Annotated in this window: 93 protein-coding genes, 2 tRNA genes, 2 pseudogenes and 1 riboswitch (1 of these 98 running past the window's edge); of the genes and pseudogenes, 28 read left to right on the top strand and 69 right to left on the bottom strand. The window is 59.3% G+C overall.

Annotated features, from left to right (window positions below; translation table 11 throughout):
- Window positions 1-113: 113 nt before the first annotated feature.
- Window positions 114-479: a hypothetical protein gene (locus MME58_RS02745; RefSeq protein WP_055007016.1), complete on the bottom strand. Its 366-nt coding sequence runs from the start codon at window positions 477-479 to the stop codon at window positions 114-116.
- Window positions 480-610: 131 nt separating this feature from the next.
- Between MME58_RS02745 and MME58_RS02740 the strand changes: the two genes are divergently transcribed.
- Entirely contained in the window at window positions 611-883 is a 273-nt protein-coding gene (locus MME58_RS02740; protein ID WP_055007002.1) for a helix-turn-helix domain-containing protein, read from the top strand.
- Between the two features lie 29 nt (window positions 884-912).
- Here MME58_RS02740 and MME58_RS02735 read toward each other — a convergent pair whose 3' ends face one another.
- From MME58_RS02735 to MME58_RS02690, 10 genes are all read right to left on the bottom strand, one after another.
- The gene (locus MME58_RS02735; RefSeq protein ID WP_055007003.1) at window positions 913-1956 is read right to left on the bottom strand and encodes a WavE lipopolysaccharide synthesis family protein; all 1044 of its coding nucleotides are present in this window, start codon (window positions 1954-1956) and stop codon (window positions 913-915) included.
- A 54-nt stretch (window positions 1957-2010) separates the two neighbouring features.
- The gene (locus MME58_RS02730) at window positions 2011-2616 is read right to left on the bottom strand and encodes a hypothetical protein (protein WP_055007004.1); all 606 of its coding nucleotides are present in this window, start codon (window positions 2614-2616) and stop codon (window positions 2011-2013) included.
- Window positions 2613-4388 (bottom strand): hypothetical protein, encoded by a 1776-nt coding sequence (locus tag MME58_RS02725; protein WP_055007005.1) that lies wholly within the window; start codon window positions 4386-4388, stop codon window positions 2613-2615. The genes MME58_RS02730 and MME58_RS02725 overlap by 4 nt, the downstream gene beginning before the upstream one ends.
- Entirely contained in the window at window positions 4388-4708 is a 321-nt protein-coding gene (locus MME58_RS02720) for a hypothetical protein (protein ID WP_055007006.1), read from the bottom strand. Before MME58_RS02720 ends, MME58_RS02725 begins: the two co-directional genes overlap by 1 nt.
- Window positions 4705-5436, bottom strand: a complete 732-nt coding sequence (locus tag MME58_RS02715) for a glycosyltransferase family 2 protein (protein WP_055007007.1) — start codon at window positions 5434-5436, stop codon at window positions 4705-4707. The genes MME58_RS02720 and MME58_RS02715 overlap by 4 nt, the downstream gene beginning before the upstream one ends.
- Complete coding sequence (locus MME58_RS02710; protein WP_055007008.1) at window positions 5433-6071, bottom strand: HAD family hydrolase; 639 nt, start codon at window positions 6069-6071, stop codon at window positions 5433-5435. The genes MME58_RS02715 and MME58_RS02710 overlap by 4 nt, the downstream gene beginning before the upstream one ends.
- Before the next feature lie 7 nt (window positions 6072-6078).
- Entirely contained in the window at window positions 6079-6693 is a 615-nt protein-coding gene (locus MME58_RS02705; protein WP_055007009.1) for a PI-PLC domain-containing protein, read from the bottom strand.
- 1 nt (window position 6694) lies between these two features.
- Window positions 6695-7456 (bottom strand): glycosyltransferase family 2 protein, encoded by a 762-nt coding sequence (locus tag MME58_RS02700; RefSeq protein WP_055007010.1) that lies wholly within the window; start codon window positions 7454-7456, stop codon window positions 6695-6697.
- Between the two features lie 65 nt (window positions 7457-7521).
- A complete protein-coding gene (locus MME58_RS02695) occupies window positions 7522-8226 on the bottom strand; it encodes an ABC transporter ATP-binding protein (RefSeq protein ID WP_054987004.1) in 705 nt (234 codons plus the stop codon).
- Complete coding sequence (locus MME58_RS02690; RefSeq protein ID WP_055007011.1) at window positions 8223-8999, bottom strand: ABC transporter permease; 777 nt, start codon at window positions 8997-8999, stop codon at window positions 8223-8225. The genes MME58_RS02695 and MME58_RS02690 overlap by 4 nt, the downstream gene beginning before the upstream one ends.
- Window positions 9000-9311: 312 nt before the next feature.
- Here MME58_RS02690 and yghU point away from each other — a divergent pair, with 312 nt between their 5' ends.
- From yghU to MME58_RS02655, 7 genes and pseudogenes are all read left to right on the top strand, one after another.
- Window positions 9312-10154 (top strand): glutathione-dependent disulfide-bond oxidoreductase, encoded by an 843-nt coding sequence (yghU, locus tag MME58_RS02685; RefSeq protein WP_054986035.1) that lies wholly within the window; start codon window positions 9312-9314, stop codon window positions 10152-10154.
- 202 nt (window positions 10155-10356) lie between these two features.
- Window positions 10357-11373 (top strand): annotated as a pseudogene (locus MME58_RS02680) (PDDEXK nuclease domain-containing protein).
- Window positions 11374-11454: 81 nt separating this feature from the next.
- A complete protein-coding gene (gene metC / locus MME58_RS02675) occupies window positions 11455-12621 on the top strand; it encodes a cystathionine beta-lyase (protein ID WP_055007012.1) in 1167 nt (388 codons plus the stop codon).
- 102 nt (window positions 12622-12723) lie between these two features.
- Window positions 12724-12969: an exodeoxyribonuclease VII small subunit gene (locus MME58_RS02670; RefSeq protein ID WP_054986038.1), complete on the top strand. Its 246-nt coding sequence runs from the start codon at window positions 12724-12726 to the stop codon at window positions 12967-12969.
- Window positions 12966-13853: a polyprenyl synthetase family protein gene (locus MME58_RS02665; RefSeq protein ID WP_055007013.1), complete on the top strand. Its 888-nt coding sequence runs from the start codon at window positions 12966-12968 to the stop codon at window positions 13851-13853. The genes MME58_RS02670 and MME58_RS02665 overlap by 4 nt, the downstream gene beginning before the upstream one ends.
- A gap of 161 nt (window positions 13854-14014) precedes the next feature.
- A complete protein-coding gene (gene dxs, locus MME58_RS02660) occupies window positions 14015-15907 on the top strand; it encodes a 1-deoxy-D-xylulose-5-phosphate synthase (RefSeq protein WP_122239363.1) in 1893 nt (630 codons plus the stop codon).
- 72 nt (window positions 15908-15979) lie between these two features.
- Entirely contained in the window at window positions 15980-17194 is a 1215-nt protein-coding gene (locus MME58_RS02655) for an AGE family epimerase/isomerase (protein ID WP_055005476.1), read from the top strand.
- A 35-nt stretch (window positions 17195-17229) separates the two neighbouring features.
- On the opposite strand, the gene MME58_RS02650 is transcribed toward MME58_RS02655, so the two are convergent.
- From MME58_RS02650 to MME58_RS02625, 6 genes are all read right to left on the bottom strand, one after another.
- A complete protein-coding gene (locus tag MME58_RS02650; protein ID WP_054986041.1) occupies window positions 17230-17994 on the bottom strand; it encodes an SDR family oxidoreductase in 765 nt (254 codons plus the stop codon).
- 718 nt (window positions 17995-18712) lie between these two features.
- Window positions 18713-19429: an ABC transporter ATP-binding protein gene (locus MME58_RS02645; RefSeq protein WP_003317226.1), complete on the bottom strand. Its 717-nt coding sequence runs from the start codon at window positions 19427-19429 to the stop codon at window positions 18713-18715.
- Complete coding sequence (locus tag MME58_RS02640; RefSeq protein ID WP_004654666.1) at window positions 19426-20301, bottom strand: ABC transporter ATP-binding protein; 876 nt, start codon at window positions 20299-20301, stop codon at window positions 19426-19428. Before MME58_RS02640 ends, MME58_RS02645 begins: the two co-directional genes overlap by 4 nt.
- Complete coding sequence (livM, locus tag MME58_RS02635) at window positions 20298-21611, bottom strand: high-affinity branched-chain amino acid ABC transporter permease LivM (protein ID WP_055005471.1); 1314 nt, start codon at window positions 21609-21611, stop codon at window positions 20298-20300. Before livM ends, MME58_RS02640 begins: the two co-directional genes overlap by 4 nt.
- Before the next feature lie 2 nt (window positions 21612-21613).
- Complete coding sequence (locus MME58_RS02630) at window positions 21614-22528, bottom strand: ABC transporter permease subunit (RefSeq protein ID WP_055005470.1); 915 nt, start codon at window positions 22526-22528, stop codon at window positions 21614-21616.
- Between the two features lie 159 nt (window positions 22529-22687).
- Window positions 22688-23824: a branched-chain amino acid ABC transporter substrate-binding protein gene (locus MME58_RS02625; RefSeq protein ID WP_054986044.1), complete on the bottom strand. Its 1137-nt coding sequence runs from the start codon at window positions 23822-23824 to the stop codon at window positions 22688-22690.
- 494 nt (window positions 23825-24318) lie between these two features.
- On the opposite strand from MME58_RS02625, the gene MME58_RS02620 reads away from it, so the two are divergent.
- From MME58_RS02620 to nadE, 3 genes are all read left to right on the top strand, one after another.
- Window positions 24319-25224: a LysR substrate-binding domain-containing protein gene (locus tag MME58_RS02620; RefSeq protein ID WP_054986045.1), complete on the top strand. Its 906-nt coding sequence runs from the start codon at window positions 24319-24321 to the stop codon at window positions 25222-25224.
- A gap of 99 nt (window positions 25225-25323) precedes the next feature.
- The gene (gene pncB / locus MME58_RS02615; protein WP_054986062.1) at window positions 25324-26547 is read left to right on the top strand and encodes a nicotinate phosphoribosyltransferase; all 1224 of its coding nucleotides are present in this window, start codon (window positions 25324-25326) and stop codon (window positions 26545-26547) included.
- A gap of 26 nt (window positions 26548-26573) precedes the next feature.
- Window positions 26574-27401 (top strand): ammonia-dependent NAD(+) synthetase, encoded by an 828-nt coding sequence (gene nadE / locus MME58_RS02610; protein WP_055005469.1) that lies wholly within the window; start codon window positions 26574-26576, stop codon window positions 27399-27401.
- A 209-nt stretch (window positions 27402-27610) separates the two neighbouring features.
- On the opposite strand, the gene azu is transcribed toward nadE, so the two are convergent.
- The 12 genes from azu to rnr form a co-directional block, all read right to left on the bottom strand.
- Window positions 27611-28057, bottom strand: a complete 447-nt coding sequence (azu, locus tag MME58_RS02605; protein WP_054986047.1) for an azurin — start codon at window positions 28055-28057, stop codon at window positions 27611-27613.
- A gap of 153 nt (window positions 28058-28210) precedes the next feature.
- Window positions 28211-29104: a transglutaminase family protein gene (locus MME58_RS02600; RefSeq protein ID WP_054986048.1), complete on the bottom strand. Its 894-nt coding sequence runs from the start codon at window positions 29102-29104 to the stop codon at window positions 28211-28213.
- Window positions 29104-31599 (bottom strand): circularly permuted type 2 ATP-grasp protein, encoded by a 2496-nt coding sequence (locus tag MME58_RS02595; RefSeq protein ID WP_055005468.1) that lies wholly within the window; start codon window positions 31597-31599, stop codon window positions 29104-29106. Before MME58_RS02595 ends, MME58_RS02600 begins: the two co-directional genes overlap by 1 nt.
- Window positions 31600-31688: 89 nt before the next feature.
- Window positions 31689-34967: a transglutaminase family protein gene (locus MME58_RS02590; RefSeq protein WP_054986050.1), complete on the bottom strand. Its 3279-nt coding sequence runs from the start codon at window positions 34965-34967 to the stop codon at window positions 31689-31691.
- Between the two features lie 446 nt (window positions 34968-35413).
- On the bottom strand, window positions 35414-37723 hold the full coding sequence (locus tag MME58_RS02585) for a YgiQ family radical SAM protein (RefSeq protein ID WP_055005467.1): 2310 nt from the start codon (window positions 37721-37723) through the stop codon (window positions 35414-35416).
- 107 nt (window positions 37724-37830) lie between these two features.
- A complete protein-coding gene (dnaB, locus tag MME58_RS02580) occupies window positions 37831-39225 on the bottom strand; it encodes a replicative DNA helicase (protein ID WP_002551832.1) in 1395 nt (464 codons plus the stop codon).
- A 123-nt stretch (window positions 39226-39348) separates the two neighbouring features.
- Window positions 39349-39795 carry a 50S ribosomal protein L9 gene (gene rplI, locus MME58_RS02575; protein WP_003317208.1) on the bottom strand — a complete coding sequence of 149 codons (447 nt, stop codon included), beginning with the start codon at window positions 39793-39795 and terminating at the stop codon, window positions 39349-39351.
- A 19-nt stretch (window positions 39796-39814) separates the two neighbouring features.
- Window positions 39815-40711 carry a YybS family protein gene (locus MME58_RS02570; protein WP_054986052.1) on the bottom strand — a complete coding sequence of 299 codons (897 nt, stop codon included), beginning with the start codon at window positions 40709-40711 and terminating at the stop codon, window positions 39815-39817.
- A gap of 39 nt (window positions 40712-40750) precedes the next feature.
- Window positions 40751-40981 (bottom strand): 30S ribosomal protein S18, encoded by a 231-nt coding sequence (rpsR, locus tag MME58_RS02565; protein WP_002551829.1) that lies wholly within the window; start codon window positions 40979-40981, stop codon window positions 40751-40753.
- A gap of 28 nt (window positions 40982-41009) precedes the next feature.
- A complete protein-coding gene (gene rpsF / locus MME58_RS02560) occupies window positions 41010-41453 on the bottom strand; it encodes a 30S ribosomal protein S6 (RefSeq protein WP_055005466.1) in 444 nt (147 codons plus the stop codon).
- Window positions 41454-41666: 213 nt separating this feature from the next.
- Window positions 41667-42428, bottom strand: a complete 762-nt coding sequence (gene rlmB / locus MME58_RS02555; RefSeq protein ID WP_003317206.1) for a 23S rRNA (guanosine(2251)-2'-O)-methyltransferase RlmB — start codon at window positions 42426-42428, stop codon at window positions 41667-41669.
- On the bottom strand, window positions 42425-45058 hold the full coding sequence (gene rnr, locus MME58_RS02550) for a ribonuclease R (protein WP_054986053.1): 2634 nt from the start codon (window positions 45056-45058) through the stop codon (window positions 42425-42427). The genes rlmB and rnr overlap by 4 nt, the downstream gene beginning before the upstream one ends.
- Before the next feature lie 224 nt (window positions 45059-45282).
- On the opposite strand from rnr, the gene MME58_RS02545 reads away from it, so the two are divergent.
- Window positions 45283-45369 (top strand) — tRNA-Leu (locus tag MME58_RS02545).
- Window positions 45370-45529: 160 nt separating this feature from the next.
- Window positions 45530-45616 (top strand) — tRNA-Leu (locus tag MME58_RS02540).
- Window positions 45617-45717: 101 nt separating this feature from the next.
- Here the strand turns inward: MME58_RS02540 and MME58_RS02535 are convergent.
- The 12 genes from MME58_RS02535 to MME58_RS02480 all read right to left on the bottom strand — a co-directional run bounded on the left by MME58_RS02535 (window position 45718) and on the right by MME58_RS02480 (window position 60748).
- Entirely contained in the window at window positions 45718-47652 is a 1935-nt protein-coding gene (locus MME58_RS02535; RefSeq protein ID WP_055005465.1) for a methyl-accepting chemotaxis protein, read from the bottom strand.
- 168 nt (window positions 47653-47820) lie between these two features.
- Entirely contained in the window at window positions 47821-49113 is a 1293-nt protein-coding gene (locus MME58_RS02530; RefSeq protein WP_054986055.1) for an adenylosuccinate synthase, read from the bottom strand.
- A 54-nt stretch (window positions 49114-49167) separates the two neighbouring features.
- Window positions 49168-50355 carry an ATP phosphoribosyltransferase regulatory subunit gene (locus tag MME58_RS02525; RefSeq protein WP_054986056.1) on the bottom strand — a complete coding sequence of 396 codons (1188 nt, stop codon included), beginning with the start codon at window positions 50353-50355 and terminating at the stop codon, window positions 49168-49170.
- A 270-nt stretch (window positions 50356-50625) separates the two neighbouring features.
- A complete protein-coding gene (gene hflC, locus MME58_RS02520; protein ID WP_002551822.1) occupies window positions 50626-51495 on the bottom strand; it encodes a protease modulator HflC in 870 nt (289 codons plus the stop codon).
- Window positions 51495-52691: an FtsH protease activity modulator HflK gene (gene hflK / locus MME58_RS02515; RefSeq protein ID WP_054986057.1), complete on the bottom strand. Its 1197-nt coding sequence runs from the start codon at window positions 52689-52691 to the stop codon at window positions 51495-51497. Before hflK ends, hflC begins: the two co-directional genes overlap by 1 nt.
- 96 nt (window positions 52692-52787) lie before the next feature.
- Window positions 52788-54089, bottom strand: coding sequence for a ribosome rescue GTPase HflX (gene hflX / locus MME58_RS02510; RefSeq protein WP_054986058.1), 1302 nt, complete (start codon window positions 54087-54089; stop codon window positions 52788-52790).
- 12 nt (window positions 54090-54101) lie between these two features.
- Complete coding sequence (hfq, locus tag MME58_RS02505) at window positions 54102-54362, bottom strand: RNA chaperone Hfq (RefSeq protein WP_002551819.1); 261 nt, start codon at window positions 54360-54362, stop codon at window positions 54102-54104.
- A gap of 92 nt (window positions 54363-54454) precedes the next feature.
- Complete coding sequence (gene miaA, locus MME58_RS02500) at window positions 54455-55426, bottom strand: tRNA (adenosine(37)-N6)-dimethylallyltransferase MiaA (RefSeq protein WP_055005464.1); 972 nt, start codon at window positions 55424-55426, stop codon at window positions 54455-54457.
- A complete protein-coding gene (gene mutL, locus MME58_RS02495; RefSeq protein ID WP_055005463.1) occupies window positions 55427-57370 on the bottom strand; it encodes a DNA mismatch repair endonuclease MutL in 1944 nt (647 codons plus the stop codon). It abuts the gene before it with no gap.
- Window positions 57367-58785 carry an N-acetylmuramoyl-L-alanine amidase gene (locus tag MME58_RS02490; RefSeq protein ID WP_055005462.1) on the bottom strand — a complete coding sequence of 473 codons (1419 nt, stop codon included), beginning with the start codon at window positions 58783-58785 and terminating at the stop codon, window positions 57367-57369. Before MME58_RS02490 ends, mutL begins: the two co-directional genes overlap by 4 nt.
- Window positions 58786-58799: 14 nt before the next feature.
- A complete protein-coding gene (gene tsaE, locus MME58_RS02485; protein WP_371913041.1) occupies window positions 58800-59228 on the bottom strand; it encodes a tRNA (adenosine(37)-N6)-threonylcarbamoyltransferase complex ATPase subunit type 1 TsaE in 429 nt (142 codons plus the stop codon).
- A gap of 29 nt (window positions 59229-59257) precedes the next feature.
- On the bottom strand, window positions 59258-60748 hold the full coding sequence (locus MME58_RS02480) for a bifunctional ADP-dependent NAD(P)H-hydrate dehydratase/NAD(P)H-hydrate epimerase (protein WP_055005461.1): 1491 nt from the start codon (window positions 60746-60748) through the stop codon (window positions 59258-59260).
- A 63-nt stretch (window positions 60749-60811) separates the two neighbouring features.
- Between MME58_RS02480 and queG the strand changes: the two genes are divergently transcribed.
- Window positions 60812-61900 (top strand): tRNA epoxyqueuosine(34) reductase QueG, encoded by a 1089-nt coding sequence (gene queG / locus MME58_RS02475; RefSeq protein WP_054988372.1) that lies wholly within the window; start codon window positions 60812-60814, stop codon window positions 61898-61900.
- Window positions 61901-62004: 104 nt separating this feature from the next.
- Here the strand turns inward: queG and MME58_RS02470 are convergent, their stop codons facing one another.
- Window positions 62005-62616, bottom strand: coding sequence for a trimeric intracellular cation channel family protein (locus MME58_RS02470; RefSeq protein WP_055005460.1), 612 nt, complete (start codon window positions 62614-62616; stop codon window positions 62005-62007).
- Between the two features lie 96 nt (window positions 62617-62712).
- Window positions 62713-63249 (bottom strand): oligoribonuclease, encoded by a 537-nt coding sequence (gene orn / locus MME58_RS02465; RefSeq protein ID WP_055005459.1) that lies wholly within the window; start codon window positions 63247-63249, stop codon window positions 62713-62715.
- A gap of 108 nt (window positions 63250-63357) precedes the next feature.
- Here orn and rsgA point away from each other — a divergent pair, with 108 nt between their 5' ends.
- A complete protein-coding gene (gene rsgA, locus MME58_RS02460) occupies window positions 63358-64389 on the top strand; it encodes a small ribosomal subunit biogenesis GTPase RsgA (RefSeq protein WP_054988368.1) in 1032 nt (343 codons plus the stop codon).
- Window positions 64390-64450: 61 nt separating this feature from the next.
- Here rsgA and motB read toward each other — a convergent pair whose 3' ends face one another.
- Both motB and motA read right to left on the bottom strand, forming a co-directional pair.
- On the bottom strand, window positions 64451-65485 hold the full coding sequence (motB, locus tag MME58_RS02455; RefSeq protein WP_055005458.1) for a flagellar motor protein MotB: 1035 nt from the start codon (window positions 65483-65485) through the stop codon (window positions 64451-64453).
- A 3-nt stretch (window positions 65486-65488) separates the two neighbouring features.
- Window positions 65489-66340, bottom strand: coding sequence for a flagellar motor stator protein MotA (gene motA / locus MME58_RS02450; RefSeq protein WP_054986141.1), 852 nt, complete (start codon window positions 66338-66340; stop codon window positions 65489-65491).
- A 207-nt stretch (window positions 66341-66547) separates the two neighbouring features.
- Between motA and MME58_RS02445 the strand changes: the two genes are divergently transcribed.
- The 4 genes and pseudogenes from MME58_RS02445 (at window position 66548) to MME58_RS02430 (ending at window position 71993) form a co-directional block, all read left to right on the top strand.
- Window positions 66548-68083 carry an HDOD domain-containing protein gene (locus tag MME58_RS02445; protein WP_054986140.1) on the top strand — a complete coding sequence of 512 codons (1536 nt, stop codon included), beginning with the start codon at window positions 66548-66550 and terminating at the stop codon, window positions 68081-68083.
- Between the two features lie 45 nt (window positions 68084-68128).
- Window positions 68129-68938: pseudogene (locus MME58_RS02440) on the top strand (rhodanese-like domain-containing protein); the annotation flags it as partial.
- Between the two features lie 153 nt (window positions 68939-69091).
- Window positions 69092-69955 carry an archaetidylserine decarboxylase gene (asd, locus tag MME58_RS02435; RefSeq protein WP_054986149.1) on the top strand — a complete coding sequence of 288 codons (864 nt, stop codon included), beginning with the start codon at window positions 69092-69094 and terminating at the stop codon, window positions 69953-69955.
- 253 nt (window positions 69956-70208) lie between these two features.
- Window positions 70209-71993, top strand: coding sequence for a hypothetical protein (locus MME58_RS02430; protein WP_055005457.1), 1785 nt, complete (start codon window positions 70209-70211; stop codon window positions 71991-71993).
- Between the two features lie 39 nt (window positions 71994-72032).
- Here MME58_RS02430 and serB read toward each other — a convergent pair whose 3' ends face one another.
- A complete protein-coding gene (serB, locus tag MME58_RS02425; RefSeq protein ID WP_054986138.1) occupies window positions 72033-73247 on the bottom strand; it encodes a phosphoserine phosphatase SerB in 1215 nt (404 codons plus the stop codon).
- Between the two features lie 130 nt (window positions 73248-73377).
- On the opposite strand from serB, the gene MME58_RS02420 reads away from it, so the two are divergent.
- Window positions 73378-74919, top strand: coding sequence for a HAMP domain-containing protein (locus MME58_RS02420; RefSeq protein WP_054986137.1), 1542 nt, complete (start codon window positions 73378-73380; stop codon window positions 74917-74919).
- A gap of 278 nt (window positions 74920-75197) precedes the next feature.
- On the opposite strand, the gene MME58_RS02415 is transcribed toward MME58_RS02420, so the two are convergent.
- The 10 genes from MME58_RS02415 to MME58_RS02370 form a co-directional block, all read right to left on the bottom strand.
- Complete coding sequence (locus tag MME58_RS02415; protein WP_054986136.1) at window positions 75198-75893, bottom strand: PqiC family protein; 696 nt, start codon at window positions 75891-75893, stop codon at window positions 75198-75200.
- 183 nt (window positions 75894-76076) lie between these two features.
- Window positions 76077-78332 carry a DNA topoisomerase IV subunit A gene (gene parC / locus MME58_RS02410; RefSeq protein ID WP_055005456.1) on the bottom strand — a complete coding sequence of 752 codons (2256 nt, stop codon included), beginning with the start codon at window positions 78330-78332 and terminating at the stop codon, window positions 76077-76079.
- A 10-nt stretch (window positions 78333-78342) separates the two neighbouring features.
- Window positions 78343-78822 (bottom strand): retropepsin-like aspartic protease family protein, encoded by a 480-nt coding sequence (locus tag MME58_RS02405; RefSeq protein WP_162491442.1) that lies wholly within the window; start codon window positions 78820-78822, stop codon window positions 78343-78345.
- A 38-nt stretch (window positions 78823-78860) separates the two neighbouring features.
- Window positions 78861-79838, bottom strand: coding sequence for an esterase-like activity of phytase family protein (locus MME58_RS02400; RefSeq protein WP_055005454.1), 978 nt, complete (start codon window positions 79836-79838; stop codon window positions 78861-78863).
- The gene (parE, locus tag MME58_RS02395) at window positions 79835-81739 is read right to left on the bottom strand and encodes a DNA topoisomerase IV subunit B (protein WP_054986132.1); all 1905 of its coding nucleotides are present in this window, start codon (window positions 81737-81739) and stop codon (window positions 79835-79837) included. The genes MME58_RS02400 and parE overlap by 4 nt, the downstream gene beginning before the upstream one ends.
- 77 nt (window positions 81740-81816) lie before the next feature.
- Window positions 81817-82434: a YqiA/YcfP family alpha/beta fold hydrolase gene (locus tag MME58_RS02390; RefSeq protein ID WP_054986131.1), complete on the bottom strand. Its 618-nt coding sequence runs from the start codon at window positions 82432-82434 to the stop codon at window positions 81817-81819.
- Between the two features lie 88 nt (window positions 82435-82522).
- Window positions 82523-83329: a 3',5'-cyclic-AMP phosphodiesterase gene (gene cpdA, locus MME58_RS02385; protein WP_082427226.1), complete on the bottom strand. Its 807-nt coding sequence runs from the start codon at window positions 83327-83329 to the stop codon at window positions 82523-82525.
- Between the two features lie 87 nt (window positions 83330-83416).
- Window positions 83417-83761, bottom strand: a complete 345-nt coding sequence (locus MME58_RS02380) for a hypothetical protein (RefSeq protein ID WP_055005453.1) — start codon at window positions 83759-83761, stop codon at window positions 83417-83419.
- A gap of 201 nt (window positions 83762-83962) precedes the next feature.
- Window positions 83963-84415, bottom strand: coding sequence for a DUF1249 domain-containing protein (locus MME58_RS02375; protein ID WP_054986128.1), 453 nt, complete (start codon window positions 84413-84415; stop codon window positions 83963-83965).
- Entirely contained in the window at window positions 84406-85023 is a 618-nt protein-coding gene (locus MME58_RS02370) for an NUDIX domain-containing protein (protein WP_054986127.1), read from the bottom strand. Before MME58_RS02370 ends, MME58_RS02375 begins: the two co-directional genes overlap by 10 nt.
- Window positions 85024-85230: 207 nt before the next feature.
- Between MME58_RS02370 and MME58_RS02365 the strand changes: the two genes are divergently transcribed.
- Window positions 85231-85977, top strand: a complete 747-nt coding sequence (locus MME58_RS02365; protein WP_004654549.1) for an RsiV family protein — start codon at window positions 85231-85233, stop codon at window positions 85975-85977.
- Here the strand turns inward: MME58_RS02365 and cytX are convergent.
- Window positions 85946-87238, bottom strand: a complete 1293-nt coding sequence (cytX, locus tag MME58_RS02360; RefSeq protein ID WP_055005452.1) for a putative hydroxymethylpyrimidine transporter CytX — start codon at window positions 87236-87238, stop codon at window positions 85946-85948. The genes MME58_RS02365 and cytX overlap by 32 nt on opposite strands.
- A 177-nt stretch (window positions 87239-87415) precedes the next feature.
- Complete coding sequence (gene thiC, locus MME58_RS02355; protein ID WP_054986125.1) at window positions 87416-89305, bottom strand: phosphomethylpyrimidine synthase ThiC; 1890 nt, start codon at window positions 89303-89305, stop codon at window positions 87416-87418.
- Window positions 89306-89459: 154 nt separating this feature from the next.
- Window positions 89460-89564, bottom strand: a riboswitch (TPP riboswitch).
- 162 nt (window positions 89565-89726) lie between these two features.
- Between thiC and MME58_RS02350 the strand changes: the two genes are divergently transcribed.
- Entirely contained in the window at window positions 89727-91166 is a 1440-nt protein-coding gene (locus tag MME58_RS02350; RefSeq protein WP_055005451.1) for a TolC family outer membrane protein, read from the top strand.
- A 217-nt stretch (window positions 91167-91383) separates the two neighbouring features.
- Here the strand turns inward: MME58_RS02350 and waaA are convergent, their stop codons facing one another.
- A complete protein-coding gene (gene waaA / locus MME58_RS02345; RefSeq protein WP_055005450.1) occupies window positions 91384-92664 on the bottom strand; it encodes a lipid IV(A) 3-deoxy-D-manno-octulosonic acid transferase in 1281 nt (426 codons plus the stop codon).
- Window positions 92665-92733: 69 nt separating this feature from the next.
- Here waaA and MME58_RS02340 point away from each other — a divergent pair, with 69 nt between their 5' ends.
- Genes MME58_RS02340 through MME58_RS02325 form a run of 4 tightly spaced genes read left to right on the top strand, consistent with a single transcriptional unit; the run spans window position 92734 to window position 96094 of the window.
- A complete protein-coding gene (locus MME58_RS02340; RefSeq protein ID WP_002551789.1) occupies window positions 92734-93066 on the top strand; it encodes an SMR family transporter in 333 nt (110 codons plus the stop codon).
- Between the two features lie 48 nt (window positions 93067-93114).
- The gene (locus MME58_RS02335; RefSeq protein WP_055005449.1) at window positions 93115-94290 is read left to right on the top strand and encodes an NAD(P)/FAD-dependent oxidoreductase; all 1176 of its coding nucleotides are present in this window, start codon (window positions 93115-93117) and stop codon (window positions 94288-94290) included.
- Entirely contained in the window at window positions 94287-95105 is an 819-nt protein-coding gene (locus tag MME58_RS02330) for an aldo/keto reductase (RefSeq protein ID WP_054986121.1), read from the top strand. Before MME58_RS02335 ends, MME58_RS02330 begins: the two co-directional genes overlap by 4 nt.
- Before the next feature lie 32 nt (window positions 95106-95137).
- Window positions 95138-96094 carry a hypothetical protein gene (locus tag MME58_RS02325; RefSeq protein ID WP_055005448.1) on the top strand — a complete coding sequence of 319 codons (957 nt, stop codon included), beginning with the start codon at window positions 95138-95140 and terminating at the stop codon, window positions 96092-96094.
- A gap of 52 nt (window positions 96095-96146) precedes the next feature.
- Here the strand turns inward: MME58_RS02325 and hldE are convergent, their stop codons facing one another.
- The gene (hldE, locus tag MME58_RS02320; RefSeq protein ID WP_054986119.1) at window positions 96147-97568 is read right to left on the bottom strand and encodes a bifunctional D-glycero-beta-D-manno-heptose-7-phosphate kinase/D-glycero-beta-D-manno-heptose 1-phosphate adenylyltransferase HldE; all 1422 of its coding nucleotides are present in this window, start codon (window positions 97566-97568) and stop codon (window positions 96147-96149) included.
- Between the two features lie 128 nt (window positions 97569-97696).
- Window positions 97697-99499, bottom strand: a complete 1803-nt coding sequence (gene msbA / locus MME58_RS02315) for a lipid A export permease/ATP-binding protein MsbA (protein ID WP_054986148.1) — start codon at window positions 99497-99499, stop codon at window positions 97697-97699.
- Window positions 99500-99677: 178 nt separating this feature from the next.
- Between msbA and MME58_RS02310 the strand changes: the two genes are divergently transcribed.
- The gene (locus tag MME58_RS02310; protein WP_054986118.1) at window positions 99678-100316 is read left to right on the top strand and encodes a protein kinase family protein; all 639 of its coding nucleotides are present in this window, start codon (window positions 99678-99680) and stop codon (window positions 100314-100316) included.
- Window positions 100317-100363: 47 nt separating this feature from the next.
- Here MME58_RS02310 and MME58_RS02305 read toward each other — a convergent pair whose 3' ends face one another.
- The 7 genes from MME58_RS02305 to MME58_RS02275 are packed head-to-tail and all read right to left on the bottom strand — an operon-like array spanning window position 100364 to window position 108488.
- On the bottom strand, window positions 100364-101533 hold the full coding sequence (locus MME58_RS02305) for a hypothetical protein (protein WP_054986117.1): 1170 nt from the start codon (window positions 101531-101533) through the stop codon (window positions 100364-100366).
- Window positions 101523-102296: a glycosyltransferase family 2 protein gene (locus tag MME58_RS02300; RefSeq protein ID WP_054986116.1), complete on the bottom strand. Its 774-nt coding sequence runs from the start codon at window positions 102294-102296 to the stop codon at window positions 101523-101525. Before MME58_RS02300 ends, MME58_RS02305 begins: the two co-directional genes overlap by 11 nt.
- 31 nt (window positions 102297-102327) lie before the next feature.
- The gene (locus tag MME58_RS02295; RefSeq protein WP_055005447.1) at window positions 102328-103284 is read right to left on the bottom strand and encodes a glycosyltransferase family protein; all 957 of its coding nucleotides are present in this window, start codon (window positions 103282-103284) and stop codon (window positions 102328-102330) included.
- A gap of 30 nt (window positions 103285-103314) precedes the next feature.
- A complete protein-coding gene (locus MME58_RS02290; protein WP_055005446.1) occupies window positions 103315-104724 on the bottom strand; it encodes a PIG-L deacetylase family protein in 1410 nt (469 codons plus the stop codon).
- Window positions 104721-105617 (bottom strand): antimicrobial resistance protein Mig-14, encoded by an 897-nt coding sequence (locus MME58_RS02285; protein WP_055005445.1) that lies wholly within the window; start codon window positions 105615-105617, stop codon window positions 104721-104723. Before MME58_RS02285 ends, MME58_RS02290 begins: the two co-directional genes overlap by 4 nt.
- Window positions 105617-106747 (bottom strand): glycosyltransferase, encoded by a 1131-nt coding sequence (locus MME58_RS02280; RefSeq protein ID WP_054986113.1) that lies wholly within the window; start codon window positions 106745-106747, stop codon window positions 105617-105619. Before MME58_RS02280 ends, MME58_RS02285 begins: the two co-directional genes overlap by 1 nt.
- Window positions 106731-108488: a carbamoyltransferase family protein gene (locus MME58_RS02275; protein ID WP_055005444.1), complete on the bottom strand. Its 1758-nt coding sequence runs from the start codon at window positions 108486-108488 to the stop codon at window positions 106731-106733. The genes MME58_RS02280 and MME58_RS02275 overlap by 17 nt, the downstream gene beginning before the upstream one ends.
- A gap of 303 nt (window positions 108489-108791) precedes the next feature.
- Between MME58_RS02275 and MME58_RS02270 the strand changes: the two genes are divergently transcribed.
- The gene (locus MME58_RS02270; RefSeq protein WP_055005443.1) at window positions 108792-114917 is read left to right on the top strand and encodes a membrane-targeted effector domain-containing toxin; all 6126 of its coding nucleotides are present in this window, start codon (window positions 108792-108794) and stop codon (window positions 114915-114917) included.
- 9 nt (window positions 114918-114926) lie between these two features.
- On the opposite strand, the gene MME58_RS02265 is transcribed toward MME58_RS02270, so the two are convergent.
- On the bottom strand, window positions 114927-115343 hold the final stretch of the coding sequence (locus MME58_RS02265; protein ID WP_055005442.1) for a lipopolysaccharide kinase InaA family protein. It continues 1029 nt past the right edge of the window; the window shows 417 of its 1446 coding nt (coding positions 1030-1446); its start codon lies beyond the right edge, outside the window; it ends in the stop codon at window positions 114927-114929.

Raw genomic sequence — 115343 nt, 5'->3', positions numbered from 1 at the left:
AATCGAAGATCCAGGCAATGCGGCGCAAAAGAAGTGCGGGTATTTGGGATTGATGGTTGACCAGCCCCTCAGGTTCGGGAATAAATCTTTGAGATGTCGCGCTCGGCGCTCAATCACTTTCCCTCCCCCAACCGCCTCCGCCGCGCCACCAATGCCCGGCGCAGGGAAACATCCGCGTACTCCATAAACAGCGTTGCCAATCGATTCAGCGCTGCCTCTTCCTCTTCACCGCCCACGACTGAATCGAAGCCGAGCGCACGCTTGTTCTGTTCGGGCAGTTCTTCCCAGCTGGTCATGAGATAGGCGTACATCGCGCTGACGATTTGGGGGCTAGTCGAGGGCTTGGGTTTTGGGGATGCCTTGGCTATAACACCTATCCGCAAACGCAGGCGCTGGAGAGCGCTACATTTTTTGCACATCGGCAGGTACCTTGAAGCATGACGCCGTTGCGATGATCCGCAGGCTTTGTGACGACTCATGAAACATCTACTCCTTTGCTGTGGCAGCGACTCATCCTTGTAAAGCGCACTCGGCATAATGAACGCTATAGCGTGTAGCGCTATAACATGCATTCAAGCGAAATCCCTTCCTTTTGTAAAGGGGGTGCGCCATGGATCTGAGCAACGCAATCGGAGCAGCACTGAAAGAAGCGCGCGAAGCGAAGGGTCTTACGCAGGAGGATTTTGTCGGGGTCAGCGGCAGGACGTATCTGTCCGAGATCGAACGCGGGTTGAAGAGTCCGACGCTTGAGAAGCTGGACCAGCTCGCGACCAGGATCGGAATTCATCCGCTTGAGCTGCTGGTCTCGTGCTATGCCAAGCAGGCTTCGATGAGTCAGCAAGCTCTAATGGATATGCTAAATGAACGCTTGCGTAACGCGTGACGTATTTCCACACCGGCCCACGCCCCCCATCAAACCCGATACGACTCCGCATGCCCTACTTTTCTCAGCGTGCGCCAGTACGAACGAATGCGCTTGGCAAGCGCCGGCGAGGTGCTGAACAGTACGATGGTCGCAAAGGACACCCACCAGCCGGGACGCAGGCAGGTCAGCAGGTATTGATTGAGCCAGATGCGCGCTATTCTCAGTCTGTAGCGCCTTGTATCGAGACGCTGCAACTGCTCTATATCAGAGGCTTTGTAGAGCGTCTTCAAGACGTGGCGGCTTGCCAAAAAGCGTTCGGGAAAATCGATACCAGCTTCATGATGGTTCAGCACCCTGAAGTTGCACCTCAAGACGTTATCCCACAGTTTCAGATTGCTCAGCCCCACCTGGCAGGGCCGTGCGAGCCGGGCGTCAATGCCGCTCCTGCGCATGACGCCAAGCATAAGTGCCTGCTCCGCCACCATGCGAGCGGACGTATAGCCGATGAAGTTTCCAAATGGGTTGCGAGACGGCCTTTTGTTGAAAAGCGCGTCCCTTTCGAACAACGGTTGACCCCACATGGCGAGCATGGCTTCGCGGGTGCCGAATTGAACAAGGTCCGATATGTGGAACAACATCGGTAACCGCTCAGGATCACGAATATAAAGCGTCGTGGTAGTGATGGGCGTGTCGAACAGCTGTGTTTCGCCTGGCTCGGTATCATCAGATCGACCTATGACAGCCAGTGCAGCGCTGGTCAGGTTGTGATCGGCGCGCATTTTCAGGACATAGGGCCTTGAAGCGCTCTGAATACCGCATAACGTTGATCGCAGCATGCGATTGATGTTGATCTGATTACCGGCGTCGTCGACAAAGGTGCCCGGATCATCCGACAGGATCAGCTGATCCGCCTCAACCGCAGATATATCTTCATGACGCCAGGTCGAAACGATGATTTCGGCATGTGGCAGGTGCGCTCGGATCGATGTGATGCAGGCGAAGATATTCCGTTTGGAACTCAGGTTGCGGCACAGAGGGCCCTGAATAACCACGCTGATTTTTCTGGAATCAACGACCACAAGATGAGGCATGTTGTTAACCTTGTAATGAGAAGCGCCTGCTACTGACGGCCAGTGGCAGATCAGTCAGTGGGATCTCGCAACACGCCGAAAGACGCGCAGAACAACATGCCTCACTCGACGTAATACGCCGGCCAGCAATGGAATACTCATCAGCACACTCTCAAGACGAATAACCATGAACAGCCTGCCGATCTGAACAGAACGGGCTGAGGCTGTTGTGCTTGCCGGCAAATTGTTGAACGACGTATTGAAGGTTCGCGAATAAATACCCAGATACATGGCGGGCACCCTGATCACCAGGTTTCGCTTTCGAAGCCTGACGCTCAAATAGTTGTAGCGAGCAATTTTCCGGATGAAGTCCATACAGATGGTCGAGTCATGCTGGCCAAAATCAATCAGTACCCAGTCGCTTTCGACTTTATCCATGTGCTGGGCAATTCTGTGCGCCGCAATACCGCTCAGACAATTGTCGTGAAGAAAATCATCCAGGCTGAACAGAGCGTGTTCAGTCGATGACTCGCTGACGGGTAGTTCGTTCAGGTTGTAGCGGTCATCAATCACGAGTATGGGAACGGTCTTTCTGGGCTCGTGCCGAATGCGCGCCAGCTGACAGATCAACTGATGGCTGGGGGTGCCGGGGCTCGAATGAGAAACGACGAATACTTTCACTTCGCCCCCTTGCTGCAGGACATGAAGGGAGTCGAATTGTAGATGGCCCTTACCGCAGCCCACAGGCTTTCAAAATAGAAACTTTTCCCGTTATTCCGATAGGCGCGAACAGCTGAAATCAAAACGCCAGGGAGCGACAGAAGGTTGTGGTGAAAGTAATCATCCTGCTGGCGAAAAAACCAGGTCTGCGTACCGCGTTGACGCAACATGTTGCGCACCTCGCAGCTCTCGGTGATCAGTGTGCGTTTGGCCAGCAAAGGCTCTGTGAGGAAGCGATTGACCAAAAACTCCTTACGCATACACGGTAGCTGGTCAAGCAGCACAAGCCTCTCGAAGTCGCCGATAAACTCTCTGACCGTCTCACTGTCGTTTTTGAACGCGGACTGCTGCACCACGGTATCGATCAGTTCGACCCAGGCTCGAACAGAAAGGTGATGAAGACCGGTTGGAATAACCACCGCAGACGGGTTGGCCAGGTATTTGTCAGCGAATTGCCGCAATCTGGCCAGTGCAGTATCGGCAGACAGATTCAAAAGAGGTTTCTTTTCCAGCAGAGACACATAACAAGCCCCGGATATCTCAAGACATCCGTTAACTGATTCGACGGGAGCCTTGCCGCCCAGTAGTGCCCGGGAAGTCACTGACTGAGTGATACCGAAAGGGTTGATGCGGTTTGGAATGCCCGCCCTGGAAGCTCGTAGTGCATGCTCTATGTCTTCGTATTCGACCCAGTGGAGAGACTCGTCCAGAGGACAGGCATTCCACACGTCCTTGCGGCAAATATAGAGGCTGCCTGTCGGGTAACTGGCGTCGTTGTTGTAGCGCATCGGGCTGGCGTAACAGAATCCGGTCAGGTCTACGTCCGGGAATACTGACGGCGCAATGGACAGAGCCTTACCGTTGGTGCGATGCAGCCCTTGGAGTCCCTGAGCAACCTCTGCCATGGCCATGCCGTAATCGGAATAGCGGCGCGGGTGCATGCTGATTCGATTATCGAAGAACATGCTTTGCAATGTCATCAACGGATAGCGCGGGCCAAAGCGGCGGACAACTTCCCCGAAGTGTTTTGGCAAAAAGACACGGTCATGCAGGATCACCAGATTGCTGTGTCTGGCCTCCAGAGCGAGGCGATTTTTCTTTTTGCCTATCTGCACGGGCGGAGCAGTAATGTCCTCCCCCACGATACGGACCTTGTCGAAATAGGCGAAGTTACTTCCCGGGGTACCGCACAGCAGTATTTCCTTGTGCAGGATGTCAATTTCCAGAATGCGCTTCACGGCGGCATTGAGAACGGTAGCGTCGCCTGGGCCGACGGGAATGCCGAAGGTCCAGCTATCGAGATCGTCGTTCGACTCCGCCGTCAGCCTGGATACTTTCGTGTAAGTGACGGAGTTGGCCGAGCGCGCAATGACCTTGAGCGATCCCGTAAAATATTCACGATCCAGATAGCAATCGATAGGCGTGTCTTCGATAACCGTGATTTTTTCGCCAACATTCAGAAAGTGGGCACCGTCCCATAGCAACAGAGGGGCCAGCGGTGAATCGCTCTGGACGCCATAAAAACAGTAGCCACCCGCCCCATACATGCACAATGGACGCTGTGCGGCATGCAGTTTCCTGATAACCCGTTCAGGCTTGCGGAACGGATGCGCTCGGAATGAGATGAGGCTGGAACACTCATGGGACAACATTAGCCCCAACGGGAGGCTGCGCAGACTGCTCGTCGATAGGTAACCAAGAGCAGGATGGTGCTGGAGAAGGGTGGTTTTCATCAGACGACGTACTTGTCGGCAAGCGCGCCCGGCACCTTCACCACGACAGTGGTCGCATCGGTAAGCGCTTCGAACGCCGTGATATCGCCCGGCTCCAGAATGATGATGTCACCTGCATTCCAGATCTGATCCCGCATGTTGACGGATCCGGAGATGAGTACGGTTATCTCGGTGGCAACCTTGTGGTAATGGGCAACCTCCCTATCGCCCGCCTTGTAAGTCTTGACCCCGACCTCACAGGAACCGGTCTTGAACGCAGCAGGTTCGAAGCCACCCACGAACCAGCCTTTGACCATGTCTTCCAGCCGTGCCGTTTTCATCGAACGTCTCCTGCTTCGAAAACGTGAAGCTGGCTATTGGTTTTCAGCGGTCGGTACTGGCCCGGTTCGATCCGGTAGGCACCAATTTTTTTCTGTAACAGCACCAGTTCATTGAGGGCCGGCGCTATGTAGAAGTTGTCATTGACCCTGGCATCCTTGCGAATCATCTCTTTCGCCGCGGCTACGAACAGCGAGCCGGATCTGAACCAGTACACGCCGGCAATCGCATGGGGGCTGATCGGGTTTTTCTCGGCAGCTTCAATCACGCGTCGGTCGCTATCCAGACGCACGAATGAATAACGAGGGTGCAGTGAGCTGAAGATAACGACTCCGGCATCTTCATCGTTTTCCCGAAACGAACGCACCACCTCCCGCAGCTCTATATCCAGAAAATCACTGACACTGAGAATCAACAGCTCATCATCGTTATCGATTTGTCCGCTCGCCAGAAGCGCTGTGCAGGCGGCGCCCCGGGTGATGTTGTGAACAGGCAGAACGCTGGCCGAAGGGTGCATCTGCTGGAGCATGTTACGGAGGTGCAACCGGGTGACATCGTTGCTCGAGAATGTGCAGATCATCCTGCGCGGCTCAAGCGCGGCACAGTTGTCTATCAGCGTATGAATCAGAGGCTTGCCGTTGCACTCGCACAGGTATTCCGGGTACTCGCCATCGTCGGGCGACGTCTCCCCTTTCTTGCCTGCCAGGAGAATGATGTTCAATGCGCTCACAGGCCAGCCACCTTGTCGAAGTTGATCGATTGGACCTTGCCAAGGATGTTATGGAGGTTTACCTCACAGGTTTCAGCCACGACCAGAACATGGGCCCCGGAGTCTCTGGCAGCCTTGATGCCATTCTCGTTATCTTCGACGATCAGGCATTCTTCGGGCTCAAGACCCAGTTGCATGATGGCCTTGGTGTAAATATCGGGGGCTGGCTTGGCATGCCTGACATCTTCGTTGGAGAGCTGCAGATCGAGGTATTGCCCCAGGTCTGCCCTGTTCATCATGACCTCCACGGTGTTGCGAATGGAGTTGGATGCAACCGCCAGCTTGTAACCCAGTGCTTTCAGCGATGACAACGCGTACTGATGCACAAACGTCGGTTTGCACTGGGCGTAGACAATCTCCATGGTGTACTGCTGCTTCATCTGGTTTATGAACGCGTGCAACGCCACCGGCAGGTCGCGCTCGATACTCAGCATGTCAAGCTTGCGCGAGGTGGGCAGGCCGTCGTAGGCAGTGAGGTGTTCATGACGACTGATGTTGTAACCGAACAGGCTGAGGGCTTTGTTCAGTGCATCGTAATGCCATTCCTTGGCTTCGATGAGGACGCCGTCCATATCGAAAATCACTGCCTTGATCATGATTGCCTCACTTGAAGAAAGTGGCTGCGTCTGCGGGAATATCAGTGCACAGCGTCAAACTGTCCTGCAGCCTGAAGTCGAGCAATTGCTGCCAAAGTCTGCGGTGGTCACGCCCGTGCAACTCGGGTGACACCACACAAACCTGCTTGCCCTGCAACAGGAGATCGCCAATGACCTGATTGGAGAACCACTCCCCCTCGAAACCGTCAACCCAGATGCCTGCTGCCTGTTCAATCCAGGCTGGCGACGGTTCAACTTCACTGAGACGGGTGTAAGTGATGACGTTCGCGTGGAGGTAACTGCGCATGTCCGGTACGGCCATGTCGAAGGCAAACCAGTTGGTATGGCCGTATCGGGCGAAGCTTCTAACAAGCGCCTGGGCCATGCCGTCGGCCTTGATGTTGACGGCCAGCGGCAGGTTGCGACCCGCCATGATGTCGAGCAGACCATCAAGCGTCAGCTCACCGCCAACCGGCATGTCGTGAGAAATAACCAGTTGACCTGCCACATCACGAACGTCGGTTTCCGTGCCGAAACCGAGGTCGAATGAACGATGAAATGCCTGAGGTAAATTGCGCTCGGGCTTTTGCAGCCAATAGCCGCGGTGGCTGATGATCTGCATCTCAGGCCTCTCTTCCCAAGGCTGCCTGCCTGCTGAGCGGCAACGACAGGAACCGATCAAGGTCCGCCGGTATACCCAGCCCGTACATGCCGTGACCCTCTGCACCGATACTGTAATGAATGACCTTCGCACCCTGCCCGATGAGTTCGTTGTAAGCCGGTGCAATATAGAACTCGCCATTGACGCGAAGATCTTTCATGACCATCGCCTCGATGGACGAGATCAACTGGCCTGCGCTGCGAAAGTTGTAGATGCCGACAGTCGCTTCATCGGAGATAACCTGCTTTTCCACCACTTGATTGATAACGCCTTCTGCACTGAAGCCCACAAATGACCACTTTGGATCGCTGGCTTTCATCGTCATGATCAAGCCTTCTGCGTCATGCTCGTTCATTGCCTGCAGGTAGGCGTTGATGTCCGCGTCGACATACTGATCACTGTTGGCAATCATCACTTGCTGGTTATCGTCGAGCAGATGCCGTGCGGCATACACGGAGCACGCAGCACCACCTGTCAGCCCATCAAGCTCGACAATGTCGCAGCCAGGCGCCCAAGTGGAGAGTTTTTCCCTGAGGTCATAGTGGGCGACCTGTTGAGCCTGGCAGATAAAGATGAACCTGTGCGGGCAACGCGGCGTCAGGTTGTCGATCACGATCTTGATCATCGGCACCCCATGCACAGGGATCAACGGCTTTGGGTCGGTGTAACCCGCCACTGCAAAACGGCTCCCGGCCCCGGCCATCGGAACGATAATTTGCAGCATGGAAATACCTTTATGAGTGGGTGATTGCAAAGTGGGCAGGACGCTTGACGTTACAGTGCAATGAATCAGTAATAACCGTGCTCAGTCATCCGGCCGTGCTCAAGCGTCAGATAGCGCTGGCAAAACTCTTTGCCCTCTTCTACTGCGTGAGTAACAAGAATCAAGGCCATGCCGTCATCCTGCATCGTGCGGATTCGTTCGTGGCACTTGTGTTTGAACGCCTCGTCCCCTACGGCAAGTACCTCGTCCGCCAGCAAGACCTGTGGTTCAACGTGAACCGCTACTGAAAACCCCAACCTCATGTACATACCCGATGAATAGTTCTTTACCGGTATGTCGATGAAATCCCCCAGGTCGGAAAAGTCGACGATGTCGTTGAAGCGCGAACGCACTTCCTTGTTACTCAGCCCGAACAGGCTGGCATTGAGATAGATGTTTTCCTCCCCCGTCAGCTCAGGGTGGAAACCCACCCCGATTTCGATCAAAGGAGCCACACGCCCTACGGTGGTGAGGCGTCCGCTGGTGGGAACAAGAATGCGCGAAACCAGCTGCAACAGCGTGCTTTTGCCTGAGCCGTTATGCCCCACCAGTGCGAGCGAATCGCCTTTGTGCAAGCTGAACGATACGTCGCTGACCGCCGTGAATGTTTCTGCACGCTCACGGTATTGAGCGTCAAACAACCCCAGAAACTTCTTCTTCAAGCCGCCCCTGTTGTGGCGAAGAACAAACTGCTTGGTAAGGTTTTCGGCCTTGATGACAACACGGCTCATAAATACTCCACCACGTTGTCCACTTTCCTGAACAGAGCGAGCCCGGCAAACAGCGAGGCAGCCCCCATTGACACGCAAAGCAGCAGGTCACGGGTGTCTGGAACGACACCGGCATGCAGGATGCTGCTGAAGCTGTTGAAATACAGCGCGATCGGGTTATAGGCCGCTATGCTGGCGACACCTTCGGGCAGCGAAGAGGTGACCCACACTATTGGCGTCAACCAGAACAGTAAAGGCAGAAACACGTCGATGAAATGTTTGGCATCCCTTACCGTCACCTGGATGACACTGAGTGCCAGACCGACACCCATGATCAATGCCATGAACGCGATCAGGACAATGGGATAAAACAACAACGCGCGTGAAAATATGCCGCCGAGCATGGCAAATAACGCGCCATACACGAGCATGCAGCCTGCCCAGAAAACAATAATCGCAAGAGCTCCGGAAATGGGCAGCAACAGACGGGGAAAGCGCAACTTCCGAATAAGGTTCCCGTTATTGATGAGCCACTCGCCACTTTGTGAAACGATTTGCGCAAGAAGCATCCAGTGGACGATGCCTGTCACCAGATGAAGCGCAAAGCGGTCCTGACTGCTGGGAAGAATGTAGGTGAAAACCGTGTAATAGGTAAGCGTGACAACCAGGGGATTTCCCAATGACCATACGAAGCCCAGCGTCGCCCCCATGTAACGGATTTTTATTTCCTTGGAGACCAGATTGATGATCAGGTCACGCCACTTCATAACGCCTGGACTGCAAGACGACGGCATACGATATCCAGCTATTAACAGGTAAACCAGAGAGAACGACTTTGACAATCAAGTTTATAAATGGATAACCTTGAGGCCCGCGCTGTGGGCACATGTTCTCTTCTTTTACCGACCTACAGCTATAGGACGACGCCTTAGTTGATGTGGGAATATTCCACAAGCTACCAGCGGCAACCTGATTCCTCTTCGCTGCCTCGCTATGCCTGCTCAGAATCGCAAGGCACTTCCATCTGCTCACGTTGATCTATAACGTCAAGGGTCATTCGCAATGCGATCGACCCGGCGATCACTCTTGAACAGGCGAGGCTCCTCATGACCCAGACTACTTACACTCCACCGAAGGTATGGCAGCAGGACACACAGGCGGGCGGTACGTTCGCCAGCATCAACCGGCCCGTCGCCGGTCCCACGCATGACAAGGTGCTGCCTGTCGGCAAGCACCCGCTGCAGCTTTACTCACTGGCCACCCCCAACGGGGTGAAAGTCACGATCATGCTGGAAGAGCTGCTGGCGCTGGGGCACAGCGGGGCGGAATACGATGCCTGGCTGATCCGCATTTCCGAGGGCGAGCAGTTCTCCAGCGGTTTTGTCGATATCAATCCCAATTCCAAGATCCCCGCGCTGCTGGACCGAAGTCACGAGACACCTGTCCGGGTATTCGAGTCCGGTTCGATCCTGCTGTACCTGGCGGAGAAGTTTTCCAGTTTCCTGCCCGCCGACCTGGCAGGCCGCACTGAAACGCTTAACTGGTTGTTCTGGCAGATGGGTGCTGCGCCTTATCTGGGCGGCGGGTTCGGGCATTTCTATGCCTATGCGCCGGAGAAACTCGAATACCCCATCAACCGGTTCGCGATGGAGGCCAAGCGTCAACTCGATGTGCTGGACCGTCGTCTTGCAGAACACCGCTATCTGGCCGGCGACACCTACACGATTGCCGATATTGCCGTGTGGCCATGGTATGGCGCACTGGTGCGCAACAAGGTGTATTCGGCAGCCGAATTTCTCTCGGTACACGAATACCCGAACCTGATTCGCTGGACAGAAGAAATCGCCGCACGCCCTGCCGTTATCAAAGGCCAGAAGGTCAATCGCACCTGGGGCGAAGAGTCGGATCAGGTTCCGGAACGGCATGATGCGTCCGACCTGGATAAATAAGGCGCAAGTCAAGACCTGCGCAAACAGAAACCTGATGCTACAAAACCACAGAAGATTCTGGATCGGACAGGCCTGATCCGGACGTAAAGTAGCCGTCCTCAGCCACTGCCCAAGGACGCACTCTTATGAGCCGGACAACTGCCCTTCCAGCCTTTCGCTCGCAACCGACCGCCGGATTGCCACGCAGTGGAGTACTTTCAGCATGAGTACTCCCAGCGCGCCGCATACGTCTGTAACTGATCGCTTCGACGAAGTGCTCGCAATGATCAAGGGCGCTCGACAGCAAGCCGCCCAAGCGGTCAATACGCAGCTGATCGAGCTTTACTGGCAAGTAGGCGCTTACATCAGCCGCAAGATTGAAAACGCCTAGTGGGGTGACGCAGTGGTCAACCAGCTTGCCGAACACCTGGCCACAACCCAGCCAGGGCTACGCGGGTTTACGCGCAGCAACCTGTTTCGCATGCGTCAGTTCTATGAGATTTATCGCGCCGAAGAGAAAGTCGCACCACTGGCGCGACAATTATCCTGGTCCCATAACCTGATCATTTTCAGCCAGAGCAAACGGCCCGAAGAGCGCGAGTTCTACTTGAAAATGGCGACTCAGGAAAGGTGGTCAAAACGCGAGCTGGAACGCCAATTCAAAAACGCCCTGTTCGAACGCGTTGTCACCCAGCCCGCCAAAGCCTCGGCGATGCTCAAGGAAACCCGACCGGACGCACTGGATGTGTTCCGTGATGCCTACATGGTGGAATTTCTGGAGCTGCCGTCGGGGCACGCAGAAGCGGACCTGCATGGCGGCTTGCTGCAACGTCTGAAGGATTTTCTGATCGAACTGGGTCGCGACTTCTGCTTTGTCGGCTCAGAGTACGCGCTGCAGATCGGCGGACAGGATTTTGCGCTGGACCTGCTGTTTTTCCATCGTGGCCTCAACTGCCTTGTTGCCATTGAACTCAAGGTCGGCCGCTTTCAGCCGGAATACCTCGGCAAACTGGACTTCTATCTGGAAGCCCTGGACCGGAATGTACGCAAGCCCCATGAGAACCCCGCCATCGGCGTTTTACTCTGCGCCAGCAAAAACGATGAAGTGGTCGAGTACGCTCTGAACCGCTCGCTTTCACCCGCATTGATTGCCGAGTACCAGACCCGACTGCCGGACAGGCAGTTATTGCAAGCGAAACTGCATGAGTTCTACGCGAGCGCCGCCCTGAACGAACAGTGATACCTGTCAGACGCACAGATGCATTACGCTTGCAGGCACCTGAACGGCAGCCTGAATACCCTTCACTTCCCGGAGCCTCCAATGCCGCAAGACAAAGACCCTCGCGCCCACACTGCCCTGTCGCAACGCGGCCGTAGCGCCAGCAGCGGGCCGGGGCTTGCGGTCAATCCGCCGATCGTGCGCCTCAGTACGGTGCTGTTCGACAGCCTTGAGAGCTTGCGACAAGCGGAAATTCGTACCGCAGGGCCAGAGCGCTCGCTGACCTACGGCGCGAATGGCAACCCGACGGCGTTTGCCTTGCAGGACCTGATATCGGAGCTTGAAGCCGCGTACGGCACCTGCCTCTACCCGACCGGGCTGGCGGCAGTGGCGCAGATGTTCCAATCGTTTCTGCGCCCGGGCGATCATGTGCTGATAACCGAGTCGGTCTACGGTCCCGTTCGGCGTCTGGCAAGAACGATGCTTTCGGCCTTCGATATCCAGTTTGATTTCTATGCGGCCGACGGCAGCAATGTGCAATCACTGATCAAGGCCAATACACGGATGATCTATGCCGAAGTCCCGGGCTCACTGACATTCGACATGTGTGACCTGCCAGCCCTGTCACGGATATGCAGGGCCAGAAATCTGCTGCTGGCTGTGGATAACTCATGGGGCTCGGGGGTGCTGTACAAGCCGTTGGAACTGGGCGCGGACATTTCGCTGATGGCCCTGACCAAATACGTGGCCGGGCATTCCGACGTCATGATGGGCAGCGTCAGCACCACTGAGGCGCACTGGAAAACCCTCAGTAGCATGAACACCGCGGTGGGTAATACCGTCAGTCCCGACGATGCTTACCTCGTGCTGCGCGGTGCCCGCAGCCTGGCAGCGCGCATGGCCATGCATGAGCGCCACGCAATGCAGGTCGCGCGATGGTTGCAGGACCAGCCTCAGGTAGCCCGTGTGCTGTATCCCGCATTACCGGACGATCCCGGGCACGCTATCTGGAAGCGCGATTTCCACGGCTGCAACGGTTTGCTCAGCTTCGAGTTCAAAACGCTTGACCGGCAGGTGTCGGACCGTTTTACAGGCGCCTTGAAACTGTTCGGGATCGGTTACTCCTGGGGCGGTTTCGAAAGCCTGATCACTGAGGTCGAGCAGTATGGTCCTGACAAGGGCGTTGGCCCGATGCTGCGGCTGCAGATTGGCCTGGAAAGCCCGGAAGATCTGATCGCTGACCTGCAGAACGGGTTTGCGGCAGGCTGACCGCGACGGTCGCTCACAGAGCGCGGGTCTGTCGCCGTAATTTGCCCAGACGCCATCGCTCTGCTAGTGTCGCGCGGTTTAACCTCTACCGGAAATGCCCTCATGGCCCGCAAGAAAGCTGCACTGGATTTCGAACAGTCACTCGCTGACCTGCAAGCGCTGGTAGAGCGGCTGGAAAATGGCGAGTTGTCGCTGGAAGACTCCCTGACCGCCTTCGAGCAAGGTGTACGCCTGACCCGCGACTGCCAGAGCGCCCTCACCCACGCCGAGCAGAAGGTCCAGGTACTGCTGGAGCGCGATGGCGAACTGAGCGAAGAGCCGTTCGACGATGCGGAACTTCCCGAATGATCGCGAGCTATCAAGCGCAAAGCCAGACCCGCGTCAACGCAGCACTCGAAGAACTTTTTCAGGCACCGGGTCCTGAACTGAACCGCCTTTACGAGGCCATGCGCTACAGCGTGATGAATGGCGGCAAGCGTGTGCGCCCTTTGTTGGCGTACGCGGCATGCGAAGCGCTCGGCGGCGTGGCCGAGGATGCCAACGGTGCCGCTTGCGCCGTTGAACTGATCCATGCCTATTCGCTGGTACACGACGATTTGCCGGCAATGGACGATGACGATCTGCGTCGCGGCCAGCCGACCACGCACAAGGCTTTTGATGAAGCCTGTGCCATCCTCGCAGGCGACGGCCTGCAAAGCCTTGCATTCACCGCGCTGCTCGCGCCACACCTGACGTCACGCGATGCCGAAACGCGTCTGCAGATGGTCGGCACCCTTGCGGCCGCTGCCGGACCGGCAGGAATGGTCGGCGGGCAGGCCATCGACCTGGGCTCAGTGGGGCTGAAGCTCGATCAGGCCGCGCTGGAGTATATGCACCGGCACAAGACCGGCGCGTTGATCGAAGCCAGCGTCCGGCTTGGCGCGCTGGCCAGCGGTCAGGCCGATCAGGTACGCCTCGATGCCCTGCAAGTCTATGCCCGCGCGATCGGTCTGGCCTTTCAGGTTCAGGACGACATTCTCGATGTCGAAAGCGATACTGCAACGCTCGGCAAGCGCCAAGGTGCCGACATCGCTCGTGACAAGCCGACCTACCCGGCGCTGCTGGGCCTGGAAACCGCCAAGAGCTACGCACTGGAGCTGCGCGATCAGGCGCTGCATGCACTGAGCTCTTTCGATGCCGCCGCAGAGCCATTGCGCGAGCTGGCACGCTACATCGTCGAACGCCGTCACTGATCATCGTCAGGCAGAACCCGAAACCGGCTGAATCAACCACTGTTCATCGGGTCTCAGTCATTAAGCGTGTCAGTCGACGGGTCATCCGCCGACTCACTTCATGGGCAGCGTGCGATGCATAAGGTAAACTGCCGCCTCTTTTACTTATAACGATTCGCCTGATGCCCACGACGTTCAAAGAGATTCCCCGCGAGCGCCCGGTCACGCCGTTGCTTGACCGAGCCGATACCCCGCACGGCCTGCGCCGTCTGGGCGAAGCCGAGCTGGAAACCCTGGCCGATGAACTGCGCCTGGAGCTGCTGTATTCCGTTGGCCAGACCGGAGGGCATTTTGGTGCCGGCCTCGGGGTCATCGAGCTGACCATCGCGCTGCATTACGTTTTCGACACCCCGGACGACCGTCTGGTGTGGGACGTGGGTCATCAAGCCTATCCGCACAAGATCCTCACCGGCCGTCGCGCGCGCATGTCCACCCTGCGCCAGAAGGACGGAGTCGCTGCCTTTCCGCGGCGTAGCGAGAGCGAGTACGACACCTTTGGCGTAGGCCACTCCAGCACCTCGATCAGTGCCGCGCTGGGCATGGCGATTGCTTCGCGCCTGCAAGGCAGCGAGCGCAAGTCCATTGCTGTGATCGGCGACGGCGCACTGACTGCCGGCATGGCCTTCGAAGCGCTGAACCATGCGCCGGAAGTGGCGGCCAACATGCTGGTGATTCTCAACGACAACGACATGTCGATCTCGCGCAATGTCGGCGGGCTGTCGAATTATCTGGCCAAGATTCTTTCCAGCCGCACCTACAGCAGCATGCGCGAAGGCAGCAAAAAAGTGCTGTCGCGCTTGCCGGGCGCATGGGAGATCGCACGCCGAACCGAAGAATATGCCAAAGGCATGCTGGTCCCCGGCACGCTCTTCGAAGAGCTGGGCTGGAACTACATCGGCCCTATCGACGGCCACGATCTGCCGACCCTGATCGCCACATTGCGCAACATGCGTGATCTGAAGGGCCCGCAGTTTCTGCACGTCGTGACCAAGAAAGGTAAAGGTTTTGCGCCAGCCGAAGTCGATCCGATCGGTTATCACGCAATTACCAAGCTTGAGCCGCTGAACGCACCTGTCGCCCAGAAGAAGATCAGCGCGCCGAAGTATTCCGGGGTGTTCGGTCAGTGGATCTGCGACATGGCCGAGGCTGACTCACGCTTGGTGGGCATTACGCCGGCGATGAAGGAAGGCTCGGACCTGGTGGCGTTCAGCGAGCGTTTCCCGCAGCGTTACTTTGATGTTGCCATTGCCGAACAACACGCCGTCACACTCGCAGCCGGCATGGCGTGCGAAGGCAGCAAGCCCGTCGTGGCGATCTACTCGACCTTCCTGCAGCGCGGTTACGATCAACTGGTGCATGACGTCGCGGTACAGAACCTCGATGTACTGTTTGCCATCGACCGCGCCGGGCTTGTGGGTGAAGACGGCCCGACTCACGCCGGCAGCTTCGACCTGTCCTACCTGCGCTGCATCCCCGGCATGCTGGTCATGACGCCAAGCGACGAAAACGAACTGCGCAAGCTGCTCAGCACCGGCTACCTGCACACCGGACCTGCGGCAGTGCGCTACCCGCGCGGCACCGGCCCGAACGCAGTGATCGAGGCCAGTCTGGACCCGGTGGAAATTGGCAAGGGTGTTGTGCGTCGGCAGGGTCAGGGCGTTGCGATACTGGTATTTGGCGTACAGCTGAGCGAGGCGCTGGTGGTGGCCGAGAAGCTGGATGCGACGGTAATCGACATGCGTTTCGTCAAGCCTCTGGACGAGGCTCTGGTAAGCGAAGCGGCCGCCAACCACGAGTTGCTGGTCACGCTGGAAGAAAACGCAGTGATGGGCGGTGCGGGTGGTGCGGTCAGCGAATTCCTGGCACGCGCCAATATCCTCAAGTCGGTATTGCACCTGGGCCTGCCGGATGTCTACGTCGAGCATGCCAAGCCTGCGCAGATGCTGGCCGAGTGCGGGCTGGATGCCGCAGGGATTGAAGCGGCGATCAATGAGCGGCTGGCGTTGATTGGCTGAATGATTCAGGTTCCTCACGCGCCAGGCGTGAGGAACGATCACCCCGACCCCGCGAGCAGCAATCCTGATAACATGCTGCGCACTTCGACACTGCCGCGATGCCAGCCGATGCCCCATGTGACCCGCTCCGCCTCCACGCCTGAATTGACCTCGGTGTTCGCTGCCTTGCAGCAGCATTTCATGCAGGTCGTCGTTCCTCTCTGGCAGGGCCCCGGCTGGAACACACAATTGGCATTGCCTTACGAAGCGCTCGACGCAAACGATCAGCCGCTGCCGCCGCAACGCTACCGCGCGATGGCCTGCGCGCGTCAGCTGTTTCTGTTTTCCAGCCTCATCGAGAGTGCCGAAGTACCGAATGCGCGGACTCGGGCCAGCGAGTTGTTTCGCTCGTTACAACAGCATTTCCACGATGCCGAGCATGGCGGCTGGTTCTACAGCATCGATCCGCAGGGCAGACCTCTGGATCGCCGCAAGGACCTTTACACCCACGCCTTCATTATTTTTGCCTGCGCACATTATTGGGCGAAGGTACAGGACCCGCTGGCAGAATCCGTGCTAAATGCGGCGCTCAACGTTGTGGCAGAGCGCTTTGCCGATGATGACGGGCTGTATGAAGCGCAACTCGATGAAGACTGGTCGACGCTGGGCACCGGCCCGCTCCAGAACCCCTTGATGCATCTTGCAGAAGCCTTTCTGGCTACGCTGTCAGTGCGTGCCGACCCTGCAACGCAGTCAGCGCTGGACGCACTGCTTATCCACATGCAGCGCCGTTTTGTCGACACTGCCACTGGGGTAATGCTCGAGAAACCGTTGGGCGCTGTGGATAACTGGTACGAGCCAGGTCATCAGTTCGAGTGGTTCTTCCTGCTGCAATCGTCGCCGGAGCTGCACGGGCGCGAGCTGCACGACTCAATGACCCGCGCATTTACCCACGCTCAGACGCAGGGTGTCGATCCTCAGAGTGGGGCGGTAACTGCGGCGCTGACGCTTGATGGCACAGTGCGCGACGCTACCCAGCGCATCTGGGCTCAGGCGGAATATCTGCGGGCCATGGCCTTGCGGCCGGAATGCGAGACGGGTTTGACGGAGCAACTGTCAGCCTTTGCGCAGCGCTTCCTGCATGCCACGGGCTGGAACGAATGCGTGGAGCCCGATGGCACTGTCAGCCGCAGCGACATGCCTTCGACTACGCCTTACCACCTGGCAACCTGTTACACAGGACTGGCCGATTTTGTCGAAAATCGCTTCGTCAGCGCATTCCCGCCGCCTGCACCTGCAGACAGCTGATCGGGCCGCACTCGCGCGGCCGATCAACAACTCAATCAACCGCGGTTACGATCAATCGCAAACCCGGCCCAGGTCTGGCTGACAGGCATCAGTTCCAGACTGTTGATGTTGACGTGCGCCGGGGTGTTCATGATCCAGAAGATCGTGTCGGCAATGTCCTGAGGCTGGATCGGCTCGGCACCCGCGTAGGTAGCGTCGTACTTGGCCTGATCGCCCCCGAACCGCACCAGCGAGAACTCGCTTTCGCACAGCCCCGGTTCCAGGTTGGTGACACGCACGCCAGTGCCGATCAGGTCGTTGCGCAGATTCAGCGAAAACTGCCCGACAAACGCCTTGGTGCCGCCGTAGACGTTGCCACCCGGATAAGGATAGTTACCGGCCACCGAACCCAGATTGACGATGCTTGCACCGCGACCATGGGCAATCAGGCGTGGCAGTAGCAGGCGCGTGGTGTAGACCAGGCCTTTGACGTTGGTGTCGATCATGGTGTCCCAGTCATCCAGATCGCACTTGGGTGCAGGATCGATGCCCAGCGCCAGACCGGCGTTGTTGATCAGTCCGCGAATGGTGGCAAACTCTTCAGGCAAATCTGCAATGGCGCTCTCCATCGCCTTGCGGTCACGCACGTCCAGCACCAGCGTATGCACCTTGGCCTGCTTCGACAGTTCGGCGCTCAAGGCATCCAGTCGGTCCTTGCGACGACCGGTCAATACCAGCGACCAGCCTGCTTCGGCAAAACGGCGGGCACAGGCCTCACCAAAACCGGAAGTAGCGCCCGTGATGAATACAGTGGAAGTCATTTCGTTCTCCTGACATGGCGCAAAAACAGCCGCGCCTGTTAATAAGTTCTGGCGAGGGCAGCAGAATGCCCGTCAGCGGGACTTCGATGCAACAAGCCCGTGTCTTTGTACAAAAAACAACCAACCTGAGCCAAGCCATACAGCACGGGCCTCGCAGGCAGTTTTGCCCACCTTATCCACAGTCAGGCACACAGTCTCTGGGGGCAAGTCATTACGCTGCAGGTCCCGTGGTTCGAGGCCTCCAGCGGGTCTGGAGAAGTTTTTCCCTTGACTTTGCCCTGCGCCACTATGAAGCCATGTAGCGTCAGAAAACCGTGATGACCTGTAGCCCACACGCAGTAACGTCTGGATCACTATTTCCAAGGCTTGTTAACAGACTTATCCACAGCCTTTGCAACTCAAATACCTGTATGAACGACCAGCCTGGATGCTGTTGACAAATACCCCTGAGAGTTGGTCAAAAACCTTTGTACAAAATTTAACCACACCGCTACAGACCTTATGCATAAAGGGCTGCAGACAAATACTCCCAAGTTATTAACAGCCGGTTCCACAGTAAACCTGAACAAGTCAAAACGGTGACAAAACAACCGTTTGCAGCGGTTTTATGTCGCATGCAGAGGGTTCGTCAAAATTGTTTTCCACAATTGCAAAAAGCGACGCCCCGGATGCAAGAGCATTCGGGGCGCACATTAACAACGGCAGGGTTTTGACGAAATCAGTGTCCACCCAGGTAAGCGTTCCTGACCTCTTCATTTACAAGCAATTCCTTGCCTGTGCCGGACAGTCGGATCTCGCCATTGACCATCACGTAGGCTCGATCAGACAGCTTCAGCGCATGGTTGGCGTTCTGCTCGACCAGAAAGATTGTCATGCCAGTCGCTGCCAGTTCCCGCAGGGTCGAGAAGATCTGTTTGACGATGATCGGTGCCAGCCCCAGGCTTGGCTCATCAAGCAACAACAGCTTTGGACGGCTCATCAGCGCTCGGGCGATAGCGAGCATTTGCTGCTCGCCACCCGACATGGTCATGGCGCGCTGATTGCGGCGTTCCTTGAGCCTGGGGAACAGTTCGAACATGCGCTGCATGTCTTCGGCCGAATGTTTGTCGCCGATAGGGATGGTGCCCATCATCAGGTTTTCTTCGACCGACATGTCGGGAAACACCCGCCGCCCTTCCGGCGACTGCGCAATGCCGTTGGAGGCGATGTAATGCGAGGACTTCTGGGTGATGTCAGTGCCCTGATAGATGATCTGCCCGCTGGCGGCGCGCGGCTGGCCGAAGATCGACATCAACAGCGTGGACTTGCCCGCGCCGTTGGAGCCGATCAGGCTGACGGTTTCGCCCTCGTTTATGTGCAGCGAGACCTTCTTCAAAGCCTGAATCGGCCCGTAAAACACATCGATCTCTTTCAGCTCGAGGATCGGCTTGCTCATACCAGCTCCTCTTCATCAGCGCCCAGATACGCAGCGATCACTTTCGGATCGTTGCGGATCTGTTCCGGCCCGCCAGCGGCAATTACATTGCCGTGGTCGAGCACCACAATATCGTCGGAAATCCCCATGACCATGCCCATGTCGTGCTCGATCAGCACAATGGTCATGTCGTGCTCATCGCGCAGCAAGCGAATCATGCCGCTGAGCGCCTCGGTTTCCTGCGGGTTGAGACCGGCAGCCGGTTCATCCAGGCAAATCACCTGCGGACGCGTGCACATGGCACGGGCGATTTCCAGACGGCGTTGCTGCCCGTAGGACAGCTCGCCCGCCAGACGATTGGCGCAGTCCACCAGGTCCACGACTTCCAGCCAGTAGAACGCCGTATTGAGCGCATCCTCTTCAGCCTTGCGATAGCCTTTGGTATTGAGGATCCCGCTGATCAGGCTGCGGTTGACCCACATGTGCTGGGCAACCAGCAGGTTTTCGACCACCGACATTTCCTTGAACAGGCGAATGTTCTGGAACGTGCGCGCCAGCCCTGCCCTGTTGACCAGATGGGTACCACCGAACATTTTGTAGTACACCCGGCTGAAAAAGCTTTTCGGCGAAACAAAGTCGGTCGCCTTGAACGGCTCGCCCAGCAGCCTGATCACATTGGTGGTCTTGTCGCGGGTGTGCAGTTCGATGCGTCCGCCTGTGGCCTTGTAGAAGCCGGTCAGGCAGTTGAACACGGTGGTCTTGCCTGCGCCGTTGGGGCCGATCAGGGCGAAAATCGAGTTACGGCGGACCTTGAGACTGACGTCGCTGAGGGCCTTGATGCCGCCGAAGTGCATCATCAGGTGCTCGACGGAAAGAATCACTTCATTGCTCATCGCGCACCTCCTTCTGTCACCAGCGCACCCTTGCGCGGTTTCACGCCCGTGCGGCTGATGCGGATCAGCCCGCGTGGGCGCCAGATCATCATCAAGACCATCAGGATACCGAACAGCAGCACGCGGTACTCGGAGAAGCTACGCAACAGTTCAGGCGCAACGGTCAGCACGAACGCAGCGATAACCACACCTACGGTCGACCCCATGCCGCCCAGCACCACAATCGCCAGAATCAGCGCCGACTCGAAAAAGGTAAACGAGGTCGGGTTGACGAAGCCTTGATAGCTGGCAAAAAACACACCGGCCAGCCCCGCTGTCGAAGCGCCGATGGTAAACGCCGACAGCTTGACCAGCACATGATTGAGCCCCATTGAGCGGCAGGCAATCTCGTCCTCGCGCAGGGCTTCCCAGGCGCGGCCGATCGGCATGCGAGTCAGACGATGCTTGATGAATAACACGGCCAGCACGACGAGAAACAGCACGGTGTAGATGAACAGGAATTTCAGGTCCGGGTTGTAGTCGAAACCGAAATATTCATGGATCGGAACGCCACCGTCCTTGGCGCGACGCCCGAACTCCAGGCCGAAGAACGTCGGCGACGGCACAGGCACGCCATTCGGACCGCCTGTAAACGACAGCCAGTTATTGAGCACCAGACGAATGATCTCACCAAAACCCAGCGTCACGATGGCCAGATAGTCGCCGTGCATGCGCAACACCGGAAAACCCAGAATACATCCGGCAAGTGCTGCGGCAATTGCCGCCAGCGGCAGCGCCGACCAGAAGCCCAGCCCGAGATACTGATAGCCGAGTGCCAGACCGTAGGCCCCGATGGCGTAAAACGCCACATAGCCAAGATCGAGCAGGCCAGCCAGACCGACCACGATGTTCAGGCCCAGACCCAACAATACGTAGATGAGCCCGAGGATGACCACGGTCAGGATGTACTTGTTGGCGAAGATCGGGAACACAATGGCAATCACGATCAGTATCGGAATGATCCAGTACAGGCTCGATTTATGATCGGGCTTGAGTACATGCACACCCGAGTCGGAGCTTTCAAAGCTCTGGGAAACACGTATGCCTCTGGGCGTTTGCAGGAACAGGCTGAGCAGAAAACGCCCGACCATGACCACGGCCACCAGCCAGGCGACGCGGGTCGGCTGCAGGTTGAAGCTGTAGCCATCGAGCACGATACCGACGATGGGACCGAACACGATCAGGGCAAGCAGCCCTGCGACCACGGCATCGATCAGGCTTTTCTTGATTTCGACAGGTTTGGGGACAGGAGCAGCAACAGGAACGGACATACTTATACCTTCGCCACAAGTGGGCGACCCAGCAGGCCTTGGGGACGGAAGATCAGGATCAGCACCAACAGGCCAAAACTGAACACGTCTTTGTAATCGGAGTTGATCAGCCCGGAGAACTGCGACTCGGCAACCCCCAGGATCAAACCGCCCAACATGGCGCCCGGCAACGAGCCGATCCCGCCCAGCACGGCGGCAGTGAATGCCTTGATGCCGATAATGAATCCGGCATAGAAGTCGAACGTGCCGTAGTTCATGGTGATCAGTACACCGGCCAGCGCAGCCAGCGCAGCACCGATGATGAACACGTAGGAAATAACCCGGTCAGTGTTGATACCGAGGATCGACGCCATCTTGCGGTCCTGCTGCGTGGCGCGGCACATACGGCCCAGCTTGGTGTATTTGATGATGTAGGTCAGCACGCCCATGCCGACAAAAGCGGCGATGAGGATGAAGATTTTGGTGTAGGTGATCTGCACGAAGCCGCTACCGATTTCAAAGCGCCACGCACCTTCGAGCAGTGTAGGCACGCCTTGCTGGCGCGCACCCTGGCTGATCTGTGCGTAGTTCTGCAGGATCAGGGAAATACCGATAGCGCTGATCAACGGTGCCAGCCGGGTCGAGTTGCGCAGCGGCTTGTAAGCCACACGTTCGATAACAAACCCGTACACGCCCGTCACCACAATGGTGAAAATCAGCGTGCCGAGAATCAGGAATGGAAACGACTCCAGTCCGAAGAAAGACAGAACCGCGAGACCGATGGCGGCCAGGTAGGCGGAAATCATGTACACGTCGCCGTGGGCGAAGTTGATCATGCCGATGATGCCGTAGACCATCGTATAGCCGATGGCGATAAGGCCATAGACGGACCCGAGGGTGAGTCCGTTGACCATTTGTTGCAGGAAGATTCCATCCATCACGCACGCTCACACTGAAAGGCAGCTCGGCACCCTGCCGATCACACCCTCGTGAGGCGCGACCGTCAGGTCCGAAAACGATAAAAAAGATGCGGGCTCGCTCATGGGCGAGCCCATCACCGGGTCAACACCTGGAAGGCAGGGCTGACAGGGCCTGTCTCACTTCTGTTTTTCGAGCTGCTTGTATTTGCCGACGGCGTCCCACTGGTAGACCACATAATCGGAGACTTTCAGGTCGCCTTTGCTATCCCAAGCCTTTTCACCCATGACGGTCTTGACCGGGTTGGCCTTGAGCCACTCGGCAGCCTTGTCGCCCTTGTTGGATTTGGCACCGTTGAAACCGGCAGCCAGGGCCTGTATGGAAGCGTAGGCGTAGAGGGTATAGCCTTCAGGCTCATAACCGGACTTGCGGAACTCGTCCACAACCGCCTTGCTGTCCGGCAGAACGCGCGGATCGGCCCCGAAGGTCATGTAGACGCCGTCAACGTACTGCGCACCACCGGCAGTGGTGACCAGTTCGTCAGTCACGATGCCGTCATCGGACATGAACCGGACATCCTTGAGGCCCTGCTCGCGCATCTGACGTACAAGTGGGCCGGCTTCCGGGTGCAGGCCGCCGAAGTAAACGACGTCAGCACCGGTCGAACGAATCTTCGTGACCAGAGCACTGAAATCTTTCTCGCCACGGGTCAGACCCTCTTCGAGGATCGGCTTGACGCCACGCTTGGTCAACTGAGCGGCCGTTGCGTCCGCGAGGCCCTTGCCGTAGGTGTCCTTGTCATTGATGACGGCGACTTTCTTGCCTTTGAGCACGTCGACGATGTAGTCCCCCGCAACGACACCCTGCTGGTCATCGCGACCGCACATGCGGAACATATCTTTCAGACCACGCTCGGTCACTGTCGGGTTGGTCGAGCCGGGCGTAATGGCAATCACGCCTGCTTCGTCATAGATTTCAGACGCCGGGATGGTTGACGACGAGCAGAAGTGCCCGACCACGCCAATCACCTTGTCCTGATCCACCAGGCGGTTGGCAATTGCCACGGCCTGCTTGGGCTCACAAGCGTCATCGCCCGAGACCAGTACGATTTTCTCCCCGTTGACCCCCCCTGCCGCATTGATCGCATCGGCTGCTGCCTGCGCGCCCTTCATGTACTGCTGACCAAACGACGCGTTCGCGCCGGTCATTGGGCCCGCTACGCCGATTTTCACGTCCGCCTGTGCAAACGAAGACACGCCCAATGCAGTAGCCACTGCGATTGCCAGAAAACCTTTCCTGTAAAACGTATGCGACATAAGTGGTGCTCCTGAGGGTATTTTTTTAGTTGGCACTTTCATGATCGAACAGATACAGAGTTGCTCAGAGCAAGGCGCGTGCCATCGCTTTTTGGTTGAGGGCGATGTCGTGTTTTTCGTGTCGTTCCATCATTCAACGCCGCGCAACAGGGCACCGTGGTTACTTCGGGCGCGCAAGGTGCAACCTCGGAAGAGAAAAGAGCAACCCACGCGCACTCTAGTAGCAACCAGTGCATGCCATGATGGGCAACCCACCTGTAACAGCACACGTCACCGAAATGCACACGCCCGGTGCGCGAACGCTACGAGACGCACCATTTAAGGCTCGCGGACTCAACGGCAGTTGCCGGAGTCGACGCCAGATTCTGCAACGCGCACCCCGCTAGGGAAGTAATAACCTCCCTGCCTACACCCGACAAATGACGTTTAAGCGAGATATCATTCCGATTATTCATAACGCCCAGTACCCTCGCGCCGCAAACAGAGAAGCCATCATGCTGAACAAACGTCATCTGCCTTCGATAGCCGCCTTGCAATGCTTTGAGGCGGTGACCCGGCATTTGAGCTTCACCCGCGCAGCCGAAGAACTCAACCTGACTCAGAGCGCCGTCAGCAAACAGGTGGCGCAGCTCGAAGAACTGGTGCAGCACTTGTTGTTTCAGCGGGTCCGCCGTCGCCTGCAACTGACACCAGCCGGTGCGCTGTACCTGGCCGAAGTGCGCAAGATTCTGACCCAGATAGAGATGTCCACCCACTTCCTGCGCTCCTATGGTGGAGAAACCGAAGTGCTGCGGGTTTCCACGCCTTCGACGTTCGGTGCCCGCTGGCTGGTGCCGCGCCTGAAGGGATGGCGTTTGCGTCACCCGCATATTCACCTCGACCTGATCAACGAACAGGAGTCCGACGATCTGATCAAAGGCCGGTGTGACGTGTCGTTCTATTTCGGCCAGGCTGCCATCCCCGGTGCCGAAAGCGTGAAGCTGTTTGGCGAGGAACTGGTGGCGGTGTGCTCACCTGAAAGCCTGCCGGATACGCCGCTCACTGACCCGACTCAACTGAGCGAACTGGTCCTGCTGCAGAATGCATTCCGCCCCGAGGCATGGCACGAATGGTTCGAAAGTCAGGGCTATCACACCGACCACAGCTATCACGGGCCGCGCTTTGAAACGTTCTATATGTGCATCCGCGCTGCCCAGGTCGGTTGCGGCGTCGCACTGTTGCCACGCTTTCTGGTGGAGGAAGAACTGGCCGAGGGCAAGCTGGCGATTGCATGGGATTACGCATTGCCCAGCACTAACAGCGCCTATTACCTGTCCTATCCGGAACACACTGCCGACGTGCCTAAAATCCGGGTTTTTCTGCAGTGGATGCTGGAACAGTTGGATCAACCGGCACGTTAAGGGCGACAATGTACCCCCATCCGGCCGTGAGCCTTCCGCGATGAAAGACAGGAAATCACGCGCCCACCGTTATCCGGCTGCTCTGGAGACCCCCATTTGATAAACGAGAGCGCCTTCTCCGATCGCATCGTGCAAAGTCTGCTCGATACCGACTTCTACAAGCTGACCATGATGCAGGCGGTACTGCACAACTACCCCAACGTGGATGTTGAATGGGAGTTTCGCTGCCGCAACGGGGAGGATCTTCGCCCCTACCTGGACGAGATCAGGCACCAGATCGAGCTGTTGTGCGAACTCTCCCTGAGCCCCGAACACTTAGCTTTTCTAGAACGCATCACATTCCTCAAACCAGATTTTCTAAGGTTTCTGGGGCTGTTCCGCTTCAACACCCGCTATGTGAAAACCAGCATCGAAAACGATGAGCTGTGCATTCGCCTGCACGGTCCCTGGCTGCATGTCATCCTGTTCGAAGTACCCCTGCTGGCGATCGTCAGCGAGGTGCGCAACCGGCATCGTTATCCGGACACCCTGCTCATCCAGGCGCGCGACCGCCTGTACGACAAGTTCGAATGGCTGACCACCCACGCCACGGCCGATGAACTGGCCGAACTGAAAGTGGCGGACTTCGGGACCCGCAGACGGTTTTCCTATCGGGTGCAGGAAGAAGTGCTTGGCGTGCTCAAGCAAGACTTTCCAGGCCAGTTCGTTGGCACCAGCAATGTGCATCTGGCGCGCCAGCTTGACCTGAAACCATTGGGCACAATGGCTCACGAGTGGATCATGGCCCATCAGCAACTGGGACCGCGGCTGATCGACAGCCAGATTGCCGCGCTCGATTGCTGGGTCCGCGAGTACCGCGGTCTGCTGGGCATCGCCCTGACAGACTGCATTACCACTGACGCATTTCTGAATGACTTCGATCTGTACTTCGCGAAACTGTTCGACGGTCTGCGTCATGATTCGGGCGACCCGGTGAAGTGGGCCGAAAAATGCATCTCGCATTACCAGAAGCTCGGTATTGATCCGATGAGCAAGACGCTGGTGTTTTCCGACGGTCTGAACCTGCCCAAGGCACTCGATATCTTTCGGGCGCTGCGCGGACGTATCAATGTGAGCTTCGGCATCGGCACTAATCTGACCGCCGACATACCCGGCATCGCGCCCATGAACATGGTGCTGAAAATGACAGCATGTGCCGGTCAGGCCGTGGCGAAGATTTCCGACGAACCCGGCAAAACGCAGTGCAAGGACCCCAATTTTGTCGCCTACATGCGGCATGTGTTCAAGGTGCCGGATTTGCCGAGCCCAGAAAAACCAGCTTGAATTGTCCTATTTACGAGGAGTGAATCATGCACGCCGTACAGCGCCAGATTGCTGAACAGCTCAAGGTCCAGCCACCTTTCGCGGACCAGACCGCGCTGCAGGCCGAGGTTGCCCGCCGCGTCAACTTCATCAAGGAGTGTCTGCTGAACGCACGGCTCAAAACGCTGGTGCTTGGCATCAGTGGCGGTGTCGATTCGCTGACGGCCGGCCTGCTAGCGCAGCGCGCGGTCAAGGAACTGCGTGCAAGCACGGGTGACGATAGCTATCGCTTCATCGCGGTGCGACTGCCTTATGTGGTCCAGGCCGATGAGCACGAAGCGCAGGCCTCTGTCGACTTCATCGAGCCGGACGAGCGTCATACCATCAACATTGGCTCCAGCGTCAAGGCGCTGGCTGCGGAAGTGAAGGCGTTCGACGGGCTACCGGCCAGCTCGGTGGATTTCGTGCTCGGCAACACCAAGGCGCGCATGCGTATGGTCGCCCAGTACACGGTGGCCGGGGCCTATCACGGGCTGGTGATCGGCACTGACCACGCTGCCGAAGCGGTCATGGGTTTCTTCACCAAGTTTGGTGACGGCGCATGCGATCTGGCACCGTTGAGCGGCCTGGTGAAAAATCAGGTACGCGCCATCGCCCGCCATTTCGGCGCACCGGAATCACTGGTCGAGAAAGTGCCGACGGCGGATCTGGAAGACCTCTCCCCCGGCAAACCGGACGAAGCCTCGCACGGCGTGACCTACGCCGAGATCGATGCCTTCCTGCACGGCGAACCGGTGCGCGAGGAAGCCTTCAAAATCATCTGCGAAACCTACGCCAAGACCCAGCACAAACGCGAGCTGCCTTACGCGCCTTGAGCGGATTCGTGCAGAAACGAGATAGCTCTATTGTGCCCATGCTCCGCGTGGGTACGCCCTTCTGGGCGCTCTGCGTCCGATCCTGAATGTGCGACGCGGCGCAGATCTGTGACGCAGAGCGTTACCCAAGGCATTCCCACGCTGGAGCGTGAGGAACGATAATCTCAACTATCGGGCGACGCTCCTCACACTGCTCAAGGGACCTGTCGTTACTTGAGGGTCACAGCGCCTTTCATCATGCTGATATGGCCGGGGAAGGTGCAGAAGAACTGGTATTCCTGTGCAGGGTCCAGTTTCGACACATCAAACGTCACCGCGTCCTTCTCGCCAGCGCCGATGATTTTAGTGTGGGCAATGACGCGAGTGTCGTCCGGCTTCAAATAATCCTTGTCGATACCCGCTGCCATGCCGTCAGTGACGATTGACTGGGTATCAGACTTCTTGCTCAGTACCCAGTTATGGCCCATGACATTCTTGGGCAGGCTGCCGGAGTGAGCCAGGTTGACAGTGAATTCCTTGCAGCTTTTGTCGATCTCAATGGCTTTGGTGTCGTACATCATTTGATCGGTCGAATCGACGGTAGCCGAGCACTCGGCGGCCAGCAACTGACCACTGGCCAACGACAACAGCGAAATCGCTACAAGCTTGCGAATCATTTGAATCTCCAGGGCAGAAACTTGATTAACGTAAAAACTGACGTAGAAGAGAGTGCCCGATCGGGGCCGGGGTTCCAAGGACGTGCGTCAAATGGCCTCTCGGACGCTTACGACAAAGCGCCCTCTTGAAGAACGATTCACCCCGACAGGTAATTAGCCGCTGACCGGCATCACCGTCACCCTAACGTCCGGATCATGCGCACCACCGCCCAGAATCACACCACGCAAAGGCGACACGTCGGAGAAGTCACGCCCCCAGGCCAGGCTGACGTGCTCCAGAGCAGGCTGCACATTGTTGGTCGGGTCGAAATCGACCCAGCCAGAGGCCGGACAGAACACCGATACCCAAGCATGCGAGGCATCGGCACCGATCAGTCGGGGCTGGCCGGGAGGTGGCTGGGTCAGCAGATAGCCACTTACGTAGCGCGCCGCGAGGCCGCGAGAGCGCAGGCACGCCAGCATCAAATGAGCAAAGTCCTGACAGACACCCCGGCGCCGTTCCAGCACTTCCACCAGCGGCGTGGCAACCTGAGTCGCTTCGTCATCAAAGGTGAATTCGTCAAAAATCTTTTCCATCAGCGCCTGCACACACAACAACAAAGGGCGTCCCGGTGGGAAACATTGCTGTGAGAACTCAACGAACGAGCGCTTCAAATGCACGTAGGGGGATTCGAAGCGATAGCGGCAGGCTTCCAGAATATCTTCGGTCATCGGTTTGGCGCTGTAGGTCAGCGCACTGCGAGTCACCTCCCACTCCGGCGACAGATTGAAATCCAGAAACGGCCGCTCCAGTACTTCGACACGCAACCGTGCATTGACCTGCAACTCGTCGTGCGGGCGCTCGAACGCCAGTCGGGTCAGCGGGTTGCCGAACACATCCAGCTCATCACGGCGCGTAGTGGGTTCCGGAAAAATCTCCAGTGCCTGCTCGGTGCAACGCTGCCACGGGCTGCTGCGCGGCCACAGGTGCGCCAGTTGCTGGGCCAGCGAGACCGGGCTGTCGTACTTGTAATGCGTGTCATGAAAAATCTGGTAGAAGGCGCTCATCAGACAGATACCGTACGTTGGCTGACGTCATCGACGTGGGCAAAATGGCGCAGCGCCAAGCGATCGGATGCCTGGCCACTGCTGTCGCCAATGCTCTGCAGCAGATCGGCCAGCCCGTCGAGGACCGCGTCGATACTGCTCTGGCCGAACAGCGGGTTCTCCAGACTGCCCAGATCGAATGCGGCAAGGCGCTGAGCCAGCACCGCCAGGCTGCTGTCGCGCGGCGCATCGAACTCGTCGTTCAGGCGGCGCAGCGAGCGTTGCACCAGCTTGAGCTGAAACAACACCGCATGCGGGTTTTGCTCGTCGAGCAGCAACAGGTCCAGCACTGGAATCAAGTGCGGCACCGCCATGTACCGCGAACGATAGGTGATGCTGCTGTTGCCCAGCTCCAGCAACCACTCCAGCCCGGCCTTTTCCGAGACGGCCGAGCCGCGCAGAAACGCCGCCAGGCTGGTGCTGAGAAACTTCAGTCGTTCGATACGCCGACCGACCATCAGGAAGCTCCAGCCTTCGTCGCGGGTCATGTCGTCCAGTGCAAAACCGGAAAGCGCTGCCAAGGACATCACCAGACGGTTAAGGAAATCCAGCAGTTCGCCAAAATCCGGCTCTTCGGTTTCCAGACTCAAAGCCTCGCGCTGCAATTCGACCAGCGCCTGCCAGTTCTCTCTCGACAACTTGCCGCGTACCTGTGAGGCCGCCCACTGCAAACGCTGCAGGTTGGCGCGCAGGCTGAACGGCCACTCGTCTCCCAGCAACGCGACCAGCAGGCGATCCTTCAACTCTTCGCCCTCCTGCGCCTCAGGCAGCATGCCCAGGCTCTCGGCCAGGGCGACGGCTGCCTGCAACGCGAGGGGATCGTCATCATCGACGTAGCGCGTCAACATAATGCGCAGCAACCGTGCACTGTCATCGCAACGTTCGCAGTAACGCCCGAACCAGAACAGGTTCTCCACCACCCGCGACGGCAGATAAGGATCACGACGAATCAGATCGTAAACGCCCAGCGTGCGCTGCCCCTTCCAGGGCTCGCCGAGGTGCGAGCGCTCGCCCAGCACCCAGGTGTCCTTGCTCGCCCCGCCGCGCTGCATCGAGACTACGTCGGCATCGGCCTCGGCGGCCACTCGGGTCAGACCGCCCGGCAGCACGCGATAACCGTCGAGGCTGGCCACTGCGTATACGCGCATGCCGATGGCCCGCGGCTGCAAACCTGCGCCATCGGCCTGCAACACCGGGGCATGGGACAACTGCGCCAGCTCCTGAGCGACGTAGGCATAGGGCCGCGACTGCATGCGCTGGGCAAGCGCGTCGCGTTGCGCCTCAGTCAAATCACGACCGAACACGGGAGCGAAGTGCTGCGAGGGGAACGCAGGTTTGATCAACAGATCAGGCAGTTTCTCCAGCGCCTGAGCGAGCACCGGCGGCTCTCCGCACCACCAGGTCGCAACCGATGGCAGGATCAGATCCTCACCGAACAGGTACTGGCTGATTTTCGGCAGGAAGCCAAGCAGCCCCGGAGACTCCAGAACACCACTGCCCAGCGCGTTGGCGACCAGTACATTGCCCCGGCGTACCGCCTCCAGCAGCCCCGGCACACCGAGCGCAGAATCGGTGCGCAATTCCAGAGGATCACAAAAGTCATCGTCCAGACGACGCATGATAGCGTGGACCCGACGCAGACCGCTGAGGGTTTTCAGGTAGACAGTGGCATCGCGCACGGTCAAATCGCCACCCTCGACCAGCGGGTAACCCAGTTGCCGCGCCAGGTACAAGTGCTCGAAGTAACTTTCGTTGAAGCGCCCCGGCGTCAGCAGGACCACCAGAGGTGCCTCGTTGCTGGTTGGCGCCTGACGGACGAGCGTCTGCTGCAAGGCGTCGAAGAAGCCCGACAGATGCCGGACTTGCAGGTCGCGATAGGTTTCAGGCAGCGCTCGCGCAACGCTTTGGCGGTTTTCCAGCGCATAACCGGCTCCCGAAGGCGCCTGAGTACGGTCAGCCGTGACCCACCAGCGTCCGTCCGGGGTACGCGCCAGATCGACGGCGTACATGTGCAGGAACGTCCCTTCAGGGGGCTTTACACCCTGACACGGCCAGAGAAAGTTGTTATGGCCAAATACCAGCTCGGCAGGCAACAAACCGTTGGCGATCAGCGTCTGCGGGCCGTAAAGGTCCGTAAGCACCGCATTGAGCAGTCGTGCACGCTGGGCAATCCCTGCCGCTACGTGTTGCCACTCATCCGCAGCGATGATGTGCGGCAACAGGTCCAGCTCCCATGGGCGATCAGCGCCCTTGGGGTCGGCATAAACGTTGTAGGTGACACCGTTTTCCTGAATCTGCCGGGTCAGCAAGGCCTGGCGCTGGATCAGTTGCGCAGCAGTGCTGCGCTGCATGTGCTCGTACAGGCGGCGCCAGTGCGGGCGAACAGCGCCATCGGCGTCGAGCATTTCGTGGTAAGTACCCTCGGACAGCGGGTAATGGTCAAGCAGGTCGGGCATGGAAGGCTCGGCAGGCAACGTAAGGACTTCAGATTAGTGCAGTCAGATGTCACGTCCGTGTGCATCTGACGCACAGAGCCACTGTTTTTCTAATGCAGACGCATATCCAGCGTCATCGGCAGCTCGTCGTTAATGTTGAGCGCCGGAACATCGAGTTTGCCGGGTGTGTGACCGATGCGGAAGAAACGTGACAGGCGACGGCTTTCCGCTTCGTTGGCGTTGACCGGCAAGGTTTCATAATTGCGGCCGCCCGGGTGGGCGACATGATACTCGCAGCCGCCCAGCGAGCGGTGCATCCAGGTGTCGAGCAAATCGAAAACCAGCGGCGCATGCACGCCGATGGTCGGTTGCAGGCAATTGGCCGGTTGCCATGCTCGATAACGCACTCCCGCAACGAACTCGCCGACCCGCCCGGTTGGCTGCAAAGGCACCGCGACACCGTTGCAGGTCAATACGTAACGCTGCGGTGGCAGCCCGGTGAGATGCACCTGCAAACGCTCCAGCGACGAATCGACATACCGCACGGCACCGCCAGCCGAGCCCTCTTCGCCCAACACATGCCAGGGCTCCAGGGCCTGACGCAGTTCCAGTTCGATACCGTTTACGGCGTAATCCCCTACTTTCGGGAAGCGGAACTCCAGGTGCGCGGAAAACCAGTCGGCCTGCACCGGATAGCCTGCCGCATTGAGGTCGGCAACCACGTCGGCAAAGTCCTGCTCGATGAAGTGCGGCAGCATGAATCGGTCGTGTAATTGTGTGCCCCAGCGCGCCAGTTTGGCCGGTGCATAAGGCTCACGCCAGAAGCGCGCCACCAGCGCTCGCAGCAACAACTGCTGCGCCAGGCTCATGCGGGCATGCGGCGGCATCTCGAAGGCACGCAGTTCCAGCAGCCCCAGACGCCCAGTCGCGCCATCGGGCGAGTACAGCTTGTCGATGCAGAACTCGGCACGGTGAGTATTGCCGGTCACGTCGATCAGCAGGTTACGCAACAGACGGTCCACCACCCACGGCGCAACCTCCTCGCCTGGCTCCGGCATCTGCGCAAAAGCGATTTCCATTTCGTAAAGCGAATCGTTGCGCGCTTCATCAACGCGGGGTGCCTGCGAGGTCGGACCGATGAACAGGCCGGAAAACAGGTACGACAGCGATGGATGGTTGTGCCAATAGCTGATCAGGCTGCGCAACAGGTCCGGACGACGCAAAAACGGCGAATCCGCCGGTGTCGCACCGCCCAGCACAAAATGGTTACCGCCACCGGTGCCGGTGTGACGCCCGTCGATCATGAACTTCTCGGTAGTCAGGCGCGTGAGACGCGCCTGTTCATAAAGAAACTCGGTGCGCTCAACCAGCTCGTCCCAACTGGCGGAGGGTTGCACATTGACCTCGATCACGCCCGGATCAGGCGTGATGCGGAAGTTGCACAGACGCGGATCGCTCGGCGGCTCGTAGCCTTCCAGCAGAACCGGGCATTGCAGCTCTTCGGCAGTCGCTTCGATCACAGCCACCAACTCAAGGTATTCCTCAAGCTTCTGCAAAGGCGGCATGAACAGGTACAGCCGACCTTCGCGTGCTTCCGCACACAACGCTGTGCGGGTCAGCCAGTCGGCCGACTCATCGATCTTCGGTGAGCGCTCTGCATCCTTTTCTGTGGACTTGAGCGCCGAGGTCAGCGAGTCGCTGTCGGCCAGTTCGGGGAAGTCCTGGTTATGGTCGGTCGGATGAATGAACGGGTATTCCGCCGCCTTGACCCAAGGCTGCGACGCCAGCGGCAATCGATAGCCCAGCGCAGAATCCCCCGGCACCAGACGGCAATGCTCGTCACGCAGGTACCAGCGGCCACTCTGCCAGCTGTCACCGTCCGCGTTGCGAGCCAGCGGCAGGACCTGACCGATCATCTTGTCCAGCCCTTGGGCAAAGACCTTGCGCAGACGCGCACGCTCGAGCTCGTCGCCCAGTCGAGAGTCTTCGGCCGTGACGTTGACCGGCAATGCGCCTTCACGCCACAGGTAATAGAAGTTGTCTTCGTAGGCCGGAAAAACGAAACGGGCCGGCAGTTTCAGGCGCTCGGCAACGCTGGCCAGAAAACGCCCGGCCAGCTCGCCGGTAGCGCTATAGTCCCGTGTTTCATCGGCGATAAGCCCATTGTTGCGCCAGACCGGCTGGCCGTCCTTGCGCCAGAAGCAGTTCAGCGACCAGCGCGGCAACTGCTCGCCCGGATACCACTTGCCCTGGCCGAAATGCACAATCCCCAGCGGCGCGTAATGGGCACGCATGCGCTGAAACAGCTCGGCAGAGAGCTCGCGCTTGCGAGGCCCCAGCGCGGCCGTATTCCACTCGGGACCGTCACGGTCATCAATGGACACAAATGTCGGCTCGCCGCCCATGGTCAGGCGCACATCGTCACGCAACAGATCGGCGTCGATCTGCCGTCCAAGAGACTGAATGCTCTGCCATTGCTCTTCGGTGTAGGGCTTGGTGACACGCGGAGCCTCCCAGATGCGCTCGACCGACATTTCATGGCTGAAATCGGTTTCGCACGGCTCGACCAGGCCGCTGATCGGCGCTGCGGATGACGGCTCCGGGCTGCACGCCAGCGGGATATGCCCTTCACCTGCGAACAGGCCGGAAGTCGCATCCAGCCCGACCCAGCCTGCGCCCGGCAGATAGACCTCACACCAGGCGTGCAGGTCGGTAAAGTCGACGTCAGTGCCCGATGGCCCGTCCAGCGCCTCGACGTCAGCCTTGAGCTGGATGAGATAGCCGGATACGAATCGCGCCGCCATGCCCAGATGGCGCAACAGCTGCACCAGCAGCCACGCCGAGTCTCGGCACGAGCCCGAGGCGTTCTCCAGGGTGAACTCGGGGGTCTGCACCCCCGGCTCCATGCGGATCAGGTAAGCGACGTCCTGACTCAGGCGCTGATTGAGGCCCACCAGAAAGTCGATAGCGGGGATCGGCTCGCGACTGATGCTGTTCAAATACGCCTGAAATCTGGGCGTCAGCGGCAGTTTTTCCAAATACGGTGCCAACTCGCGCTGCTCTTCGCTGGCATAGGTAAACGGGATGTTCTCGGCGTACGGCTCCAGGAAAAAGTCGAATGGGTTGAACACCGCCATCTCGGCGACCAGGTCGACCTCGACGCGAAACTCGCTGGTCTTTTCCGGAAAGACCAGACGCGCCAGATAATTGCCTTGAGGATCCTGCTGCCAGTTGATGAAGTGGTTTTCGGGCAGGACTTTCAGCGCGTACGACAGCACGCGTGTGCGGCTGTGGGCGGCCGGGCGCAGGCGTACGATCTGAGGACCCAGTTCGACATCGCGTTCGTAGCGATAATGCGTGACATGGTGCAAGGCAATATGAATCGACACGGCGTGCCTCCTGCGAGCCTGAACGGTAATTGAGCCGCGCAAGACTTATGCCATCCGGTCAAAGTCATGCGCCAACGACATTGGCCTTGCACGCCCCGCAAGGCGCAGCACCAAAATCGTGCCAGCCTGAGCTGACGGTGCAAGGGTTGCACGTTAATAAGGCAGACAGTGTGGCAGAGGGATCGAATGGGGGGTGAAGAATTGTGAGCGCCGTGGCTACGTGGCATTGATAGACAGAGCTGCATGGCGCAAGTGGTGTGACGCGGAGCGTCAAGAACGGCATCCCCACGCTGGAGCGTGAGGAACGATAACCTCAACTATCGTGGCCGTCCGGGAGCGTGAGGGACGATCATCCACTGACTATCGTGCCCACGCTCCGCGTGGGCATGCCGCTCTGGACGCTCTGCGTCGCCTCTCTACAAGCAGGCGGCGCTATGCGCCGAGCGTTAGCGTGGCACCACTGGCTTGCGCTTTGGCGGTTTGGTGCCCTTGCCTTTGGCTGCATCCATGCGCTCCTTGGCGGCCTGCTTGTTGCGCGCCATTGCGGCAGCCTTGGCCTCTTCGCGCTTGTCCCAGGGCTTGCTGCCATCACTGCCACGTGGCGGCAGGCCGGTGTGCTGGGTCTGGATCAACGTGGTCTTGGCGTTTTTCGCAACCTTGTGGCTGCCCGCTGGCGTCGAGTTCTTGCGGCGCGCGCTTTGATAGCTGTCGGTCGCCGGCTGATGCAACGGGATCAGTTGATCCTTGCCCGACCCGATCAGATCGGCACGGCCCATACGCTCCAGTGCCTCGCGCAGCATCGGCCAGCCTTTCGGATCGTGATAACGCAGGAATGCCTTGTGCAAACGACGCTGCGCTTCGCTCTTCACGATGGTGACCCCGTCGCTCTTGTAGGTAACCTTGCGTAACGGGTTCTTGCCCGAATGGTACATGGCCGTGGCAGTGGCCATCGGCGACGGGTAGAAGGCCTGCACCTGATCCGCGCGGAAACCGTTGCCCTTGAGCCACAATGCCAGGTTCATCATGTCTTCATCGGTAGTACCCGGATGGGCGGCGATGAAGTAGGGAATCAGGTATTGCTCCTTGCCTGCTTCCTTGGTGTACTTCTCGAACATGCGCTTGAACTTGTCATAGCTGCCAATGCCCGGCTTCATCATCTGGTTGAGCGGACCTTCCTCGGTGTGTTCCGGGGCAATCTTCAGGTAACCACCCACATGGTGCGTGACCAGTTCCTTGACGTATTCCGGCGACTCGACAGCAAGGTCGTAGCGCAGGCCGGAGGCGATCAGGATTTTCTTCACGCCCGGCAATGCACGGGCGCTGCGATACAGCTGGATCAGCGACGAGTGATCGGTATTCAGGTTCGGACAGATGCCCGGGAATACGCAAGACGGCTTGCGGCAGGCAGACTCGATCTCCGGGCTTTTGCAGACGATGCGATACATGTTCGCGGTCGGCCCGCCCAGGTCGGAAATAACCCCGGTAAAGCCCGGCACCTTGTCGCGGATCTCTTCGATCTCGCGAATGATCGACTCTTCGGAGCGGTTCTGAATGATCCGCCCCTCATGCTCGGTGATCGAGCAGAAGGTGCAGCCACCAAAGCAGCCACGCATGATGTTTACCGAGAAACGAATCATGTCGTAGGCAGGGATCTTTTCCTTGCCGTACGCAGGATGCGGAACGCGCGCGTAAGGCATGCCAAACACGTAGTCCATTTCTTCAGTGGTCATCGGAATGGGCGGCGGGTTGAACCAGACGTCCACGTCGCCATGCTTCTGTACCAGTGCGCGAGCGTTGCCCGGGTTGGTTTCCAGGTGCAACACGCGGTTGGCGTGGGCGTATAGCACGGCGTCGTTACGAACCTTTTCCACCGATGGCAGGCGGATGACCGTCTTGTCACGAGTCATGCGCGGGCTGGCAAGAATCTGCACCACCTTGGCTTCGTTGGGGTCCTCGACGTTGCCTTTTTCCTGCTCGATGGCGCAGGCCTGCGTGTCCTGGGTATTGACGTACGGGTTGATGATCTTGTCGACCTTGCCCGGACGGTCAATGCGCGTGGAATCGACTTCGTACCAGCCCTGCGGTGTGTCGCGACGAATGAACGCGGTGCCACGTACATCGGTGATGTCTTCGATCTTGTGACCATAGGACAGACGCTGGGCGACTTCGACAATCGCACGCTCGGCGTTGCCGTACAGCAGAATGTCGGCGCAAGCGTCGATCAGGATCGAGTTGCGAACCTTGTCCTGCCAGTAGTCATAGTGCGCAATACGGCGCAGCGAAGCCTCGATGCCGCCGAGCACGATAGGCACGTGCTTGTAAGCTTCCTTGCAACGCTGGCTATAGACCAGACTGGCGCGATCCGGGCGTTTGCCAGCCATGCCGCCAGGGGTATAGGCGTCATCGGAGCGAATTTTCTTGTCTGCGGTGTAGCGGTTGATCATCGAATCCATGTTGCCGGCAGCGACACCGAAGAACAGGTTCGGCTCGCCGAGCTTCATGAAGTCGTCTTTGGACTGCCAGTTGGGCTGCGCAATGATCCCGACGCGAAAGCCCTGGGACTCGAGCAGACGACCGATGATCGCCATGCCGAAAGACGGGTGATCCACGTACGCATCACCGGTAACAATGATGATGTCGCAAGAATCCCAGCCAAGCAGATCCATCTCTTCCCGGCTCATGGGCAGGAAAGGTGCCGGTCCGAAACATTCGGCCCAGTACTTGGGATAGTCAAATAACGGCTTGGCTGCTTGCATGTTCAGGACCTACGTTTGCACGTTGGAAAAATCGCGGGCGCGGAATATAGCACATTTTTTGATCAAGTCCGACGGCGGTGGTCGGATTTGACATACCTGGGCGGGGATCAATCGTCGTCGAAGTTGTAACTGCCCGGTGCCAGATTCTCGAAACGTGTGTATTTGCCGATGAATGCCAGGCGCGTGGTGCCGATGGGCCCGTTACGCTGCTTGCCGATGATGATCTCGGCTATACCCTTGTGCTCGGTTTCCGGGTGATACACCTCATCCCGGTAAACGAACATGATCACGTCGGCATCCTGCTCGATCGCTCCGGATTCCCGCAGGTCGGAGTTGATCGGACGCTTGTTCGGCCGCTGCTCCAGCGAGCGGTTGAGCTGCGACAGGGCAATGACCGGGCAATTGAACTCTTTGGCCAGCGCCTTGAGCGAGCGCGAAATCTCGGAAATCTCGTTGGTCCGGTTGTCACCGCTCGAACCGGGAATCTGCATCAACTGCAGGTAGTCGATCATGATCATGGCAATGTCGCCATGCTCACGCACGATCCGCCGCGTCCGCGCACGCATTTCGGACGGGCTGATACCGGCCGTGTCGTCGATGAACAGTTTGCGGTCATTGAGCAGATTGACCGCCGATGTCAGACGCGGCCAGTCATCGTCATCAAGCTGGCCGGCCCGCACCTTGGTCTGGTCGATGCGACCCAGCGAGGACAACATACGCATGATCAGCGATTCGCCTGGCATCTCCAGCGAGTAGACCAGAACCACCTTGTCACTGCGCAGCACTGCGTTTTCAACCAGGTTCATGGCGAAGGTGGTCTTGCCCATCGACGGACGTCCGGCAACGATGATCAGGTCGGCGGGCTGCATGCCGCTGGTTTTTTCATCGAGATCGGTATACCCGGTCGACAGACCGGTAATGGCGTTATCACTGTTGAACAGGGTATCGATACGGTCGATTGCCTTGGTCAGCAGATCGTTGACGCTGACCGGGCCGCCCGTTTTGGGGCGCGCTTCGGCGATCTGGAATATCTGCCGCTCAGCCTCGTCAAGAATTTCTTCTGCGGTCCGGCCTTCCGGGTTGAACGCACTGTCGGCGATTTCGGTACTGATGCCGATCAACTGCCGCAATGTGGCTCGCGCACGGACGATCTGCGCGTAGGCTTTGATGTTGGCGACAGAGGGCGTATTTTTCGCCAGCTCGCTGAGATAGCCCAGGCCACCCACTTGCGAGGTCTGCCCTTCCTTGTCCAGTTGCTCAGCCAGCGTCACTACGTCAATCGGGCTGTTCTGATCGGCCAGCCGGGCAATGGCGCGGAATATCAGGCGGTGGTCATGTCGATAGAAATCACCATCGGAAACTTGATCAAGCACCCGCTCCCAGGCGTTATTGTCCAGCATCAAGCCACCTAGTACGGCCTGCTCGGCCTCGATGGAATGCGGCGGCACCTTCAGGGCAGCGGTTTGCAGATCGTATTGTTCGGGGGTGGAAATATCGTTCATGGCCACTTCAATTCGAGGTTTGCAGAATGGGGATGGCACAAAGACAAAGGGCACGACCTGTGAACAGGATCGTGCCCGATGTTAATCCTCTGACGGCAATGCCGCCAGACGATTACGTATTGCTTAAGCAGCCACTACGACAACGCGTACCGTCGCTTCTACGTCGCTGTGCAGGTGCACGGCTACGTCGAATTCGCCAACGTTGCGGATAGTGCCGTTCGGCAGACGAACTTCGCTTTTTGCAACTTCAACGCCGGAGGCGGTCAGTGCATCAGCGATGTCGTGAGTACCGATCGAACCGAACAGCTTGCCTTCGTCACCAGCGGTGGCAGTGATAGTCACTTCCAGCTCAGCCAGTTGGGCAGCGCGAGTTTCGGCAGATGCTTTCTTGTCTGCAGCCAGTTTTTCCAGCTCGGCACGACGCTCTTCAAACGCAGCCACGTTGGCAGCGGTTGCAGCGGTTGCTTTGCCGTAAGGCAGCAGGTAGTTACGACCGTAACCGGCCTTAACGTTTACTTTGTCGCCCAGGTTGCCCAGGTTGGCGACTTTTTCCAGAAGGATCAGTTGCATGTGGAAATCCTCTTAACTTTTAACCTTCACCGTTCGCAGGGCCATTGCCGGGATCTTTCGAAATCCGGCGACCGCGAAAATCAATCAGGCTGTCGACAATGGCAATTACCACGAGCAACGGATAGATCAGTTGCATGAACACCAGCAGCGTGATGTACATCCCTACCAGCCAGAATCTGGACAGACGCTTTTCAGCGACCAGTCCGTGAATCAGGGCCAGGCCCGCAAAGACCAGCGGTACGCTGCACAGCGGTGTAAGCATTGCTATCTGCGGACCGAAATTCGGCCCCACCAGCATGCACACCACCAGCACCAACGCAGGCACCAGGGGAAGTTTCACGGCGCGAAATTCACGCCCGAAACCACCAGGGTTGTACAACATTGCTTGCCAGTACCGCCCCAGAATCAGGCATAGCACACTGACGATCTGCAGCACAGCCGCTATCAGGCCATTCAGGACGGGTGCAATCAGTGCTCCCAGACGCGCTCGCTCTTCTACGTTCAACTGCTCGTAGAGCCCGGCCAGCATTGTCGGCAGATGTTTCTGCAATTCCTGCGACATTGCTTCCAGAGGTTCGCGAAAAACCGTGCCCAGAATGACTGCATACACCACACCCAAAGCCACGCTGACCAGCAGCACACGGACCCAGGACTCGCTGGCACGCAAAACCATTGCCAAACCCAGCGAACCGGCCAGCACCATGGCTGTACGAGGTTCGCCGAAATACCACCAGACCAAAGCCGGCAGCAGAGCCCAGGACAGGACACCAACGGCATCACTGAACCCGCGTCGCAGGAGCACAAGGCACCCCGCGGCAGCACTTAACCAGAACAACAGCGGCAATGCCGCACATCCGGCCACTACAAGAGTGGCCTGCATACGGCCGCGCATGATGAATTCAGCCAGGGCACGCATGCTTTCTATCCTTTGTTACGTTTTGTCGACTACCTGGTCTCAGCGGCCGTGGCTGTCGGTGTAGGCCAGCAGGGCCAGGAAGCGGGCACGCTTGATAGCGGTGGCCAGCTGACGCTGATAACGTGCTTTTGTACCAGTGATACGGCTTGGAACGATTTTGCCGGTCTCGGATACGTAGGCTTTCAGAGTGTTGAGATCTTTGTAATCGATCTCTTTGACGTCTTCAGCGGTGAAGCGGCAGAATTTACGACGACGGAAGAAACGTGCCATGTAATTGGCTCCTCAAAAGGTCCGTGGATTACTCGTCAGCGTTATCGCTAACGTCGCTGTTGTCGCTGTTGTCGCTGTTGTCGCCGTCATCGCCATCGGCGCTGTCGGAGTGCTCAGGACGGTCACGACGCTCACGGCGCTCACTGCGGTTCTCTTCAGCCTTGAGCATCTCGGACTGGCCGGTTACGGCTTCGTCGCGACGGATGACCAGGTTACGGATCACAGCATCGTTGTAACGGAAGTTGTCTTCCAGCTCGGCCAGAGCCTTGCCAGTGCACTCAACGTTCAGCATCACGTAGTGAGCCTTGTGAACATTGTTGATTGCGTAAGCCAGTTGACGACGGCCCCAATCTTCCAGACGGTGGATTTTGCCGCCGTCTTCTTCGATCAGCTTGGTGTAACGCTCTACCATGCCGCCGACTTGCTCGCTTTGATCCGGGTGGACCAAAAAGATAATTTCGTAATGACGCATGAATGCTCCTTACGGGTTGTAGCCTGCCGCTCAGAAGCGGTCAGACAAGGAGTGAATGACACTGTTGGTCTTGCTCAGGGACAGGCACATGCGCGCCTGCCGTGACAGCAAGGGGCGCAATTGTAGAGAAGGGTCGAGGGAGGCGCAAGGCAATTGGTGAATTAATGAGCAGATCGCATGGCGCAACCTGCTCACTCTGGCCAGGCGCCGGAATCAGGCCTTTTTGCCGGCAGCCTTGACACTGCGCTGACGCAGCGCCTCAAACAGACACACGCCGGTCGCGACCGACACGTTCAGACTGCTGACACTGCCCGCCATCGGCAGGCGCACCAGATAATCACAATGCTCACGGGTCAGGCGGCGCATACCCTTGCCTTCCGCACCCATGATAATGATGGTCGGCCCGGTCAGATCCTGCTGGTACAGCTCGACTTCGGCCTCGCCCGCAGTACCCACCACCCACAACCCGCGCTGCTGGAGTTTTTCCAGCGTACGCGCCAGGTTAGTCACTGCCACAAGCGGAATGACCTCGGCGGCACCGCAGGCAACCTTTCGCACGGCTGGCGTCAAGGTTGCGGATTTGTCCTTGGGCACGATGACCGCCAGCGCACCTGCCGCATCAGCGGTACGCAGGCAAGCGCCGAGGTTGTGTGGATCGGTCACGCCGTCGAGCACCAGCAACAGCGGCGAGCCTTCGCTGCGGTCCAGCAGCTCGTCGAGCATTGCTTCGCCCCAGACCTGACTCGGGCTGACATCGGCAACCACACCCTGATGCACGCCTTCGACCCAGGCATCCATTTCACGGCGCTCTGCCTGACCGATGGTGACGCGATTTTCGGCTGCCAGTGCGACCAGGGTCTGGACACGAGGATCGTTACGACCCTCGGCCAGCCAGATATGCTTGACGCGCTTGGGGTGATGACGAAGTAACGCTTCTACAGCGTGAACGCCGTAGATCTTTTCCAGCTGACTCATGACTTGGCCTTGGATTTACGAGCGCCACTGCTTTTCGCAGCTGGCGCGGAGCCCGTTTTTGACGAGCCTTTGCGGTGTTTGCTGGCCGGTTTGCCCGATGAAGGCGCAGAGCCCGACCTGTCAGACTTTCCCGACGGCGCCTTGCTACCACCCTTCGCGTCTGCCAGAAGTGCTTTTTTCAGCTCGCGGCTTTTACGCACTTCTGCGTTTTTCGCCGCCGCATCGCTCGGCCGGTAGGCTTCGGTGCTGCTTTCCTTGGCAGAAGCGTTGCGACGACCGGACCTGGCCGGTGCCTTCTCTTTTTCAGCCGTGGCTGCCGCGGCAGGAGGCGCAGTGTCATGACCACGACGCTTGCGACCAACCGGCGTAGCAGCCGCTGAGGTTTCGGAAATCTCGAAATCGATCTTGCGCTCATCCAGGTCGACACGCATGACGCGCACTTCAACAGTGTCGCCGAGACGGAAGTTACGTCCGGTGCGCTCGCCGGCAAGGCGATGATGCAAGGGGTCGAAGTGGTAGTAATCGCCTGGCAGAGCCGTTACGTGGACGAGACCTTCGACATAGATATCGGTCAGCTCGACGAACAGGCCAAAGCCGGTTACAGCGGTGATCACACCCGGGAACGACTCACCGACGCGATCCTTCATGTACTCGCACTTGAGCCAGTTGACCACGTCACGCGTGGCTTCGTCGGCACGGCGCTCGCTCATCGAGCATTGTTCGCCCAACTGGTCGAGCAGCGCGTCGTCGTACGGGTAGATGCGCGCTTTCGGGATCGTCGCCGCACCGGCACGGCGAACGTGCGGCGTATCCTGCCTGGAGCGAATGACACTGCGAATCGCGCGATGGGTCAGCAGGTCTGGATAACGACGGATAGGCGACGTGAAGTGCGTGTACGCTTCGTAATTCAGACCGAAGTGGCCGTTGTTGTCCGAACTGTAGACAGCCTGACTCAACGAACGCAGCATCACGGTCTGGATGAGGTGGTAATCCGGGCGGTCACGAACGGTTTCCAGCAGCGCCTGATAATCCTTGGGCGTAGGACCTTCCTTGCCTTTGTGCAGGGTCAGACCCAGCTCACCGAGGAATGCGCGGAGTTTTTCCAGGCGCTCTGGCGGCGGACCGTCGTGGACGCGATACAGCGCAGGGATTTCGTGCTTTTTCAGAAATTGCGCGGTGGCCACGTTGGCAGCCAGCATGCATTCTTCGATCAGCTTGTGAGCATCGTTGCGGGTGGTAGGACGGATTTCGGCAATCTTGCGCTCGGAACCGAAGATGATCCGGGTTTCCTGAGTTTCGAAATCGATAGCACCGCGCACATGACGTGCGCCCAGCAACACCTTGTACATGGCGTAAAGCTGCTTGAGGTGCGGAACCACGTCGCCATACTCACCGCGAAGGCTTTTGGCTTCGGCGGTTTTCGGCTGCTCGAGGATCGTGCTGACCTTGTTGTAGGTCAGGCGAGCGTGGGAATGGATGATGCCTTCATAGAACACATAGTCAGTCATCTCGCCGGTCTTGGAGATGGTCATCTCGCACACCATGGCCAGACGATCGACATGCGGGTTCAGCGAGCAGAGGCCGTTGGACAACTGTTCAGGCAGCATGGGCACGACACGCTCGGGGAAGTACACCGAGTTGCCGCGCACCTGGGATTCTGCATCCAGCGCCGAACCGATTTTCACATAGCTCGATACGTCGGCAATCGCCACGTAGAGCTTCCAGCCGCCGGAGAACAAGCGCAGCTTGCCCGGTTTGGCTTCGCAGTAAACCGCATCGTCGAAGTCGCGAGCGTCTTCGCCATCGATAGTCACGAAAGGCAGGTGGCGCAGGTCTACGCGATTTTCCTTGTCCTTCTCTTCGACTTCCGGCTTGAGCTTCGCGGCCTCCTTGAGTACGGCCTCGGGCCACACGTGCGGAATGTCGTAGGTACGCAGCGCGACATCGATTTCCATGCCAGGCGCCATGTAGTTGCCGACCACTTCGACCACATCACCTTGAGGCTGGAAGCGCGGAGTTGGCCAGTGGGTGATTTTCACCTCGACGAACTGACCGATCTTCGCACTGTTGTTGCGACCCGGCGTCACCAACACTTCCTGCTGGATTTTCGGGTTATCCGGCACAACGAAGCCGATGCCGCTTTCTTCAAAGTAGCGACCCACGATGCTTTCGTGAGCTCGCGAGATCACTTCGACAATCACGCCTTCGCGACGGCCGCGGCGGTCAAGGCCGGAAACACGCGCCAGTGCGCGGTCACCGTCGAACACCAGACGCATCTGCGCCGGGCTCATGAACAGGTCGTCGGAGCCGTCATCGGGGACCAGAAAACCAAAACCGTCACGGTGGCCGGAGATACGGCCGAGGATCAGGTCCAGTTTGTCCACCGGCGCGTAAGTGCCGCGACGGGTGTAGATCAATTGGGCGTCGCGCTCCATCGCACGAAGGCGACGGCGCAGGGCCTCGAATTGATCTTCAGTGGTCAGGCCGAATTCTTCGACCAGTTGCTCGCGACTTGCCGGCGAACCGCGCTCGGCAAGGTGCTGCAAGATCAGCTCGCGGCTTGGAATGGGGTTTTCGTATTTTTCCGCTTCACGAGCGGCCTCGGGATCGAGGGACTGCCAATCGGCCATTAGATAGTTTTCACCTTGTATATATGGGGGTTAGTTTGGCATAGACCTCATGAAACGGGAAATTTCACGCTCAAACCGCTCGACAAAAAGCCTGCCAAACCGCGCTGAAGCACCCGAACCACGCCTTCCGCGATTTTTTTCGAGTTTTTTCACTGCCGGGCTTTACAGCCTAAAAAGCGCTCCGTATAGTGCGCGCCATCGACAGGTTGATCCGTGTTGATACTGCCCAGATGGTGAAATTGGTAGACACGCCAGCTTCAGGTGCTGGTGACCGCAAGGTCGTGGAAGTTCGAGTCTTCTTCTGGGCACCAATTCAGGCAACAGACTACAACAGTCTCAAGCCTCACAAGAACCCGCGAAAGCGGGTTTTTGCATTTTCGGGTTTTGATTATTAAATCAAAACAGGGGTTTACAGCGTAAAACGATCGCCGTATAGTGCGCCCCATCAACGGCGTACATGCTGCTGATGCTGCCCAGATGGTGAAATTGGTAGACACGCCAGCTTCAGGTGCTGGTGACCGCAAGGTCGTGGAAGTTCGAGTCTTCTTCTGGGCACCAATTCAAAAAAACCGAGCCAATGGCTCGGTTTTTTGCATTTCGGTATGCCGAAAAAGATCCCTGCACGCACAACGCCACATAAAGGGCACTGCACTTGGCACTCAAGCCCTGAATTGCCCCAGGCTCGCCTTCAATTGCGCCGCCAGACCGTTCAGCACCTTGCCACTGGCCGTTGTCTCGACCACCGCCTTGGCGGCACGCTCAGCCTGAGCGTGAATAACCTCCACCCGACCACGCACCGCCTGGGCACCTTCAGCCTGATGAACCGCCGCCTTGGTCGCCAGCCCGATGGCCGCGTGCACCTGCTCGACAGATGCCTGCACCGTCTGCTGGCGCTTGGCACTTTCACGTAACACTTCAAGCCCTTCCTTGGCCTGGCGACCAGCAATATCAATGGCCGCGACCGCCTCTTTCGCACCACGCTGCAAGGCGACGATATGTTCCTGGATATCGCCGGTCGAACTCTGCGTCTTACTGGCCAGAGCGCGGACCTCGTCAGCAACCACTGCAAAGCCACGACCCGTTTCACCAGCCCGCGCGGCCTCAATGGCCGCGTTGAGTGCCAGTAGATTGGTTTGTTCGGCAATACTTTGAATAACCTCCAGCACAACCTCGATCTGCTGGCTTTGCAACGCAAGACGTTCGATCACCTGCGCACCGGTATCCACCTGTCCGGCCAGCGCCTCAATCAGCCCGCCGACCTGACTGGACGTGCGGGTATTTTCATCAGTCGCCTGCTTGATATCGTTGACCTGACGCAAAGCCGCCTGCATCGCCTGGCTTTCCGACTGCGCCTCATCGGCCATATGCTCCAGCGCCTTCAGGCTGGCAGCCACTTCATCACGCTGCAAGGCGGCTGCGGCGTCGGCACCCGCATTGCGTTGACTCATCGCGCCGATCTCGACACCGGTCAGTTGCGCGACCTCTCCCGCTTCACGCACGATGGGTTGCAGCTTGTCGATGAAGCGATTGACCGCCGCCGACATGTCGCCAATCTCGTCGTTACTGTCCAGTTTGACGCGCTTGGTCAGGTCGCCCTCACCCGCCGCAAGATCATTCAGTGCCGCGATCAGCAGGTGCAGCTTGCTGACTACCCGACGCCCCAGCGCCACCGCCAGCAACAGCAATACGCCCAACCCCACCAGCGCCAGCCCCATACCGATTCGCCAGCGCAAGGTTTCGGCGGCTTCCTGAACAGCGACACGCGTATTGCCGGTCATCGCCGTACCCGCCGCCTGAGCCGATTGCAGGCGCGTGCGCAAGGCAGTAGAGCTGTCTTTGGAAGCACTGGCCAGACTGTCGGAAACCAGTTGCTCACCACTGATGATCAGGGCGGCGAAACGCTTGTCCAGCGCCGCCAGATTCTCCTCGACCGTGGCCGTGGAGACCCCCATGCGCACCTTGCCGATCTCGACACCATTAGGGCTGATGGATGCCTCGACGTAATACACCGAAGGATCGTTTTTTGCGGCATTGAGGATCTTGTCCATCGCCCGTTCGCCTTCACCCTTCGCCAACAGCGCCTTGACCAGCGGATTGTCGCGATTCATGTACCGCGTAAGGTGCTCGCCGGCCGCATCGTCGTAGACCACAAACAACACATTAGGATTGCGCTGGGCACGTCGGGCAAATTCAGAAAGGGTTGGAGTGTCGTTATCCCACATGGCTCGCGGAGCAACTGCGGCGAGCAATTCGGCCATGTCGGTCGCAGACTCCCGAAGGTCCTTTTCCAGCGTGGCGCGCAACTGGGCCTGCTCATCCTTCAAACGCGCAGAGAGTCCGACACTCAAGCGCTGACGGGTACTGGTCGAAAGAGAGTCGAGGCTCGACGTCACTTCGCTACTCGCCAGCTCCAGCTCGGAAGAAAGATGTTGCGAATCTACCCCAAGACGGCTGGCAAGATCAGCTTCAAGCGCCGTGACCGTGCTCCGGGTAAGGGCAACTGCCACCAGGACCTGCACCAAAAGGGCAATGCCCAGCGCAATGAAGACGGGACGCAGCAAACGGCTTTGCAAAAGAGACAAGACAGCAGACACAGGAGAATCCCTCCACCCTCAGCGCCATTAAAATGATGGCACTTTTCTGTCATCTTTGTAGCAAGTGCCGTGCCGTGACACAAGTCTCACTTTTCAGGGCGGGCCGCGCCAATCATCGAAAGCAAAAAGGGCCGCAATGCGGCCCTTTTGGTGACACTCGGCGATGGATCAGCCGAACGGATGACGCAGTACGATAGTCTCGTTGCGGTCAGGACCGGTCGAAATGATATCGATAGGCGCACCTACCAGCTCTTCGACACGCTTGATGTATGCGCGCGCGGCTACAGGCAGCTCTTCGAGGGTCTTGGCACCCAGCGTGGATTCGTTCCAGCCTGGCATCTGCTCGTAAACCGGGCGCAGGCCCAGATAGCTGTCGGCGTCGGTAGGTGCATCAATGACAGCGCCGTCTTCGTTTTCATAGCCGACGCAGATATTGATGGTCTCAAGGCCGTCGAGCACGTCCAGCTTGGTCAGGCACAGGCCCGAGATGCTGTTGATTTCAATGGCGCGACGCAGGATGACGGCATCAAACCAGCCGCAACGACGCGCACGACCGGTAGTGGCACCGAACTCGTGACCGCGCTTGGCCAGAAATGCACCGACATCATCGAACAGCTCGGTCGGGAACGGGCCCGAACCCACGCGCGTGGTGTAGGCCTTGGTGATGCCCAGGATGTAATCCAGGTACATCGGACCAAAACCGGAACCGGTGGCAATACCGCCCGCCGTGGTGTTGGAGCTGGTGACGTACGGGTAAGTACCGTGGTCGATGTCCAGCAGCGAACCCTGGGCACCCTCAAACATGATGTCCTTGCCGTCGCGGCGCATTTCATGCAGCGCAGCGGTGACGTCGAGCATCAGGGGCTTGAGCATGTCAGCGTATTCCATGCACTCGTCGAGTGTCTTCTGGAAGTCGATGGCAGGCTCTTTGTAATAATTGACCAGCACGAAGTTGTGGTAGTCGAGCAGCTCGCCCAGCTTGGCGGCGAAACGCTCGCGATGGAACAGGTCGCCGATGCGCAGACCGCGACGCGCAACCTTGTCTTCGTATGCCGGGCCGATACCACGACCGGTGGTGCCGATCTTGAACTCGCCGCGAGCTTTTTCACGCGCCTGGTCCAGCGCAACGTGGTACGAAAGAATCAGCGGGCAGGACGGGCTGATGCGCAGGCGCTCACGAACCGGGATGCCTTTCTCTTCCAGTTTGATGATTTCGCGCAGGAGCGCATCGGGAGCAACCACCACACCATTACCGATCAGGCACTGCACGCCTTCGCGCAGCACACCGGATGGAATCAGGTGCAATACGGTTTTCTCACCATCGATCACCAGCGTGTGACCAGCATTGTGGCCACCCTGATAGCGAACTACGGCGGTAGCATGTTCGGTCAGCAGATCGACGATCTTGCCTTTGCCCTCATCACCCCATTGAGTGCCCAGGACTACGACATTCTTACCCATAACACTTGTCCTCATTCACGCAAACTTAGTGCCGGCGGCGGCCGGCAGGAATACTCAAGAAGCCAGCGGCATTACCTGCCAGTGCTCGCCATGCTGAATCAATTGCCGGTCACAGTCGGCTTCACGCGCGGCGCTCGCCTGCTGCCCAGGCAACGCCTGAACCACACGCTGACCTTCGCTGCGCAACTGGCAAACCTGCTGCCAGAGTGCCGCATCCGTACTGTCCGGCATCCAGATGCCACCAGACGGTAAGACGATTTCTGCCTGCCCCAGCGTTACCAGGGTTTTCAGGTCAGTGGAAAAGCCGGTTGCCGGACGGGCACGACCGAAGTCGGCACCGATGTCATCGTAACGACCACCCTGAGCGATCGACTGGCCCACACCCGGTACGAAGACCGCAAACACCACACCGGTGTGATAGTGGTAGCCACGCAGCTCGCCAAGATCGAAATACAACGGCAACTGCGGGAAACGCGCAGCCAGACGCTCGGCGATTGCCAGCAGGTCATCCAGCGCAGCCAGCACTGGCGCAGGTGCGCCAGCCAGACGATCACGCGCGGCATTGAGTACCTCGCGCCCACCGCACAGATCGACCAGCGCGCGCAGCATCGAGGCCAGCTCCTGCGGCAGATCCGCGGTCAGGGCAACCACTTCGTCAATGGCCTTGCGCTGCAGCGCATCGAACAACTGCTGCTCGACTTCGCCGGACAGGCCGGCTGCACGCGCCAGACCACGATAGATACCGACATGCCCGAGGTCCATGTGCACATCCGGCACATCGGCCAGTTGCAGCATGGCCAGCATCAGACTGATGACTTCGACATCACTGCTTGGGCTTGCATCACCGTACAGCTCGGCACCCAGTTGAATCGGGCTGCGCGAAGAAGACAGTGCACGCGGCTGGGCATGCAGAACGCTGCCCGCATAGCACAGACGGCTAGGGCCTTCACGCTTGAGTGTGTGGGCATCGATGCGAGCAACCTGAGGCGTGATGTCGGCACGAAAGCCCATCTGCCGGCCTGATTGCGGGTCGATTACCTTGAAGGTGCGCAGATCCAGATCCGAACCTGCGCCCGTCAGCAAGGATTCGAGATATTCGATATGCGGGGTGACGACGAACTCATAGCCCCAGCTCTGAAACAGATCCAACACCTGACGGCGCGCTACTTCAATGCGCGCCGCTTCCGGTGGCAGTACTTCTTCGATGCCATCTGGTAGCAGCCAGCGGTCGACCGTTGCCATTACGCCATTCCCCTGTGATCCAGGCGGCCAGCCTACAGGCCAGCCTTGAGTGAAGCAGAAAGTGGTGCGCTGTATGACGGGCACGACAAATGCCCGAGACAGGCCTTGCAGACCACTTTCCTCGAAAAATCTTGCCGCGTTCTGATTCAGATACGGCCAATCAATCGTGCAGACGCAAAAAAGCCGGGAATTTCCCGGCTGCCGCATGATACACACGTTTCACCGTACGTTCACCCCACCGGGCGGTTTTGCCGCCCGGCGGGTGATTAATTACGGTTTGGCTTTTTCCAGATAGCGAAAGAATTCGCTGTTCGGATCAAGCACCATCACGTCGCTCTTGTTCGCAAAGCTTTCGCGGTAGGCACGCAGGCTGCGATAAAACGCGTAGAACTCCTGGTCCTGACCGTAAGCCTTGGAGTAGATCGCGGCAGCCTGGGCATCACCATCACCACGCGCTTCTTCCGACTCGCGATAGGCTTCTGCCAGCAACACACGACGCTGACGATCGGCGTCGGCGCGAATGCCTTCAGCCAGTTCGTTACCCTTGGCGCGGTGTTCGCGCGCTTCACGCTCACGCTCGGTGCTCATACGCTCGAAAACGCTGCGATTCACTTCCTTCGGCAGGTCGATGGCCTTGACCCGGACATCGACGACTTCAATGCCCAGCTCTTTCTCGGCCATGCGGTTAAGGGAACCGGTGATATCAGCCATCAGCGCATCTCGCTCACCCGACACGACTTCGTGCAGCGTGCGCTTGCCGAACTGGTCACGCAGGCCAGACTCCAGACGGCGCGAAAGGCGCTCGTCGGCGATCTGCTTCAGGCCGGAAGTCGCGGTGTAGAAACGCTCCGCATCCTTCACGCGCCATTTGGCATAGGCATCGACCATGACCGCTTTCTTTTCCAGTGTAAGGAAGCGCTGGGTCGGTGCATCGAGGGTCAGCAAACGACCATCGAACTTGCGCACCTGGTTCACGTAGGGAACCTTCACATGCAGACCCGGCTGAACATCGGCCTGAACCACACGACCGAATTGCAGCAGCACTGCACGCTCGGTCTGGGACACGATGTAGAAGCTGTTCCAGGCGATGACCGCCAGTACCACGCCGACAATAAGGGTGATCAGTGATTTGTTACTCATCAGCGAGTCTCCCTGGTGCGTACTTCGCCACGCTGCTGAGCTTCAGTTGCCCGGGCGGCAGCGGCAGCATCGGTAGCGGACTGCGATGGCGTACCTGCATTGGAGCCATTGGCGTTACTGCTGCGGCTGCTTTCGATCATCTTGTCGAGCGGGAGATAAAGCAGGTTGTTCTGCCCTTTTTCGCCAGTCACAAGAACCTTGCTGGTGTTGCTGAAGACTTCCTGCATGGTGTCCAGATACAGACGCTGGCGGGTGACTTCAGGAGCCTTGCGGTATTCGGCGACCAGTTTGGTAAAGCGATCAGCCTCACCCTTGGCACGCGAAACCACTTCATCGCGGTAGCCGTTGGCATCTTCGAGGATGCGCTGGGCCTGACCGCGGGCTTCCGGAATCACGCCATTGGCGTAGCTCTCAGCCTGGTTGCGCGCACGCTGCTCGTCTTCACGCGCCCGGATCACGTCATCGAACGCTTCCTGCACCTCACGCGGCGCAGCAGCGCTCTGCACGTTGACCTGAGTGACGGTGATGCCGGTGCGGTAGGTGTCGAGGAAACGTTGCAGACGCTCCTTGATTTCGCTGGCCATCAGTTCACGACCCTCAGTCAGGACCTGGTCCATGGCCGTGGAACCCACGACATGGCGCAGCGCACTTTCAGTAGCGTGCTGCAGGCTGATTTCAGGCTGGTCGACGTTCAGGACGAAATCCTGCAGGTTGCTGATCTTGTACTGCACGGTCAGCGGCACTTCGACGATATTCTCGTCTTCGGTGAGCATCTGGCCCTGCTTGCTGTAGGCACGCTCGCGCGTCACGTTTTCCATGTACTTGCGGTCGAACGGCGGGAAGTAGATGTTGAGACCCGGCCCCACGGTTTCATGGTACTGACCGAAACGCAGTACAACCGCCTGCTCCTGCTCGTCAACGACATAGATAGCGCTGTAAAGCCAGAAAGCGATAAGCACGACAAGGCCAATGCCGAGCAGGCCAAAGCCGCCGCCCTTGCCAGAGCCGCCCCCGCTGCCACTGCCGCTGCCATCGCTGCCGCGTTTGTTACCGCCGCCGAACAACCCCTTCAGGCTTTCCTGCAGCTTACGGAAGGCCTCGTCGAGATCAGGTGGTCCCTTGCGGTCGCCGCCACGGCGTTTGCCACCCCAGGGATCTTGATTATTCGAGTTGCCACCCGGCTCATTCCAAGCCATAGCGCTCTCCATCTGATAAAGCAAAGACGCGCCCGCGGCGCGCCGACCAATGCTACAGAATGCTCGCGAAAGCCGTACAACGGCTTTCTCGTGCTTTTATTGCAAAGTGTGTTGCTCGATGAACTCCAGCGGCTGCAATCCTTCGCGACTCACCAGACGATTGAGTTCAACGCGCGGCAGCCGCACTGCCAGCACACTGGCACCGTCTTCGTCATGCGTTTCGCTCTGCACCGCACCCAGTTCGAAAAACTGGGCGCGCAGCCGGGCAAGACTCTGAGGCAAAAGCAGCGTACCTACAAACAGATCGTCGCCGAGCAGTTCGGCAATAGCTTGCTTGAGCAGATCCAGCCCTCGACCATCATGGGCAGACACCCAGACACGCTGCGGCTTGCCATCGGCATCGCGCTGTATCTGAGGCTCCACGCCTTCAAGCAGATCGAGTTTGTTATAGACCTCGAGGATCGGCAAGCCCTCGGCCCCAATCTCGCCGAGCACAGCCATGACCTGCTCGATCTGCGACATGCGGTCGGGCTCGTGGGAGTCGATCACATGCAGCAGTAAATCGGAGTTGCTCGATTCTTCAAGCGTCGCGCGAAAGGCTTCTACCAGTTTATGTGGCAGATGGCGAATGAAGCCCACGGTATCAGCCAGCACGATAGGCCCCAGGTCATCGAGCTGCAGACGACGCAAGGTCGGATCGAGCGTGGCAAACAACTGGTCCGCCGCGAACACATCCGAATCGGTTACCGAGTTGAACAGGGTCGACTTGCCGGCGTTGGTGTAGCCCACCAGTGAAACTGAAGGAATATCGGCGCGACGACGCCCACGACGTGCCTGATCCCGCTGGCTGCGAACCTTCTCCAGCCGCCCTTTGATCTGCCGCAGGCGAACCCGCAGAAGACGACGGTCGGTTTCGAGCTGGGTTTCACCCGGACCGCGCAGGCCGATACCACCTTTTTGTCGCTCAAGGTGAGTCCAGCCACGGACCAGGCGCGTGCTCATGTGCTCAAGCTGAGCCAGTTCGACCTGAAGCTTGCCTTCGTGAGTACGCGCTCGCTGCGCAAATATATCGAGAATCAGCCCCGTACGATCAAGCACACGACACTCGAAAACGCGTTCGAGGTTGCGTTCCTGACTGGGCGTGAGGGTGTGATTGAAGATAACAAGATCAGCCTGTTCGGCTTTGACCTGGTCGCGAAGCTCCTCGACCTTGCCAGAGCCAATCAGGTATTTGGCCGATGGCCGATGACGCGGCACGTTGATAAACGCAACGGTATCGGCACCGGCCGATATGGCCAGCTCCTGAAACTCCTGCGGATCTTCGCGCGCCTCAGGGTCCTGACCATCCAGATGAACGAGAATTGCACGTTCACCACCACTGTGGCGCTCAAAGAACAAGGCAGACTCCTATCAGGCGTTACCTGGCTCGGCGTCTGCGCCGTCAGCGTCGGTAGCGCTGGGAAGGCGGATCGGACGAACCGGTACGACGGTGGAAATGGCGTGTTTATAAACCATCTGGCTGACAGTATTTTTCAGCAAAATGACGAACTGGTCGAAAGACTCGATCGTGCCCTGCAGCTTGATACCGTTGACCAGGTAGATCGAAACCCCGACCTTCTCTTTTCGCAAGGTATTCAAGTAAGGGTCTTGTAGCGAATGCCCTTTTGACATGTGCCGCACTCCTTTAAGGATCAATAAAATAATAAATCGAATACGATTGGCTTACCGGCCACCCCCCAAGGATAGACGGCTATTGCAGGGACTCAGCTCAATATGGAGACCGATTCCAGGTATTTCAAGGCGCGAGGCAGATTGTCGCTGGCCAGACTGTCAAGCCAGTGCAAATCCTCCCAGCTTCGTAGCCAGGTGAACTGCCGTTTGGCCAACTGGCGTGTTGCAATAATGCCGCGCTCCTGCATTTCGTCCCGCGTCAGCTTTCCATCCAGGTGATCCCAGACCTGGCGATAACCGACGGCTCTTATCGAGGGCAACCCGCAATGCAGGTGACCTCTTGAGCGCAATGCCAGTACCTCGTCCAGAAACCCCTGATCCAGCATTTGCTCAAAACGTAGCGCGATGCGTTGGTGCAGCACCTTGCGATCAGCCGGAGCGATGGCAAGGTTCGCGACAGTATAGGGCAATTGCTGACGCCCTGATGCGGCCGCTTGGGTACTTTGCGCAGTTTGTTGCTCGCGATGTGCCGTCATGCTCATTCCACTCACGCGATACACCTCAAGCGCCCTGATCAGTCGTTGTGGATCGTTGGGGTGAATACGTGCCGCCGAAACGGGATCGACCACCGCCAGTTGATCGTGCAATGACTGCCAGCCAAAGGCCTGCGCATCAGCTTCAAGCTGCGCCCTGACCTGCGCATCGGCAGCCGGCATATCCGCCAGCCCGTCCAATAGAGCCTTGAAATACAACATAGTGCCGCCGACCAGCAAAGGAATATTTCCACGGGCTGTGATTTCCGCCATGGCGGTCAGCGCGTCACTGCGAAAATCGGCTGCGGAGTAGCTTTGCGCGGGGTCGAGAATGTCGATCAGACGGTGCGGAAATTCAGCCAGCTGCGCTTTCGAGGGCTTGGCGGTGCCGATATCCATGCCGCGATAAACCAGCGCCGAGTCGACGCTGATCAGTTCGCACGGCAGCACTTTGGTCAGTGCCATGGCAAGGTCGGTCTTGCCTGCGGCAGTAGGCCCCATGAGGAAAATGGCCGGAGGTAAAGCGTTCATTCATTGACCGCGCAGGAATAATTTATCCAGGTCATTGAGACCCATCTGGGTCCAGGTAGGACGTCCGTGGTTGCATTGACCGCTGCGCTCGGTGTTTTCCATGTCACGCAGCAGGCCGTTCATTTCCGGAATGGCCAGACGTCGATTGGCTCGGATCGCACCATGGCAGGCCATGGTGCCGAGCAATTCGTTCATGTGCGCCTGCACCCGGTCGCTAGTGCCATATTCCATGAGATCCGCCAGCACATCGCTGACCAGCCGATTGGCCTCGGCCTGCTTGAGCAGCGCAGGGATCTGTCGGATCGCCAGGGTTTCCGGACCGAGCCGCTGAAGCTCGAAGCCCAGGCGCTGGAACGTAGTGATGTGTTCTTCGGCGCAGTCGGCTTCGCGCTGGCTGACCGCGAGGGATTCGGGCACCAGTAATGGCTGGCCACTCAGGCCTTCATTGGCCATCGCTATTTTCAGGCGCTCATACATGATTCGCTCGTGGGCAGCGTGCATATCTACCAGCACCAGCCCATGAGCGTTTTCAGCGAGAATGTAGATGCCTTTGAGCTGCGCCAGCGCATACCCCAGCGGCGGAATATCGCCGGGCGACTCCGGCAGCGATGAAGGCGCAGCGGTGGGCAGCGGCGCGAAAAACTCACGGTAGGCACTTTGCGCTTCGGCTACAGGCACGCCGGAGGTAGGCCGTGGCGAATATTGATACTGATAGCCGCTACCGGCACTGCTGCCGGCAGGGCGGGAAAAAGGCTCGCTCTGCGGCTGCTCCAGCACATTATTGGCCAGACGCATTTCGCCCTGCGGCCCGAACTCGCCCGCCTCAGGCCCGGTTGGCCGAGGCTCGGCAACAACCGGCACGCTGCCACCCAGCTGGTTTTCCGGGCGCACATCACCCAATGCACGGTGCAGGGTGCCATAAAGGAAGTCATGCACCATGCGTCCGTCGCGGAAGCGCACTTCGTGCTTGGTCGGGTGGACGTTGACGTCTACAGCGGCCGGATCGACCTCGAAAAACAGCACGAACGTCGGATGACGGCCGTTGAACAGCACATCGCGATAAGCCTGACGCACCGCATGGGCAACCAGTTTGTCGCGCACGGCACGGCCGTTTACAAAAAAATACTGCAGGTCGGCCTGGCTGCGCGAAAATGTCGGCAATCCCACCCAGCCCCACAGATGCAGGCCATTACGCTCAATCTCGATGGGCAGTGCCTGCTCCAGAAAGCCCGGCCCGCAGATCGCCGAAACACGCCGCGCTCGGGCGGTGTCGTCATGCGCTTCATGCAGGCTCAGCACAGTCTTGCCGTTGTGGCGCAAATGGAAGGCCACGTCGAAACGTGCCAGCGCCATGCGCTTGATGACTTCCTGCAGGTGATCGAATTCGGTCTTCTCGGCCTTGAGAAACTTGCGTCGGGCGGGCGTATTGAAGAACAGGTCGCGAACTTCCACAGACGTGCCCACCGGATGCGCTGCTGGCTGGACACGCGGTGCCATGTCACGGCCTTCGGTTTCAACCTGCCACGCCTGATCGGCGTCGCGGGTGCGCGAAGTCAAAGTAAGGCGCGCCACGGAGCTGATCGAAGCCAGCGCTTCGCCGCGAAAGCCCAGGCTCATGACCCGCTCAAGGTCTTCCAGATCGCGAATCTTGCTGGTGGCATGTCGCGCCAGCGCCAGTGGCAGATCATCCGAAGATATGCCGCCGCCATCGTCACGGACTTTCAACAACTTGATACCGGCCTGCTCGACATCGACATCGATACGCCGCGCGCCGGAATCAAGGCTGTTTTCCAGCAGTTCCTTGATAACCGAAGCCGGGCGCTCGACAACCTCGCCCGCCGCGATCTGGTTGGCCAGTCGCGGGCTGAGCAATTCGATGCGCGCAGCGTTCAGAACAGTCTGAGCGTTATCGGCTTCGCTGCCGTCGAGCAGAAGATCGTTCATTGCTGGGTCGCCACCTCGGAACTCGGAATGCGCAGATCCTGGCCAATCTTCAATTCATCGGTTTTCAGATTGTTGGCGCTGCGCAGCGTAGCGATGTTCATGTCATAACGCGCCGCAAGCATGGCCAGGGTTTCACCGGAACGGACCACGTGATTGCGCGGCCCCTGGGCCAGCTTGCCGTTATCACGCAGCCAGGCAATATAAGTACCCTGCGGCGGGTTCTGCTGGAAGAACTGCTTGACCCCGGAGTTGATCGAACGCGCCAACGCCTGTTGGTGCGACGCAGAGCTCAGCTTGTTGGCTTCGTTGGCATTGGAGATAAAGCCGGTCTCCACCAGAATCGACGGAATATCCGGCGACTTGAGCACCATGAAACCTGCCTGCTCGACGCGTGACTTGTGCAGCGAAGTGACGCGGCCGATGTTGCTCAACACCTTCTGGCCGACGTTCAGGCTCGAAGACAGCGAAGCGGTCATGGACAGGTCCAGCAATACCCCGGCGAGCATGCGGTCCTTGTCATCAAGGCTTACCGCGCCGGCACCACCGATCAGGTCGGAGCGGTTTTCGCTGTCCGCAAGCCAGCGTGCCGTTTCGGAGGTCGCGCCACGATCGGACAAGGCGAACACCGACGCACCAAACGCCGCAGTGGACGGCGCGGCATCGGCGTGAATGGACACAAACAGGTCGGCCCCCTTGGAACGGGCGATCTCGGTACGTTTGCGCAGCGGAATGAAGTAGTCGCCGGTCCGCGTCAATTCTGCGCGATAGCCTTTCTCGGCGTTGACCTGGCGCTGCAGTTCCTTGGCAATCGACAGCACCACGTTTTTCTCTTTCTGGCCGGCACCGCCCGACGCTCCCGGGTCTTCGCCGCCGTGTCCGGCATCGATCACCACGACAATGTCACGTTTGCCATTTGGCACCGGAGTCAGCTTGATTTCAGGCTTGGCCGGGCTGACCGGAACAGCGGGCGCAGTATTGGCGGCGGTATCCGGAATTACCGGTGTCGGGTTTGCGTCAGCGGCGTTATCGAACAGGTCGACCACCAGACGATTGCCGTACTGCTGATTCGGCGCAAGCGTGAAACTTTTGGGTGTCACCGCCTTTTTCAGATCGATGACCACGCGCAGATCAGTCGGCGTGCGCTGAGCAGAGCGCATGCTGCTGATCGGTGTATTGGCTGTCGACACATTCAGCGGACCACCGAGTGTCGCGCCGTTGATATCGATTACCAGACGATCAGGCGAAGTCAGGGTGAACACACTGTGCTGGACAGGCCCGGACAGGTCGAATACCAGACGCGTGTTGTCCGGTGCTCGCCATAAGCGGACACTTCGTACTTGCGTAGCGGCAACCGCCTCGACAGCCAGGGCCATCAGCAGCAGACCAACTACAGTAACCAGCGCGCGCATGCGCATACCTAACCCCATATCTATTTGAATTCCAAAGCCAAAGTGGCACACCAGCGTTCGCCGCGCGAGCCCAGCGGGCTCAATATCACGGACCGGCCTTCTCCGTGCGGCCCAATGGTAATGGTCAGGTCAGGCTTTGGCAAAAAGCCTGCACCACGCTGGGGCCATTCAATCAGACAAAGCGCATCGCCGTCGAAGTAATCGCGCACCCCCATGTACTCGAGTTCTTCAGGGTCGACCAGCCGATACAGGTCAAAGTGGAACACCCGTATGGCACCGATTTCGTATGGCTCGACCAGTGTGAAAGTAGGACTCTTGACGGCCCCCGCATGCCCGAAACCGCGAATCATTCCCCGCGAAAGAGTGGTTTTCCCAGCACCCAGATCGCCGTCGAGAAAGATGACACCCTGCCCTTCGGTAACCGCAGCCAGGCGTGCACCAAAACTCATCATGGCTTCTTCGCCAACCACGTGCAGCGTTAAATCAGACACGGTTGCAGCTCCTCCAGTAACTGACGAATGGCAGGAATAATATCGCTGGCGGCCAGCCCGCGACCGTATTCGCCGATTTTCTGACCTGCACTTGCGTGCAACCACACTGCCAGACAAGCCGCATCGAAGGGCGTCAGATGCTGTGCCAGAAGCGCACCGATCAACCCGGCCAGCACGTCGCCCAGCCCGGCGGTGGCCATGGCCGGATGGCCACGATCGCACAACGCCAGGCGCCCTTGCGCATCGGCAATCAGGCTGCCGGAGCCCTTGAGCACGCAAACCGTGTCGAACTTGCGCGCCAGCGCCCGTGCGGCGGCGGGACGGTCTGCCTGAACTTCCTTGATGTCTATGCCCAGCAGGCGCGCTGCCTCGCCCGGGTGCGGGGTAATGACACACCCCTTGGGCAGGCTCACCAGCCCGGCGGCCAACATATTCAGCGCATCGGCATCCCACACTTGTGGCCGGTCGGCATCGGAGGCAGCCGACAGCAAGCTGCGCCCCCAGGCCGCCTGCCCCAACCCCGGACCGACCACCAGCACGCTGGCCGGCTCGATCAATGCCATCAACTGGTTTGCCGAACGAATGCCCGCGCTCATGATTTCCGGCATGCGGGTCAGGGCGGCCGGCATATGCTCGGCGCGGGTCGCCAGCGTCAACATGCCAGCACCGCTACGCAGGGCGCTTTCAGCGCTGAGCAAAGCCGCACCGCCAAACCCGTGATCGCCTCCGATGACCAGTACACGACCGAACATGCCTTTATGAGCGGTATGTGGACGCGGTGCCAGCGTCGGCAAGTTGAGCGGACCGAGGCGTTTTGCGCTGACCGGCACCTGCGCAACCAGCGCTGGATCCGCCCGCAAGTCATCAAACACAAGCTCGCCCACCAGATCGGCCGCATTGCCGGTCAACAATCCCAGCTTGAGACCGATGAAAGTAACCGTCACGTCGGCACGCACCGCCGCGCCCAGAGTCTGGCCGGTATCTGCGCTCAAGCCCGAAGGAATATCCACGGCAGCAACCGGCAGACCGCTGGCATTGATCGCGTTGATGGCCGAGAGATAGGGTTCACGCACATCGCCATCGAGCCCGGTGCCGAGCAAGGCATCCAGCACTACACCGGCCAACGGCTGGTCGGCCCACGCCTGGGTGTCGATGCCGGAAGCTGCCGCATGCGCCGAAGCGGCATCCCCCGTCAATGCAGCCGGGTCGCCGACGGCCAGCACCCTGACCTGCCAGCCTGCCTTGTGCGCCAGTGCTGCCACCAGATACCCGTCGCCGGCGTTGTTGCCGCGGCCGGTCAGCACAGTCAGCTCGCTCGCTTCAGGCCAGCGCCGGAGGATCGTTCGCCACAGTGCCTGTGCAGCGCGCAGCATCAATTCCAGGCCTGGCGTACCGGCCGCAATCAGCCGCGCGTCGAGGTCGCGGACCTGCGCAGCGCTGTACAGCGCGTCGGGTAAATAAGGTTTAGTGTCGAACATGCGTCTATGGGCTCCGATGTCTGGCAGAATTATACGCACCTTGGCCCCGGTTTCTCTCTGCGCATGTCCGCTATTACTGCTGTACTCCCCACCTCCGACGATCTTGCCGCCCTTGCCCTGTCAATCAAGGCGTGGGGGCGTGAGCTGGGCTTTCAGGAGGTAGGGATAAGCGGTCTGGACCTTGCAGAGCACGAGCAGCACCTGCAACGCTGGCTCGAAGCAGGCTATCACGGGGAAATGGACTATATGGCAGCCCACGGCAGCAAACGTTCCCACCCGGATGAGCTGGTACCGGGAACACTGCGCGTTGTGTCGCTGCGCATGGACTATCTACCGGGCGACACCAAGATGGCCGAACGCCTGACAGAGCCCGAAAAGGCCTACGTTTCACGCTATGCCCTGGGCCGCGACTATCACAAGCTGATCCGCAAGCGTCTGCAGCAACTGGCCGAGCGCATTCAACAGGCCATCGGCCCCTTTGGTTTTCGGGCGTTTGTGGACAGCGCGCCAGTGCTGGAAAAGGCCATCGCCGAACAGGCTGGGCTGGGCTGGATCGGCAAGAATACGCTGGTCCTCAACCGCAAGGCCGGCAGCTTCTTCTTTCTTGGCGAGCTGTTTGTCGATATCCCGTTGCCGGTCGATGCCCCTCATGCGACGGAACATTGCGGGCGCTGTACGGCCTGTCTGGACATCTGCCCGACGGCCGCGTTTGTCGGTCCTTATGTCCTGGATGCGCGGCGTTGCATTTCCTACCTGACCATCGAGCTGAAAACGGCGATTCCTGAAGAACTGCGCCCATTGATCGGCAACCGGGTGTTCGGCTGTGACGACTGCCAGATCGTCTGTCCGTGGAACCGTTTTGCCCGACCAACCGAGCAAAGCGATTTCCAGCCGCGCCATAACCTGGACAACGCCGGGCTGGCCGAGCTGTTTCTGTGGGATGAAGAAAAGTTTCTCGGCAGCACCGAAGGCTCGCCACTGCGCCGGGCGGGTTATGAGCGCTGGCTGCGCAACCTTGCCGTCGGCCTCGGTAACGCGCCCTCCACCATCCCGGTGATCGAAGCCCTGCAAACCCGCCGCGACTATCCCTCGGAACTGGTCAGAGAACATGTGGAATGGGCGCTGCGCAGGCATGGCGTGGCACCGCTTTAAACAGGCAGCGCGGCGCAGACTTGTGACGCGGAACGTCACCAAAGGCACTCCCGCGCTGGAGCGTGGGGAACCATAATTTATCGTGCCTACGCTCTGCGCCCTCCTCAGGGCTCGTCTTTATAGATGAACTTGGGCATTTCCCAGTGGAAACGAATCGCCAGCAGGCGCAGCAGCAAGCCGCCGAACAGGGTGATCAGCACCGCTTGCTCGTTCGGTAGCTGCAAGTACTGGCACAGCAGAAAGCACCAAGCGGCCAGAAAAGACACACTGGCGTACAGCTCGCGGCGAAAGATCAGCGGGATGTCGTTGCAAAAAATATCGCGCAGGATGCCACCGAAGACTCCGGTGATGACGCCACACACTGACGCGATCACCAGACCATGTCCTGCTTCCAGCGCAGTCATGCAGCCAATCAGGGTGAAGGCCACCAGCCCCAGCGCGTCCAGTACCAGAAACAGTGAGCGCAGATGGCGCATCAGTGGCGCGATAAAAATCGTCACCAGCGCCGCCACGCTGGTCAGTACCAGATACTCCGGGTGCTTGACCCAGGTCAGCGGATAATGCCCGATCAGCACGTCACGCACCGAACCACCACCCAGCGCCGTGACGCAGGCGATCAGTACCACACCGAACCAGTCCATCCCTCGACGGCCGGCAGACAGTGCGCCTGTCATGGCTTCGGCAGTGATGGCGATCAGATAAAGCATCAGCAACATGGGGGCGAGTCTGCGACAAGGGCGCGCAGTCTAACCAGCGGCCCTGCGCACTGAAAGAGTGCAGCGAAGATTATTCACTGCACGCGCATGCCCTGATCAAGGCTTGATGAAATGCTCACGGTAGAAACGCAGTTCGGCGATCGACTCGCGGATGTCATCCAGCGCCAGATGCGTACTGCCTTTCTTGAATTTCAGCTCGGGGGACCAGCGCGCAGCCAGCTCCTTGAGGGTCGAGACATCCAGATTCCGGTAGTGGAAGTAGTTTTCCAGGGTCGGCATATGGCGATACAGGAAGCGGCGATCCTGACAAATGCTGTTGCCGCAGATCGGCGAACTGCGCTCGGGAACCCACAGTTTGATGAACTCAAGGGTCTGCGCCTCGGCGTCGGCCATGTTGACGGTGCTTTCGCGGACTCGCTGCGTCAGGCCCGAACCACCGTGCTGGCGAGTGTTCCACTCGTCCATGGCGGCCAGTGTCTCATCGCTCTGATGCACGGCAATCACCGGGCCTTCGGCCAAGGTGTTCAGCTCACTGTCGGTGATGATCGTGGCCATTTCGATAATGACATCGGTATCAGGGTCCAGACCGGTCATTTCCAGATCGATCCAGATCAGGTTCTGCTTGTTCTGCATGTGTCGACTCCTCAGCGTAGGCGCGCAGTTTAGCTCACCCTGCCGTGCTAGACTCTTGCCGATCAATCGTACTGCCTAATTCATCGGTTACATCACATCGGAACACCCATGGCCAAACGCCAACTCAATCGTCGTCAGAACTGGCGCATCGAAAAAATTCAGGGCGAGCGTGCTGCCCGCGCAGCAAAACGCGAGTCCGCTACGCTTGAAACGCTCGAAGGCGGCGATCTCGGTCCCGAGCAGACCGGCCTGGTGATTGCTCACTTCGGTGTGCAAGTCGAGGTCGAGGCTCAGGAAGGCGACACGAGCGGTCAGGTATTTCGCTGCCATTTGCGCGCCAATCTACCTGCGCTGGTCACCGGCGATCGCGTCGTATGGCGCGCCGGCAATCAGGGCATCGGCGTCATTGTCGCGCAACTGCCTCGCACCACCGAGCTGCGCCGCCCGGACTCCCGTGGCCAGCTCAAACCTGTGGCAGCCAACGTCGATTTGATCGTGATCGTGTTCGCCCCCATGCCCGAGCCGCATGCCAACCTCATCGACCGTTATCTGGTTGCGGCCGAGCATGCAGGGATTCGTCCGCTGCTATTGCTCAACAAGGCCGACCTGATCGACGAGCAGAATGCCCCCGCGCTCAACGCGCTGCTGGCGGTCTACCGCACGCTGGGTTACCCGGTGCTGGAAGTGTCGGCGCATCATGGTGACGGCATGCAGACCCTGCAAAGCCAGCTTGACGGCCACATCAGCGTGTTCGTTGGACAGTCCGGCGTCGGCAAGTCTTCGCTGGTCAACAGCCTGCTGCCGGAGACGGACACACGCGTCGGTCCGCTGTCCGAAGTCTCGGGTCAGGGCACACACACCACGACCACCGCGCGCCTGTTCCACTTTCCGCGTGGCGGCGACCTGATCGACTCCCCGGGCATCCGTGAATTCGGCCTGGGGCATGTCAGCCGTGCAGACGTGGAAGCCGGTTTCATCGAGTTCAACGACCTGCTCGGTACATGTCGCTTTCGTGACTGCAAGCATGACCGCGAACCGGGCTGCGCTCTGCTCAAGGGGCTTGAAGACGGCCGTGTGCAGCAGCAGCGCATGAACAGCTATCGCTCGATCATTGCCAGCCTGCCGCAAGACAGCTATTGAACACTGAAACGCCGCATACAAAAACGCCGCGATGATCGCGGCGTTTTTGCATGCGTGCGGCTTAGTTCTGGGCCGGCTCGACGCGCAGCTTGCCCTCATCAAAGATGTTCAGCTTTTGCCGTATCTCGTGAGGCTGCGCGTAGGCCTGCGGATCGACGGGTGCAGCAGTCGAAGCCCCTGGAGCAGCGGGAGCAGCGGGAGCAGCGGGAGCAGCAGGCGCAGACTTGGCTGGCGGCGCGGCGCCGGAGTTCTGGTCGCCCTCGATACGCTGCTGGGCCTTTTTGGTCAGGACCACGATATCGATGCGGCGGTTGACCGGATTGGTCGGGTTCTCGTGATCATAAAGAGCCGACGAGGCATACCCCACCACCCTGGCCACCTGAGAATCCGGATAAGTACCGGCGACCAGCGCACGACGGGCAGCGTTTGCGCGGTTGGCCGACAGTTCCCAGTTACCGAACCCGCCGTTGCCTACAAAAGGTGTCGCGTCGGTATGACCACTGATGCTGATCTTGTTCGGCACACTTTTGATGGTGTCAGCCATCGCCAGCAGGATGTCTTCGAAATAGGGTTTCAGCCGCGCACTGCCCGAGTCGAACATCGGCCGGTTGTCGGCGTCCATGATCTGGATGCGCAAGCCGTCCTGGGTGATCTCGAACAGAATCTGGTCCTTGAATTTCTGCAGTTGCGGGTTTTCCTCGACCTTGTTCTGCAACTCCTGCAGGAGCATCTCCAGACGTTCCTGCTCCACCGATTCGGCCTTGGTCTCCGAGGTTTCTGCCTCGATCGGCACGGTGTCAGGTGAAGGAGTGGTCTTGACCTCAGGGTTCAGTGTCTGATTTGGCGACATCTCCGGCGAACCGCCCAGATCGATGACATAAGGCGACCCGCTGTCAGAAAAGCCCACCGGGTCCTTGAAGTAACCGGCCACCGCGAGCAACTGTTCCGGCGTGGCGGACGACATCAGCCACAGCACCAGAAAGAACGCCATCATTGCCGTTGCGAAGTCGGCAAATGCGATTTTCCAGGCACCGCCGTGATGTCCGCCACCAAAGCGCTTTACGCGCTTGATGATAATCGGCTGATTATTTTCCATGACTTAGCGACCGCGAACCGCTTGTTCCAGCTCACTGAAGCTGGGGCGATGCAGCGGGTAGAGAACCTTGCGGCCAAATTCGACGGCCAGCGAGGGCGGCATGCCGGACGCCGAAGCCACCAGAGACGCCTTGATGCTCTCGTAGACGTTCATTTCTTCCTTGGCATCATGCGCAAGGCAGGTGGCCAGAGGACCGAAGAAGCCGTACGCCGCAAGAATACCGAAGAATGTACCGACCAGCGCAGCACCTACGTGCATACCGATCGCAGCCTTGTCGCCCGACCCCAGCGACGCCATGGTCACGACGATACCCAGAACCGCTGCCACGATACCGAAGCCAGGCATGCCGTCGGCGATACCGGTAATAGCGTGGGAGGGATGCTCGAGCTCTTCTTTCATGCTCAGCAGTTCCATGTCGAACAGGCCTTCCAGCTCATGCGGGGCCATGTTGCCGGACGACATGATGCGCAGGTAGTCGCAGATGTACGCAGTCATGCGCTCATCTTTCAGGACACCGGGGTATTTGGCGAAGATCGGGCTGGAAGCGGCGTCTTCGATATCCCCTTCGATCGCCATCATGCCTTCACGACGGCTCTTGTTGAGGATTTCGTACACCAGCCCCAGCACTTCAAGGTAATAGGCATGTGTGAAGCGCGTACCGAACATCTTCAGCGACTTCTTGAACACGTGCATGGTCATGTAGCCAGGGTTGGCCTGGAGGAACGCGCCCAGCGCAGCACCGCCGATAATCAAGACCTCGTAGGGCTGGAACAGCGCCATGATCTTGCCATGGGACAGCACATATCCGCCGAGGACGCTCGCGATAACGACAATGATGCCGATAATTTTAGCCATAGGAGAAAATACTTTACTGAGTCGGGTTCAGGGACAGTCCGGAAGTTCTTGAATCTCTTCTTCTCCTTATCGGCCTAACTGGGCCAGACTATAGCCGGTTCTTGTGAAAAACCCATTTATCCTCCTTCATAAAAGGAGGAAAATAGCCTCAGCGCCCCGCACGCTGGCGGTCTCCCAGCTCAGATAATCAGCCGCACAGGCCCTCGAATGCCGACAGCACACGCAGCACATCACCTCGTTCCGAAGACGCTGGATGCCTGGGTCAAACTGCTTGACGGCATCGCGTTGCCGGTCCCTGCCGTCAATCATGGCCATGTTCGTGCGGCACTGAACGACAGTCGCCGTTCACTGCGTGAAATCGCTGAAATGATGCAGGAAAGTCCTGCGCTGGTACTGAGTGTGATGCGCGAGGCCAATCACCACACCCATGGCCTGACCGAGCAGGCCGAGAGCCTTGAGATTGCCATCAACCGCCTGGGCCTGGCGCGCACCGAAACCCTACTGGGTCGCTTGCCGGCCAAGCCGCCCGAGGACATTCCGGCAGCCTACCGCCAGCTGATTCTGGTCAGCCAGCATGCCACGCAACAGGCCAACGGCCTGTTTGCCAGCCGCCTGGCGCGACTCTGGCAAGACATTCATATGGGCAGTCTGCTGTTCCTTTCGCCACTCTGGCCGATGGCGCTGGCCTACCCGAAACTGCTCGAAGAGCTGGAATTGCGGGTTATCCACAAGGGCCATTCCAGCCTTGCTGTCGAAAAGGAGCTGTTCGGCGTCAATCTGCTGGAACTGTGTCTGGCGCTCGCCGAGTTCTGGCGTCTGCCGATCTGGGTCACTCGCGGCTATAAACTGCTGATCAACGAGCGACGCGATCTGGCCAAAGTGCTGCGCATCGCCCGGGAAGAACACACCCCGTTGCAGCAGCAACAACTCATGGATGCCGACCCCAATCTGCGACGCTGGCTGAACCAGCCAGCCAATACCGTTTTGCTCGGCAATGGCCTGGCACTGGCGGCGCAGCATGCCTGGAACAGCCCGCACTGCCTGCGCTGGGAGCGGCTGACCAGTCTGTACCTGCAACAGTCGGTCAGCGAAGTGCAGCAACAGGCGCATCAGAATGCCGCCAGCAGCGCACGCATTCATGCGGAAAAAGACCTCTGGCACCCGGCCGAATCACTGATCTGGCCCTGGGATGCACGACGTGTAAGACGCGATAACGAACCTGCGCCACCACCATCGGCCGACGCCCTGCAACTGTGGCGCAAGCAGTGCGCCGAGTTGCTGCAGGAGCCCAGCCCGTTTATCAACGCCATGCACTTGACCACCGCGGCTCGCGACGTATTCATGTCGTGCGGCATGGAGCGGGTCATGCTGCTGATGCTCGACAAGACCGCGACCGTGCTGCGCGTCAATCAGGTCGCCGGGCTGCCGCCGGAAACTGCCGCCCTGCAGTTGTTCATCAAGGAGAGCACCGTGCTGCAACGCCTGCTGACACAGCCCACGCAATTGCGCATGACGCCCGCCAACAGCGCGCAGTTTGCAGCCCTGCTGCCCGCGCCGCTGAAAACCCTGTTCAACGGCCAGCACTGGCTGATTCGTTCGCTGAGCAACAACGGCAAAGTCATGCTGCTGGTGGTCGCCGACCAGGGCGGCGGGGCCTTGTCGGAAATTTCCGTCCAGGCATTCGGAAAAACCGCGCAATGTATTGAACGGGCACTTGGCATCTTTAGTCATCGCAAAGCGTAAGGCCTGGCGTACAATTCGCCTCTTTTCTTTCATCGGAGGCTGCAAATGTCCGCATTCACTGGCTTGTCGCTGGTCATCGAACCCAACGATCTGCTTGAGCGTCTAGACGCCCCGGAACTGATCCTCGTGGACCTGACCAGCAGCGCTCGCTACGAAGCCGGGCACATTCGCGGCGCCCGCTTTGTCGATCCGAAACGCACGCAACTGGGCAAGCCCCCTGCGCCCGGCCTGCTGCCTGACAAGGCCGACCTGGAGCAACTATTCGGCGAGCTGGGCCATAACCCCGATGCCGTCTATGTCGTCTACGATGACGAAGGCGGCGGCTGGGCGGGTCGTTTCATCTGGTTGCTGGATGTCATCGGTCACACACACTATCACTACCTGGACGGCGGTCTGCTGGCCTGGGAGGCGCAATCCCTGCCGCTGAGCAGTGACGCAGCGCCCATTGCAGGCGGCCCGGTCGCGCTGACACTGCACGATGAACCTACCGCCACGCGTGAATACCTGCAAAGCCGTCTGGGCGCTGCCGACCTGGCGATCTGGGACGCTCGTGGGCCGACCGAGTATTCGGGCGAAAAAGTAGTGGCGGCCAAGGGCGGACACATCCCCGGCGCAGTCAACTTTGAATGGACGGCGGGTATGGATAAGGCGCGCAACCTGCGCATTCGTCAGGACATGCCGGAGATTCTTCGCGAGCTGGGCATTACGCCTGACAAGGAAGTCATCACCCATTGCCAGACTCACCACCGCTCGGGCTTCACTTATCTGGTGGCAAAAGCACTGGGCTATCCACGGGTCAAGGCTTATGCCGGTTCGTGGGGCGAGTGGGGCAATCATCCGGACACACCAGTGGAAGGCCCAAAAGCGGCCCCCGCCCCCGCTGAACCGGCTGCAATCATCGAGCCTGCAGCGCCTGTCCAGCCAGCCGAAACCATCGAACCTGCCCGTCCTGCCGAGCCGGGCCGGACCTCTCAGAAACATTCAGGACACTCATCTTCAGGACCTTCAATGAAAGACCGTCTGTTCATCCTCAGTCAGTACCTGCTGCCGCACCACCTGCTGTCCCGACTGGCAGGCTGCGTTGCCGAATGCCGCGTACGCTGGTTCAAAAATGCCTTTACCGCATGGTTCGCTCGTCGTTATCAGGTGGACATGTCGCAGGCACTGGTCGAAGACCTGACGTCCTACGAGCATTTCAACGCGTTTTTCACCCGTGCGCTGAAAGCCGACGCCCGTCCGCTGGACACGACACCGGGTGCAATTCTTTCGCCAGCCGACGGCGCCATCAGCCAGTTGGGCTCCATCGACCACGGCCGGATCTTCCAGGCCAAGGGTCACAGCTTCAGCGTGCTTGAACTGCTGGGCGGCGACCCCAAGTTGTCGGCCCCCTTCATGGGTGGCGAGTTCGCCACGGTCTACCTGTCGCCGAAGGACTATCACCGTGTGCATATGCCGCTGGCCGGCACGCTGCGCGAAATGGTCTACGTACCGGGACGCATCTTTTCGGTCAATCAGACCACCGCTGAACACGTGCCCGAGCTGTTCGCCCGCAACGAGCGAGTGGTCTGCCTGTTCGACACCGAGCGCGGGCCTATGGCCGTGGTACTGGTCGGCGCAATGATCGTGGCATCGGTTGAAACGGTATGGGCAGGGCTGGTCACGCCGCCCAAGCGTGAACTGAAAACTTTCAGCTACGATGAGGCGGCACGCGCACCGATTCATCTGGAAAAAGGTGCCGAGATGGGCCGCTTCAAACTGGGTTCTACCGCCATTGTGCTGTTTGGGCCAAATCAGGTGAAGTGGGCCGAGCAACTGACTGCTGGCTCCAAGGTCCAGATGGGCCAGGCACTGGCAGTTCCGACGCAGGCATAATCATGTTCTGAACTCACGCAGCATGAGCGCTCGATAAATCGGTGGCGCTCTTGCAGCGTGTACCGAACGGTACTGGCCTCAGGCCATATTTACTGCGTCATGATGCCGATACTGGTAAAGTCGCCTGATCGGTGCTGTAGGATACTTCGCACTTTCATGGGCGCATGCTCGACACATCGCCAGTGCGTGGTGGCGTCAGCCCCCATTTAAAGCTACCGTCCGGGCCTGTGAGTTGTTGGAGTTTGCCTGTCACATGAGTAATTTTAGCCTCCCTCTGCTGTTGCGTGCCCCCACGCCAGCACAGTCGAGCCTGACATTCTGTGAAGCCAACCCTCGCGATCTCAAACGCTGGATTTCCAGGCTGCCCAAGGCAAACCTCGGAGAAATGGCGCGCCAGCTCTATCAGGGGCTGACCGAGCTGAGCCAACTGATCACCCCGAGCGAAAACCGCCTGCAGCTGCTTGAATTGCTACGGCCCGAGGTGTACTTCGTCTGCAAACACCTCGAACGTCATTTTCTCAATCAGGCCATTGTGCTGGACGAGCGGCCACGCAAGGTCGCCAATCTCTGCCAGGCCCTGCAAAACCATCTGGCAACCGGTTACAAACAGATCATTCAGCAGGTAGCGGCACGCTACACCAAAGATCAGGCCGGGCTCTTCAGTACCGCACTGCAACGAGCACTGCACGGGCTCAACGGACCACTGATCCGCGCCAACCAGCTCTACTGTCCGGTTCAGGAAGGCCTGTGGCTTGAACTGCACCAGATCTACCAGATTGCCCGTCAGTACCAACTGCACAACACACCGGTCGATGAGCCGCTGGCTCATCACACCAAGGCGTTGAGCGTGGAACAAACGTATGTGATCGCGCTGCTTATGGGCTGTTCGCGCTGCAATCAGATGCGCCAGTTGAACATCGGCAAACTGGCCGATGCGCTTGAGGCCTGGAGCCCGCTGGTCAGGCTGCAATCGCCTGCCGGTGAGCACAGCCTGTTTGCTCTGGACCCGACTGTCGACAAACCGCCGCTGTATAGCACCCTGTTCAGCGACGAACAGTCATCACGGCTGCTGGGCATCAACACCCACTCGCTGGCGGAGGCGATCAATCAGTATCTGGCTCTACCGGATGACCAGCGCAGCCCTTCCAGGCTGCTGATCCCGACCGGTATAAATACCGACCTGCTGCAACATCTGGCCGCCGCCTGGGGCGATGTGGCCGAGCGGACCTTTCAACGCACCGCAGGTCAGGGCACGCTGAAGCTGTGCATCGGCATGAGCGCGCTGCATTTTTACGTAGCCGGGCAGAAGTCGTTCAGCGAGCTCCTGCAATTGAACAGCACGAGCAGTGCGGCGAACTTTTCGCTGAAGATCGCCAACGATGACGAGGACGACCCTTGGGCGTCGGCCTTCGACACGCAGCGCGGCAAGTCTTCATCCGTCCTGCTGCCTTACGAAGAAATCGAGTACCCCAAGAACGATGGCGATAACGACTCGCTTTCCAACGGTCAGCATACGTTTCCGACCTTTGACCTGAATATTGTCAACCACAGTCCGGGCGGCTACTGCCTGGCGTGGCAGAAGGAAGTGCCTCAGCAGTTACAGGCTGGCGAACTGGTGGGGATTCAGGACGACTCGGGCCAAGGCTGGAGCATTGCGATTGTGCGCTGGGTCCGGCAGGTGCGTAGCGGCGGCACACAGATGGGCATCGAACTGATTGCCCCTTTTGCCCAGCCATGCGGTATGCAACTGATCCGCGAACAACAGAACAGCCAGTACCTGCGTACCCTGATGCTCCCGGAAGTACGCGCCATGGAGAAGCCGCCGACCGTGCTCGCACCGCGCCTGCCCTTTCAGGAAGGCAACAAGGTAATGATCAACGTCGGGGGCGAAGAGCGCCGCGCCTCACTGAGCAACCGGCGCATCAGCAGCGCCAGTTACAATCAGTTCGAGTACCAGATATACGACGCCCCGAAAGCGGCCGAAAGCGAAAAAGCGAAGCCGGGACAGGAATTCGACTCGCTCTGGGGCACGCTGTAGCCGTCGACACACCCTTGGCGAGATTACAACGGCAGAGCCTCAGCGCTTTGCTTCGCGATCGCGAAAGCCCAGCAGGTACAGAACGCCATCCAGTCCCAGTGTCGAGATTGCCTGTCTGGCCGACTGTTTGACCAACGGCTTGGCGCGGAAGGCGACACCCAGGCCCGCAATTGCCAGCATTGGCAGGTCATTGGCACCGTCGCCGACCGCGATAGTCTGCTCCAGACTCAAGCCTTCCTTGTGCGCCAGCTCACGCAGTAGATCCGCCTTGCGCTGCGCATTGACGATGGGCTCGACGGCAACACCGGTGACTTTGCCATCGACCACTTCCAGCTCGTTGGCGAACACGTAATCGATACCCAGCTTTGCCTGCAACTGCTTGGCGAAGTAAGTGAAGCCACCCGAAAGAATCGCCGTTTTGTAACCCAGGCGCTTGAGCTCAGAGAACAGTGTTTCTGCGCCTTCGGTCAACCGCAGTGAGGCACCGATTTCATCCAGTACGCTGACGTCCAGGCCCTTGAGCAGTGCAAGGCGCTCCTTGAAACTTTCGCTGAAATCCAGCTCGCCGCGCATTGCACGCTCGGTGATCTCGGAAACCTGCTCGCCAACACCCGCAGCCTTGGCCAGCTCATCGATCACTTCGGCCTCAATGAGCGTCGAGTCCATGTCGAACACGGCCAGACGTCGATTGCGCCGGAACAGCGAATCCTGCTGGAACGCGATATCGACGTTCAACTCCTGCGCGACAGCAAGAAATTCGGCCTGCATGGCTTTCGGATCGGCAGGCTCGCCGCGCACAGTGAACTCGATGCAGCCCTTGCCTTTATCGGCAGGAGTGTCGAGCGGCATGCGCCCGGACAGACGATCGATCTGGTCGATGTTCAGGCCGTACCTGGCGGTAATGGCGCTGACGCACTGCAACTGCTCAGCCGTGACCTTGCGGGTCAGCAGCGTGACGATATGACGGGCCTTGCCCTGGCCTTCGACCCAGTCCTGATAATCGGTTTCGGACACTGCCGTGAAACGGACCTGCTGATCCAGCTTGTAGGCGGTAAACAGGATTTCCTTGAGCACGGAAGAACCCTGCACGGTATCCGGAATCTCGACCAGTATGCCGAACGACAGGGTGTCGTGGATCACCGCCTGACCAATATCGAGAATGTTCACGCCACCCTGGGCGAGGACGCCGGTAATGGCCGCAGTGAGACCGGGACGGTCGACACCAGTGATGTTAATCAGGACGATTTCGCGCAAGGCGCACCCCCGCAGTGGAAAAAAACCGCATTCTAACCACATTCAGTGACCACCGGGCACAGGCAGCGCTTTGCCGCCACTGGGTCGCTCGTTATACTGCGCGACAACTTCACCGAAAGAGCCGTGCTCTGTGAACCGGCCCACGCCCGTTAAAACCGATAATTTCTTCCTGCTCATCTTTCGTGCCCTGCGTCATCGCCGTGTACCGATCGCTTTGCGCATTGCCAGCCATAACGTGATCCTGGTCGCTTTGGCGCTGGTGATCTATGCCGGTGTCATGGGCCTGCAATTCAAGCAGGCCATGCATGAACAGGCTGATGCGCTGGGGCAGGCCCTGACGACCCAGACCGCCACCTCGGCCACCGAACTGTTGGTGTCAAACGACATCCTCAGTCTCAACGTGCTGCTGGGCAATCTGGTCAAGAATCCGCTGGTAGCGCATGCGGCTATCTACAGCGTGGATAACCGCATCCTCGCGGAAGCCGGCCAGCGCCCGAAAAACGGGCTTCTGGGTGAAGCGCAGGGCCTGTATGAAATCAAGATCACGTTCCAGGACGTGATGGCGGGTCATCTGCGCATCAGCCTCGACATGTCTCAATTCCAGCAGCCGATGACCATCAGCCTGCAGAGCATGGGCATTCTGGCAGGTATTCTGCTGGCGCTTGCGCTGGCCTTGAGCCTGCGCCTCGGTCGCCATATATCCACGCCCCTGATGCAGATGCGCATCTGGCTGCGGGACATCGACCCCTACACACCCGCCACCGACCGTCAGGATGAAATCGGCGATCTGGCCAGGCAACTGCGCACCTCGTTCGCGCCGCCGGTTCCGGAGCCGGAACCGCTGCCCGAACCCGAGTATGACGGCGATGAGGACGACGGTGACGATCCTTATCTGGAACCGGACGAAAAGCCTGCACCACCGGTCCAGGCACGCAGCAGCGAACCGAAACCGCGCCTGCCGGCACCGCCAGTCCAGCGCCGCATTGTTGCCGAAGAGGATGAAGACGACGACGAAGATCCGTTTGCGGACCTGCGTGATAGCTCGAACAGCACTCCGGCCACCCGCCCGGTTGCTGCGCCGGTAGCGCCGGTCGAGCCGCACAACAGCGCAGTGCTGGCTGTGCAGTTGGGCGCGCAGGACCAACTGCGCCGTCTGCCGCGTGCACGACTGACCGAATTGCTGCAACGCTATCGCGATTGCCTTGATCAGGCGGCTTCGCTGTATGAAAGCGAGCTGCATACCCTGAACGACGGCAGCACCCTGATGCTGTTTCACAGCCACGAAAGCGGTGATGATTACCTGACCAATGCAATCTGCTGCGGTGAGCTGCTGCGTGCGTTGAGCCATGCCCTGCAGATCGAGGTCGCCGACAGCGGCATCACCTTGCAACTGCAACTGGGCCTGACGCTGGGTGAAGGTCTGAGTGGTCTGAGCCAGATCGATCTGCTGCTGACTGAAACGGCGCAGGATGCCTTGGCGTTGTCTCAACACAGCCGCAATCTGTTGCTGGTCGAACGCCGGATCAACGACGACCCTTTGATCCGCCAGCGCGCTCGCATCCGCCCTATCGCCAGCCCTGAGGGTGCCTGCTGTGTAGAACGCCTGATGGAACCCTACCCGTCGATGCTTGAACGCCAGCTGGCGCGCATGCACGAATCCAACAAGGCCTGATTCTCTCCTCCGTTCACTCTTGAAGTGAGACCCTCGTGCCCATGCTCTGCGTGGGCATGCCGTTTTCGACGCTCTGCGCCCGATCCTGATCAACCTCGCCCGGCGCAAGCAGTCCGCAAGGTCACCATCGTGCCCATGCTCCAGCGTGGGCATGCCGTTCTGGACGCTCTGCGTACTAACCTGACTGTGCAGCGCGTCAGGAACGCCGAAGTGTGAGAACCACAGATGAGCGCCCAACAAAAAGCCCGCATCGCTGCGGGCTCTTTGCATTTGCACCTTTAGAAGCGAAACACTTCAAGATCGGTACGTATGGGCGACGCCATCGGGATTCTTGGTTTGTCAGGCTCTTTGGCCTTGGCGACCGGGGGCTTTTTCGGCTCTTCGATCGGCTGCCAGGAAATCGGCTTGATCGCAGTGCTGACCTGATCGGCTAGACGCTGCAGCAGCATGCCCTGCGCCTTTACCTGATCGGCAGAGCTGCCGGAATGGATCTGTTCAAGATGGACCAGTCGGCTGTCACGAACATGGCCCTTGCGGTCCAGAAGACGCCACTGCGCATCCAGAACGGCAGGCTGTTTGGCACCGGAGTCCAGGCGGGTGATCGACAGTACGACCTGAACGTCCGGTGTGAAATTGGCAACCGCAGGTGCCATTACGACGCGCTGACTGTCCAGCTTCCAGGCTAGCTGACGCAAAAGCAACTGGTCGATATCCGAAGACAGATTACCCGCCCAGCGCCCGTCCGGCGAAGCGGTCAAGGTGCCATCGGGCTGGCGTTGCAGCAGGGTTTCGCGTTGCAGATAGTCGGCCACCGAAACAGGACCCAGCAATACTGCCAGACCACTACTCTGTTTCGGCTGACCAGGCTCACCGCTATCGAGCTGATAAAGCGCAGTCGGCTGGCGCACACTGCAACCAGCCAGACCCAGAACGCCAGTCATCAGCAAGATCAGGGGAAGGCGTAGAAAATTCATCATCCCATCCAGGTGGCCGCCCCAGGGCAGGCCACAGTATAAGTACTTTCAAGACCCATGCAGGCACTGAGCCACGCATGCACCCCAAGACCCCATATCATCCGTGAATATGCATCATGACTCCAGCGATTATGCATCGTACTTCATGGCAAAACGAAGAACGCTGGTGCCAGATCAATGTTTTCAGCTATTTTCCACCAATAATGCGTCGACGCGCTGGAAGCCCCTCGGGAGTTTATTGCCACGTCGGCCACGCTCCCCCTTGTAATGTTCGAGGTCTTCAGGTTTGAGCGACAGCGTTCGTTTGCCCGCCTGAAGTACCAGCGTAGCGCCTTGGGCGATTACGGCCAGATCGGTCACGTACTCTTCGCGACTGGCTACCCGTTCGCCCGGGATCCCGATGATCTTGTTACCCTTGCCTTTGCCCAACTGCGGCAAATCGCTGATTTTGAACACCAGCAGGCGGCCTTCGGTGGTCACCGCAGCCAGCCAGTTCTGCTCACGATCGGGCACGGGTCGAGGCAGGATGACTTTTGCCCCGCTCGGCAAACTCAGCAGCGCCTTGCCCGCCTTGTTCTTGGCCTGCAGGTCTTCACCTTTGACGACAAATCCATAACCGGCATCCGAAGCGATCACGTACAACGCGTCGTCTTCGGGCAGCAATACGCACTCGAATGTCGCGCCGGGTGGCGGTTGCAGCTTGCCGGTCAATGGTTCGCCCTGGCCCCGTGCAGACGGCAGGGTATGCGCGGCCACCGAATAGCTGCGCCCGGTCGAGTCGATAAACACGGCGTACTGATTGGAACGACCGATGGACGAGGTCTTGAAACCATCCCCCGCCTTGTAGGAAAGCCCGGTGGCATCGATGTCGTGGCCCTTGGCGCAACGCACCCAGCCTTTTTCCGAAAGGACCACAGTCACCGGCTCGGTGGGCATCAATTCGTTTTCAGACAGCGCTTTGGCTTCGGCACGGGCAACGATAGGTGAACGACGGTCGTCGCCATAGGTTTCAGCATCGGCGATCAGTTCGGCACGGACCAGCTTGCGCAGCTTGGACTCGCTGCCGAGCAGTGCCAGAAGCCTGGCCTGCTCTTTGCGCAAGGCATCCTGCTCGCTACGCAGCTTCATCTCTTCCAGGCGCGCCAACTGACGCAGACGGGTGTCGAGAATGTAATCCGCCTGGATCTCCGACAGAGCGAAGCGCGCGATCAGCTCCGCCTTGGGGTGTTCGGCGGTACGAATGATGTGGATCACTTCGTCCAGGTTCAGGTAAGCCGTGAGCAAACCGTCCAACAGGTGCAGACGGTGCTCGACCTTGTCGAGGCGGAATTGCAAACGACGGCGCACTGTCCCGATGCGGAACGTCAGCCATTCGCCGAGCAGCGTCTTGAGGTTCTTGAGCTGTGGCTTGCCATCCAGACCGATGATGTTGATGTTGACCCGGTAGCTGGATTCAAGCTCGGTGGTCGCAAACAAGTGCTGCATAAGCTCGTCCAGCTCAACCCGGTTGGAACGCGGGATGATGACGATACGGCAAGGGTTTTCGTGGTCGGATTCGTCACGCAGGTCGGCAACCATCGGCAGCTTCTTGGCCTGCATCTGCGCGGCAATCTGCTCCAGCACCTTGGCCCCGGAGACCTGATGCGGCAGCGCCGTGACGACGATATCACCGTCCTCGATGCGGTATACCGCCCGCATCCGCACCGAACCACGTCCGGTCTCATAGATTTTCAGCAGGTCGGCACGCGGCGTGATGATTTCCGCTTCGGTCGGGTAGTCCGGACCAAGAATATGCTCGCACAACTCCGGGACCGTGGCCTTGGGGTCGTCTAGCAAATGGACGCAGGCACTGGCCACTTCGCGCAGATTGTGCGGCGGGACGTCGGTGGCCATGCCGACTGCAATGCCGGTGGTGCCATTGAGCAGAATGTTCGGCAAACGCGCAGGCAGCACCGCAGGCTCATCCAGCGTGCCGTCAAAGTTCGGCACCCAGTCGGCCGTACCCTGTCCCAACTCGCTGAGCAGAACCTCGGAATAGCGCGACAGGCGCGCTTCGGTGTAGCGCATGGCAGCAAAGGACTTGGGATCGTCCGGCGCACCCCAGTTACCCTGCCCGTCCACCAGCGTGTAGCGGTAACTGAACGGCTGGGCCATCAGCACCATCGCTTCGTAGCAGGCCGAATCGCCGTGCGGATGGAACTTGCCGAGCACGTCACCGACGGTACGCGCCGACTTCTTGTGCTTGGCGTCGGCCCCCAGGCCCAGCTCGCTCATCGCATAGATGATGCGTCGCTGAACAGGCTTCAGGCCGTCACCGATGTGCGGCAAGGCACGGTCCATGATCACGTACATGGAGTAATTGAGGTAGGCCTGTTCGGTGAAGTCAGCCAATGATCGGCGTTCTACACCATCCAGGCTGAGGTCAAGGGAGTCGCTCATGCGGGCCTCATCATTTCGTTGACTGGCGCAGCAGCAAATTGCCGCCACGCTGTGTGAATTCGAGTTGTTTCATTGCGCTCATACCGAGCAGCACCTGCTCACCGTCCAGACCGGGTGCCACCAGAGCACGCACATTGGTCAGGACGATATCGCCCAGTTGCAAGCGGTCAAGCGTGGTCCGAAAACCCTGACTGTTACCGTTGGCCGTACTGACCGTGACCGGAAAGCCGCGCTTGAGCCCCAGGCGGTCAGCCATATCACCGGGCACCGCCACATCGGTCGCCCCGGTGTCGATCATCAACTCCACTGTGCGGCCGTTGATCTGGCCGGTCGTGACGAAGTGCCCCTGACGATTGCCTGCCAGCTGCACCTCTATATAGCCGTCACCGTGTTGCGAGGTGACCACGGCGTTGGGGTTCTGCTGCCGGTCTTCCCAGTCGCCGAAAAAGCGCGTCGCGAGAAACAGACCGGCCGCCCAGGCCACGATCATCAGCACGTTGCCAGCGCGTTTGCCGGGCTGCACGTCACTCACTGCCCGGCACTCCAGCCCGCCTCAGGTGCAGCGAAGCGCCAGACAATCGGGCGCTTCTCACCGTCGGCACGCACACCGAAGTTATTATCGATGCCGATCCACGCACCCTTCTCGTCGACCACCAGTGCCTCGGTCAGGCCGTAGGGTTGATCGTAACGACGCGACGGCACCATCGCCTCTTTGGCGAAAGACCAGCAACGCTCGACCTGTCCGGTTTCGAGATCACGCCGACAGATGCGGTACACCGCACGTTCCAACGTGAACAGCTTGCCGTTGTACAACGACACATCGGAAAAATCCGTCGACACCTTTTTGCTGCCCTGCTCCGGCGGCAAAGCGTCCAGACCCGATTCGGACAGCAGCACGCAGTTTTGCCCGCAGGTCCACTGCTCCTTGTCGCGTTGCACCACCAGCAAGCCGCGCTTCTCGCGCTCGGCCGCCAGCCAGAGACGGTCGCCCGCAGGACTGACGGCAATCCCTTCGAAAATCGCATTGAAACGCTGCAACATGCCCTGAGCCTGCGCCTGTTCCACCAGCTCCTTCGGCAAATCCAGCCAGAACGGTTTACCGCTGACCGGCACCTTGAGTACCGTGCCGTAGGCTTCGCTGACCAGATAGCGATTGCCGGCTGCGTCACAGCTCACACCCTCGAAATCCAGGCTACCGCCGCGTATCAGCGCGGAAAGCCCGGCCATGAAACGCAACTTCAACGGCAGATAGCTGTGTGGCGCAGGTGAATCGATGTGGTATGGCAGGGCCTTCCAGGTGTTTTGCGACACATCGAGGCTGTACAGCACATTGTCGTCACGGTCGGAAACTGTCCACAGCTGGCCGTTGCACATGGCAAGGCCTGACAGATTGCCGCCGGCCATATCGTCTACCGGATGCTCGGATTGCAGTTTCAGGGCCTCAAGCGGCGCGGCGAAAACCGGCGCGGCAATCAGCATCAGGGCGGCGAGCCAGGCTCGTATCAAGTCAGAACCTCGGCAAGATTACCCTTCGATTCAAGCCAGGACTTGCGGTCACCTGCACGCTTCTTCGCCAGCAGCATGTCCATCATTTCCGAAGTGGCCGCGAAATCATCCAGCGTGAGCTGGACCAGACGCCGCGTGTTCGGGTCCATGGTGGTTTCGCGCAACTGCGGCGGGTTCATTTCGCCCAGCCCCTTGAATCGGGTGACTTGCGGTTTGCCACGTTTCTTTTCGGCCACCAGCCGGTCAAGAATTCCATCGCGCTCGCTTTCGTCCAGCGCGTAGTAGATTTCCTTGCCCAGGTCGATCCGGTACAGCGGCGGCATGGCCACATAGACATGCCCGGCGTCGACCAACGGACGGAAATGCTGGACGAACAATGCGCACAGCAACGTGGCGATGTGCAGACCATCCGAGTCCGCGTCCGCGAGGATGCAGATCTTGCCGTAACGCAACTGGCCGATATCGGCTGCGCCCGGATCGACGCCGATGGCAACGGCGATATTGTGCACTTCCTGGCTGGCAAGCACTTCACCGCCGTCCACTTCCCAGGTATTCAGAATCTTGCCGCGCAACGGCAGGATGGCCTGAAACTCCTTGTCCCGCGCCTGCTTGGCAGAACCACCGGCGGAGTCGCCCTCGACCAGAAACAGCTCCGAGCGCGCCGGGTCCTGCCCGGCACAGTCGGCCAGCTTGCCCGGCAACGCGGGCCCCTGAGTGATGCGTTTGCGTTCGACTTTCTTGCTGGCCTTGAGACGACGACCGGCGTTGTTGATCGCCAGATCGGCCAGTTGCAGGCCCAGTTCAGAGTGGGTGTTGAGCCACAGGCTGAAAGCGTCCTTGACCACACCGGAGACAAACGCTGCTGCTTCGCGGGACGACAGGCGCTCTTTGGTCTGACCGGAGAACTGCGGTTCCTGCATTTTCATCGACAGGACGAAGGCAATTCGCTCCCAGACGTCTTCCGGTGCCAGCTTGACGCCACGCGGCAGCAGATTGCGGAACTCGCAGAACTCGCGCATCGCATCCAGCAAGCCCTGGCGCAAGCCGTTCACATGGGTGCCGCCCTGCGCCGTCGGAATCAGGTTGACGTAGCTTTCCTGAACGCTGTCACCGCCCTCGGGCAACCACAGCAGCGCCCAATCGACCGCTTCCTTGTTACCGGCAAAGCTGCCGCAGAACGGCTCGTCCGGCAGTCGCAGAAAATCGGTAACCGAATCCTGCAGATAGGAGCGCAGGCCGTCCTCGTAATGCCACTCGACTTTTTCGCCGGAGGACTTATCCTCAAAGCTGACCAGCAGGCCCGGACACAGAACCGCTTTGGCCTTGAGCACATGTTTGAGACGGCTGACAGAAAACTTGGGGCTATCGAAATACTTCGGGTCGGGCGCGAAATACACGCTGGTACCGGTATTGCGCTTGCCAACGGTGCCAATGACCGCCAGCTCGGTGGCCTTGTAGCCGTCCGCGAAAGTCATTTCGTATTCGTTGCCATCGCGTTTTACCCGCACCCGAACCTGGGTGGAAAGCGCGTTGACGACGGAAATCCCTACGCCGTGCAGGCCGCCGGAGAACTGATAGTTCTTGTTGGAGAACTTGCCCCCCGCGTGCAGCTTGGTGAGGATCAGCTCGACGCCGGACACGCCTTCTTCCGGGTGAATGTCCACCGGCATGCCGCGGCCATCGTCGGATACTTCAAGCGAATTATCGGCATGAAGGATGACCTGTACCGAGCGTGCATGCCCGGCCAAGGCTTCATCGACGCTGTTGTCGATGACTTCCTGAGCCAGGTGGTTGGGCCGCGAAGTGTCGGTGTACATGCCCGGACGTTTGCGAACCGGATCGAGGCCCGAGAGGACTTCGATGGCGTCTGCGTTATAAGAGCTAGCGCTGGGATTGGCCATGGGTTCTCGTTATCAATCTTTCATGGAATTTCGGGAGTTTCAATGTTCTTGCTTTCATATGACCGGGCATCGATCACCTACAGCGCCGACAGGTCGATCTTCTGCAACAGATCGGGGGCAAATCCGGCAAACCCCAGCAACGCCGGCAAATGCCCGGCAAAGCCCTGAAAACTGTGGTCGCCGCCCGCCTGAATACGCAAGGCACAGGCCCGGTAAAACTGCTCGGCGCGACGGTAATCAAGGGTCTCGTCACCGGTCTGCAACCACACCTGAAACTGCTGAGGGTCCTGGGGCGCGGGAACCTCAAGCTCGGCCAGCGCCTGAATATGGTCTTCGGTCAGTTGCCATTGCTCGCCGGTGTACAGGTTCTGCTGCACGCCGAGAAAACCGTCGAACAGCTGGTGCGGATTGACTGCCGGATTGATCAGCACTGCCTTGAGGCCATGCCGCTGCGCCAAATGAGTCGCATAGTAGCCGCCGAGGGAGCTGCCGACCAGTAAAGGCCGCCCCAGCGCCTTTATAGCGGCTTCAAGCTGGACCATGGCCTGGCGCGGATGGTGATGCAGTTCAGGTACTTGCAGACGATCGGCCAGACCCAGCGAATTCATCAGCGCAATCAACTGACAGGCTTTTCTCGACAGCGCCGAGCTATTCAAGCCGTGGATGTATAGCAATGAAGGTGTGTCGCTCGTCACGCTGTCGCTCCCGGGTGCAAGGCAAAGCCGTGTAGTTTACAGGGACTTTCGCTACAACACCTCACTGGAAACGTGTCCGCCTGCTGATTCAATAGCCAGTGCCGCCGTAATCGACCTCGAATTCCATGCCGACCACTCTGGAAACAGCGGTTTCCAGCCGTCCATCGTCATGCAATCGCAGCCAGCGGTAGCCCGGTGCCGATGTGTCTACCTTGAAATCAACACTGCCCGGCGCGAACTGAATACAGGTAGACGGCGAAGCCAGCAGGCGCACGCCGTTACGCGTCTGGTCGAACGCCTGATGCACATGCCCCCAGAGCACGGCCTTTACCTGTGGAAATCGATCGAGCACGGCAAATAGCGCATCGGCATTGCGCAGACCGATTGGTGCCATCCATTCACAGCCGATGGCCACCGGGTGGTGATGCAGGCAAACCAGATGATGCCGGTCCGGCGCTTCGCCAAGCGACTGCTCCAGCAACTGCAATTGCCCGGCAGCCAGAAAACCCGGTACAGAGCCAGGCACTGCCGAATCCAGCAACGTTACCCGCCACTGGCCAATGTCGACCACAGGGTCGAGCAGCCCATTGTGCTGCGCAACCTGCTCCATCTGCGGCAGTTCGTCGTGATTACCGGCGAACCAGCGCGCAGGCGCATCAATCCGCGCGCTTATCCGACGAAACGCTTCGTAAGACTCGACACTGCCGTCCTGCGAGATATCGCCACTGGCGACCACAAGATCGATGTGCGGCTGCTCGGCCAACACCCGATCAACGACTTTTTCCAGACTGTCCCGCGTGCTCATGCCCAACAACGCCCCGTTCGCCTCGGCGAACAGGTGGCTGTCGGATATCTGCACCAGCAAAACTGACGATGAAGGGGCTGCGCTCGGCAAGACCGTCTCCCAGAGAGGATTCAGCGCGATTATGTGATCTGGCAGCGAGCGGGTAAACCGGGAATGCAGGTGTGGGTGATGACTGGTTCACATTTGCTGATGCGCCCGGACCCTGAGCACCACGAAAACGACAAGGCCTGCCGATGCCATGCCTGCCAGTCCAGCCCAAAGAACATATTCCAGGATTAGCCCGTAGGGCATGTCCGGCCAGACATACCCCGCCAGGATGATCGTTGCAACCACACTCAGAACCATTCCCGAGAGGCCGGCAACATGAATGGAGCACGGCAGGAGCCTCAGCGACAGGACACCGATGATTCCACCCGCAGTCACTGCATATGCAGAGTGCTCCACACGCAGCCTGTTGCCGAGCGACACGGATAAACCAGCGTAGAGAAAAAGACTGAAAAGCCCTCCGGCGATACACGCCATGGAAGTCGAACGACATTCAGAGTTCACGCGGGTTACCTGCAAATGAATACAGGCCGACTATAAGTCATGACGTGGCACATTCAGAGCAGCTGAAATATTTTCAGAAACCGCCTACAAGACCGACGCATGATGACTGTCGGCCAAAGCCATTTCCTGCGCTCATGCATATAAAGAAGAAGCGATACGACCACTGAAGCGCGTTTAACGCACCGCCTCGAACTCATGCCCACACGCCAGGCAATGGCTCAGCCATTCGCCCAGAAACAGATTGAGCTGGGCCTTTTCGTCTGGCTGGTGCATATCGGCATTGGGGTATGGATAGATGCCGCGAAAGCGCCGGGCGTGTTCGGCGCCGATGACTTCGGCCATGCGCGCATCGTGATAGACCTGCACTTCGAGTACGGGCACCGGCAACCACGGCAGGCTGTGTTCCTGGCGGACTTGCAAGGTGGTGGTGTAAGGGCAGTCGAGCAAGACTTCAACGGCCAGTACACCCAGCATCTGGTCACCCTGGGTCACGGCGACGCGGCGTGAGCGCTGGTCGTTGCGCATGTCGGGCAGCAGGCGCATAAGGCGCGCGTAGTTGGCCTCACACGCAGCCTGCAGTCCGGCAAGATCGACACGATAGCGCTCGCGCAATAGATTCACGACCATAAACCCCTTATCTCTGCACGATTCAACGCCAGCCATTGCAAGGCGATGATCGTCGATGCGTTCTTGATTGTTCCGTCTTTCATCGCCTGCAGGGCGTCATCGAACGACCAGACCGTTACCCGGATGTCTTCGCCTTCAGACTCGAGACCGTGCAAGCCGCCCGCCCCATCACTGCTGCAACGCCCCAGAAACAGGTGAACGAACTCATCGCTGCCACCGGGCGAAGGGAAATATTTAGTGATTGGCCATAATGCCTCGAATGTCAGTCCAGCTTCCTCTTCTGCCTCGCGATGAGCAACTTCTTCCGGCTGTTCGTCCTTGTCAATGAGGCCTGCGACCAGTTCGATCAACCAGGGGTTGCTGGTTTTTTTCATGGCACCTACGCGAAACTGCTCGATGAGCACGACTTCGTCACGTTTGGCGTCATAAGGCAGCACGCATACGGCATCGTGACGAACGAAAAGCTCGCGGCTGATTTCCTTGCTCATGCCGCCTGCGAACAGCTCGTGGCGCACGTGCAGCTTGTCCAGTTTGTAGAAGCCCTTGAAGCAGTTTTCACGCTTTATGGTTTCAAAAGCGCTTGGTGCAGATCGTGTGGTCTGGGTCATGGGTTTCTCGCTTGCCGCCGTTTTTGACATCGGGCCATCCTAACGCGCATCGGCAGTCAGATGCAGCCCCCTTGAACATGCAGGGTAGACGGCCGGGACTTAAAACAATTCTAATCTGCCATGATCGAACCGAAGACGTTGTTTACAGTCAAACCAGCCTGCATACGTACAAAGCAACCGCCTTTACTGACACTGCCAAGGATCAACATGTCGTTACTGAGGATCACTTCACTGGCTTGCCTGGCCCTGTTGCTCGGCGCCTGCCAAAGCCTCTTCACGCCCAACATGCGCACACCGCTGCAAGTCCAGCGCGATGCTTCCGAGCTGATCAAGCCGGGCTGCACCACGGCCGACTGCCCGCTGGTGAATATCGATACCGTGCATTTTCCCGATGAGCCGCGACTGGACGCCATCGTTCAGAAGACCTTGCTGCAACTGACCGTTGCCGACAGCAGCGCTTCGCCACCTGCGTCGATCAAAGCCTATCAGGAGCAGTTTCTCAGCCAGGCTCAGGGTCGCAACAGCAGCTATCTGCAGGCCAAGGTACGCGAGCAGCATGACGGTATAGTAGTGGTCGAACTGTCCAGCTATCTGGATACCGGCGGAGCACACGGCAACCCCGGTCGGGCGTTCATCAACTATTCGCGCCAGCAGCAGAAAGTCCTGACTCTCGCCGACATGATCATTCCGGGCAAGGAGAGCGAGTTCTGGCAGAAGGCCCAACTGGCCCACCAGGGCTGGCTGGTCTCGACCAAGATGAATGAAGACAGCGAGTTCATGAAGACCTGGCCGTTCAAGCGCACTCCGCACATCGCGCTGACCTACGGCGCAGTGATCCTCAAGTATTCGGTGGACACCATTGCACCGTATTCGATGGGCCACATCGAGCTGAAGATCCCCTACCCTCAGCTCAATGGCATCCTCAAGCCGGAGCTGTTCCCCGGCCGCGGCTGATTGCTGCACCGCCGATTAACAGCTGCAACACGCCAGCGACGATGAGCGCTGGCAGTGTTGCACCGATGTCCGGATAAAAACCCGCCAACAGATGATAGGTGCTGAGCCCGCCCAGCCACGCCAGCAGACTCATCCAGCGCAATCCGCTCTCTACGACCTGGCCACTGCGGCGACGCAGAAGGAAATGGTCGACCAGCACCACGCCGAACAGCGGCGCAAACACCGAGCCGATCAGCAACAGGAAGTTCTGGTATTGCGCCAACGGTGCCAGACAGGCGATCAGGGTGCAAATCACGCCGATGATCAGTGCCAGATGCTCGACCTTGATACGTGACAGTAACGCGCTGGATACAGCGGCCGAGTGAATATCGGCGAACGCGTTTTCCGTCTCGTCCAGCAGGATCAGCAGCAGCGGGATACCCAGACCTGCACCAGCCAATGCCAGCAGCAAGGCGTTGACCTCGCCGCTCGGGGCGAACGCCAGCGTATAGGCGACGCCGAGGCTCATCAGCCAGAAGTTACCGATGAAAAAGCCTGCCGCAGTGCCGCCGAACACCCGTTTTGCGCGCTGGCCGAAACGCGAGTAATCGGCAATCAACGGCAGCCAGGACAGAGGCATGGCGATGGCAATGTCGAACCCTGAGGCGAACGGCAGCGAACCGTCACCGGATGTTGCCCACAGCGCTGGCAGATCAGCCTTGGCCAGCAGGTTCCAGGTTAGCCATGAACAAGCGGCCAGCAGTATCCAGATGCCCCATTTGCGCAAGAACCGGCGCACGAAGGTCAAGGGCCCGCTGACCGCCAGCAGCGTGGCCAGCGCACCGAAAAACAGGGTCCACAGCAGCGGATGTGCCCACAGACTGCCCTCTGCAAACGCCATGGCCCCCAGCAGGCTGGCAGCATCACGCATGACGATAATCTCGAACGAGCCCCAACCGATAAGTTGCAGCAAGTTCAATACGGCAGGCAGCGACGCGCCCTTGCTGCCCAGACTGAGCTTGAGCGCGGCCATGGATGATAAGCCGGTGTCGCTGCCGATCACGCCGACACTGGCGAGCAGCAAAACACCCACCAACGTGCCCAGAAAAATTGCCAGCATCGAGCCGGACATCCCCAGGCCCGGCGCCAGCAAGGCCCCGGTCTGCAATACCATCAGGCCGATACCAAGGGAAAACCACAGGGAAAACAGGTCCCGCCCACCGAATACCCGCTGACTGGCGGGCACAGGAATGTCGGGAGAATAGGTGCCGGGTGTGTTCACAGGGATGTCTCGTGTAAAAAAATTAGAAACCGAGTGCAGTCGCACTGCCCCATCTGAACCGGACGCGAAGCGGGCCTCTGCCCGCAGCGCGCAGGAGCGAACCGTCGCCCGGTTCGCTGCCACGGCCTTCGGCCAGGATCAAAAGCGGAACGGTGTATAACGACGGGCTACTGCTCTCTACACCTTCTTGTACAACTGGCTGCCTTCCTGCTTGAAGCGCTCGGCCTGTTCGGCCAGGCCTTTGGCGACGTCAACGTCTACCGCCTCGATCCGTTGATTGGCCGCGTACTCACGTACTTCCTGGGTAATTTTCATCGAGCAGAATTTCGGCCCGCACATGGAACAGAAGTGCGCGACCTTGGCCGAATCCTTGGGCAGGGTTTCGTCGTGATACGAACGGGCGGTATCCGGATCCAGGCCAAGGTTGAACTGGTCTTCCCAGCGAAACTCGAAACGCGCCTTGCTCAGGGCGTTGTCGCGGATCTGCGCGCCCGGATGGCCCTTGGCAAGGTCCGCCGCGTGGGCGGCAATCTTGTAGGTGATGATCCCGGTCTTCACGTCATCCTTGTTCGGCAGCCCCAGGTGTTCTTTAGGCGTGACGTAACACAGCATGGCGCAGCCGAACCAGCCGATCATGGCCGCGCCGATGCCCGAGGTGATGTGGTCGTAACCCGGCGCGATGTCAGTGGTCAGCGGACCCAGGGTGTAGAACGGCGCTTCGTCGCAGCATTCCAGCTGCTTGTCCATGTTCTCCTTGATCAATTGCATCGGCACATGGCCGGGGCCTTCGATCATGGTCTGCACATCATGCTTCCAGGCGATTTTGGTCAGTTCACCAAGCGTTTCCAGCTCACCGAACTGCGCCGCATCGTTGGCGTCGGCAATCGAGCCCGGACGCAAGCCATCGCCCAGCGAGAAGCTGACGTCGTAGGCCTTCATGATTTCGCAGATGTCTTCGAAATGGGTGTAAAGGAAGTTTTCCTTGTGGTGCGCCAGGCACCATTTGGCCATGATCGAACCGCCACGGCTGACGATGCCGGTGACACGCTTGGCGGTCAGCGGCACGTAACGCAGCAACACACCGGCGTGGATGGTGAAGTAATCGACGCCCTGCTCGGCCTGCTCGATCAGCGTGTCACGGAACAGCTCCCAGGTCAGGTCTTCGGCTGCACCACCGACCTTTTCCAGCGCCTGATAGATCGGCACCGTACCGATCGGCACCGGCGAATTGCGAATGATCCATTCACGGGTTTCGTGAATGTGCTTGCCGGTGGACAAGTCCATGACCGTGTCCGAACCCCAGCGGATACCCCAGGTCAGCTTGGCGACTTCCTCTTCGATGGAAGAACCCAGTGCGCTGTTGCCGATGTTGCCGTTGATTTTCACCAGGAAGTTGCGGCCAATGATCATCGGCTCAAGTTCGACATGGTTGATGTTGGCCGGGATGATGGCTCGGCCACGGGCGATTTCCTCGCGCACGAACTCGGCGGTGATTTCCTTCGGGATGCTCGCACCGAAGCTGTGCCCGGTATGTTGCTGGGTCAGCAGGCCGGCGGCACGCGCTTCCTGAAGCTTCATGTTTTCGCGGATGGCGACGTACTCCATCTCGGCGGTGATGATGCCCTGACGCGCATAGTGCATCTGGCTGACATTGGCCCCGGCCCTGGCGCGGCGCGGGTTGCGCACATGAGCAAAACGCAGCGCAGTCAGTTCGGCATCGCTCAGGCGTTGCTGGCCGAAACTGGAACTCAGGCCGGGCAGGCGCTCGGTGTCGTTGCGCGAGTCGATCCATGGCGAGCGGACATCGGCCAGGCCTTTGCGCACGTCGATGATCACATTGGGGTCGGTGTACGGGCCGGACGTGTCATAGACCGTGACCGGCGCATTGATTTCGCCGCCAAAGTCAGTCGGGGTGACATCCAGAGTGATTTCGCGCATCGGCACGCGGATGTCCGGGCGCGAGCCCTGAACGTAGATTTTCTGCGAACGGGTAAACGGCTGTACCGATCCGGAATCGACCTGTGCCGACTCGCTCAAATGGGCTGCGTTTTTTGCTTTTATACTCATCACGGCTCTCCAGACATCCAGTTGCGGATTTATTGTCGGAGTGACCTGACGTGACGGACGGATGCACCAGTGCTGGTGCTGAGTCTCGAAAGAGGGCGAAACTGTTCATTTTTTGAACAATCGACCCCGGACGACACTCAAGAGGACTCGCCGGGAGACGAGAAATCTTGTTCCCTACGCAGGCGCTAACCTGATCAGGTTCAACGGGATCCGGTTTAACCGATCTCAGCCTCATAGCAAGGCACCCCGACAAGAACGCGATCAGTCTATGCCGGGGCGCGGTCGCAACGCCAGCCTATTTGCACAGGGCTCGATAAATGGCGCAAATCACCGATTGTTGCTGAAAGCGTCTGGCTCTAAACTCGCTAGCCCGGTAGCTACTTGTACTGCGACTACTTTCTTCATGAACAGGGAATGCCTCATGCTGCGCAAACTTTCGTTGGTTGTGGCCGTTTCGTTTGCGTCCAGCGGACTGACATGGGCAGCCGATATGCCACTGCCGACCCAGACGGGTCTGTTGAGCGTGTACCAGCAGGCGGTGGACAACAACGCTGATCTCGCGGCATCCCGCGCCGATTACGATGCCCGCAAGGAAGCCGTACCCCAGGCCCGGGCCGGTTTGCTGCCGAACATCTCGGGCAGCGCGCAGAGCAACAATACCCGCACCAGCATTGACCAGCCCAGAGCCGTGGCCACACGCAGCGGCAATGTTTATCAGGCTACCCTGAGCCAGCCGATCTTTCGCGCCGACCGCTGGTTCCAGTTGCAGGCCGCCGAAGCGAGCAACGAACAGGCGGCACTGGAGCTGTCGGCAACCGAACAGAACCTGATCCTGCAATCGGCACAGAGCTATTTCAGCGTACTGCGCGCGCAAGACAATCTGGCCTCGACCAAGGCCGAGGAAGCAGCGTTCAAACGCCAGCTCGATCAGGCCAACGAGCGCTTTGATGTGGGCCTCTCGGACAAGACCGATGTGCTGCAGGCTCAGGCCAGCTACGACACCTCAAGGGCCAGCCGGATCCTCGCCAAGCGCCAGGTGGACGATGCGTTTCAGGCTCTGGTGACGCTGACCAATCGTGAATACAACTCCATCGAAGGCATCGTGCACACCTTGCCTGTGCTTGCGCCGACACCCAATGATGCCAAAGCCTGGGTCGATACCGCCGCACAACAGAACCTGAACCTGCTGGCCAGTAACTATGCCGTCAACGCAGCCGAAGAAACCCTGCGTCAACGCAAGGCCGGGCATGCTCCGACACTCGACGCCGTGGCGACTTATCAGCGCGGCGACAACGATGCATTGGGTTTCAGCAACCCCAACTACACCGGCCGCAATTATGGCGGCGATGTCGAGCAGCGCAGCATTGGCGTCCAGCTGAACATCCCGATCTACAGCGGTGGCCTGACCAGCTCACAGGTACGCGAGGCCTATGCGCGCCTGAGCCAGAGCGAACAACGCCGTGAAAACCTGCGCCGTCAGGTGGTGGAAAACACCCGCAACCTGCATCGCGCGGTGAATACCGATGTGGAGCAGGTCCAGGCCCGCAAGCAGTCGATCATCTCCAACCAGAGCGCGCTGGAAGCCACCGAAATCGGTTATCAGGTCGGTACCCGCAACATCGTCGACGTGCTGGATGCGCAGCGCCAGCTGTACGCCTCGGTGCGTGATTACAACAATACGCGTTACGACTACATCATCGACAACCTGCGCCTCAAGCAGGCAGCAGGCACCCTGAACCCGGGCGATCTGCAGGACCTGTCGCGCTACCTGAAAGCCGACTACAACCCGGACAAGGACTTTCTGCCGCCGGACCTGGCGACTGCCGCGCAGAAGAACTTCGAACGACCTGCAAAGCGCTGAGATCGCTGGCGGCTCTGGATGCTCTGCGCCAGACTTCAAGTCATGCAGCGCGACGGGGAGCGTCACCCAAGGCATTCCCACGGGCATTCCCACGCTGGAGCGTGAGGAACGACAGGTGTCTGGACGAGCGTGAAAAAAGCCAGGTGTCTGAAAAACCACTATCGTGCCGACGCTCTGCGTCGCTATGCCGTTCTGGACGCTCTGCGTCCTCCCCGACTCAGCGACGGCCCATCAACCGTCCGATCCCGTCGAGCAGGCGTTGCAGCGCGCCCTGATTAGCCTTCATCACCGCAAGCCCTGCATCGGCCATGTTGCGCGCCTGCTGCGGCTGGTCGAAAAGACCTTGCACGGCGGTGGCCAGCGATGTTGCATCGCTCACCTCTTGCAGCGCACCAGCCTTGCGCAGCATCGTGGCAATCTCAAGGAAGTTGAACAGGTGCGGGCCGCTGAGCACCGGCTTGGCCAATGCCGCAGGCTCCAGCAAGTTGTGTCCGCCGTTGGGCACCAGGCTGCCGCCCACGAAAGCGATATCCGCCAGGGCATAGAGAAACAGCAGCTCGCCCATGGTATCGCCCATCAGTACGGAAACGTCCGCCGTGACGGCCTGCATGGATGAACGCCTGACCGTCGTAAAACCCTGTTGCTGACACAGCGCATGCACGCTGTCGAACCGCTCGGGATGACGCGGCACCAGAATCAGCAGCGCATCGGGATGGCGCTTCAGTAACGTGCGATGCGCCGACAGTACGCTTTCGTCCTCGCCCGCATGGGTGCTGGCGGCGATCCAGACCGGACGTTGCGTGGTCTGCCATTGCTCCCGTAAATGCGCGGCACGCTCCAGCAGTTGCGGATCGATGCTCAGGTCGAACTTGATCGAGCCGGTCACCGACACGCACTCGGGACGCGCGCCCAGATCACGGAAGCGCTGTGCCTCAGCTTCGGTCTGTACCGCAAACCACGCCATTTCCGCCAGCATCGGCCGGGTCAGCCTGGCAAAACGGGCATAGCCACGCGCCGAACGCTCCGACAGCCGCGCATTGGCGAGCACCACGGGGATTGCGCGCAAGGCGCACTGGTGAATATGGTTGGGCCACAACTCGGTTTCCATGATGATGCCCAGCCGTGGTTGCACATGATCGAGAAAACGGCCGGCAGCCCACGGCAGGTCATACGGCAGGTAGCAATGCTGAATGCGCGGCTCGTCGGCGAACAGCGCCCTGATTCGTTCCGAACCTGTTGGCGTCATGCAAGTCACAGTGATCGGCAGTCGGGGATATTGCATCAGCAGCGCACGAATCATCGGCGCAGCCGCGATGCTTTCGCCCACGGACACCGCATGCACCCAGATACCGCCACGCTGCATGGCAGGCAACCCCCTGGCGAAGCGCTCGCCGATGCGCTGGCGATACGCCGGAGCCTTGCGCGCACGCAACCACAGGCGCAGGGCAACCAGCGGCAGGCCGAGATGAAACAGTACGGTGTAAAGAGTTCTATTCATGGGCGCGGAGTTTATCAGCCCGCCATCACAAGTCGCTAGAATGCGCAGCCCGACGAAAAGGAATGCACCATGAACGCTTATTACCTGCTGGCTATTGCCGTCTGCGCGGAAGTCATCGCCACTACCTCCATGAAGGCCGTCAAGGGATTCAGCACGCCTCTGCCGCTGTTACTGCTGATCACCGGCTATGCGATTGCGTTCTGGATGCTGATTCTGGTCATGCGCACGATCCCGGTCGGCATCACTTACGCCATCTGGTCAGGCATGGGCATCGTCATGGTCAGCATCGCGGCGTTCTTTATCTACGGCCAGAAACTCGACCTGCCTGCGCTGTTGGGCATGGGCATGATCGTGGCGGGCGTGGCGGTCATTCAGCTGTTCTCGAAAACCGCCGGGCATTGAAAACCTGATCCTTTATAATGTTCGTACTTTTTGCTCACTGAGGTGCTCATGCCATCGGTTATTTCCACTGACGTGCTGATTGTCGGGGCTGGCGTCGCCGGTCTATGGCTCAATGCCCGGTTGCGTCGTCAAGGGTTCTCGACAGTGCTGGTAGAAAGCGCCAGCCTGGGTGGCGGGCAAAGCCTCAAGTCGCAGGGGATCATCCACGGCGGTGCCAAGTACGCGCTGCATGGTGCGCTGTCCGGTGCCTCCGAGGCCATTGCCGACATGCCGCGGCGCTGGCGTGAAGCGCTCGATGGCAAAGGTGAGCTGGACCTGTCCGGTGTGCGTCTGCTGTCCGAGGCCCATTATCTGTGGTCGCCGGGCACTATCGCCGGCAACCTGACCAGTTTCTTCGCCAGCAAGGCGGTGCGCGGGCGCGTGGATCAGGTCAAGGGCGATCAACTGCCGCCCGCACTGCAAAACCCTAAATTCAAGGGCAAGGTCTATCGACTCGCCGAACTGGTGGTCGATGTGCCGAGCCTGATCGGGCGACTTGCCGAGCTGGCCGGTGACAGCCTGCTGGCCGGGCAGAAGATCGAGCCGCTCCAGGAGAACGATGAACTGGTCGGTCTGCGTGTCGACGGGCGCGATATTCATGCGCAGCGTATCGTGCTCAGTGCCGGTGGCGGCAATGCCGATTTGCTGAGCGCACTTGGCGTGTCGCAACCGCAGATGCAGCGCCGCCCCTTGCACATGGTGCTGGTCAAGGGGCCGACGTTGAAACCGCTGTTTGCCCATTGTCTGGGTGGCGGTCCCAAACCACGCATCACGGTGACCACTCATCCTGCGGCCGACGGTCAGTGGGTATGGTACCTGGGCGGCGATCTTGCCGAGGCCGAGGGCGTGGCGCGCGAACCGGATGCGCAGATTACCGTTGCCCGCAAGGAACTTGAAGCCCTGCTGCCATGGGTCGACCTGAGTCAGGCGCGATGGGCGACCCTGCGCGTGGACCGCGCCGAACCTGCCCAGTCGGGCCTTGTACGGCCAGACAACGCCTTCCTCGACAGTCAGCGCCGCCTGATGGTCGGCTGGCCGACCAAGCTGGCGCTGGCCCCGGACTTCGCGGACCGGGTACTGTCGCAGTTGTCCAGAGACGGCATCCACCCGACGCCGCAATCACCGCTGAGCGATGTGCCAAGGCCGCCGATGGCCCTACCTGTCTGGGATGAACTGCTGCCATGAGCCTGAAAACCCTGCACGACCTGCATCGCCCGCTTGGCAGCAGTGGCCTGAGCGTATCGCCGCTGGGCCTGGGCACTGTCAAACTGGGGCGCGACCAAGGCGTCAAATACCCCAGCGGCTTCAAGATTCCCGATGACCAGCAGGCGCAGATGCTGCTCAGGATGGCCCGCGACATGGGCATCAACCTCATCGACACTGCCCCCGCCTACGGCACCAGCGAAGAACGCCTTGGCCCGTTGCTGCGCGGCCAGCGTCAGGACTGGGTGATTGTCAGCAAGGTGGGGGAAGAATTCCGTGATGGCCAGTCGAGCCATGACTTCAGTGCCGAGCACACACGTACATCGGTAGAACGCAGCTTGAAACGTCTTGAAACTGACTTTCTCGATCTGGTTCTGGTGCATTCGGACGGCAACGATCTGGCGATTCTCAATGAGGCCGACGTGTATCGGACGCTCGCCGACCTCAAGTGCGAAGGCAAGATCCGAGGCTTCGGATTTTCCGGCAAGACGGTCGAGGGCGGCCTGCTGGCATTGCGCGACGGAGACTGCGCGATGGTGACCTACAACCTCAACGAGCAAGGTGAGAAACCGGTGCTGGATTATGCGGCGGCCCACGGCAAAGGCATCCTGGTGAAAAAGGCGCTGGCCAGTGGTCATGTATGCCTGACGCCGGGCATGGACCCGGTGCAAGCCAGTTTCCAGCTACTGTTTGAACATCCGGCGGTTGCCAGTGCTATTGTCGGCACCATCAACCCGTTGCACCTGGCACACAACGTTGCAACTGCCGCTGCCGTGATTTGCCGTCAGCCCGATTGAGGCGGCCGACCCCAACGCAAGAAGGAGCCGTTATGCCGCGAACACTGATCCGCAAGAACCCCAGCAACTTCAAGACTCTGCCGCTGTTCGTCGAGGCCACTCCGGAAAGCCTGAGCTACCAGAGCGTGGGCATGCCGATGAACTTCGCGCAGACCTTGCAGCGGCGGCGCAAGATCGACGTACCGGACACTGAACGCTTTTCCACCGAACTGGCCAATCTCGGGGTGTCCGTCAGACTCACCGTCAGCTGGCAGAATCGCGATTACTGGGTACTGGTCCGCCAGCGTCGTCAGGACCGCGGCGACGTCGTGCTCAAGCTTATCTCGGGTTATGTGCCGGCCCACGAACTGACGCTGCCGCTGCACACCGCTATTCAGGAAGTGGCCGAAGAGTGCCTGATCGAAACGCCTCAGGGCTGGCTGAGCGGCTTGTTCAAGGAGACCTGGCTGCCTGCACCCTATGCCGCCGCGCTGCATTATCGCGAGGCCATGCCCTTTCGCCTGAGCCCGCTGTCCGGCGCAGCCAGGCCAGTACGAACCGGCAGCCTGACACTGCTGGAGCGCCCAAGGGCCTATGTGCACTTACCCACTGCGTCGTTGCAGCTGATTTACGACATGCGTCTGGAAATCCCCAAGGAAGCACGCCCGGTCAGCCTCTTCCATGTCGACGAAGCATTGGAAAACGATCAACTGGTCGCCCGCCTCAACCGCAGCAAGCCCGATCTGTACCTGATGCCGCTGGACAACGGCTCGCCGCTGCCGGAGCTTTACACACTCAAACGCGACAAGCTCATCCCGGCCGGCACCCGAGGGCTCTATCTGGCCGAAAGTTTTGCCGCGCAGGATGGCTGGGTCGTGCGGGAGGAGCGGATTCGCTGGAAAGACTGGCTACATCAGCAGGGCATGGCCCCGCCACCGAAGAAATCAGGGCTGAAACGTCTGACCGGCAAGGCTCGGCAGTTGCTGCAGGCGATTAGCCATAAGCTTTGAGCCGCAAGCCGCAAGCCGCAAGCGAGCTTGAGGCTTGCGGCCCGCCCAGGCATTACTGCGCTCGGATCTTCTCGACAATGGCTGTGGTCGAGCTGTTTTCCACCAGTCCCAACACACGTACCTCGCCATCATACGCCTGGACAATATCGGCACCGACCACCTGGTCGACGCCGTAATCGCCGCCCTTGACCAGCACATCAGGCTTGACGTGGGTCAGCAGGTTTTCGGGGGTGCCTTCAGGGAAGCTGATGACCCAATCCACTGCGCCCAGACCCGCCAGAACCGCCATACGTCGGTCTACGCTGTTGATAGGCCGCCCCGGCCCCTTCAGACGGCTGACCGAGGCGTCATCGTTGACCGCAACGATCAAACGATCCCCCAGTGCGCGCGCCTGCTCCAGGTAGGTCACATGACCGGCATGAAGGATGTCGAAACAGCCGTTGGTGAAAACGATCTTTTCCTTGTGCGCACGCGCATCGTCGACCGCCAGCATCAACTGCTCAAGACCCAGCACACCGCGCTCGGAGCCTTCTTCGCGCTGAATGGCCCGGCGCAGTTCCGGCGCGCTGATGGCCGCCGTGCCCAGCTTGCCGACCACGATGCCGGCTGCCAGGTTGGCCAAGGCCACTGCGTGCGGCAGTTTTTCGCCGGCAGCAATCGCTGCTGCCAGGGTGGAAATGACCGTGTCGCCTGCACCGGTCACATCGAATACTTCGCGAGCACGAGCGGGCAGATGCAGTGCCTGCTGATCAGGACGCAGCAGAGTCATGCCATGCTCACCACGGGTCACCAGCAAAGCGCCCAGGTCCAGCTCCTGCATCAATTCTGCACCTTTGGTGACCAAATGCGCTTCGTCTTCACAATGCCCGACGATGGCTTCGAATTCACTGAGGTTCGGCGTAATAAGGCTGGCACCGCGATAAATCGCGAAGTCCTTGCCCTTGGGGTCGGCAAGTACCGGGATACCGCGCTTGCGAGCCGCCTGAATCAGTGCCTGATGGTTCTTCAGCGCGCCTTTGCCGTAATCGGACAGGACCAGCACCTTGATGCCATCGAGCAGGCTATAGACCTCTGCGCTCAACGCCAGCGGGTCGGTCTTGAACGGTTCTTCGAAGTCGATACGCAGCAATTGCTGGTGGCGACTCATGACACGCAACTTGACGATGGTCGGCTGGTCGGCGATGCGCTGAAAGCGGGCCATTACCCCGGCAGCCTTCAGGCTGTTGGACAGGCTTTCTGCTGCCTCATCGTCGCCTGTCACGCCTACCAGCGATGCGGGGGCACCCAAGGCTGCGATGTTCAAGGCAACGTTGGCTGCGCCACCGGGACGATCCTCGATCTGATCGACCTTGACCACAGGCACTGGCGCTTCAGGGGAAATACGCGAGGTACCACCATGCCAGTATCTGTCCAGCATGACATCACCCACCACCAGGACAGTGGCCTGATCAAAGCGCGGCATGGATAGCTTCATGGAACAACCCGTACTAAAAAAATGGACAGGGGCGGAATCTTAGCACAGGGGGTTCTACCCGACAGGCTGCCGAATCACGCCGCCGAAAGGCAGGCGGACCCGCAGGGGCCCACCGGTGAAAAGCGAGGTCAGACGGCGCCGACCGGGGCCGGCTCGTCCAGTCCCATGGCGTGCAGGCGCGAGTAGTAGCCGTTCTGCGCCAGCAGCTCTGCGTGCGTGCCACGCTCGACGATCTGTCCGGCGTCCATGACCAGAATCAGATCGGCCTTTTCGATGGTCGACAGGCGGTGGGCAATGACCAGCGTAGTGCGACCCTTCATGACGTGATCCAGCGCCGCCTGGATATGGCGTTCAGACTCGGTGTCCAGCGCCGACGTGGCTTCGTCGAGAATCAGCAGCGGTGCGTTCTTGAGCAGTGCGCGAGCAATCGCCAGACGCTGGCGCTGACCACCGGACAGCAATACGCCATTTTCGCCCACCTGAGTATCGAACCCCTGCGGCAACTGGTCGATGAACTCTTTGGCGTAGGCATCGGCGGCGGCGGCTTCGATGTCGGCACGCGGTGCGCCCGCCAGGTCGCCATAGGCAATATTGTTGGCGATCGTGTCGTTGAACAGCGTGACGTTCTGATTGACCTGAGCGATGTGCCTGCGCAGATTGCGCAATCGGTAGTCGTTGATTTCAACGCCGTCGAGCAGGATGTTGCCCAGCTCATGCCCGTAGAAACGCGGAATCAGGTTGGCCAGGGTCGACTTGCCGCTGCCGGAGCGCCCAACCAGCGCAATCATCTGCCCGGGCGCTGCGCTGAAGCTGATGTCGTTCAGCACCTGACGCTCGGTCTGCGGGTAGAAGAAGCTGAGGTTCTTTACCTCAAGATGGCCGCTTACGCGATCACGCTCGATCGTACCGGTGTCGACCTCTTCCTCGACGTCCAGTTGCTCGAAGATGCTTTCGGCACCGGCAACGCCCTTCTGGATTGTCGAACTGACTTCCGACAGCTGACGAATCGGCTTGGGCAACAGACCGGCGGCAGTGATGTAGGCCACCAGATCGCCCGCCGTCGCGTCGCCGCGCAGGAACAGCACCAGAAACATCAGCACAGCCATGGCGCTGTAGATCACCAGTTGCAGCATCGGCGTATAGATTGCGCCGGTCTTGGTCATGCGCAGTTGCTTGCGCGTGTTGCTGTCACTGGCCTGAGCGAAACGGTTCTGCTCGTACGACTCGCCGCCGAAGCTGCGTACCACGCGATAACCCTGAATGGTTTCCGAAGCAACGTGCGTGACGTCGCCCATCGCAACCTGAATCTTCTTGCTCTGCTTGCGGAATTTCTTGCTGGCGCTGCCGACCATGACGGCGATCAGCGGCAGGATGGCAAGCATCACCAGGGTCAGTTTCCAGTTCATCATCAACAGATAGACAAACAGGAACACCACGGTCAGACCTTCGCGGATCACCACCTTGATGGCATCGGTGGCGGCACCGGTGACCATCGTGACGTTGAAAGTGATGCGCGAGATCAGGTGGCCGGAATTGGTCGTATCGAAGTAGCGATTGGGCAAAACCAGCAATTTGTTGAACAGCTCTACCCGCAGGTCGTGGACCAGCCCGAGAGAAACCTTGGCCAGGAAGTAGTTACCCAGGAAGGAACCAAGCCCCTGCCATGCGGCGATCAGGACGATCAGCAGCGGCACTGCCTGCAACAGTTGCAGCTCCCGCAGATACGGAACATTGGGGAACAGCACGGCTTCGGGATTGGTCAGGCCATCGACGAAGTATTTCAGAATGCCGGCAAGCATCGGCTGAGTCGAGGCGAAGATCACGAAACCAATGATGCTGAGCAGGAAGATGCCCACATACGGACGCACATAAGACAACAGACGGAAATAGATTTTCACGCTGGAAGTCGAGGACGATTCGGAGGTTGTCATGAGAATCCGTCGTATCAGAAAGAGGCCGAATTGTATCACAGCGGTTTTCGCGGCTGCCTGCTGCGGTAACATAGACGGCCCGTCCATTCCCACGGGGCTCTGATCGCTGCCTGAAGCCTGAGAATCCGGCTTCTGTATGACCACTAGTGGCCCTTGGGGCGTAAAAACCGGAGTATCGATGCAAGCGCTTGACCACGCCCATTACCTTGAACTGGTTCAAGGTGCCGAAGTGCTTGAAGCCGACGGCACGGGCGACAAAGTACTACGTCTGCGTGACGGCTCCATGCTGAAATTGTTTCGACGCAAACGCCTTGTCAGCTCGGCAGCCTGGTATCCCTATGCCCGACGCTTCGCAGACAATTGTGTGACACTGGCCAATCGGGCCATCCCCTGCCCTCATGTGCGCACTGTCTGCCGCATCGCCGAGATCGAGCGCGATGCCGTGCATTATGATCCGCTGGCCGGCTACACCCTGCGCCAGCTGCTGGGCAGCGCGCTGGCCGACGACAAGCTGCGCAGGCAACTGGGAAGCTTCATCGCCGGATTGCACGAAAAGGGCATCTACTTTCGCTCGGCCCACCTTGGCAACGTGATCCTCACGCCGGAAGGCAGCCTCGGTCTGATTGACATTGCCGACATGAAAACCTATCGCCGCGCACTGCGCAAAAGCCTTCGCCTGCGCAATTTCAAACACATGCTGCGCTATCAGGAAGATCGTCAATGGCTGCTGGATAACGGCAATCCTGCCTTCCTGGACGGCTATATGAGCGCCCAGACCCTTTGCGACACCGCTGAACTGGCTCAGGCTGTTCAGTAAACGGCCCCATAAAAATGGCCGCTTTGGAAGCGGCCATTTTGTTGATGCTACTGCTGATGCCTGAGCCGATGCCTCTGCACCACTCGTCCCAGTACCATCGTTGCCGGCAGCAGCACCAGCACCCAGAGCTCATCCGGGTTACCGACCAACTGGCCGCCGTCGAAGTTGAGCATCACCAGCGCGCAGGCCAGGTAAAGCCCCCACGCATCACCGTTGCGCAATGCGTTCCACAGCGTCATTGCCATGACCACCAGAAACATCACCAGTGAAGCCGCGCCTGTGTACAACCCCAACGACACGAAAATGTTGTGCGGGTGCTGGATAGGTATCCCCCCGGTCAGGGTCCGCGTGGTGTAGAAGTCGACACCACAGCCCAGCATCCAGCCGCAACGTCGCCACTCGCCGGTCATGATTTCAAACAGCTCGATGCGGTAAGAGTCACCTCGGAGCATCAGCAGAGCGACCCACTGCTCGTCCTTCACGATCCAGAAGCCTATCGCCGCTGCAACACCTGCCACCAGCAAGGCTACCAGCGTGCGCAACGGGAAGCGGTAAAGCGAATACGCTGTGCAAGCGGCAAACAGAAAGGCCGCCCCCACCAGCGCGGTGCGCGTCTGAACAATAAAGGCTGTTATCACCAGGGTGACCAGGATGGCGCAGACCGCTTCGATGCAGCGTCGCTCTCTTGCCCACAGCGGTAATGCCAGCGCAAGGCTGCAAACCAGCCAGGCGCTGGAGTAGATCACGTTCTCCATTCGTGCCGGGAGAATTGCCACTCGCTGACCAAACTCGAACTTCCCGGTCACCCAGGCGTAGATGCTGCTCAGTAGGATATACAGGCAGACCGCCCAGAACATGCCGCGCACGAACACGCCGCGCCGAAAGAAGCCGTTGTCGGTGATCCCGGCAACAACAAAGACAAACAGACTGACGTAGACAATATGCTTGTAATACTGGAACTCCTGCGCCTGCAGCGCCGGCACCAGAAAACACGCCATGAACACCACCCAGGCAATGCCCAGCGGCTTTGCGAACACGCCAGCGCCACGGTACCTGATCAAAAAGAACAGGCCGGGCAAAGCCGTAAGCGCATAAAACAGATTGTTGGTGATCTTGGCTGACGGGTTGAGGATAAAACTCAGCAGAAACACAACAATCGCGGCAGTGAAGTACGTCTGCACCTTGCTGCCGGGGATTCCGATTTGGTTAACTGACATTATTGAGCAACCAGCCTGTTACTAGACCCGCGAGCACAGCGATGATCAGCTTGACGCGATCCCGACGCTTGCGACGCTGTTTGTCGAGCCGTTCCTGCGGCACCACCACATGCTCACCGAACCCGGTGTGCAACACGGCATCATTTTCCAGAATCAGAGCGTAGCGGTTTTGCGAAGCGAATAATTGTGAAAGTTTCTTCTCGCCACCATGCTCGGCATAAGGCGCATGTTGCTGATAATCAGCCAGACGGCGCAGCCCGGGATTGAAAGAAAAACCCTGCCACTCTGGCTTGTGCGAACCCAGCTTGTAAAACGGGATACCTTCGACCAGCTCACGCTCGTTCAGATAGACATAAGGGCTGTGAATACGCAGATCATGATTGTAGCTGCGCAACCAGACCTGCAATGCCTGAGGATCGCGCTTCAACAGCGTCATCGACTCCTCGATGAAATGCGGGCGGTAGAAGTCCCAGTCATCCTCGCAATGGAAGACCCAGGACGTTTCGATCAACGAGTAAGCCGCATCGACAGAACGCATCTGCCCCAGCTTTGGGTTGTTGATGAGGAAGCGCGTATGCGGACGCCAGTGCTCGGGAATGCAGGCCTGGACCTGGGCATCGCCCGAGTCTTCGGTAATCAGCACGTGGCGTATGGGCGCAGTGTTGAAACGGTCGAACGTTTCAAGGGTACGCTTCAACAAGTCGAATCGACCGCAACTGGTGACGACCAGCGTGATGTCGCTGTTTTCGCTGAATACCATCATTCGTTCCCAATCATTGAATATTCATAAGCCATTACCATCCCAAACGTGACCGCAGACGGTCGACCCAGGTCGCCGTCGGCATGCTGCGCAGTGGCGAATGCATGGCGTCGACGATGGCTTTCCCAAGGGCATGGAATGTAAAGCGTTCCTCGACCAAAGTCTGCCCATTACGGGATATTTCAGTGGCCAGCAGGGTGTTTTCGCGCAATTTCGCCAACTTTTCACGAAGCTCGGGAATGTCGCGGTAGAGCACGATGTTGTGCATGTCGACGAAACCCAGCGCGCGGTTTTCTTCAGCGCCCTGATCGAAGGCCAGCAGCACGCAGCCGCAGGCCATGGCCTCGAAGTTCTTGATCATGTATTCGCCCATACCGACATCGGCACTGACGAAAAAGCGAATGCGGTTCAGGGTGTCGCAATACTCCTCGCCGGATTTGGTCCGCGTGACGAGCAGATTCTCGACCTGACCCAGTTCGTCCAGCAATGCCTTGCGGCCGCTGTACGCAACGCTGTTGGTACTGCCCACAAAGGCCAGTTCGATGTCGCGCTCGCGCGCCTGCAACTGCAAAAGGCTTTGGTCATAGCCCTTGGGCACGAACACTGCGTCGAAACCTTCCTGGCGCAGACGCTCGCTGACCATGAACCCCGAACAGATCACCCGCGCCCAGGGCAGCTTGCGATAGTGCGCGCTGAACTTGCCGGTGTATTTGCAAGGAATGTAGTTCTGGTAGGCATCGTGCTCAAGGATAACCAGATTGGGGATCGTGCGAATGAATCCGACCTGGCGCACTTCCTGTTTGAAACGCAGGAAAAACACGATCCGGTCATAGCGGCTGACATCCACCTCGCGGCGGAAGTAGCCACGCAGATTGCGTTGCTCGCCGGAGCTCAGCCAGCGCACCTCGCACTCGCAATGTGCCGCAATGCCGTCGTAGAGACGGTCCAGAATCGCACGCTGCTCTTTCTGGACCAGAAGTAGAACTTTCATGGTTTTCCTTGCAGTACTGCGCCTGCTGAATCAGAGGTCACGGCTGTACCAGAACAACTCGTGTCGTCGCACAGCTTTGCGGAAGAATTCGTTTTCGCCCTCGGCTGGCCAGCGGCGACCGGCCAGAAGGCGCTGCAATGCGCGGCGTACGCGGCGCTTGAACGGCATCGGAGGTAGCAGGTCATGCATCATGCCCAGTGCCATTGCCTTGTCTCGCTGGGCGGCAACCGATAATTGCAGGCTGTACGGCACCAGTGGCAGGCTGGCATCGAAAACGGGTGGTAGACTGATGCCGCTGTAGGCATCGCCCATTGGCCAGCGATCGTTGTCATGCAGGTGATTGGCGTAACCGAGCACTACGTCAGGCTGCCATTCGAGCCCAACCAGCGCCTCACGCACGGCGGCCTGGGCACAGATATGATCGGGATGAGGATCAATGGCCGGGTGCGGCATGACCATAACCTGCGGCCTGGCCTTGAGGATCAAGGTGCGCAGGTCGGCGAGCAGATTGTTCCAGGTCGGCTGGCCATCATCGCCCGGCAGGGGCAGCGTATTGAACTGACGGAACAAGCGGGTATCGCTCAGATCCGCCTCACGCGAGCCGACCGGCGTATCCGGCGCAGCCTGCATGGCGGGCAGTTGCAGGCAGAAATAGCCCAGTTGCACACAGTGCGACTCAGGCACACCGCCCCAACGGGCGACGGCAATACTGTCCCAGGCGCGCAAGCGGCCTTTCATGCGCGCAGCCTCGGCGCGCTCCATACCCATCTGCCGATAATGTTCGGCCTCGATCTCACCGGCGGTCAGCGTGACAATCCACGCCTCCCCGGCCTGACTGTAAAGCCCGAAAGCGGCCAGCTCGGCATCGTCTGCATGCGGTGCGATGACCATGACGCGCTGCTGTCTTGCATCCGGCTGGCGAAACAGCCAGAGCCTTGGCGTACCGGCAAGACGACAGCGACGCCCGCGCAGTTGCAGCACACCCGCAGCAAGCGGCCCGCCGAGCCCGCTCAGGTTCAGATAACGCACCCCGCAGACACCGCGTTCGAACGCCTGCTGGTCGCTCAAGTCCTGCCCTTGCAGGTCGACGACCGGATCGAGAAAGCGCCCGAGCCAGGTGCTTTTGACCGTCAACGCCAGTATCAAGGTTTCGTCGCCACTCAGTTGCACAGCGGGGTCCATCAACAACGTGCCGCCGTCCAGCCGGACGCCTGGCACTTCGCTGTCGGCCGGAAAGCTGTACTGATAGTCGTCAGCCGGCGAATAGAACAGATGATCGGCAAACCAGGCCTCATGAGCGACCCATGCACACACGGCCAGCACCGGAGCCAGCCACCAGGCCACCAGCACGCCGATAACGATCAGCAGCAACAGCCCACCCAGCAACGCCAGCCGCTTGTTACGGCGATGGCGCTTGAGCAATTGCTGCTTGCGACTCAAATCTGGAACACCGGAACGGGGTTGCACCATCGGTCCTTGTACTCACGGTCGGCACGACCAAAGGAAAAACGCAGTGATTTGCCCAGAGCACGCGCATCTTCCCAGGCAGACTGGGTGTTAAAGAAGCTCAGCACACTGCCGGGACTGAAATCCCGGGTCTCGGGATCAACGCCACCGTTGACATACTCGACGCTGACCCACTGTGGCGCCTCGACGCGATACACCAGTTGAATGGCAATGGGCGCATCGTTGAGAAACACCACCGAGCCGACCAGCAGATCGCGCAGCAACTCGATGACCTCGGCCTTGTGTCGAGCACCGGTGGCTTCGAAGCCCCAGCGACGCTGAAACAGATCGCAATACATGCTCGCCAGCTCGGCGCTGCTGAACTCGCTGACAGGTCTTAGCGTACCGCCAGCCTCTTCCAGCAAACGAAGCTCGCGGCGCTGGTTGTAACGGAATTTCTTCGACAACTCTTCGGGCGTGCGCGCCATTGCCAACGATTCAGCCTGCGGCTTGAACGTGCTGATACGGCCCTCATTGAGCGAAGACACATAGCGAGCCCGATGACGGACCGGCACCTGTATGCCGTCGGCGACGGGCAGAATCAGCTCGGCATTCCCCAGATCGAACAGGCCTTTCTTGCCATGACGCTTGAGTTCGTCCTTGGACAGCGCCAGCGAGCGTCCCCAGGTGGCGATCGCTGCCTTCACTTCGCCGCCCTGCTCCCAGGCCAGATAACGCACGGCGATGCCGGAAAACGCCGACAGCCGCGCAACGACCAGCGGGTGAGTGGCTACGCTGCCACCCAACCGTTGCCATGCCTGGGCGTAGGCAGCCGCATCGATCTGCACCCAGCCACGCTCGCGCCAGCCTTTGAATCGATTAAGCATCAGGCCCCCGCTGTCAGGCTGGAGACGTGTGGCAAGCGCCAGAAGACATCGCGTACGGCATGATCGGAAAAGCGTTCGCGCAAGCGCAGCAGCATGCGTTCGGCGCAGTCCTGACGCTGCTCGGCGTCAAGCCCGGCCATATGCACCAGGCCGTGGGCAAGGCTATGAACATCGCCCAGCGGGAACAGCAGACCAACGTCTTCGACCACTTCCTTCGCGCCACCGCAGGACGTTGCAACCAGTGGTACACCGGCCACCATCGCTTCCAGCAAGACCATGCCGAAAGGCTCGTGGTCCGAGCTCAAGGCAAACACATCGAATGCCTTGAAGTAGCGACGCGCGTCAGGAACCTGCCCAAGAAACAGCACCTGCGGGCCGATGCCCAGTTCCAGCGCCAGCGCCTTGAGGTTTTCTTCCAGGCGTCCCTTGCCGAGAATCACCAACTGGCTGTTTTCGGGAAGATTGGGCAAAGCCTCGGCGAAACCGCGCAACAGCGTGGCCTGATCCTTGTCGGGATGCAGACGACCGACATTGGCAACGATCCATGCTGACACGGACAGGCCCAGCTCTGCGCGGGCATCTTCAGCGGAGAACTGACTGCCTTGCAGTTGCTCGACATCAATCCGGTTATACAGGGTCTGAATGCGCTCGGCCGGCCACTTGGGCAGGCTGTTGCGCATATCATCGCGAACCGCATCGGACACGCCAAGCAGGCTCAGGCGTTTACGAAACAGGTTGGCGAACAGCTTGCGACTGCGCCGCCGATAGTCACCGAACGCATGATGCACGCCGATGACCGGCAGCTTCGTCGCCAGCAATGCGATGTACACCGGCTTGAAGCGGTGCGCGATACAGAAACTGAACGAACGCGTTGCGGCAATCTTGCGCAGGTCACGGATGGCCCCCAGCTTCAGGCCGCGAATGGCACTGGAGCTGTACTCCATGAACAGTACGTCGTCCGAGCCACAATCAGCGACGACATCCGGGTCGGCTGCACCGGTCAGGAACACCGTCGTCACCCGATAGCCCTTGCCGGCGAACAGGCTGGCGTATTGCCGTGCGCAGTCCAGAAACGGCCCGTCATAGCCGTGGCAGAACTGCAGCACGTGACGTTCAGCCGAGCGTGTCATAAGCCTCGACGCCCTCTTTGACCACCAGGATGTCTTCCATGATCAGGTACTCGAGGTCCGAGCCGAAGAACATGTTCAGCGCATCGGTCGGCGAACAGATCATCGGTTCGCCACGGCGATTGAGCGAGGTGTTCAGTGACACACCGTTACCGGTCAGGTTTTCCAGCGCCTTCATCATGTCGTAATAGCGCGGGTTGTATTCGCGCTTGAGCACCTGAGCACGGGAAGTACCGTCCTCATGGACGACTTCAGGAACACGGGTCTTCCATTCTTCAGCCACTTCGAAGGTGAAGGTCATGAACGGTGCCGGATGGTCGATCTTGATCATCTGAGGGGCGACGGTGTCGAGCATCGAGGGGCAGAAAGGCCTCCAGCGCTCGCGGAACTTGATCTGATGGTTGATACGGTCGGCCACGCCGGTCACGCTCGGGCAACCGATGATCGAACGCCCGCCCAGGGCGCGCGGACCGAACTCCATGCGCCCCTGGAACCAGGCAACGGGGTTGCCCTTGACCATGATTTCGGCAATCCGCTCCGGCGTGTTGTCGATCTGACGCCAGACCGGCTTGCTCGGGTGGCGTGCACAGGCGGCGATTACGTCCTCGTTGCTGTACGACGGGCCGAGGTAAACGTGCTCCATCTTCTCGACCGGCACACCGCGCGCGTGGGACACATAGGCCGCAGCACCCACTGCCGTACCGGCATCACCGGACGCAGGCTGCACGAACAGTTCCTTGACTTCCGGACGGGCGATGATGCGCTGGTTGAGCTTGACGTTCAGCGCACAGCCCCCGGCGAAGGCGATCTTGCCGGTTTCCTTGAGGATGTCACCCAGGTAGTGGTCCATCATCTGCAACGCGAGCTTTTCGAACAGCGCCTGCATGCTCGCAGCATAGTGAATGTAGGGTTCGTCGGCCACGTCACCGACGCGTTTCGGGCCGAGCCATTCGATCAGCTTCGGCGAGAAGTAGAAGCCCTTGCAGTTCTCTTTATAGCGACGCAGACCGATGACGTTGGCCAATTCGGTGTTGATGATCAGTTCACCATTCTCGAACGTTGCCAGACGCGAAAAATCGTACTTGCTGGCATCGCCGTACGGTGCCATGCCCATGACCTTGAATTCGCCGTCGAGCATCTCGAAACCGAGAAACTCGGTAATCGCCCCGTACAGACCGCCCAGCGAGTCAGGGTCGAAGAACTCCTTGATCTTGTGAATCTTGCCGTTTTCGCCGTAGCCGAAGAAGGTCGTGGCGTACTCACCCTTGCCGTCGATGCCCATGATCGCGGTTTTCTCGGTGAAACCCGAGCAGTGATACGCGCTCGAAGCGTGGGCCAGATGGTGCTCGACCGGCTCGATCTTGATCTTTTTCGGATCGAAGCCCAGTTGTTCGAGGCACCAGACAATCTTGTTGCGATAACGCTTGTAACGGCGATTGCCCATCAACAGCGCATCGAGGGCGCGATCCGGTGCGTACCAGTAACGCTTGGCGTAATGCCAGCGGGCCTTGCCGAACAGGCTGATCGGGGCGAACGGAATCGCGACCACGTCGACGTCCGAAGGCTTGATGCCTGCCTGTTCCAGACAGAACTTCGCCGACTCGTAGGGCATGCGGTTCTTTGCGTGTTTATCACGAACGAAGCGCTCTTCTTCGGCTGCTGCGATCAGCTTGCCGTCGATATAGAGCGCTGCGGAAGGATCATGGCTAAGGGCGCCGGACAGGCCAAGGATCGTCAATGCCACTAGGGTCTAGCCTCTTTAGTCTGCATGCAGGCGCATAGCGCCCGGGAAAAGGTGTGCCCCCGCACAGCGGGCTGAGGGCAGCTAAAGGGCGGGATTATAACGTAATGACCAAGGATTGGCTCGACGCGCTGAAATGTCGCCGGGAGGTGCCCGCCAGACGGTGTAGGAAATGTCTCTTTCCCAGCATCAATAACTATCTACGACTCGCCACCCATTGCTTCTGATTAATTGAGGCCCATCGTCGCTGGCCCGAAGGTCGGCGTTCAAACCTCAGCGCCCGAAGCGCGCAATGGAAAGCCTGTCATGACACAAACACTGCCCCCCTTAGCCCTCGCCCCCCAGACTCTGACGCCTGTACCGCTGACGCCCGCCTATACCAGGCCCGCCGCAGCCGCTGCACTGAACAGGCTCGACGAACTGCGCACCCTTCTGGCCGCCGAACTGGAGGCGCTGCCCGGTCCTGAAGATGCCTTGCTGACGGCCCTCGACGGCTCTGACGTTTCCGAGCGTGAACTGGAAATCTTCAGCCTGCTGCAACAGATCGATGACTACTGGACGGACCCCGGCGAGTCCGGCGAAAGCCGTCGTGACCGCCTTGTTCCTGCCTTGCAACGCGCCTTGCGTGATGAGGCCTGCGTCAGGATTCACGAGCGCGATCTGGAGAGTGGCTATCTTGCCTGCCTGCCGGACTCGTCCGGCCCGGCGCTCACTTACTCGTCGCTGCGGGTGCAACTGCACGATGACGAACAGGTCGAGATGGCGGGTGTGCTGGCAATGTCACAGGACCAGGGACGTACGCTGCTGATGCTGCCGGGGCTCGGCATTATCGGCTTCGACACGCAGGCCGTAATGCTTGCGACACTGGCGCGCTGGCTCAACACGCCAACGCTTCGGGGTGCATTGCTGAATAACCTGGAGAAGCGTTACCAGGACCGGCTGACCGGGATAATTCAGGACGCCGACCTGTACCTCGAACCGTTCACGACTGCCGATGTGCAGTTGCAACCGGTTACGACAGCCCCCTTCGTCCATGCTTTCGACAGGCTGCTGAACAAGCAGCGCAATGACACCCGTTACGCCTGCGAACGAGCGGACGTGGCAGACCGGCAGAAACGCCAGTTGCTGATTCAGGAAGCTATCGGCATGCCCGGCCTGTTCGGCCCGGCCGCCATGCTTGAACTGCGGGAGCTGACCAACAGACAACGCCAGTACCATCGAGAGCTGCCGGACTGGATGAAGATCGCCAGCGAAGACGACTTGCAGACTTATGCCGAGCACCTGCGGCGCTACGATGCGGCGCATACCGCGATGCTCAGCGTACTGGGCAGCGCCGCTTCACCGGAGCAGTTCGCCGAAACGCAATTACGCAGAAGGCTTGCCGACGACCTGGGCCATGATCTGGACCCGCGCGCGTTGACCGTCGATACACGTCGCACGCTGCCGTCGACGAGCGAGACCTACCGCGTAACATGCTCGCTGGTCGAGCTGGCGCTCTATGGCCTGCACCCCGACGACGAGATCGCAGGCTCGGACTTCCTTGACCATACCGTCATTACTTTTGCTGGCAAACCGCTGGACGCTGTCTACTCAGACTTGACCCCGGCCTACCTCGCCGGACTGATTGACGAGCTCGATCTGCGCGCAGGGTTTGGCGAGTTTCAACGCAAGGCCTACCAGAAAGAGCACAACCGGCAAATGCTGCGCGCACTGGCGCGAATCCGGCTGACGACGCTGAGCTGGGCCGCGAAGATGCAAGGGCATATCCAGCGCGATGATTTCGCCACTGTCGCAGCGCTGACCGGCCCGACGGCGGCTACCCCTGACCCCACCTTGCGCGTGCAACAGATCAAATTGAACGACCGCCACGTAATGGCCAGATTGCTGGTGTTTCGCAAACAGAACGCCCAGGGCCAGACGCAACGGTTGATCATGGTCGCCACCGATGCACCCGGACAACAGTCTTTCAAAGCCTTCGACACTGAAACCCAGTTACTGCACGAGCTGGTCGGCTGGACCACATCCCCCTCCATGTGCACCTACCTGCTCGATCAGGTGGAAGTGGATGCACGCCCCGCACTGGCAGAGCAACTGACGGCCCTGGCACTCAAACCTCAGCCGTCGAAAAACTTCATCCAGTTCATCGATCATGCGGATTGCGACTCGGCCCTGCACAGTTTCACCGAGGAACAGACCCGCGTGTTGCTTTCCAGGCAGGCCAGCCATACTCCGGACTGGTATGTGCGTGCCAGCCGCGCGCAGCGTCGGGAACTGCTGGCCCTTGAGCAAGCCGCTGGCGGAGCCCTCGACAACTATCAGGCTCAGCCACACGCGCACGCCCAGCCGTTCAAGGACTACGTCCATCAACGCGCCAGCCAGCAGATCGCCAGATTACTGAATGTACCGGCAGGCTCGGTGGACCCGGACCTGATCGTGATCACCAGTGAACGCGAAACCCTGACCTACACCGAGATGCTGCTCAACGGCTACAACGACAGCATCGACCCTGTCCGCGCCTCCGCACAAACCCAGGCAACTTTCAGTGGCCCGGACGGGCTTGACCTCAGCGCACTGTCGCCCGCAGTGGTGGCAGGCTCGGTGCGCGGCAAGTGGCTGGCGGACGACTATATTGCGCTGGTCAGAAATACACTGCTGAACGCTGAAACCGCCGGCTACACCGATCGCCGTCAGGCCAGCGTACTGATCAACCAACTGCAGATGAAGGCCGCCGCGCTGCGCAGCGTTATGAAAGGCCACATTGAAGCGTCGCAATATACCTGGCTGAAGCAGTCGCTGGACCACGCGCACCTCAATGACCTGGTCACGCGCGAGCAATACCCGTTCTACCCCCTGCAGTTGCATATCGACAAACCGTTGATCGGCTCGGGGCTGACCGACATCGACCAACTGGTCATTCCAAGCCCGCTGCTTACCCACATCGAAACCGTGCAGGGGTGCCTGGTGGTCCTGCCGACGCAGACTCGACACGCTGCATTGCTCTATACACCGCAGGCGCCTGATGGCTTCGAGTTCCGCCTGTTTAGCGACTTTATACGTTCGCTGAGCACCGCCGGCATGATCGATTACTACAAGGATCGCTGCCGGATAAAGGCGCGCCGGACCCTGTCGTTTTTCCTGCGCGACATGGAGAAAGGCAATGCCAACAAACCCCCGGTCATTCCCAAGGCATTCATTGCAGACCTTGCCGACACCTGCTTCAACCGACCGCTGGAGCGCAGGCTGCGTGATGTGGAAGAGACCACCACGGGCCGTAACGACATGCTGGCCCGTTTGATCTGGGTCAGCGTGGAAATAATTGCCACCGCCCTGACGCTGCCGTTCCCGCCGGCAAGCTTTGCGGTTGGCAGCCTGCTGTCACTGCATGACAGCGGGCAGGCCCTGGCCGCACTGACCGAAGGCGACCAGGAGCGCGCCACGACGTACATGCTGTCGGCACTGTTCAACGGCATCGGCGCAGGCAGCGACGTGCTGGTGGGCCTGAAAGGCTTCGGCGGTGTGTTGCATCAGCTTGAACACGGTCATGAAACAACACCGGTATTGCGCTCGTTCCAGCGCCAGTCCTCGCTGCCGCGTTACGAAGATCTTTACCCGGTGGAATTGCAGGAGCAGGTATTTCTGATCGGCAAGCCCGACGCCAACGGCCACGCTGCGGTTTTCCATGCCAGCCACTTTGCTTCTGCGCCTCCGATGGCAACCGGTCAGTTCGCTGTGCGGGAAGCCGGTGGGGCCTGGCAGCCGCTCCTCCCGTCTGCAAATGCCGTGCCTCGCGCGCCCTCAGGTTTGCGCACCGACTTGGCAGTCGACATTTCGCTGGATAACCTGCCACGCATCACCGAGGGTCACGCAAGGGGTGTGGTGCTGCTCAACGGCAAACGCTACATCGGCCTTTCCGGCCAGACCTTCGAGGTTCAATACAACACGCATCTGGGCTGCTGGCAGATCATTGACCCGGCCAATCCATTCGCGTTCTTCGGCAAACAGCCCGTTCGCCTGAATGATCAGGGACAGTGGCTGGTCATTGATCGGCAGCGTCTGCGTGGCGGAGGACTGGACGACGCGGGAACTTATCGAAGATTGCCTGAAGAAGCAGCGGGCACTTCCACAGACACGCTGAATGACTACGAAATGCCAAGCACCATGCGAGCGCATCTGGACGTCGTTATCAGCAAGGAAGTATTTGACCCTACCGGCGCAGGACTGGAAGTCTATTTCGAGACCTACCTCACCGACATACGCCAAACCTTCACCACATTGCGAGAAAAGCTCTATCAGGATGCCCAGGATTTTTTTGCCAGGTTCTCCCCGCCGCCCAGGCCGCCACTGCCTGCCTATCCATTGCCGGGTAGCGTCGACACGCTGATCAAGCACATCTTTACGCACAACAACGGGCTGGTTTTCAGCGAGGCACCAAAGTCCGTGGCCAGCAAGCGCCTGCTGCTGCTCAACATGCCATTGCTGGCAGAGCAGCGTGTGGAGATCCTGTACATCGAACATCTACTGACCGACAAGCACCTGCCCAAACTCGCCAGATACCGCAAGCTCGGCAACAAGAGTCGCTCCGGCTCTCATGAGCTCAAGTATTACCTGCGCGATACCAATCGCGGCGCCTTGAACAACTCAAGCACCGAGTATGACTACTACCACCTGATCAAGGCCGCTCATCGTTACGGGATCGAGGTGCGTCCTTTCAGTTCGTCGCTCAGTTACCCGTTTCTAGGCCATCCGGTGTCGGGCGCTGCCAACGATCCGGCAGCCGCCTTGAAAATGAGCAACTTCTTCGGACATAAACTCATCAGCCACGACATCGCACCCGATTCCGCAAGGCGCTGGGTGGCCCTGCTTGATCAGAAACTTGCCACGACGCATGACCAGGTGCCCGGCATCGCCGAGCTGAACGGCGCGGTCAGCGTGCACATCGAGGATATCCCGGCAGGGCGTCCGACCCGCATCAGGCAGGACACCGGCATGCCGACTGACGAACGAACGCCTATTCACTGCGACTTCACCATAGCGTTTTCCGACCCGGCAATAGTTGCAGCCCCGCTGCCCCCCGTCACGCCGCTGGATGAAGTGCTGATGCGCGAACTGGGAAGCCCGTCGGATATTGCCGATGGCGAGCATTGGGCGGGCCAGTACGGATTTGTCCAGGGCCAGGATGAGGCCTGGCTGCGCGTGCCTCCTGAAGACTGGGTCGCCGACAGCCCGCTGACAGCGATCCAGCAATCACTGACCGATGCGACCTATGACATGCCGCTGGAGACCAGAACGACCTTTCACACCCTGGCGAACTTCGAAAAGAAAGGTCTCGATATGGAGTATTTCTTCGGTGATCCGCAATTCGAGTCCGTTCGCAATACATTCGCCGTGCACCGCAATCGCTTGCAACAGGATGCTTCCGCAATCAGCGCTATACCGCTGCCGCCTCGTCCTGTGCTGCCTGTCATCGCGGCGCGGACAAGCACCTCCGAGCTGCTTGAACACCTGTACAGACAATCTGAAGGCGTCGTTGTCGGCGAGTCGCACTTTTCTATCGCCAGCAAGAAGTTGATCATCGACAACCTGCCGTTGCTGGCACAGCAAAATGTAAAGACGCTGTACATGGAGCACATGTTGACTGATCTGCACCAGGCAGACCTTGACCGCTTTTTCGAAACCGGCCAGATGAGCAAAAAACTGCTTCACGACCTGAAAGTTCTGGATCGCGGGCATCACACCGATCCGGGCAGGGTTTATAACTTCGAACAACTGGTCGTCAAGGCGCGACAGCATGGGCTGGAAATACGGGCCATCGACTGCGCGAGCAGTTACCACCTCAAAGGCATTGCCAGGGAACACACCATTACGCGCCAGCAGATGATGAACTACTTTGCATCACGCACGATTCGCAAGCATCAGGAGGTCATGGGTTCACACAAGTGGATCGCTCTGGTTGGCAACAGCCATTCCAATATCTATCAGGGTGTTGTGCCCGGCATTGCCGAACTGGAAGGCGGAATCGGCCTGCGGGTCGTCGACGTCGCGCCGGGGCTGTCGAGGGGCGTCATGCAGGATCCAGGAGAGCTTGTCCTGGCAGGCATCACGAATGACAAGGTGTACATCAAAGCGGATTATCGCGTTGAGATAGAGGTGACGCGTTCGGCTGACAACGTGCGCTCCGCCAGACCGCTGACCATTGAACAGCGCCTTTTCAGGCCAGGGATGTTTTTGCTGGAGCAAGGGGATGGCAATGTGCAGACCGTTGTTCATCGCGCACGCGACACGTGGGTTTACCGCACGCCGGTGCAGATCAACGACGAGGGCAAGCTGTATGTGGAGCGCGTCCGCTGGCCGCGCGTCCACCTCATGCCCTACGACGATATGGACGCACTGGTGGCGGCACTGGAGGCGATGGGCCTGAGACGGGTTGACTGACGCACCGGCTCAGACCGACGCGATTTTCGGCACGCGCTGCTCCAGCATCTGGTGCAGCGCACTCTGCGCAGGCCAGTTACGCATGAACCGCGCCCGGTCACGGGCGTAGGCTGCGGCGAAAGACGATTGCGAGCCGTGCTGCTGCATCGCATCCAGATCGATCAGTGCCCAGCGATCACTGTGCCAGAACAGGTTGTGCCCTTTGAAATCGCCGTGGCTGATACGCTCGCGGATGAGCTGTGCGAACAGCTCGTCCAGCGCCAGCAACTCGGCCTCTGGCGCATCGCCGCTTTCCACATATGGCGCAAACCGCTCGATGATATCCTGCCCCTCGATAAACTCGGTCACCAGCCAGGCCTTGCTGCGCAGGCCGAGGAAACGCTGCTCCCGGACCGCCAGCGGTTTTGGCGTGGCGATGCCGAGAAA

The organism is Pseudomonas syringae pv. tagetis (assembly GCF_022557255.1).
Lineage (GTDB): Bacteria > Pseudomonadota > Gammaproteobacteria > Pseudomonadales > Pseudomonadaceae > Aquipseudomonas > Aquipseudomonas caricapapayae.
The sequence above is the reverse complement of the archived record's forward strand: the minus strand, read 5'-3'. Positions and strand labels throughout refer to the sequence as shown.

What these genes read in the sequence shown, in the direction of transcription:
- MME58_RS02745 (WP_055007016.1), bottom strand. Translation starts at nt 479, where the DNA reads ATGAGTCGTCACAAAGCCTGCGGATCATCGCAACGGCGTCATGCTTCA.
- MME58_RS02740 (WP_055007002.1), top strand. Translation starts at nt 611, where the DNA reads ATGGATCTGAGCAACGCAATCGGAGCAGCACTGAAAGAAGCGCGCGAA.
- MME58_RS02735 (WP_055007003.1), bottom strand. Translation starts at nt 1,956, where the DNA reads ATGCCTCATCTTGTGGTCGTTGATTCCAGAAAAATCAGCGTGGTTATT.
- MME58_RS02725 (WP_055007005.1), bottom strand. Translation starts at nt 4,388, where the DNA reads ATGAAAACCACCCTTCTCCAGCACCATCCTGCTCTTGGTTACCTATCG.
- MME58_RS02720 (WP_055007006.1), bottom strand. Translation starts at nt 4,708, where the DNA reads ATGAAAACGGCACGGCTGGAAGACATGGTCAAAGGCTGGTTCGTGGGT.
- MME58_RS02710 (WP_055007008.1), bottom strand. Translation starts at nt 6,071, where the DNA reads ATGATCAAGGCAGTGATTTTCGATATGGACGGCGTCCTCATCGAAGCC.
- MME58_RS02705 (WP_055007009.1), bottom strand. Translation starts at nt 6,693, where the DNA reads ATGCAGATCATCAGCCACCGCGGCTATTGGCTGCAAAAGCCCGAGCGC.
- MME58_RS02700 (WP_055007010.1), bottom strand. Translation starts at nt 7,456, where the DNA reads ATGCTGCAAATTATCGTTCCGATGGCCGGGGCCGGGAGCCGTTTTGCA.
- MME58_RS02695 (WP_054987004.1), bottom strand. Translation starts at nt 8,226, where the DNA reads ATGAGCCGTGTTGTCATCAAGGCCGAAAACCTTACCAAGCAGTTTGTT.
- MME58_RS02690 (WP_055007011.1), bottom strand. Translation starts at nt 8,999, where the DNA reads ATGCCGTCGTCTTGCAGTCCAGGCGTTATGAAGTGGCGTGACCTGATC.
- yghU (WP_054986035.1), top strand. Translation starts at nt 9,312, where the DNA reads ATGACCCAGACTACTTACACTCCACCGAAGGTATGGCAGCAGGACACA.
- metC (WP_055007012.1), top strand. Translation starts at nt 11,455, where the DNA reads ATGCCGCAAGACAAAGACCCTCGCGCCCACACTGCCCTGTCGCAACGC.
- MME58_RS02670 (WP_054986038.1), top strand. Translation starts at nt 12,724, where the DNA reads ATGGCCCGCAAGAAAGCTGCACTGGATTTCGAACAGTCACTCGCTGAC.
- MME58_RS02665 (WP_055007013.1), top strand. Translation starts at nt 12,966, where the DNA reads ATGATCGCGAGCTATCAAGCGCAAAGCCAGACCCGCGTCAACGCAGCA.
- dxs (WP_122239363.1), top strand. Translation starts at nt 14,015, where the DNA reads ATGCCCACGACGTTCAAAGAGATTCCCCGCGAGCGCCCGGTCACGCCG.
- MME58_RS02655 (WP_055005476.1), top strand. Translation starts at nt 15,980, where the DNA reads ATGCTGCGCACTTCGACACTGCCGCGATGCCAGCCGATGCCCCATGTG.
- MME58_RS02650 (WP_054986041.1), bottom strand. Translation starts at nt 17,994, where the DNA reads ATGACTTCCACTGTATTCATCACGGGCGCTACTTCCGGTTTTGGTGAG.
- MME58_RS02645 (WP_003317226.1), bottom strand. Translation starts at nt 19,429, where the DNA reads ATGAGCAAGCCGATCCTCGAGCTGAAAGAGATCGATGTGTTTTACGGG.
- MME58_RS02640 (WP_004654666.1), bottom strand. Translation starts at nt 20,301, where the DNA reads ATGAGCAATGAAGTGATTCTTTCCGTCGAGCACCTGATGATGCACTTC.
- livM (WP_055005471.1), bottom strand. Translation starts at nt 21,611, where the DNA reads ATGTCCGTTCCTGTTGCTGCTCCTGTCCCCAAACCTGTCGAAATCAAG.
- MME58_RS02630 (WP_055005470.1), bottom strand. Translation starts at nt 22,528, where the DNA reads ATGGATGGAATCTTCCTGCAACAAATGGTCAACGGACTCACCCTCGGG.
- MME58_RS02625 (WP_054986044.1), bottom strand. Translation starts at nt 23,824, where the DNA reads ATGTCGCATACGTTTTACAGGAAAGGTTTTCTGGCAATCGCAGTGGCT.
- MME58_RS02620 (WP_054986045.1), top strand. Translation starts at nt 24,319, where the DNA reads ATGCTGAACAAACGTCATCTGCCTTCGATAGCCGCCTTGCAATGCTTT.
- nadE (WP_055005469.1), top strand. Translation starts at nt 26,574, where the DNA reads ATGCACGCCGTACAGCGCCAGATTGCTGAACAGCTCAAGGTCCAGCCA.
- azu (WP_054986047.1), bottom strand. Translation starts at nt 28,057, where the DNA reads ATGATTCGCAAGCTTGTAGCGATTTCGCTGTTGTCGTTGGCCAGTGGT.
- MME58_RS02600 (WP_054986048.1), bottom strand. Translation starts at nt 29,104, where the DNA reads ATGAGCGCCTTCTACCAGATTTTTCATGACACGCATTACAAGTACGAC.
- MME58_RS02595 (WP_055005468.1), bottom strand. Translation starts at nt 31,599, where the DNA reads ATGCCCGACCTGCTTGACCATTACCCGCTGTCCGAGGGTACTTACCAC.
- MME58_RS02585 (WP_055005467.1), bottom strand. Translation starts at nt 37,723, where the DNA reads ATGCAAGCAGCCAAGCCGTTATTTGACTATCCCAAGTACTGGGCCGAA.
- dnaB (WP_002551832.1), bottom strand. Translation starts at nt 39,225, where the DNA reads ATGAACGATATTTCCACCCCCGAACAATACGATCTGCAAACCGCTGCC.
- rplI (WP_003317208.1), bottom strand. Translation starts at nt 39,795, where the DNA reads ATGCAACTGATCCTTCTGGAAAAAGTCGCCAACCTGGGCAACCTGGGC.
- MME58_RS02570 (WP_054986052.1), bottom strand. Translation starts at nt 40,711, where the DNA reads ATGCGTGCCCTGGCTGAATTCATCATGCGCGGCCGTATGCAGGCCACT.
- rpsR (WP_002551829.1), bottom strand. Translation starts at nt 40,981, where the DNA reads ATGGCACGTTTCTTCCGTCGTCGTAAATTCTGCCGCTTCACCGCTGAA.
- rpsF (WP_055005466.1), bottom strand. Translation starts at nt 41,453, where the DNA reads ATGCGTCATTACGAAATTATCTTTTTGGTCCACCCGGATCAAAGCGAG.
- rlmB (WP_003317206.1), bottom strand. Translation starts at nt 42,428, where the DNA reads ATGAGTCAGCTGGAAAAGATCTACGGCGTTCACGCTGTAGAAGCGTTA.
- rnr (WP_054986053.1), bottom strand. Translation starts at nt 45,058, where the DNA reads ATGGCCGATTGGCAGTCCCTCGATCCCGAGGCCGCTCGTGAAGCGGAA.
- MME58_RS02530 (WP_054986055.1), bottom strand. Translation starts at nt 49,113, where the DNA reads ATGGGTAAGAATGTCGTAGTCCTGGGCACTCAATGGGGTGATGAGGGC.
- MME58_RS02525 (WP_054986056.1), bottom strand. Translation starts at nt 50,355, where the DNA reads ATGGCAACGGTCGACCGCTGGCTGCTACCAGATGGCATCGAAGAAGTA.
- hflC (WP_002551822.1), bottom strand. Translation starts at nt 51,495, where the DNA reads ATGAGTAACAAATCACTGATCACCCTTATTGTCGGCGTGGTACTGGCG.
- hflK (WP_054986057.1), bottom strand. Translation starts at nt 52,691, where the DNA reads ATGGCTTGGAATGAGCCGGGTGGCAACTCGAATAATCAAGATCCCTGG.
- hfq (WP_002551819.1), bottom strand. Translation starts at nt 54,362, where the DNA reads ATGTCAAAAGGGCATTCGCTACAAGACCCTTACTTGAATACCTTGCGA.
- miaA (WP_055005464.1), bottom strand. Translation starts at nt 55,426, where the DNA reads ATGAACGCTTTACCTCCGGCCATTTTCCTCATGGGGCCTACTGCCGCA.
- mutL (WP_055005463.1), bottom strand. Translation starts at nt 57,370, where the DNA reads ATGAACGATCTTCTGCTCGACGGCAGCGAAGCCGATAACGCTCAGACT.
- MME58_RS02490 (WP_055005462.1), bottom strand. Translation starts at nt 58,785, where the DNA reads ATGCGCATGCGCGCGCTGGTTACTGTAGTTGGTCTGCTGCTGATGGCC.
- tsaE (WP_371913041.1), bottom strand. Translation starts at nt 59,228, where the DNA reads ATGAGTTTTGGTGCACGCCTGGCTGCGGTTACCGAAGGGCAGGGTGTC.
- MME58_RS02480 (WP_055005461.1), bottom strand. Translation starts at nt 60,748, where the DNA reads ATGTTCGACACTAAACCTTATTTACCCGACGCGCTGTACAGCGCTGCG.
- queG (WP_054988372.1), top strand. Translation starts at nt 60,812, where the DNA reads ATGTCCGCTATTACTGCTGTACTCCCCACCTCCGACGATCTTGCCGCC.
- MME58_RS02470 (WP_055005460.1), bottom strand. Translation starts at nt 62,616, where the DNA reads ATGTTGCTGATGCTTTATCTGATCGCCATCACTGCCGAAGCCATGACA.
- orn (WP_055005459.1), bottom strand. Translation starts at nt 63,249, where the DNA reads ATGCAGAACAAGCAGAACCTGATCTGGATCGATCTGGAAATGACCGGT.
- rsgA (WP_054988368.1), top strand. Translation starts at nt 63,358, where the DNA reads ATGGCCAAACGCCAACTCAATCGTCGTCAGAACTGGCGCATCGAAAAA.
- motB (WP_055005458.1), bottom strand. Translation starts at nt 65,485, where the DNA reads ATGGAAAATAATCAGCCGATTATCATCAAGCGCGTAAAGCGCTTTGGT.
- motA (WP_054986141.1), bottom strand. Translation starts at nt 66,340, where the DNA reads ATGGCTAAAATTATCGGCATCATTGTCGTTATCGCGAGCGTCCTCGGC.
- MME58_RS02445 (WP_054986140.1), top strand. Translation starts at nt 66,548, where the DNA reads ATGCCGACAGCACACGCAGCACATCACCTCGTTCCGAAGACGCTGGAT.
- asd (WP_054986149.1), top strand. Translation starts at nt 69,092, where the DNA reads ATGAAAGACCGTCTGTTCATCCTCAGTCAGTACCTGCTGCCGCACCAC.
- MME58_RS02430 (WP_055005457.1), top strand. Translation starts at nt 70,209, where the DNA reads ATGAGTAATTTTAGCCTCCCTCTGCTGTTGCGTGCCCCCACGCCAGCA.
- MME58_RS02415 (WP_054986136.1), bottom strand. Translation starts at nt 75,893, where the DNA reads ATGAATTTTCTACGCCTTCCCCTGATCTTGCTGATGACTGGCGTTCTG.
- parC (WP_055005456.1), bottom strand. Translation starts at nt 78,332, where the DNA reads ATGAGCGACTCCCTTGACCTCAGCCTGGATGGTGTAGAACGCCGATCA.
- MME58_RS02405 (WP_162491442.1), bottom strand. Translation starts at nt 78,822, where the DNA reads ATGATCGTGGCCTGGGCGGCCGGTCTGTTTCTCGCGACGCGCTTTTTC.
- parE (WP_054986132.1), bottom strand. Translation starts at nt 81,739, where the DNA reads ATGGCCAATCCCAGCGCTAGCTCTTATAACGCAGACGCCATCGAAGTC.
- MME58_RS02380 (WP_055005453.1), bottom strand. Translation starts at nt 83,761, where the DNA reads ATGGCGTGTATCGCCGGAGGGCTTTTCAGTCTTTTTCTCTACGCTGGT.
- MME58_RS02375 (WP_054986128.1), bottom strand. Translation starts at nt 84,415, where the DNA reads ATGGTCGTGAATCTATTGCGCGAGCGCTATCGTGTCGATCTTGCCGGA.
- MME58_RS02370 (WP_054986127.1), bottom strand. Translation starts at nt 85,023, where the DNA reads ATGACCCAGACCACACGATCTGCACCAAGCGCTTTTGAAACCATAAAG.
- MME58_RS02365 (WP_004654549.1), top strand. Translation starts at nt 85,231, where the DNA reads ATGTCGTTACTGAGGATCACTTCACTGGCTTGCCTGGCCCTGTTGCTC.
- thiC (WP_054986125.1), bottom strand. Translation starts at nt 89,305, where the DNA reads ATGAGTATAAAAGCAAAAAACGCAGCCCATTTGAGCGAGTCGGCACAG.
- MME58_RS02350 (WP_055005451.1), top strand. Translation starts at nt 89,727, where the DNA reads ATGCTGCGCAAACTTTCGTTGGTTGTGGCCGTTTCGTTTGCGTCCAGC.
- waaA (WP_055005450.1), bottom strand. Translation starts at nt 92,664, where the DNA reads ATGAATAGAACTCTTTACACCGTACTGTTTCATCTCGGCCTGCCGCTG.
- MME58_RS02340 (WP_002551789.1), top strand. Translation starts at nt 92,734, where the DNA reads ATGAACGCTTATTACCTGCTGGCTATTGCCGTCTGCGCGGAAGTCATC.
- MME58_RS02335 (WP_055005449.1), top strand. Translation starts at nt 93,115, where the DNA reads ATGCCATCGGTTATTTCCACTGACGTGCTGATTGTCGGGGCTGGCGTC.
- MME58_RS02330 (WP_054986121.1), top strand. Translation starts at nt 94,287, where the DNA reads ATGAGCCTGAAAACCCTGCACGACCTGCATCGCCCGCTTGGCAGCAGT.
- MME58_RS02325 (WP_055005448.1), top strand. Translation starts at nt 95,138, where the DNA reads ATGCCGCGAACACTGATCCGCAAGAACCCCAGCAACTTCAAGACTCTG.
- hldE (WP_054986119.1), bottom strand. Translation starts at nt 97,568, where the DNA reads ATGAAGCTATCCATGCCGCGCTTTGATCAGGCCACTGTCCTGGTGGTG.
- msbA (WP_054986148.1), bottom strand. Translation starts at nt 99,499, where the DNA reads ATGACAACCTCCGAATCGTCCTCGACTTCCAGCGTGAAAATCTATTTC.
- MME58_RS02310 (WP_054986118.1), top strand. Translation starts at nt 99,678, where the DNA reads ATGCAAGCGCTTGACCACGCCCATTACCTTGAACTGGTTCAAGGTGCC.
- MME58_RS02305 (WP_054986117.1), bottom strand. Translation starts at nt 101,533, where the DNA reads ATGTCAGTTAACCAAATCGGAATCCCCGGCAGCAAGGTGCAGACGTAC.
- MME58_RS02300 (WP_054986116.1), bottom strand. Translation starts at nt 102,296, where the DNA reads ATGATGGTATTCAGCGAAAACAGCGACATCACGCTGGTCGTCACCAGT.
- MME58_RS02295 (WP_055005447.1), bottom strand. Translation starts at nt 103,284, where the DNA reads ATGAAAGTTCTACTTCTGGTCCAGAAAGAGCAGCGTGCGATTCTGGAC.
- MME58_RS02285 (WP_055005445.1), bottom strand. Translation starts at nt 105,617, where the DNA reads ATGCTTAATCGATTCAAAGGCTGGCGCGAGCGTGGCTGGGTGCAGATC.
- MME58_RS02280 (WP_054986113.1), bottom strand. Translation starts at nt 106,747, where the DNA reads ATGACACGCTCGGCTGAACGTCACGTGCTGCAGTTCTGCCACGGCTAT.
- MME58_RS02270 (WP_055005443.1), top strand. Translation starts at nt 108,792, where the DNA reads ATGACACAAACACTGCCCCCCTTAGCCCTCGCCCCCCAGACTCTGACG.